The sequence below is a fragment of the Collinsella sp. TM10-22 genome (genome assembly GCF_003466125.1).
Taxonomy (GTDB): Bacteria; Actinomycetota; Coriobacteriia; order Coriobacteriales; family Coriobacteriaceae; genus Collinsella.
In genome coordinates, this window is record NZ_QSOC01000004.1 from 55,947 (window position 1) to 171,289 (window position 115,343).

Genomic DNA, 115,343 nt, shown 5'->3' on the forward strand with positions numbered 1-115,343 from the left:
GGCGAGCAGGTTACCGGTGACGTGCGTCGTGCCCAGACCGGTTCCGTTGAGGGTGCCGTGGGTACGCAGGCCTTTGCCGATGCCGTTATTGCGCACCTGGTCTAAGGCATGCAGACTGCAAACGCCTAAATAGTACTTAAGTGTTTGCGTATAACCTAAGAATCAATACGCCCGGCGCTCCGTCGGGCGTATTCTATTGGGGACTATGTTTCCTAACAAGGAGTAACCGATATGGGTTTGATTCAAAAGAAGGACGAGAAGGACGAGATCGACGGCATCCAGATCATCGAGCGCGGCGAAGGCCCCAATGGTGACGAGGACGAGAAGATCGACCTGGTCGCCGGTACGTCTGCCGAGCATATTGCAGCTGGCACGACGGCCGAGGAGGAGGACGCCCGTCTGGAAGCTCAGATCGCCGCAGATGCCGCTGACGAGAACCTCATGCCCGAGGAGCAGGACGAGGACGATTCCGACGCGGACGATCATGCATCCAAGCACAAGAAGACGGTGATCGCTGCCTTCGTGGTTACAGTCGTGATCGCTGCCGTGGTCGGCTTCTTTATTGGCAATGGCGGCTTTGGCGGCAAGGGTGTCGGTTCGGCGACCCTGACCGAGGACCAGCTCGATTCGACCGTGGCAAGTTATAGCTACAACGGCAAGAAGAGTGACATCACCGCGCGCGAGGCCATCGAGAGCCAGTACAGCCTCGACACCGTCAAGGACGGCGACGGCAACTACACGGCTCCTTCTGCCGACGTCATCCTGTCCTACGTGCGCAACAAGATTCTGCTCGATGCTGCCGAGGACGAGGGTATTACCGTCTCTTCTAAGGAGATGAAGAAGTACGCCGAGGATTCTATCGGCACTTCTGACTACGACACCATGGCCAAGCAGTATGGCGTCTCCAAGGACCAGGCCAAGCAGATCGTCCGCCAGTCCGCGACGCTGCAGAAGCTCTACAAGAAGAAGGTCGGCGACAGCTCCGCAAGCATGCCGACCGCCCCGACCGAGCCTGCTGACGGCAACGAGGAGACCGCGAGCAAGGACTACGCCGACTACATCATCAACCTTGCCGGCGACGAGTGGGATAGCTCAAAGGGCACTTGGAAGGACGCCGATGGCACCTACGCTAAGGCATTCGCCGACGATGCCTTTACTGCCGATAGCGCTACCTACAAACAGGCCATGACCGCCTATTACACCGCCTACCAGCAGTACTCCTCGCAGGCTTCGAGCGCCAGCTCCAAGTGGACCGAGTATGCTAACGGCCTCTACGCCAAGGCCAACATCAGCATCTACGGCCTGTTTGCGTAAGGGCTGCCCGAGCCACCGAGTGCGTAGCCAAAAAAATCTGATAAGCCCGCTAGAACGGATGTCGTTCTAGCGGGCTTATTGCGTTTAGACACTGGTGGTTAGATTATGCCTATTAATCTTTAAGTCCAAAAAGGTTATCGGCTTCATCGTCAGGCATATATTCCAGTACATCGCCCGGTTGGCAGTCGAGTGCTCGGCATATCGCGTCAAGAGTTGAAAAGCGCACGGCAGAAACCTTGCCCGTCTTGATGCGCGACATATTGACCTGGGAGATGCCCACGCGTTCCGCAAGCTCTTTCGATGAGATCTTGCGTTCGGCGAGCATGCGGTCGAGCCGCAGAATAATCATGGATTCCCCCTAGAGCAACTCGTCATCTTGTTTTTGCAGGATACACCCGTACTGGAAGACGCTGGCAATCAGGCTAATAATCAGGCCTGTAAAGAGCATGGAGAGGTCGAGATGCTGGCCGCCAAGCGCATCCGTAAAGCTACCGCCAAATCCTGAGAGTATCAGCCCTGTGACTATGGCACCAAAAAGTTTCACGGCGGCGCCGCCGATAAGGAACAAATGTCCTATTTGACGTAGTATGCGGATGCATTCGAGGTCAAAGGGCCTGCCCGCCTTTTCAATGGCGGAGAAAAACCTGTATGCGCTTAGCGCGATGGCAAGCGCGAGGCATGCCATCATGCCGCTCCCTATGGCAGTATGACCGTCGTGCGCGACAAGCATAAGAGGGGTCTGTTCGTTGGCGCCGACGAGAGCGAGAAATGGCCCTTCGCCAGCCGTAAGCTCTACGGATTGGAGACAGAACCCTTGGGAGAGGCTAGGCAATATGAGTAGAAGTTCGATTGCAATGACTGCGAGGAGTGCCAGAGCGAGCGCCACGATGGTGCAGATTGTGCCCCATTTGCAGTAGCGAGTGAGCTTCCTCAGTTTGGCTATTGCCTGTTCACGGTCGATGGCTTCATTCGATTTGGATACGTTCCAGCGGACCATAGCTCCTCCAACCAATGTCTTGGATGATACTTGTATCTTATATCATACTTAATGATAAACGATAAACAATTACAGATTAGAGTAAGTAATGTTTGTGAGACGAATAGTGAGAGCTATGGCATATTCAGGGAATGGGAGTTTGGAATGCGGGGGGGGGGTGGACAAAGAACGATATTTCCTGCAATCGCGCAAATGCTTCATCGGGTCTCCCTAATTCATATGGGAAAACGGCTGCAAACGATTGCAAATAACCGGTGAACGGTCAAAAACTACCGTTCACCGATAATTTCTAAACTGGTTCTAACTGGTATTAAGTTAAAAAGACCAATTCACAAATCTTCACAATGACCTGCATTTTTCCTACACGCTATATTTAGCCGCCCTACGTTGTTTAGACACAGAAAAAGATCCGATCTTTTGCCAACGCATTTCGAAACGGTTTCAAAACCGCAGGTAGAAGTGTTAACGAGCGGTAAACGGTCGATTTATCACCGTGAACGGTGCAAAAACGTTTTACTGTATGAATCAACGAAAGCGACCTCTTCTGTGGTGATATAGTGACAACAACACGTCACGTGGTTACTACCAGTTGAGAGACCACTGGTCTTCAAAGAACGCTTTCTAAGAAGCTTTAAGGGCGAGCGCCCGCTGGCTTCCGAACATCATCGGACTCAGATCGTACACACCTTCGGAAGGGAAATTTGAATGGTTGGCTTTATTCTTACCGGTCATGGACAGTTCGCACCCGGCCTTGCAAGTGCTATCGCTATGGTTGCCGGCGACCAGCCCGCTTTTACCGTCGTTCCTTTTGAGGGCGACCAGGCTGCTTCCTACGGTGAGGATCTCCGCGCCGCTATTACCGCCATGCGCGAGGAGTGCGATGGCGTGCTCGTCTTTACCGACCTGCTCGGTGGTACTCCGTTCAATCAGTCGATGATGATTGCCCAGGATGTCGACAACGTCGAGGTTCTGACTGGCACCAACCTTCCCATGGTTATTGAGCTTCTGTTCCTCCGCGGTAACGCCACGCTCGCCGAGCTTGGCGAGCAGGCCGTGACTGTTGGCCAGACGGGCATCACCGCCCAGACGGTCGCATCCGTTGCCGGCTCCGATGAAGAGGATATCTTCGGCGACGAGGACGGCATCTAATGGCCGATTTCGGAGCCAGTGTTCTGAGTTCCTCGGTAGCTCTTTTGGGCCTGCTTGCCATCATGGGTGTGATTTACACCATCTGGTCGCAAATCAACATGAAGAAGAAGCAGAAGTACTTCAAGGAGCTGCACACCGAGCTTAAGCCGGGTCAGGAGGTTCTTTTCGCCGGCGGTATCTACGGAACCGTCAAGGGCATCGAAGGCGAAAAGGTCCAGATCAAAGTCCGATCCGGTGCCGTCGTAGATGTTTCGCGTTACGCGATTCAGGAGATCAAGTAACTGTCGTCAGCAAATAACGAAAGGAAGCTGATCAACATGGCAGAACCCAACATTCTTCTTACCCGCATCGATAACCGACTGGTCCATGGTCAGGTCGCTACCCAGTGGAACTCCACCCTGGGCTCCAACCTCATCCTCGTCGCCAACGACGATGTGTCGACCAACACCATGCGCCAGAACCTCATGAAGATGGCCGCTCCCGCCGGCGTCGCTACGCGTTTCTTCTCCCTGCAGAAGACCATCGACGTCATTGGCAAGGCGAGCCCGCGCCAGAAGATCTTCATCGTGGCCGAAACACCGGAAGACGTGCTTACGCTCGTCAAGGGCGGTGTGCCTATAAAGAAGGTAAACATCGGCAACATGCACATGTCGGAAGGAAAGCGCCAAGTCGCCACCTCCGTCGCAGTTAACGACGAGGATGTCGCTGCGTTTAAAGAGCTGCAGGAATTGGGGGTGGAGTTGGAGATCAGGCGCGTTCCGAGCACGCCTGTTGAGGACACGAGCAAGCTCTTCTCGTAATCCTCGTGATCCACGTTGTCAGGATTGAAACCCTGACGTTCTGTACGTGAAATCCAAAGTGCGTACATACATTTTGAAAGGAGGAGCAAGATGGAATTCTCGATCATTCAGGTCGCCTTGGTCTTCGTTGTTACGTTCATCGCGGCAATCGACCAGTTTGACTTCCTCGAGTCTCTCTATCAGCCCATCGTCACCGGCGCCGTCATCGGTCTTATCCTTGGCGACCTCAACACCGGTCTTCTCGTGGGTGGTACCTATCAGCTCATGACGATTGGCAACATGCCGATCGGAGGCGCTCAGCCGCCTAACGCCGTCATTGGCGGCATCATGGCAGCCATTCTCGCTATCGCCACGGGCCTCGAGCCCAACGCGGCAGTCGGCCTTGCCATTCCGTTCGCTCTGCTTGGTCAGCTCGGCGTTACCCTGGTCTTCACGCTTATGTCCCCGCTTATGTCCACGGCCGATAACATGGCTCATAACGCGGACACCAAGGGCATCGAGCGCCTGAACTACTTCGCCATGGCTCTGCTCGGCCTGATCTTCGCTGTCGTCGTCACCCTGTTCTTCATCGCTGGCGCTACCATTGGTCAGACCATCGCTTCCGCCATCCCGACTTGGCTGCAGACCGGTCTGTCCGCTGCAGGCGGCATGATGCGCTTCGTCGGCTTCGCCGTCCTGCTCAAGGTTATGATGAACCGCGATATGTGGGGCTTCTTCCTCATGGGCTTTGGCCTCGCGCTCATCACCGTTGCCAACGATTCGCTGGCAACCCCTGCTCTGCTCATCCTCGCTCTCATCGGCTTCGGCATCGCTTTCTGGGACTTCCAGCAGCAGACCGAGCTGAAGGGTGCAGCTGTTTCTGACGGAGGTGACTTCGAAGATGGCATCTAATGAGTATGTGATCCCGGAGCACTACGAGGATCTCACTCCTGCTCCGCAGCTCGACCAGAAGACCCTCAACAAGATGGCTTGGCGCTCCTGCTTCCTGCAGGCATCGTTCAACTACGAGCGCATGCAGGCCGCTGGCTGGCTTTACTCCATCATCCCCGGTCTGGAGAAGATCCACACCAACAAGAACGACCTCGCGGCTTCCATGAGCCACAACCTGGAGTTCTTCAACACCCACCCGTTCCTCGTCACCTTTGTTATGGGTATCGTGCTTTCGCTCGAGCAGAACAAGGTTGACATCCCCACGATCCGCGCCGTCCGCGTCGCCGCAATGGGCCCGCTCGGTGGTATCGGTGACGCCCTGTTCTGGCTGACGCTCGTGCCTATCACGGCCGGCATCACCTCCAACATGGCCATCAACGGCAACGCCGCTGCGCCGATCATCTTCCTGGTGATCTTCAACGTCGTCCAGTTCGCTCTGCGCTTCTGGCTCATGAACTGGTCCTACAAGCTTGGCACCAGCGCTATTGACGCTCTGACTGCCAACATGCAGGCCTTCACGCGTGCCGCTTCCATCATGGGCGTCTTCGTCGTCGGTTGCCTGGTCGTCACCATGGGTGGCACCCAGATCAACCTCCAGATCCCCAACGGCACCACCCGTGGCCTCTCCGCTACTACCGTGATCGTCTCCGAGAAGGAGGCCGAGAACTTCACCGGTATGGAGGGCATCGATACCGAGACCGCTGAGGCCGGTACCATCGCCATGACCGATAAGGACGGCAACGCCCTTACCGCTTCCGATGCCGACGGCAACGCTGTCGAGTGCGGCGTCACCGATCTGGGCAACGGCATGGAGTCCGTTACCTACGGCACCGTCACCGAGGATCCGGTCAACTTCTCCGTTGCCGACACCCTCAACACCATCGTCCCGAAGCTCGTCCCGCTTATGCTTACGCTGCTGCTTTACTACATGTTCGCTAAGCACAGCTGGACCCCGACCAAGGGCATTCTGCTGCTCTTCGTCCTGGGCATCCTGGGCGCTGGCCCGCTTGGTCTCTGGCCGAGCATCTGGTAAGGCTCTAGCTTGAGGGGTGTGTCCCTACGCGGCTCACACCCCGACCCCTTAAGCCATGTGTATGTTAAAAGCCGCGTGCTCGAAAGAGCGCGCGGCTTTTGTTTTCTTGATGATTCGGGTGTGGCAGACAGATAATGCTAAACACCCTAGGTAGTTAGCCGAGTTTGAGAAAATGGGAGGATAGGATGGCGATCGGAGCGCGTAAGCAACCGCTGTACGATCAGCTGGTCGATATTCTGACCGAAAAGATTGACCATGAATATCGCGCCGGTGACATGATTCCTTCCGAGCGCGAACTTTCGGAACGCTATGGCCTCTCGCGCACTACGGTACGCCTGGCTCTGCAGGAACTGGAGCGTTTGGGACTGGTGGTTCGGCAGCACGGTCGCGGTACCTTTGTGACCGACCGTTCGGCAAAGGCAACCAATCTTATGCAGTCCTACAGTTTTACCGAGCAGATGCGCGCGATGGGTCGCGACCCCGAGACCACGATTCTCGAGTTTTGCGAGATGGAGGCCGATAAGAATCTGGCCGAGCATATGGGATTACGTATCGGTGATCGCATTTTTAAGCTCAAGCGCCTTCGTTCTGCCGACAACATGCCCATGATGGTCGAACGTAGCTATCTACCGGTTCGTCAATTTCTGTCCCTAAAGCGACCGCTGCTGGAGCGTAAGCCGCTTTACGATGTGATTGAGCAGGACTTTCAGCAAAAGATACGCGTGGCCGAAGAGGAGTTTTATGCGAGCATAGCCCGTCCCACCGATGCCCATCTTTTGGGAATTGTCGAGGGTTCGCCTGTGCTCGATTTGGTCAGGACTACGTATAACGAGTCAAACGAGGTTGTGGAGTATACGCTCTCGGTTGCTCGTGCCGATCAGTTTAAATACAAGGTTTACCACCAGCGTGGCGACTAGTGTTCACATCGTTTCCATGTGATGATTCTTTGCATTTAACTGGTTACTACCAGATAACCAACTGAAGTGTATAATTGCACGTCAGAGGATTACTTCTAGAGAGAGGTATTAGAAATGTTCGAGAAGAGTGTCGAGGAGCTCACCGAGCTCGGCGCCCAGATCACCACGGCCGAGATTGCTCAGCAGCCCGAGCTCTGGCGTGATACGCTCAACATCTATCGCGAGAACAAGGAGGCCATCGAGGCCTTTCTGGCCGAGGCTCGCGCTATGGGCGAGGGCCGTCTGTCCGTTGTCTTTACCGGTGCCGGTACGTCCGACTATGTTGGCGATACCTGCGCCCCGTACCTGCGTCACGCTGGCAACACTGATCTCTACGACTTTAAGCCCATCGCCACGACCGACATCGTGAGCGCCCCGCGCGACTTCCTGCGCGCCGAGGATCCCACGCTCGTGGTTTCCTTTGCCCGTTCTGGCAACAGCCCCGAGAGCCTTGCCGCCGTTGCCGTTGCCAAGGAGCTCGTCCACAACGTCAAGTTCCTTAACATCACCTGCGCTCCCGAGGGCAAGCTCGCCGTCGAGTCCGCTGATGACCCCAATGCGCTGACGCTGCTCATCCCGCGCGCCAACGACAAGGGCTTCGCCATGACCGGTTCTTACACCTGCATGACCCTGCTCTCTACCCTCATCTTTGACGAGGCTTCCGACGAGCAGAAGGCCGAGTGGGTCGAGACCATCGCCAAGATGGGCGAGGAGGTCATCGATCGTGAGCCCGAGGTCGCCGATTACCTGGCTGGCGACTTCAACCGCGTGACCTACTTGGGTTCCGGCTCCTTCGGGGGCCTTGCCCAGGAGAGCCAGCTCAAGATCCTCGAGCTCGCTCACGGTCTGGTCGCTACTTCCTACGACACCTCCATGGGTTATCGTCACGGACCCAAGTCCTTCGTCGACGACAAGACCCTCGTGTTCGTGTTCGTCAACAACGATGCCTACACCCGTCAGTACGATATCGACATCCTCAACGAGATCGGTGGCGACGAGATCGCTCAGCACACCGTTGCCGTTCAGCAGGATGGCGCTACCGTCTACGAGGGCGAGTCCTTCACCTTTAAGGGCTATGAGGCACTCCCCGAGGGCTACCTTGCCCTGCCGTTCGTGATGTTTGCCCAGGCCATCAGCCTGCTCAACTCCGTGCGCGTGGGCAACACGCCCGATACGCCGAGCCCCACTGGCACGGTCAACCGCGTGGTTAAGGGCGTGACGATTCACCCCTTCACCGCTTAATCGCGTCCCCCCTGTAAGGGCGCCCGTCCGCTCATAACGGCGGGCGGGCGCTTTCTGTTTTTACTAGGACCGGGTATAAGCATCACCACAGTCAACTGCTTTAGAAGCAAGGAGTGCATATGAGCACGTACGCAATTAAGGCTGACAAGTTCTTCTTGCCGGCAGGTCCGCAGCTGGGCGGCTATCTTATGGTCGAGGATGGCGTCTTTGGCGCCTGGCAGGCCGACAAGCCCTCTTGCGAGATTAAGGACTACACGGGATCGTGGATCGCACCGGGTATGGTCGATACCCACATCCATGGCTTCTACAACCACTCAACTACTGACAACGATCCCGAGGGTATCGATATCAGCTCGACCGAGCTCGCCCGTCGCGGTACCACCAGCTGGCTGCCCACGACGTTCACCGATGGCGTCGAGCAGATCAAGGACGCCTGTGCCGCTATTGCCCAGGCTGACGAGGGCCGCGGCCCCGACTTCTGCGGTGCTCGCATTCAGGGCATCTACCTGGAGGGCCCCTTCTTTACCATGAAGCACGTGGGCGCACAGAACCCCGCTTACCTGATCGACCCCTCCGAGGAGGTCTTCGACCAGTGGCAGGAGGCTGCCGGCGGACGTATCGTTAAGAGCGCCATGGCCGCCGAGCGCGATGGTGCTGCTGCCTATGCTGCCGCCCTGAACGCTAAGGGTGTCGTGACCAGCATCGGTCACTCTGATGCCACGTATGACGAGTGCGTCGCCGCCATCAATGCCGGTGCTAGCTGCTTTACGCACACCTATAACGGCCAGCGCGGTCTGCATCACCGCGAGCCCGGTGTTGTGGGCGCTGCTATGACCACCCCCGAGACCTACGCCGAGATTATCTGCGACGGCAAGCATGTGAACCCCGCCGCTATCAAGGCACTGCTGCAGGCTAAGGGCTGGCAGCATACGGTGCTCATCACCGACTGCTTGGGCTGCGGCGGCATGCCCGAGGGCAGCTACACCAGTGGCGGTATGGACGTTATCATGAAGGACAACCTGTGCTGGCTCGCCGACGGCAAGAGCATTGCCGGCTCGGTGCTCACGCTTGCCCAGGGCGTCAAGAACATTGTCGACTGGGGCATTGCCAGCGCCGATATCGCCATTCGCATGGCAACCGAGGTGCCGGCTCGCTCCGCGCACATCGAGGATAAGTGCGGCAGCATTATGCCGGGTCGCGATGCTGACTTTGTCGTATTCGACCACGAGCTCACCCTCGTCGAGACGTATGTTGGCGGCCAGAGCGTCGGCAACGCCTTTACCGAGTAACGATAGAAAAAGACGGCGGGCCCGAATCTGCTCGGACCCGCCGTATGGGTTAAACGCTCAAAAGCACCTTCACAGTTACAGCTTGTTAGCGATCTTCTTTGCTGTGCGCTTGACGCCGGCCACAAGACCTCCCGCAGGATGCTCCTTTTCGTAGGCTAGACGCTTCTCGCGCTTGGCATACTCTTCGACGATGATATCGCCGTACTCGTCTTCGATTTTGTCGAAGAAATCGACGGCGCCCTTAATTTCCTCGGCGGTTGGGTGTCCCTTTTGGACGCCGCCGGTAATCTTGAACGGTCCCCACGTGTCAAAACCGGGACAGCCGTAGACGCCCATAAATATGGCCTGTCTCATGCGGCAGATGCCATCGATATCCTTGCCGTACCACTTGTTTTTGCCACCGTAGGTCATAAGGCCAAACACCTTGTCCTGCGGCTGCAGCACGTTGGTGAGCACGCGTGCCATATCTTTGTCGATCTCGGAGTAATAAATGCCCGTAGCGACACCGATTAGATGATATTCGTGCAGGTCGGGATACTCGTTTTTTCCGAGCGTTTTTACATCGAGGGTATCGATCTCGGGGTGCGCCTCAACGATGGCGTCCACGAGCTTTTTCGTATTGCCGTGGTGACGCGAGGCGTAGAGGATGATGGTTCGCATAAGAAGGCCTTTCAGCTGTAATGACGTCAATGTCTGTATGGTACCCCGTTGCATGGCTGGGATACCGGACGCATCGATGAACATGCGGGTTTGTTCTTTGGTTAGGGCCGAGACGGGTACTTGCGAGCAAAAAAGCAGTTGTTCGAAAGGATGGGCAATGGAATACGCTCTCTCCAACGATTCGATCTCTATCAAGGTTTCCACAGCCGGCGGCTCGTTTACCTCGATTGAGGCCGACGGTCGCGAGTATTTGTGGCAGGGCGATCCTGCCGTGTGGTCCGGCCAGGCGCCGATTTGCTTCCCGATTTGCGGAGGTCTGCGCGACGGCAGCGGCATGACGTTCGCCGGGCATCATGTGAAGCTCGCCCGCCACGGGTTTGCGCGCAAGCAGGAGTGGAAGCTGCTGAGCCAAAGCACGAACGAGCTGGCTGTGTGTCTGGCATCCGAGGATAACGCTGCATTGCTGAGAGATTATCCGTATCCGTTCAAGCTCGTCGCCCGCTATACGCTTGAGGACGCTGCCGTGCGTGTCTCCTATGAGGTCACCAATGAGGGCACCGAGGACATGCCGTTCTTTATCGGTGGACATCCTGGCTTTAGGTGCCCGCTCGACGAGGGCGAGGCCTATACGGACTACGAGCTGCGCTTTGAGAAGGACGAGGCTGCGGAGCTTTGCACCGCCGTACCCTCGACCGGATTGATTGATGTGGCTAACCGCTCCAAGAACCCTATGGTGGGAAAGACGCTACCCCTGTCGCATGAGCTCTTCGATTTTGCGGAGACCATCTTTGACGTGCTCGAGAGCCGTCAGGTCACGCTTTCCAAGAAGGGCGAGGACAAGGGTGTTCGCCTGAGCTTTGAGGGCTTCCCGTATCTTATTGTGTGGAGTAAGCCCGAGGGTGATTTTGTGGCAGTTGAGCCCTGGGGTGGCCTTTCGACCTGTTCCGATGAGGACGACGTGCTTGAGCATAAGCGCGGCTGCCTTATCGCCAAGCCCAAGGAGACCGTCGTTCGCTCGTTCACGATTGAGATTCTGTAATTCCGTTTTGTCGACTCGTATCGCGAGGCACAAGGAGCCTGCGAGATAAGGAGCTAAAAATGATCCTCACCGTTACGATGAACCCGTCCGTCGATACACGCTATCAGCTCGATGAGCTCATTATCGACGACGTTAACCGTGTGACGCCCGAAAAGACCGCCGGCGGCAAGGGTCTCAACGTGGCCCGTGTACTGGGTCAGCTGGGCGACGACGTTGTGGCAACCGGTTTGCTCGGCGGCCACATGGGCGCCTACATGGCCGAGCTCATGGATGCCAACGGCATTAAGAATGATTTTGTACCCATCAAGGGCGAGACTCGCATTTGCCTCAACATCCTCCACGCCGGCAACCAGACCGAGCTGCTCGAGAGCGGCCCGACGATTGCCCCCGAGGAGCTTGATGCCTTTACCGCCAAGTTCGCCGAGCTTGCGAGCAAGGCCGCTGTCGTTACCATCTCGGGTTCGCTGCCCCGTGGTGTCGAGGCGGACTACTACGCCAAGATCACGGGCATTGCCGAGAACGCCGGCGCCAAGGTGCTGCTCGATACCTCGGGTGCTTCGCTTGAGGCTGCGCTCAAGTCCGAGGTCAAGCCTGAGCTGGTTAAGCCTAACCTGACCGAAATTAACGGCCTTCTGGGCACGAGCTTTACCACCGACGATGTGGACGAGCTTCGCGCCGCGCTCGCCTCTGATGCCCGCTTCTCCGATATCCCCTGGGTCGTCGTGTCCATGGGTGCCGCCGGTTCCGTGGGCTTCCATAACGGCCGCGCGTTCCGCGCCAAGACCCCCGATATCCCCGCCGTTAACGCTACGGGCTCTGGCGATTCTACCATTGCCGGCTTCGCGCACGCCATCGCAGCCGGCGCGGATGATGAGACGGTGCTGCGTACCGCCAATACCTGTGGCAAGCTCAACGCCATGGATCCCATGACTGGCCACTTGGTTATGGATCGTTGGGACGAGGTCTACAACGGCGTTACGGTGACCGAGCTGTAAGAGCTTGTGCTGCGGCCCCGGCATCGCTTGCTAGCTCATGTCGACGACAAGTGCAGTAGCATTATGCCGGGGCACGACTCCGACTTTGTCGTGTTCAGTCCCGACCTTACCCTGGTCGAGACGTATGTGGGCGGCAACAGCTTTGGTAATGCGTTTGCCGAGTAGCCGCCAAGGAAACGATCCGAGAGGGGATTTAGATGATTTACGGTGCATTGGGCGATATCGAGGAGTATCGCGGAATGCTCAAGGGCCTCGACGTGCTGATCGACTGGCTCGAGGAGAACGACCCGGCGCAGCTCGAGGTCGGCAGCCATCCGATTCTGGGCGACAAGGTCTATGCGAACGTCATGGCTCCCACGACGCGTCCCGAGGCCGAGGCTCACTACGAGACGCATCAGCGCTATCACGACCTGCAGATCGATGTCGAGGGTCGCGAGGCCTTTAAGGTTGCCACGGGCAGCCTGACGCTGGTCCAGGAGTTTGACGAGAAGGACGACTACGATCTGGTCGATTCCGACGCTTCGATCGCCGGCGATCTTGCCGACGACAAGTTCGCGCTGTTTGTTGCCGGCGAGCCTCACATGCCCACGCTCGAGTTCCCGGGCGATGGCGCACAGCCGGTCAAAAAGATTTGCTTTAAGCTGCTTGCAGATGCTTACTGGGAGGAGTAGCGAGCTGCTCGTGAACTAGCGTGATTCCCCTTGGGGAGCGCGTTTGAGCCCCGTTAATCGCAGTTCCCTTGGGGATTGCGGTTGGCGGGGCTTTCTGTTTTTGAGCAGGAAGAGATCGACGTGGTGATGCTTGGGTTGGCGTATGCGCACTCAAAATCGGCAACAAAAAAGCCGCCCGAAGGCGGCTATCTTGTGCAATGGAGCCAGCGACCGGGCTCGAACCGGTGACCCCCGCTTTACGAGAGCGGTGCTCTACCAACTGAGCTACGCCGGCGGCCATGTGGTGACGCAACTGAGGCGTCAACGGCTGTCTATGATACGGGACATCGCAAATCCGCGCAAGTGTTCTGACGGCTTTTCTCACTTTAAATGCACTAATATTGGAAACGCGATGTCTTGCTCTTACGGGTCTCAAACAGAATGGGGCTGCCATGGCTCAACCCAGGATCCTTCTTACACGTATCGATGATCGGTTTATTTACGGGCAAGACGTTGAGCTGTGGAACGAGGCTGTGGGTTCCAACCTCGTCCTAATCGTCAACGACGAGATTGTGGCTGATTCGCGCAAGTGGGCGCCTATGAGGGTCGCGGCGCCCGAGGGTGTGTGGACGCGGTTTTTCTCGGTGCAAAGGACCATCGACATCATTCATGCCGCAACGCCGCGCCAATGGATTCTGATTATGGTGGCCTCACCCGCCGATGCGCTCGCGCTGGTTAAGGGCGGTGTGCCGATCAGCAAGATCAGCATTGGTCATATGCAGGCAGGGGAGGGTAGACGCCCCGTGACGTCCGCAGTTGCCGTGGGCGAGGAGGACGTCGCTGCCTTCAAAGAGCTGCAAAAGGTCGGCATAGAGCTAGAAATTCGCTACCTCCCCAGCTCCGACCCCGACCCCATCGGCAATCTGTTCAACTAGTCAGTGGGGACACCCTTGGCACTTGGGGACGTTCCTTTTGTGCCGGCCTTTTAGGAACGTCCCCAAGTGCCGGCAGATTGGGACAGTCCTTCTCGTCTGGCAGTGAAGACTGTCTCCAATGACTAGGTAGCAAAGCGCCCGTCGGCGGTGCCGGCGGGCGCTGGTGTGCGATATGTAGCGTTGTGGGCTTAGTGCCTCATAAAGTGGTATTCGATCACATTGCTGTAGGGGTGACCCGGGCCCACAATGCCCTGCGGGAACAGCGGCTGGTGCGGCGTGTCGGGGTACATCTCTGCCTCGAGGGCAAAGCCGGCGCCCCAACCATAGTTGGCATCGTCCTTGGCGTGCTCGTCGCCCAGCCAGTTACCGGTGTAGAGCTGAACGCCCGGTGCGGTGGTGTAGTAATTCAGCTCGCGGCCGGTCCACATCTCCTCGACATGCAGGGCGCGACGCAGGTTGCGGCCGTACTGATAGCCATCGATGCACAGGCAGTGGTCGTAGCCGCGTGCCTGCTTAATCTGCGGGTCGTCGGCTTCCATGCCGGGCGCGACGGGGCGCAGCTCACGGAAATCAAACGGCGTGCCCTCGACCGGAGTGATCTCGCCGGTGGGGATGTTCTGCTCGTTGATGGGCAGGTAGTTGGCAGCGTTGGCAACAAAGAAGTGCTCACAGTCCATGCCGGCGTTATGGCCGGCAAGGTTAAAGTACGTGTGGTTGGTCATGGACACGTAGGTGGCGCGGTCGCTCTCGCAGCCATACTCGATGCGAAAGACGCCGGTGCGTGTAACGGTAAACACGGCCGTAAAGGTTCGGTTGCCGGGCAGGCCAAGCTCGCCATCCTTAAGCGAGGTGGTCATGCGCACAGCATTGTGGGCCTCGTCGAGTTCAACATCCCATACGCGTTTGTGCAGACCATGCTCAAGATCGCTGTGCAGGTTGTTGGCGCCCTCGTTGGCGGGCATATGCCAGTCCGTGCCGTCGATGGTGATCGTGGCGCCCGCGGTGCGGTTGGCCACGGGGCCGATAGTCGCGCCAAAGCAAGCGGGGTTGTCAAAGTAATCCTCGAGCTTATCGAAGCCCAGCACCACATCGCGCACGTTGCCGGGGATGTCGGGCACGTCGATGCCCAACACGGTGGCGCCATAGTCCATAATGCGAACGCAGATCTCGGGCCCGTTGAGGGTGTAACGATGAACGGGGGTACCACACGGCGCGGTGCCGAAAAGCTCGGAAGTGATCATTTGGTTCCTAACATCGAGATATTTCGGACAAACTGTAGCGCGAACAGGCGAGATTATCACTACACCCCACTAAAGCAGGGGGTATTTTTCTCAAAAAAGTGATGATTGGAGCTGTGCGGGCGTTCATTTTTGACGCGCACGAGTCTGATACAATTTGTTCGTTACTGTTTGAATGATATGCGCGCAAAGAACGGCGAGGATTCATCGTGATTAAGGCAGAGCGACAGGATAGGGTTCGTCAGCTGCTCGAAGAGCAGGGCACGGTCTCGGTTAAGGAGATCTCAGATGCGTTAGGTGTCTCGGATATGACGATTCGTCGTGACCTTGAGGAGCTTGCGAGCCTGGGCGAGATCGAGCGCGTGCACGGTGGAGCCCGCAGTGCGCAGGGCCGTCCACATGCTATGTTGCGCCATGAGTATTCGCACAGCGAAAAGCGCACCAAGCATGCCGAGGAAAAGTTGCAGATCGCGCGCCGCGCCGTGGAGCTTATCGAGGAAGGCTCGACCATCTTTTTGGGTACGGGCACCACGGTTGAGCAGATGGCCTCGATGCTGCCGGCATTTCGTCTGCGCATCGTGACCAATTCGCTTTCGGTGTTTAACCTGCTCGAGGCGCGCGAGGACTGCGACCTGTGCCTAGTGGGCGGCATGTACCGTCGCCGTACCGCCGCTTTTGTGGGACCAACGGCCGAGGATACCCTGCGTGCACTGGGTATCGACGCGGCGTTTATCGGCGCCAACGGCATTCTGGATGGCGACGTGTCTACGTCTAATATGGATGAGGGTCGTATCCAGCAGCTCGCCTTTAGCAAGGCCGACTCGCGCTATCTGATCGCCGACTCCAGTAAGATCGGCAAGCGCGACTTCTACACCTTCTGCCGTCTGGACAGCCTGGACGCCGTGGTGTGCGAGCCGGGCATCGCCGCCGAGGATCGCGCCGCCATCGAGGAACTCACGCAGGTCATTTGCTAGCTAGCGCTGCAAGCGATACATCTGCCCCCTGCCGGCGCGGGGGTACCGCTTTACAATGACGCGTAAATAACTTTGGGCAACAAGGATGAGGCTATTCTGGGATATGACTAGACTCCGTATTTCGTCTTTATGTCCCTTGAGAATGAATCGTAGTCTTCATAGAGCCCCTCTCTGCTTTCATCCTCGGCGTGGTTTACACGTTCAAGGAGCTTATCCTTTGGAGCCTCTTTTGTTATTGCGGCCTCGCTATCGGGTAATGTGGATTGCAAGAATAGTTCTAGAGCATGGACGTCTTTGAGTATGTAGCCCGTCGAACGACCCGCTCCTGTTTTTTCGATTGCGCTGCAACTAACAAGCTGACCGAGGGTTCGTTTAACGGTAACCTCGCTGATATCGGGGCAGTTGGATCGGATGTCGGATTTCTTAATGACACCGGGTCTCTGTTGAAATAGAACGGCGATGCGCGCTTGCTTCGACATGGGACGAGTGCTTGATTCAATTAAGGTACGCTGCTCGAGCTGTCGGTAGGCGGCCAGGGTTGTTCCGAGCATGAAACGGATAAAGGGTGCTTCGGTGTTTTGATTTTCATTCCATCCAGCGGAGCTTGCAGCGAGGGCGTTGTAGTAGAGCGCCTTGTTGTCTTCAATAAGTCGTTCGATGCTGATGTAACGCGCAACGTCGTATCCAGTCTTTTCGAGTAGCAGCGTTGTAAGGAGCCGGCTCATCCTGCCATTGCCATCGTTGAAGGGATGAATGCTGACAAAATCGAAGATGAAGCGGAATGATATAAGGAGGGGGTCGCAAACTTGACGAGATAAGGCGTCGTTGAGGGACCGACAGGCTTCTTCGATAAGTCCGGGGGTTGCTAGGGCCGAAGGCGGCCTAAAGCGCACAAATCGATTGCCTTGATCGTCGATGGAGATGATTTCGTTATCGCTATCTTTCCAATGGCCCCCATACGAGATTGCTGTGTGTACCATGAGGTCACGATGCAACTGCAGAATGACCGATGGCGTTACGGGAATGGAATCGTGTTGCTCGTGAATAAGCGACAGCACATCTCGGTATCCAGCGATTTCTTCCTCTGCGCGGGAGCTTGGCTTGGCGGAATACGCCATGATCGCTTTGAGTCTTTTTTGGGTGGTAACAATTCCTTCAAGTCCGTTGGAGGATTGGGTGCTTTGGATCTTAGCTTCCTCCATAAGGGACGATAGAAGTTCGGGTTTGACTTGACTCAGAGCAAGCTGTCGGCCTTTATGCTCGCGTATCGAGAGGAGGAGGTTGGTGATTGGAGTTGCTTCGAGTTCCGCTGGGACTGTGGTGTAATCGAACTGGCGCATGCGGCTCCTTTCGGTATCACGAACACACTTTCGATATCATAATATCATTAAATGATACCGAAAGTATGTTCGTGATACCGAAAACTAGAAACCATGCTTCATAACTGCTTGGAAAGTTTGGATTTGACTATCTTATTGTCTTGATCTGTAACATCTAGACGGTCAAAAGTGGTCTACATGTTACAGATCGAGATTGTTCGGCCCGGGCCACCCGTTCGTCTAAATCTGTAACAGCTAGGGCCGAAATACTCGACTAGATGTTACAGATCGAGACGAATGATCCGCTCGGGCCCACCAAAACAAAAAAGCCGCATGCGAACCCATGGAGGGATTCGTATGCGGCCGACAGGGGGTATGCGGCAAAAGTTAGGCCATGAGCAGGCCGGTCTCCGCGACGTTCTTGTACCAGTACGCGCTTGCCTTGGGATAGCGCTTCTGGGTCTCAAAGTCGATGTAGAACAGGCCGTAACGCTTGTTATAGCCGTTGGTCCAGGAGAACTGGTCCTGCAGCGACCACACGAAGTAACCGTCGACGTTCACGCCGCCGTCGATTGCCTTGAGGATCCATGCGAGATGCTGGCGCATATAGTCGATGCGAGGGGCGTCGTCGATAAAGCCATCCTCGAAGTCGTCCTTATAGCCCATGCCGTTCTCGGTGATGTAGATCTTCTTGTAGTTGGGGTAATCGTTCTTAATACGCAGCAGCAGGTCGTAGAGGCCCTCGGGATAGATGATCCAGTCCCAATCGGTGGTGGGTACGCCTTCGCGCACGCATGACTCGCCCACGCCCTTGAGGAACCAGCGCGAGGAGCCCTTGTCACCGGTGCCATTGTGGTTGATGTCATTTTCGCCCTCGGCGGCACGCAGGAACTGGCACTTGTAGGTGTTGACGCCCAGGCAATCGTTGTAGGGGAGCGCGGCGGTCAGCGCGGCGATGTCCTCGTCGCGGACGTCGAGCTCGCCGCCGGCGATATGGGACAGCTTGGTCGCAGCCTCCATCGTGTCGGCGGCATAGTGGCCGCGGAAGGTGGCGTCGAGTACCCAGCGGTTGTTGATGACGTCGGCCATGCGAGCTGCCTCGCAGTCGGCGGCGTTGTTGGGGTCGAGGGGATACTTGGGCTCCAGGTTCTGGACAATGCCGATCTCGCCCTCAAAGCCACCCTCATGGAAGGCGACGACGGCCTTGGCGTGGGCCACCATCATGTTGTGCATGAGCTGGAAGGCCTTGTCCAGGCGATACTTCTCGCCGTGCGGCCAGTTGCCGACGATAAAGCTGCCCTCGGCGGTCGCGGGAATCTCGTTAAAGGTAAACCAGTGCTTGACCTCGGTGAACTCGGCAAAGCAGAACTTGGCGTACTCGACAAAGGCGTCGATCGTCGTGCGCGTCAGGAAGCCCTCGCCGCCGTTCTGGTAAAAGGCCTCGGGCGTATCGAAGTGATCGAGCGTGACATAGGGGATAACGCCGGCTTTATTGCAGGTGGCAAAGAGCTCGTGATAGAAGGCAACACCCTCGGGGTTAATCTCACCAGTGCCGCTGGGGAAGATGCGGCTCCAAGCGATGGAGACACGGATACCGTTGATGCCGAAGCGCTGGCACAGGTCGATATCGACCGGGTACTTGTTGTAGAAATCGCTTGCGGGGTCGGGGGAGAAACGGCCCTGAGCAGCCAGGAAATCGTCCCAGGGCACTTTGCCCTTGCCGTGTGTACGGGTCTCGCCCTCAACCTGGTAAGCAGCGGTGGCGCCGCCAAACACAAAGCCGTCGGGGAACTGCATGGGGTTGGTCATGAGTCATCCTTTCTGTGGGATACGAATAGGGAGAGGTGCCCGAACCGGGAATCCGGGCACCAACAGAGGGAGGTAACTAGTCGAGGTTCTCGCGGAGCCACTTGATGGCGCCAGCGGGGTCGCGAGTAAGGTCGATATATTCCTTACCGCGGGGAGCGAGCAGCTTAATGCCCAGGCGATCGGTGTCGGCCTTCATGTCGTTGTAGTAGCTACGAACCTGCGGGGCGAGCACGATGACGTCGTACTGATCCATGATGGCAGTGTGCTGACCATAGGCGCCTGCGGAGGAGGCGATGTTCTCTCCGGTCTGCGCAGCACCTTCCTTGATGGCGTTGGCAAGCATGGCAGAGGTGCCGGCGCCGGCGCACAGGACGAGGACCTTCAGACCGTCGACATCCTTCTTGGCGGATGCATCGGCAGCGGGCTCGGGCTCGGGCTCGGGCTGATCGGCGACAGGCTTGCTGTCGGCGGCGGCAACAGTCGTCTCGACGGAAGCGGTAGCCTGCTCGACGGCGGGCGCAGAGGGCTTGGCGGCGATGGCAGCGGCACCATTGGACTCGAGACCCAGCTCGGCGGCGCGCTCGGCCTCCTGGTCGCAGAGCAGCTTATCGTATGCCTTCAAGAACGGCAGGTAGATGATGGCGTCCAGCAAGATGATAATCGCGACAAATACCAGGGCGATAAGCTGGAAGTTCGTGGTGATGAAGATGCCGATGGGGGCGGGGGTAGCCCAAGGCACCACGAAGGAGAAGCCGTTCATGCCCACGTTATCGATAAAGAACTTGGCAACACTCACGTTGGCACAGCCGGCGGCAACAAAGGGGATGAGCATGTAGGGGTTAAGGATCATCGGCGCGCCAAAGAGCAGCGGCTCGTTGACGGCGAAGGCAACAGGAACAATCGAGGCCTTACCGACGGCTTTGAGCTGCTTGGACTTCATAAAGAGAATCAGCAGAAGCGGCACGATGAACGTGGCGCCGGTGCCGCCGAACTCACCCACGAGCGACATGTTAAAGGTGAGGGAGTGGGCGGGGTGGCCGCCGGCCAGCAGAACCTGCAGGTTCTCAGCCTGGTTGGCAAGACGGATGGGGTCGATGCCCGGCTGGACGATCGAGGGGCCGTGGACACCGATGAACCAGAAGAACGCGGTGGCTGCCTGGATAAGGATAAGGCCAGGATAGGTTTCTGCCGCAGTGAAGAGCGGGGAGAGCAGCTTGATGAGCAGCTCGGAGAACGGAACGCCCATGAGGTTGCGCACGACAACATCGATGATGCCGCAGATGATGACAGCGCCGCCAAAGGGGATGATGTCGCGGAAGTTCTGAGCGATGGCGCCCGGAACCTCCTTGGGCAGCTTAATGGTCAGATCGCGCGAGACGCAGAACTTATAGACCCACACGGTAATGAACGCGGCGATATAGGCCGAGAACAGGCCGCGCGTACCCATGCTGGTGCAATCGAAGACAGAAAGCTCGGAGCCGTCGAACTTGGTGGTGAACTGCGTAACAGCGAGCAGCAGCATGCTGCACTGGGCGGCAACCATGGTGGAGCCGTCGTTGAGCACCTTGCCGGCGGGCATGCGACGGTTCATGGAAGCCGTAAAGTTCTTGGCGGTGGTGCCGGCAACCATGATGCCCATGACGCCCATGGTGAAGTTGTACAGCTTGTTGCACCAGTCGATGAGCGGCTGGGGCAACGTGATTCCAACTACGCCGGGAAGGGTGGCGATCAGCAGAAAGATCGAAGAGGTAAGGACGATGGGCATGCACCCAAGGAATCCGTCTTTGATGGCCTGGAGGTAGACATTCCTCGAGATCTTCTCAAAGAACGGTTGATGCTTCTCGAGCATCTTTACGATGGCGTCCATAGAGCTCCTTTGCTACTTGATGCGCGATGCATGTGGATGGAACTGGTCGTCGATGGATGGTCAGGACTGCCCGGAAGCCTTCCTGCTTAAGGAAGGCATTGCGAAATGACAACGTTGTCATTTCGTTAATGACAACGTAAGACATTTTTGGAAGAGCAACAAGGATATACGGGCGAGCGGTCGATATTGTCCGGTGAATGGTTGATTTATCAGTCAGGCAGGTAGTGTATGCTAGAACGCAAAAAAACAAGCGATAGAGAACCGAGTGGAGAAGCAGTGGCAACGATGGACAAGAAAAACGTCTCGATGAACGATGTGGCGATTGCCGCGGGTGTTTCTCTCAAGACGGTGTCGCGCGTGATCAACGAGCCCGATAGCGTGCGAGAGTCGACACGCGATAAGGTCCATTCCGCAATGGAGGCGCTCGGGTTTCGAACCAACTTTGCCGCGCGTTCGCTCAAGTTGGGCCGTTACGGGTGTATCGGCGTGGTGCTGTTTCACTTGTCGGGCGGCGCCGTGGACATGATTGACGGTATTGCCGATGCCGCCGAAGAGCGGGGCTTTGCTCTCACGATGATCAAAAAGCGGGCGGGGGAGAAGATGACCCTTGCCGATGCGGCGCACAGAATGTCGCAGCTTCCCGTCGACGGCATGATTTTCAACCTGCGTCAGATGGTCGATGACTTTGATGCCTTTGAGGCACCGAAGGACCTCAAGACGGTGATTATTACGCCGATGGAGCATCCTACCTGCTCCACCGTCAGTGACGACCAAGAGGGCGGCGCGCGCATGGCGTGCGAGTACTTCTTGAATCACGGGCACAAGAGCGTGTACTTCGTTTCTGGTAAAAAAGAGTCACTGTCGAGCCAGTGCCGTATGAAAGGTTGGCGAGCGGCACTCGAGGCGCGTGGCATTGAGCCGCCCGAGCCTCTGCAAGGCGATTGGAATGCGGATAGTGGCTATGCCGCGGGCCTTGTGCTTGCCGATAAGCCCGATTGCACGGCGGTCCTCGCTGCTAACGACTGCATGGCAAACGGCGTGATGATGGCTCTACGTGACAAAGGGCTCGGTGTGCCCGACGACGTGTCCGTGATCGGCTTCGACGATGAGCTTTATAAGACGATTCCCAACTCGATTCTGACGTCGGTGAAGTTTCGTCACCGCGAGCTGGGCATCCGTGCGCTCAATGAGGTCGTCGCAGGTCTGGAAGCCCCGAGCTCCAGAAGCCGTACGCTCGTCTCGGGCGTGTTGGTCGAGCGCGCGAGCGTGCGGGATCTGCGGGCGTAGACGTGCTCGGCTCGTTCATCTCAACCTGTAACAGTTAGGGCCGAAATACTCGGCTAGATGTTACAGGTTGAGATTGAGAGGATTGTCCTGTGCGTTTATCTCAATTTGTAACAACTAGACGTCCAAAACCGGTTCTAGTGTTACAGATTTAGACAATTCGACCCGGTCTCCCCGGTTTGTCTTGATTTGTAACAGCTAGGGACCAAAAACTCGGTTAGATGTTACAGATTGAGATAAACGGCTTTCGACCTGCACAAAAGGGCCGGGGGCAGCGCGTCGTGTGACGTGCCGCCCCCGGCTGAGAAATGGGGACAGGTTATGTGGGCGGGTAACCCCGTCAGCCGCTAGTCCAGACGGCGGGTCTGCGCTACGTGCTTGTACCAGTAGGCGCTTGCCTTGGGCGTGCGCTTCTGGGTTTTAAAGTCAACGTAGAAGAAGCCATAGCGCTTGTTGTAGCCATTGGTCCAGGAGAACTGATCCTGCAGGCTCCACAGGAAGTAGCCACCCACGTTGACGCCCACCTCCATGGCCTTAAGCAGCCAGCGCAGGTGCTGCTCGATGTAGTCGATGCGCGGCTGGTCGTCCACAAAACCGTCCTTGTAGGGGTCCTTGTAGCCCATGCCGTTCTCGGTGATGAAGATCTGCTTGTAGTTGGGGTAGCGCTGCTTAATGTAGACGAGCAGATCGAACAGACCCTCGGGATAGATGATCCAGTCCCAGTCGGTGGTGGGGATGCCGGGCTTGTTCACATGCTCGCCAATGCCCTTGACGCGCCAGCGACCGGTGCCCTTCTCGCCCGTACCGTTGTGGTGCAGGTCGTTCTCGCCATCGTAAGCCTTGAGGAAGCGGCACTGGTAGTTGTTAACGCCCAGGTAGTCGTTGTAGAGCGCTGCCTCGCGCATAATCTCGAGGTCCTCGTCCAGGATCTCGATGGTGCCGCCCGAGACGGCAGCCAGGCGGTTGGCGCACTCGAGGGTGTCGGGGGCATAGTCGCCGCGGAAGGTGGCGTCGAGCAGGAACTGGTTTTGCAGCACGTGCTCGTTGTTGGCGGCCTTGATGTCGGCGGGGTCGTTCTCGTTGAGCGGGTACTTAAACTCCAGCGACTGAATGACGCCGATCTTGCCCTTAAAGCCTCCGTTGTGGAAGGCCAGTACAGCCTTGGCGTGGGCGAGCATCATGTTGTGCTCGCACTGGAAGGCTTCGGCCAGATGAGCTTTGACGCCGCCGGGGAAGGTGCCCTCGATGTAGGTGTTGGAGGCGTCGGCCCAGATCTCGTTAAAGGTGAACCAGTAGGTTACCTGGTCGGCGTACTCCTTAAAGCAGAAGGTGGCAAAGTCCACAAAGGCGTCGATGGTCTCGCGGTTGAGGAAGTCGCCCTTCTCAAAGAGGGGCAGCGGCGTGTCGAAGTGATGCAGCGTGACAAACGGCTCAACGTGGTGCTTGTGGCACTCGGCAAATAGGTCGTGGTAGAACTGCACGCCCTCGGGGTTCACCTTGCCGGTGCCCTCGGGGAAGATGCGGCTCCAGGCGATGGAGAGGCGAATACCGTTGATGCCAAACTCCTCGCACAGCTCCAGGTCCACCGGATACTGGTTGTAGAAGTCGGAGGCGGGATCGGGAGAGAAGCGGCCCTGGGCCTCCAAGAAGTCGTCCCAGGCGACCTTGCCCTTACCGTGGGTGCGGGTCTCGCCCTCTACCTGGTAGGCAGCAGTGGCGCCGCCAAAGACAAAGTCCTCGGGGAACTGCGCGGGCGGGTTGGTGACGCTGGCGGGGTTAACGGACATGATGATCCAATCGTTTAAATCGAAGGGCCAGCCTGTCTTGGATAGCTGGCTGGCCCTAAGCGTTGCTTACTTCGACAGCTGCTCGCTCACAAAGGCGAGAGACTTGTCGCCGTTCTGGGAGAGCTCGATGTACTGCTTACCACGGCAGGCGACGCACTTGTTGCCCACGCGCTCGCAGTCTTTCTGCAGGTCGGCCAGGTAGCTCGCGGCCTGCGGGGCCAGGACGACCAGATCAAAGTCGGGGAGCATGTCGACGTGGTTGCCATAGGCCTCGGCAGCGGTCTCAAGATTGATGCCGCGCTCCTTGGCGGCCTTGGCCAGCGCGTTAGCGAGCAGGCCCGAGGTACCGCCACCCTGGCAGAGCACGAGCACGCGCTTGCCGTTGAGGTCGCTGGCGGTCGTTGCCCCGGCAGCGGGTGCTGCAGAAGCGGCGGGGGCGTCAGCCTTCACGGCCTCGGCGGCAGCGCCGGCAGCAACGCTCTTGGCGTCAGCCTTGCCCTGGAAAGCGTCGTTGAGCTTGGCGGCCTTCTCGGCGTTCTTGGCGGCGAGCTCTTCCTGGGAGATCTCGGCCTCCTCGGCGCACTTCTGGGCGTCATAGGCGCGGAAGAACGGATAGTACAGAGCGAAGTCGACGACCAGGATAAGGGCGAGCATCACAAAGGCGAGCGGCTGGAAGCCCAGGCCCATGATAGTGCCGATGGGGCCGGGGACGGTCCAGGGCAGGGTGTACATAAAGCCGTTCATGCCCAAGAAGTCGATAAAGATCTTGAGGATCCAGATGTTGGCGATCGGGGCAAAGACAAACGGGACAAAGAAGACGGGGTTGAGCACGATGGGCGCGGCGAACAGCAGCGGCTCGTTGACGGCAAAGCAGACGGGGACGATGGCGGCCTTACCGACGGCGCGCATCTCCTGAGACTTGGCCAGGAAGCAGAACATAAAGACCAGGACGAGCGTGGCGCCGGTGCCGCCCATGCAGACGACGAAGTACTGGGCACCCTGGGTCAGGACAGCGGAAGCGTGCTGGCCAGCCTGGAACGCAGCCAGGTTGTCGGTCATGTTGGCAACGAGGGCGGCGGCGATGGCGGGCTCGACGATCGAGGGGCCGTGGACGCCCACGAACCAGAACAGGCTCATGGCGCCGTAGATCACAGCGAGGCCGATATAGCCATCGGCAGCGGTGAACAGGGGCTGGAACACCTGGATGACGCCCTGGGCAAAGCAGAAGCCAAAAGCAGCGCGGAAGGCGATGTCAAAGACCCAAAAGACGGTGATGCAAACGGAGAAGGGGATGATGTCCTTAAAGGTCTGCGAAATGTTGGGCGGAACCTGCTCGGGCATCTTGACGGTGATGTTGCGCTTAATGAAGAACTTGTAGATGATGCCAGTCACAAACGCAGCGATGAAAGCGGTCAGCAGGCCCTTGGAACCAAGGTAGGTGGTGTTGAAACCGCTGGCGGCGTCCGTGGCGATCGTGTCGCTCGAAAGGAGCAAGAAGCCGATGATGGCCGCGCACATGCACGAGATGAAGTTGATCTGGTTGTTCTTGGGCAGATCGCGGTTCTGAGCGTCGGCGAAGTGCTTGGCCGTGGTGGCGGCGCAGGCGATGGCCAGGATGCCCATGGAGTAGTTGTAGCACTTCCACAGGGCGTTGTTGATGTCATCGGGCCAGTAGAAACCCCAGATGTTGGGGACCGAGGCTACCAGGCAAAAGATGGACGAGAAGATGATGATGGGGATGACGGAGATAAAGCCGTCGCGGATCGCCTTGAGGTACTTGTTGCGGGCGATCGCGTTGAAAAAGGGCTGGCCCTTTTCGATGATGGCGATGAGTTGCTCCATGCAATGCTCCTAAGAGTCGGTGGGTTAGCAACGATGGTAGCTTTTGGCTTTCGGTTGCCAAAATGTTGACGTTGCCATTTTGTGACACAAAAAAGAAGTGAACCGGTGGTTCCTGTGCCTGCGAACCGTCGATTTCTTACGCGTAAACGTTTGAGCCGCCCGGTGGCTCTGTGTTTGCACAATGGCAACGTTAACATTTGGGCGACAAAAGCCGTTCGGGGAAGCAAAAATGTCGGTGAACGGTAGGTTTTGGGTGGTGAGCGTATGGTGGGGGAGGCGTTGGATATACTTGAAGGCGTTAAAAATGACTGCGCAAGGTGCCACCAATGGCATCGTTGACATAGAAAGATCGACCTATGGCCGCTGTTAAAAAATCGGTATCCGTCAAAGACGTAGCGCGCCTCGCGGGCGTCTCGGAGCAGACGGTCTCGCGCACCGTGCACGATTCGCCCAGCGTGCGCCCCGAGACCAAGGAACGCGTGCGTGCCGCCATGCGCGAGCTGGGGTATCGCCCCAATTTTGCCGGTCGATCGCTGCGCCGCGGTAAGTTTAAGACCGTCGGCGTCGCCATGTTCAACATTACCGGCACCGGCAATCTCGACCGTATGGAGGGCTTTGCCGCCGCGGCCGATAAGCACGGCTATGCCATCACCCTCACTAAAGTAGACGGGCATCCGTATACCCTCGAGAGTGCATCGTCGCGCATGAGCGCACTGCCAGTGGACGGCGTGGTCGTGATCATGAATCGCATGCCGGCAGACTTTGGCACCTTCGAGCCGCTGCCCGGCATGCAGACGGTGCTCGTTACGATGTTGGAGCACCCGCTCTGTTCAACGGTCGATAACGACCAGTTCGATTGCTCGCGCCAGGTGGTCGAGTACTTGCTGGAGCGGGGGCACAAGACCGTGCACTTTATCTCGTGTCCCGAGCGCTCGCTTTCGGGCATGCGGCGCGAGGAAGGCTGGCGCGAGACATTGCGTGCGCATGGCATTGAGCCACCGCGACTTATCCGTGGCGATTGGACGGCGCAGAGCGGATATGCCGCAGGTCAGGCCCTGGCGGATGATCCGACCTGCACGGCCATTTATGCCTCCAACGATGCCATGGCCTACGGCTGCATTCGCGGGATCGAGTCGCGCAGAAAGCGCGTGCCCGAGGACGTGAGTGTGGTGGGTGTTGATGACAGCCTGGGCGATATCGTGCCCGACCGTCGCCTGACCACGGTGCGCTTTGACAACAAGCGCGTCGGCATGTGGGCGGTCGACAAGATTGCCGGCGCCGAGGGCGTTGCGCCCGGTGTGGAGCACATGCTGTTTCCGGGCGTGCTCGTCGAGGGCGATACGGTGCGCGATGTACGCTAGGGCGCAGGTCTGTTTGGGTTGCCGCTAATTGTGTTCGATATTGTTCAGATTGGTTTAAAAACCGTTCACGGGCGAAAAGCGACCGTTCATAGCTCGAAATCACGTTTTGCGCTGTTCTTTTTTGTTTGAATGTTATTGTTTCTGTCATACACAACGCAGCGCGTATGCCCGGACGCGATGCTCTCCATTGGTTCATATGTGAAAGGAACGCAATATGGCAACCAAAGAAGAAATCTCGATGGTTGGATTCGAGATTGTCGCATACGCAGGTGACGCCCAGACCGATCTGCTTGCAGCGCTCGATGCTGCTCGCGAGGGTGACTTTGAGAAGGCCGAACAGCTGCACAAGGATGCCAGCGATGCACTTATCGGCGCCCACGACACGCAGACCAAGCTGCTTTCGCAGGAGGCCGGCGGTGGCGAGATGGAGATGACCTTCATCATGGCTCACGCCCAGGACACTCTCATGACCACCATGATTCTGGAGAAGCAGGCCCGCTTTACCATCGATGCCTACAAGCGCATCGCCGAGCTCGAGGCCAAGCTTGCCTAACGAGTCCTCACAATCAAGTCCCCTTCCAAAAGCTCTGCCGCAAACCCGCGACAGGGCTTTTTCTGTCCCCCTCCCCGCAACTCATCCCGAGATAGTCATTGGGGACGTTCTTAAACGACTAGTCGTTGGGGGGCAGTCTTGGTGCGCTCCGTTCGTCCTCCCGTTCGATTTTTGCTCGGTGGGTATACTTCCTTTCGCATTAAACGCCGGACTGAGGAGGTATCCAAATGCCGGATAACGGGTCAATACAAAAAAGAGACGCGCACGAGGTAGCTCATGGGCGTTCTGTCCAGATAACCGAGCACACGACAGTAACCGAGCTGCAGCCCAGCCTGTCCGATGTCGTGTGCGCAAACAAAAAGCTGCAGATTGGTTTTATCGTTGCGCTCGTGGTAGTGGCGCTGCTGTCGGGCTTTGTAGTTCGTCCGCATTTCGCCGATACCAAAACTTGGGACTCCACCATCGAGGTTATCGATCAAAAGAAGGGCAACGTTTTGGCGCTCACGACCTCGTGCGTGGCGCTGTCTGCGGGCATCACGGCGCTGCCGGGCGATACGGGAACGCCGGTCGCCGAGCAGCTCGCCCAGCTTTCGGGCAACTTGGGCATTGTGCTTGCCGTGCTCTACCTCGAGAAATATCTGCTGACCATCTTGTGGTCGGTGGGCCTGGGTATCCTGATCCCGTTTGCTCTGGTGCTCTTTGCGGTCTCGCTTGGCATTCACGGACGCTGGAGCACGAGTGCCGTCCTGCGCCGCGTGGCGACCCGCGTGCTGGTAGTCGCCATGATCGGCATGGCGTTGGTGCCTGCAAGCGTGTGGGTATCGCAAAAGGTCGACGAAACGTATCGAGTGAGCATCGAGGCGGCCGAGCAAAAGGCGGCCGACGCTGCAGACGTGGCGGATAACGACAGTTCCAAAGCAAGCAAGAAAAAGACTGAGTCCACAGAGCCCAAGAACGTGCTTGAGCAGCTTGCCGACGGTGCCTCGGGTCTTGTCACATCGGTGACCAGCGGCGCCAAGCAGATGACCGATGAGATTGTGCAGCAGGTGACTGATCTGATCGAAGGCGTTATCGTGATGATCGTGACCTCGTGTGTTATTCCGTTGCTGGTGCTCGCGGCGTTTCTGTGGTTGGGGCACACGCTGCTGGGGATCGATATTTCCGGTCCGGCGAACTACTTAACGGGGCGCTTTCTGAGCGCTCCGTCCAAGCATGCCAAGAAGGGCGGGCAGTCCGTGTAGCTAAAACAGCTGTATATACCGGGGCATACTGCCGAAGGGCGGGCGAGACACGTTCTCGGCCGCCCTTTTGTTTGTTGAACACATGGCCGCTACGTCCGCGCCAGACCCAAACGGTCAGCAATCACCCGTGAATGGTATTTGTTCAAAAAAGAACAAAGACAAACAAATAGTTGTTGCAGTTAATGTTCGAATGTGTTCAAATAAACAAGAACAGTGAAGAACCGCACATTCAGATGCCCGGACCTGAACGCGATTCAACACTTCCAAACAGAAACTACGCACCTGCGTATCTCTCAAGGAGGATGTCATGAGGGTTGTAATCGCTTCCGATGCCGACGGTATGTCGATGAAGGAGTCCATCAAGGAGATGCTCATCGCCGACGGTCACGAAGTCGTCGACTATTCCGAGACCCCTGCCGCGGACCTTGTCGATTCCGCGACCGCCGTTGCCAAGGACCTGCTGGAGCACAAGGATTCCCAGGGCTTCGCATTCGATAAGTACGGCGTCGGCTCCTATATGGCTGCCGTCAAGATCAAGGGCATGGTCGTCGCCAACATTTCCGACGAGCGTTCCGCTTACATGACCCGCGAGCACAACGGCTCGCGCATGGTCACCATGGGCCCGGGTGTCGTGGGCACCGAGGTCGCCAAGAAGATCGCCCGCGAGTTCCTGCGTGCCCAGTACGCCGGCGGCCGTCACCAGATCCGTGTCGACATGCTCAACAAGATGGCCTAACGAGAGCCACCGAGAACTCGAACTTCTACCTCAACTTGTGAATTCAGACGAAAGGACGTTCTGATGAAGAAGACCATCGCAATCGGTTGCGACCATATCGTTACGGACGAGAAGATCTATCTGGCCGACCGCCTGGAGCAGGCTGGCTACAAAGTGCTCGACTGCGGCACCTACAGCCACACCCGTACGCACTATCCCATCTACGGTAAGGCCGTGGGCGAGGCTGTTGCCAGCGGCAAGGCCGACTTTGGCGTGGCCCTGTGCGGCACCGGCATCGGCATCACCAACGCCGTCAACAAGGTTCCCGGCGCCCGCTGCGCCCTGGTTCGCGACATGACCTCTGCCCTGTATGCCCGTCGAGAGCTCAACGCCAACATCGTGGGCTTTGGCGGCAAGATCACCGGCGAGTTCCTGATGGCCGACATCATGCTTGCTTTCCTGGAGGAGCCCTACGACAAGACTCCCGAGCACGATGCCCTGATTGCCAAGATCGATGCCTGCAACAAGGCCGATGCCGAGGCTCAGGCCGACCCGCACTTCTTTGACGAGTTCCTCGAGAAGTGGGACCGCGGCGAATACCATGACTAGCGGGTATCCGGCGTAATTTACTAGTCCGTTGACGGCTCGCGTTTCTGTGAGGGGGCGCGGGCCGGTTTTCTATCAGCCCTATTGACTTGGCGGGCTGTCGTAAGAAAGGGAAGGCTCCTATGGAGTTTGTTCTTGATAACGGCTTGATTCGTGTGGCGTTGAGCACGGCGGGCGGGTCGTTCACTTCTATTGCGGCCAACGGCCGTGAGTACCTGTGGCAGGGTGACCCGGCGGTCTGGTCGGGCCAGGCACCCATTTGCTTCCCGATCTGCGGCGGCCTTCGTGACGGTCGCGCGATGACCATGGGCGGCCGCGAGGTAAACCTCGCCCGCCACGGCTTTGCGCGCAAACAGGAGTGGAAGCTCGAGGAACAGAGCGACAACATGGCTGCGTTGAGCCTAAGCTCTGCCGACCATGCCGAGTTGCTCGAGCAGTACCCGTATCCGTTCAAGATCGTTGCTCGTTACACGATCGATTCGGAAAAGGTGGCCGTGTCGTACGAGGTGACCAATGAGGGCACCGAGGACATGCCGTTCTTTGTGGGCGGTCACCCCGGCTTTAAGTGCCCGCTCGACGAGGGCGAGTCCTACGACGATTACGAGCTCCGTTTTGAGCAGCGTGAGGCCGCCGAGCTCTGTACTGCCGTTCCCTCGACGGGCCTGATTGATGTTGAGCATCGCAGCAAGAACCCCATGATCGGCCAGAACCTGCCGCTTGCCCACGAACTCTTCGACTTCGCGGAGACCATCTTCGACGTGCTCGAGAGCCGCGTGGTTACGCTGACCAAGAAAACCGAGGACAAGGGCGTGCGCCTGACGTTCCCCGATATGCCGTACCTGATTGTGTGGAGCAAGCCCGAGGGCGACTTTGTGGCAGTTGAACCGTGGGGCGGCCTGTCCACCTGCTCCGACGAGGACGATATTCTGGAGCACAAGCGTGGCTGCTTGGTGGCCAAGCCGGGAGAGACCGTCACCCGCGGCTTTGAGATTGAGATCCTTTAACGAGCTATCGTATGTTTGGGGTGGGTCATGCCGCCCCGGAACAGGAGTTCAATATGATTCTGACCGTTACCATGAACCCGTCGATTGATACGCGCTATCAGCTCGACAAGCTGATCATCGACGATGTTAACCGCGTGACGCCCGAAAAGACCGCTGGCGGCAAGGGCCTCAACGTGAGCCGTGTGCTGCTGCAGTTGGGCGACGATGTGCTCGCGACCGGTCTGCTTGGCGGCCACATGGGTGCCTATATGGCCGAGCTTATGGATGCCGACGGCGTCAAGAATGACTTTGTGCCCATCGCCGGTGAGACACGCATTTGCCTGAATATTCTGCACGAGGGTAATCAGACCGAGCTGCTGGAGAGCGGCCCGCAGATCGCTCCGGCCGAGCTCGAGGCCTTTACGGCCAAGTTCGCCGAGCTCGCTGCGAAGGCTGACGTCGTGACGCTTTCGGGCTCGCTGCCGCGTGGCGTCGATGCCGGCTACTATGCCAAGCTCGTCAAGATCGCCGAGGAGGCGGGCGCCAAGGTGCTGCTCGACACCTCGGGTGCATCGCTGGAGGCTGCGCTGGAGTCCGACGCCAAGCCCGAGCTTGTGAAGCCCAATCTGACCGAGATCAAAGGTCTGCTGAGCACGTCCTTCACGACCGATGATGTCGATGCCCTGCGCGAGGCGCTTGCCGCCGATGGCCGTTTTGCCGGTATTCCCTGGGTTGTCGTTTCGATGGGCGCTGCCGGTTCGGTGGGCTTCCATGAGGGTCGCGCATTTCGCGCCAAGACGCCCGCGATTGCGGCTGTGAACGCGACGGGTTCCGGCGACTCGACCATTGCCGGCTTTGCGCATGCCATTGCTGCTGGTGCCGACGACGTCACCGTGCTCAAGACTGCCAATACCTGCGGCAAGCTCAACGCCATGGACCCCAAGACCGGCCACCTGGTCATGGACCGCTGGGACGAGGTCTACAACAGCGTTGAGGTCGTAGAGTTGTAGCGGTTGCGACTCCTAATAGAATGAGCGTGGATAATCTCCTGCTTTTGGTGCCCATACGAGCTCAAAGTGGGAGATTTTCCACGCTCGAGTCATTAGTCGTTGGGGACGTTCTTGTTTGACTAGTCGTTTAAGAGCGTCCCCAATGACTACACGCAAAAATGGCGCCCGCCGGCGATGTTGCCGGCGGGCGCCGTTGTCTTGAAGACGAAATGATCCGTTTTCCTTCGTCCGAAAGGGATCATTACAGTGAGTCGATAAAGCGCTGCTGGGCGGCACGGCCGGCTTCATCCCATTTAAATACGCCGGCGTTGTCGAGCACGTGGCCAAACACCACGCCGACCTCCTCGTGCAGGATATCGATGGCGTTGTCCGCCGTAAGCTCGTCGGCGCGGCGGGCATAGACATCCTCGGCCCATGCGGCGTGGCTGCGGCAAAGACTATCGCCCTCGAGCGCGCCGGCAAGGTCATAGCTGGCATCGGCCTTGGCCGCCAGCAGGTGCTCGCGGACAGCACCGAGCTCGGGAACCAGGCGCGGCGGAAGAATGGCGAGACCCATAACCTCGATCAGGCCGATGTTCTCCTTCTTAATGTGGTGATACTCGGCATGCGGGTGGAACACGCCCAACGGATGCTCGTCGGTCGTGATGTTGCAGCGAAGCGCCAGGTAGGCCTCGTAGATTTTGCCGCCGGCATTGCCGCGGGAGTCGACGCGGCGGATGACGGGTGTCACGGTGTTGTGCGCCATGTCATCGGCTGTGTGCGCGATGACGCCCACAGACTCATCGGTCCACTCGCGCCAGGCGAGGATAATCTTCTCGGCAGCGTCGAGCAGCTGAGCGCGGTCATGCGAGCGCAGGCGAAGCACCGAAAGCGGCCACTGCAGCACAGCACCCGTAACGCTGTCAAAGCCGGGCACGCTAAACTGTGAGACCTCGGTGGCATGCATCATGGGGAACTCGTGCGCGCCGCCCTGGAAGTGGTCGTGCGACAGAATCGAGCCGCCCACGATGGGCAGGTCGGCGTTGGAGCCAATAAAGTAGTGCGGGAACAGGTCCACAAAGTCGAGCAGGCACGTCAGGCCCTTGCGGTCAACGTGCATCGGGCGATGCTCGGAGCTCATGGCAATGCAGTGCTCGTTAAAGTACGCGTACGGGCTGTACTGGAAGCCCCAGCGATCGCCATTGAGCGAGATGGGGATAATGCGCAGGTTCTGGCGTGCAGGATGAGCGCCGCCGTCGGCTGCGGCGGAGCGTCCGGGGTAGCCCTCGTTTTCGATGCAGAGCTGGCAGGCGGGATACTTTTCGCCCGTGTTCTTGGCGGCACCTGCCGCGGCGATATCGCGCGGGTCCTTCTCAGGCTTGGACAGGTTGATGGTTATCTCGAGATCGCCCCAGTTGGTGGGGGTGCTCCATTTGATGTTGCGCGCGATGGCGGCACGGCGCACGTAGCCGGCGTCGCAGCACAGGCCGTAGAACCAGTCGGTCGCGGCGCGGGGTTCGTTGACGCCCATGCGGCCGTTGAACTCCTCGTTTACAACCGAAGGCCTCGGCATGAGCATACCCATGATGCGCATGGCGATGCGGTCGCGCCCCGATGCCGTGTCCTCGGCAGCACCGTTGGCAACGGCGGCCTCGGCAAGCGCGGCGAGCGTGCCCTCCAGGTCAAAGTCGGGCAGGGTATCGGGGTGCAAGAGCGAAATCTTCTCGGTCTTGAGCGCCCAAGCCATGTCGAGTGCGGGGCCCGTGGCGCCGATGCACTCCAAAATGGTGTTGTAGGCCCAGATGCGATCGTCCTGTCCGATCATCGATCGATGGATGGCATACTCAATCAGGCCCTGCGCGGCCTCGCGCACGTCGGTCATTACAGCCATGCCGCGTAAGCCCCCTTGTCAGAAATTGCGTAGTGGCGGGCAGAGCCCTCGCCCAGCCAGCCGTTCATCTTGGCAATGAAGGTGTCGACCAGGTCGAGCGGCACGAAGGCCTGGATGGTGCCACCAAAGCCGCCACCGTGAATGCGAACGGCGCCGCGGCCGTCGAGCACGTGCTCGGCCAGCGCCAGGGCATACATGGAAGGCTGCTCAGACCCCAGCTTGGCAACGACATTCTGCAGGTACATGGCGGAGCTGGCGCCGGACTCGCGCGTCAGGACCAGGAACTGGTCGATGTCGCCGGCGTTAAGGGCCGCCCAACGCTTATCGACCAGGCCGTTTTCGTACCAGTAGTGAACGGCGCGCAGGCAGGCACGGTCGCCCAGCTTGGCGCGCAGCTCGGGGAGCTTGGCGTCAAAATCGGCAACGTTTACCTCGCACAGGCGTGCCTTGCCAAACTCGGCGGCGACGTCTTGCATCTCGCGCGGAACGGCGGCGTAGTCGTCGGTGGCGGCCACGTGGTCGGCGCCGACCTTAACGAGCACGAGCGCATAGCCGTGATCTTCAAAGTTGAGTTCGAGCTTCTGGGTCTTAGGCTGAGCCTGATCCTCAAAGTCCATGTAGGCAAGGCCGCCCAAGCACACGGCGGCCTGGTCCATAAGGCCGCAGGGCTTACCGTAGTAATTGTTCTCGGTGCGCTGGCTCATCTGGGCGAGCGCGACAGGCTCGATGGCGGGCGCTCCCCAGAGCGTCTCCATGGCACGACCGTATGCCGCCTCGACAGCAGCGGAGCTCGAAAGACCGCCGCCCGAGGGGACGGAGCAGGTGAAGGCGAGGTCGAAGCCCTGGGGCTCAACGCCCAGAGCAGCGATTTCGTGGGCCATGCCGCGGACGAGGCTCGCGGACGTGCCCTTCTCGGACTCCTGAACGTCTAGCGTGTCGAGCGCGATCTCAAACGTGGGATAGCCTTCGTCGGCAACGCGGACCTTGTTGGAATCAGTTGCCACGGCGATGCCGTCGACGGCGACATCGAGCGAGCCGGCGATAACGTGGCCGCCCTCGTGGTCGGTGTGGTTGCCGCTGATCTCGGAGCGGCCGGGCGCGTGCACATAGAGCACCTGGCGATCGCCGATGGGGCCAAACTCATCCTCGAACAGCTTGGTGAGTGTGGCGAGTGTCTTTTCGTCGGGAGCGGTCATGAGGGTCCTTTCCTTGGCGCATACTGACGAGCTTTGCGTCGTAGTGAGTACGTTAACAATCTGAAGCGGCGTAAATTCAGCATCTACGATGCCGCACGTTACGGGCTATGTTAACGTACTCATAACACAACACTTATCACTTTTTGAGAATCTGGTAATCGGTAGAAATTCAGCCGTGAACGGTATTGCCGTATGGACTTATAGAGCAGAAGAGTTGCGGATTGAAAAAGTAGAGTACGTTAGCATGCGTCCGACGATAGCGGGCTTCGGCGCGGGGTGTGTTTCTGCCCGGGCCGGCATGCACGCTATTCAGATCTCGCAAGGGTGAAGGTGATCCTGTGGCAAGGCGCCCGTCCAACGATACAGGTACGCGTCCGGTCTCCATGGCCGACGTCGCCCGCGCTGCTGGCGTTTCGCAGCAGACGGTTTCGCGCGTCGCCAACGGCTTGCCCAACGTTAACGAACAGACGCGCCAGCGCGTGCAGGCCGCCATGCAAGAGCTCGGCTTTCGTCCGAGTTATGCCGGTCGCTCGCTGCGCGACGGCCGCTACCATTCGGTCGGTCTGTGCGTCAACGATGTCACCAAGTTCGGTAACCTGACGATGATCGACGGCATTGCCAGTGCGGCCCGTGAGCGCGGTTGCGCCATCACGCTGGTCGAGATGTCCAAGACCGAGGAGTTTTCGCTTGCCGAGGCCACGCGTCGTATGGCTGCATTGCCGGTGGACGGCATCATCATCGGCATGAGTCGCATGGCGCCCGATTTTGAGTCGTTTGATCCACTGCCGGGCATTGGCACGGTTATCGTCACCATGTATGCGCATCCGCGCGTGACCACGGTCGATTCCGATCATTACGGCTGCTCGCTGCTGCTCATGGATCACCTGTTTGAGCTGGGGCACGAGCAGATTCGCTATATTGGTGGCCCGTCGTTCTCAGTCGACGAACAGTTTCGTCGCGCCGGCTGGCAGGATGCACTCGAGCGTAAACACATCGAGCCGGTAGAGCCGCTCGAGGGTGACTGGTCTGCCAACAGCGGTTACGAGGCCGGCAGGTACCTGGCCGAGCACGACCGCACCATGACGGCGATTTACGCGGCAAACGACCAGATGGCAAACGGCGCCATCGCCGCGCTGCGCGATAGCGGCTTGCGCGTGCCCGAGGACGTGAGCGTGGTGGGCGTCGATGACTCACTCGACGACTTTGTCGCGCATAACGAGCTCACGACCGTTCGATTCGACTTGCATCAGCGCGGACGAGAGGTGTTTGAGCATGCGGTTCCCGAGGCGGGTGCGGCGGGCAAAACCGTTGCCATTCGTATTCCCGGCCAGCTTATCGTTCGACATAGTACGGCGGCACCGCGCGCATAGTTTCCGCAGGTCAACGGTGATATGTTGAACATCAATAACAATCGATAAGGATGCCGGCAGATGGCTGTTGGGATGCAGCCGAGTGCTATGATAGACGGGTTCTTTTGTCTATCTAGGAGGTTTTGCCTGATGGAGATCACCAAGGATATCCGCTACATCGGCGTCGACGACCACGACATCGACCTGTTCGAGGGCCAGTACGACGTGTCCGAGAACGGTATGGCATACAACAGCTACGTTATCTTGGGCGAAAAGATCGCTGTCGCCGATTCGGTCGACGCTGGCTTTGTCGACGAGTGGCTCGGCAACCTCGAGGCCGAGCTCGATGGCCGTACGCCCGACTACCTGGTCGTCCATCATATGGAGCCCGATCACTCCGCCGGCATTGCCGCCTTTATGGAGCGCTATCCCCAGGCACAGATCGTGGCAAGCATGGGCGCCTTCCGCATGATGGTCAACTTCTTTGGCACCGATTTCCCCGAGCGCAAGATGGTCGTCAAAGAGGGCGATGTGCTCGACCTGGGCGGCCACAGCCTAACGTTTGTTGGCGCCCCCAACGTTCACTGGCCCGAGGTGCTCTTCTCCTACGAGGCCACCGACAAGGTGCTCTTTAGTGCCGACGGCTTTGGCAAGTTTGGCGCCAACGACATCGAGGATCCTGAGGGCTGGGCCTGCGAGGCGCGCCGTTACTACTTTGGCATCGTGGGAAAGTTCGGCAAGTTTGTGCAGGCCGTGCTCAAGAAGGCCGCCGATCTGGACATTCAGATTATCTGCCCGCTTCACGGCCCCGTGCTGACCGAGAACCTGGGTTATTACCTCGACACCTACAACATCTGGTCGAGCTATCAGCCCGAGGACGACGGCATCACGATTGCCTACGCGAGCGTGTACGGCCATCTGAAGGTCGCCGTTGAGGAACTCGCATCCGCGCTTGAGGCTCGCGGCCAGAAGGTTTCCGTCTTTGATCTGGCTCGCGACGACATGGCCGAGGCCGTTGAGGATGCGTTCCGCTATGACCGTCTGGTACTCGCTTCCATCACCTATCAGGGCGAGATCTTCCCGTTTATGAGCACCTTCATCCACACGCTCGCCGAGCATGCCTACCAGAATCGCACGGTGGCGCTTGTCGAGGCCGGCTCTTGGGCGCCCGCTGCTGCCAAGGTTATGACCAAGGAGCTCGAGGGCATGAAGGACATCACCCTGACGCAGAACAAGGTGACCGTCCTAGGCTCGCTCAACGACACCTCGCGCGCCCAGATCGAAGCCCTCGCCGACGAGCTTTCCAAATAGCGATATTTCGCTTTTAACGCTCAAACCACCACAAAGGGGACAGGCACCTTTGTGGTGGTTTTTGTTTACACGCTGGCGATGATGAGGTTCGGGCGTTCGTCATCGGCAATCTCGGCGATTGAGGTGGCAACGGCATGGTCGGGGTCGCAATCCATCATGACGGTGTCGACATCGGTCAGTTCGGCAAAGCGATACATGCCGCGTCCGTTGACCTTGCTGGCGTCCATGAGGGCGGCGCTTTGACGGGCTGCGGCGATCATGGCCGTTTTGGTCTCGGCCATCTGAGGAAAGTCAGTCGTAAAGCCGCAGCGGGGGACAAAGGCGCCGGGGCATATGACGGCAAGGTCTGCGTGAACCGTTTGAAGTGCCTGCATGGTGAGCGGGCCATATAGATAGCGATGGCCTTTGCGCAGTGCCCCTCCCAGCATGACGACATCAACCGAGGGCATGCTTTCGTCGATGTAATCGGCAATGGTGATGTCGGCCGTGATGACGGTGATGCCGTCGCGCTGATCGAGGAGCCGGACAAACTCGAGTGCCGTGGTGCCCGAGTCGACGAGCAGGGTGTCACCGTTGCCGACGAGTTCAATGGCACTTTGTGCGATAGCCTGCTTGGCGGCGACATTGATGTTTATGCGGCGATCTTGCGTGGAGACAGTTAGGCGTTTGTGGAGCGACACGGCGCCGCCATGCGTGCGACGCAGCTTGCCGGATTCGGCGAGCGCGTCCAGGTCGGCGCGGGCGGTGACGGAGGATACGCCAAAGGTTTGGGCGATGTCTGCCACCTGAACGGAGGCGTTATGCTCGAGCATTTCCATGATGGCGGCGCGCCGCTCGTCGGCGAATGCTCGAGTTGTTACGTGGGCCATAGCTGCTCCATCCGCGTCTGAAATTTGCAGGAATTGTGTTGAGTCCATTTTCGTTCATTTTCTTTTTAAGTAAGAAAACACCTTTTGATTACTTATCTTTTCTATAAAAGAAAGACGATTCGCGTGAAAACTTCAGTGTCGGATAGAGAAATTTGGTCCGAATCCCTTCCGTTTGCTTTTCAAAAACGGGTGTCCTGACCTGCGTGCCGGTGATATCTCATACATGTAACACGAACGATTTCCATACAATGGGGGCAGCAAAACGCAAGGTAAAACGCCTTGCGGACACGTACGCCCGATGTCCAGATGCGGGCGAGGGAGAGGAGCAAACGCTCATGGCACTTGTTACCACCGAAAAGATGCTCAAGGACGCTCAGGCCGGCCACTACGCCGTCGGCGCGTTCAACGTCGAGAACCTCGAGTTTGTTATGGCCGTTCTGGCTGCTGCCGAGGAGACCAAGTCCCCCGTCATCATGCAGACCACCCCGGGCACCATCAAGACCGCTGGTCTGGACTACTTCTACGGCATGGTCAAGGCTGCCGCCGAGCGCGCTTCCGTGCCCGTTGCCCTGCACCTCGATCACGGCGATGGCTATGACCGCTGCATGCAGGCTTTCCGCACGGGCTACACCTCCGTCATGATCGACGGTTCGCACGAGTCCTTCGAGGACAACATTGCCCTGACCAAGTCCGTCGCCGACGCTGGCCGCGCTATGGGCGTGCCCGTCGAGGCTGAGCTTGGCAAGGTTGGCGGCAAGGAGGACGACGGCCCCGCGGTTGAGGGTGAGAGCCCCTACACCGATCCGGCCGAGGCCAAGGAGTTCGTCGAGCGCACTGGCTGCACCTCCCTCGCTATTGGTGTTGGCACCAGCCACGGCGTGTACACGAGCGATCCGCACATCGAGCAGTCCGTGGTCAAGGCCATCCGCGACGCCGTCGACGTGCCGCTGGTTCTGCATGGCACCTCCGGTGTGCCCGATGAGCAGGTTGCCGAGGCTGTGAAGAACGGCATCTGCAAGGTTAACTACGCTACCGAGCTGCGTCAGGCCTACACCAAGGGCTTCATGGCCTACATGGCCGAGAACCCCGCCTGCTTCGATCCTAAGAAGCCGGCCAAGGAGGGCATGCGTGAGATCACCGAGCTGGTTAAGATTCGCATGACCAACCTCAACTCTGTGGGCAAGGCGGAGTAACAGCAAGGGTACTCCGACTCGCTACATATCCCGGGGAGGGACGAGGGCTTAGCTCCCCAATCGTCCTCGGGCATGCAAAAAGCCTCGCTGCGCACTTCGTGCGGCGAGGCTTTTTGCCCCCTGCGGAAAGATTGGGGAGCTAAGCCCTCGTCCCTCCCAGGTTAACCTACTCGAGGTCGTCGCCCTTGTGGCGTTGGGCGGAAAATTGGAGCGTTAGGGCTACTTTGTTGATGGGGGCTAGTATGCCCGGGCTTGGTTGGGGAAGGTTTTGTCTAGGGATGCTTGGAGCTTTTCGAACGATGCTTGCAAGTTGAGATTCTGATTGGTTGAGCGTTTGGCTTTTGTGGTGGGGGAGTCGAGGAGACCGTCTTTCTGTGTCGGGGGGAAGGAGAAAAGGTTTGCATATTTTAGGGATGGCTGCTGTGCTGCGTCATTGGAAGAATGCATGCTTATGCGGCCTCCTCGATGTCCACCAATAGATTGCGCTCGGGGTATGCTGCTAGGTCCCGTGCGTTGGCAGTATTATGCCGCGGCCGTCGCAAAGAAGCGCTAAAGAAAGGCTTAATGAGGTTTGGCGTTACGATGAAACCGCAGGTCAGAGGTATCGAGTAACACTCTTGAAAGGTTTTGGGCTTAAGGGCTTTCTAAGGTTTGTGACGTGGATGTGGCTCGCCTGTGTGGGGTGTGTGGACGGCTCGTTCCTAGCGCTGCGGCTCTGCGGCGCGCACCCGCTCGATGACCTTTTCCATCGTGGCGTCGATGCGGTCTTTTTTGAGATCGCATTCCCAGATGGTTATGGACGTCCAGCCCATTTGAGTGAGTGCTGCCACGGCAGCGCGGTCGCGCTCGACGTTGCGACGGAACTTTGCCTCCCAAAACTCAACATTGCGTTTTGGCTGGCTCGGATTGCACTTAGGGCAGCGATGCCAAAAGCAACCGTTGACAAAGATGGCGATCTTGCGGCCGGGGAAGGCGATGTCGGGCTTGCCGGGAACCTTCCATTCCAAGCGATAACCCGTAAGGCCCGCTGCGCGCAGGCGCTGGCGAACGAGCAGCTCGGGTTTGGTGTTTGCACGCTTGTTGCCCTTCATGGACTTTTTGATGGCAGCGCGACGGCGCACCAGTTCGCGCTCGTCGGCGGAAAGGTCCGAGGTATCGATGCCGTCGAGCAGACCTGGTTTGGGGCGTTTTTTGCTACGGCGCTTAGGTGCGCGCTTGGGTTTGGTGGCGGGTTTATCGGCTGTGTTGGGCGCGGCGTTATCGGCGGAGCTTGCCTCAAGCCGATCTTCCTTCAACTCAATCAGAGCATCGATAAGCCCTTTGTCGGCGGGCATCCACTCAACCGTGGCAAGCGAGGTGCGCGGAATCCAGCGGATATCGAGCTGGCGGTCGTGCTTCTGAGGCTCATCGGATTCATCGGCGAGCGAGCAGTAGTAGCACTCCATGGAGAGATGAAAATCGGGGTAGTCATACTCAACGGTATAGAAATCACGCAGGTTGGTGACTTTGACCTGCAGCTCTTCCATAAGTTCGCGTCGCACGGCGTCTTCGGGCGACTCGCCGCGCATGAGCTTGCCACCGGGAAACTCCCAAAGTCCCTGCATGTTGCCATAGCCGCGCTGCACGGCAAGCAGCTCATCGGATCCTTCCTTGCGAATGATCCCAGCGGCAACATGAACAGTCTTCAACAGGAGTCCTCTCTCAACATCATTACATGACGGGGTAGTCTTTTTGGGACGGGGCTTTTTTAGCTGCCCTATGTCAAATGCGCCCTCATGCCTCAAAAGCTTCGGATGGGGCAGCTAAAAAAGCCCCGTCCCAAAAAGACTACCCTTACCTTACGCAACGGTAAGGCAAGCGTAAGCCATATCGATGGTAGCCGACTCGGCTCCTTGCGACTATAGATGCCGTAGACTAATCGCAAGAAAGGACTCGGTATGCAAACCACGCAAACGGCAACCCCGGTACTGGAGGTCGCGCATCTCGAAAAGGTATATGGAGCGCTGGGCAACGTGACCCGCGCGCTCAACGACGTCAGCTTTACCGTCAACCGTGGCGAATTCGTCGGCATCATGGGCGCCTCGGGCTCGGGCAAGTCGACGCTGCTCAACTGCGTGTCGACCATCGATAGCGCCACGAGTGGCACCATCCGCATTAACGGCCAGGACGTGACGCGCATGAAGCAGGCCAAGCTTTCGCAGTTCCGCCGCGAGGAGCTTGGCTTTATCTTCCAGGACTCCAACCTGCTCGATACGCTCACGGCGCGCGAGAACATCGCCCTGCCGCTCACCATCGCCCGTATGAACTCGGCGGAGATCTCGACCCGCGTGCAGGATGTGGCTGCGCGCCTGTCCATCAGCCAAGTGCTCGACAAGTACCCCTACCAGATGTCCGGCGGCCAGCAGCAGCGCGTTGCCGCCTGCCGCGCGCTCGTCACCGACCCCACCATGATCATGGCCGACGAGCCCACCGGCGCCCTCGACTCCAAGAGCGCCCGCCTGCTGCTCGAGAGCCTGGAGGCCCTCAATCGCCGCCTGCGCGCCACCGTGCTCATGGTCACGCATGACAGCTTTGCCGCCAGCTACACGAGCCGCGTGTTGTTTATCCGCGACGGCAAGATCTTCACAGAGCTGCGTCGCGGCGACACCGACCGCCGAGAGTTCTTCGACCGCATTATGGAGGTCGTTGCCATGATGGGCGGTGAGGGCTCCGATGCTCTGTAAACTCGCTTGGGGCAACGTCCGCCGCGCCGGCCGCGACTACCTCGTCTACCTTTTGACGCTCACCCTGGGCGTCACGGTCTTCTATGCCTTTAACACCATCTCGATGCAGGTCGACATCGCCGGAATTGATGAAGAGGGCTTGGCGCAGGTTATGGGCAGTATGCTCGGCGACCTGACGTACTTTTTGGCCGGTGTCATGGCCTTTTTGATGGTGTACGCCAATAACTTCATCATGAAACGCCGCAAAAAGGAGTTTGGCCTGTACCAGGTGCTCGGCATGGGGCGCGGGCGCGTCGCCACGATCATGGCGCTCGAGACCGTGATCGTTTCGGTCGGCGCCTTCGTCGCTGGCATTATGCTGGGTGTGGGGCTCTCCCAGCTCATGACGTTCTTTACCGCCTCGCTCTTTAAGACGCAGATCGCTAATTTCCACTTCTTTTTCTCGGTGCATGCGTTCAACCTGACCCTTGCCTGTATGCTCGTAATGTTTGTGCTCACGCTACTGCTGAACCTCCGCGCCGTGCGTCGTACCAAACTCATCGAGCTTATGGGTGCCGAGCGTCGCAACGAGACCATCAAGACACGCAACCCCTGGATCGCGATTGCCATCTTTGCCGTGGGCGTGGTGCTGGTGGGCGTGGCCTATTACCGCCTGTTGCGCGATGGGTTCCCGCTCACCGCGACGGAGGGTAAGCTGCAGGAGGCCATGAATCAGTTTGGTATCACCACGGCCATGGTTACGGTGGGCACCTTTGCCCTGTTCTGGGGTCTTTCGGGCATGCTCATCAAACTGCTGCAGAGCCTGCGCAGCGTGTATTGGCGCGGCCTCAATATGTTTACCGTGCGTCAGCTTTCGGCCAAGGTCAATACGGTGTGCTTTTCGATGGGCGTCATCGCAATGATCTTGTTCTTGGCCATTACCTCGGTGACGTGCGGTATGTCGATTGCCAATGTGATGAACGAAAACCTGGAGCGCTATAGCCCTGTTGACGTGTCTCAGACGTATGTCTATTACACGCCCGATACGCTCGACTACTACAAAGAGTACGTCAATCCGTCTGAGGCCGATCGCATGGTGCTGGCCGATAGTACGGTCGATTTGTACTCCGCATGGCACGGCGATCCATGGCACGGCGATCGTAAGGACAAGTCGGCGGACAACAACGACGAGACCGGCAAGAAGGTCAATATCGCCGATGTTGCCGGTGAACATGTGCAGATCGATTCGTATCTGAGTTACCCGCTTGGCGGCTCGAATCCTTCGGTGATCCCAAGTGAGATGTGCAAGACCATGGGCGAAAAGCTCCCCAAGGCGTTCGAGGGCAGCAACGCCGACATGACAGGCCTGTCTGTGACGCCGGCAAGTCAGTACAACAAATTGCGCCAGATGATGGGCGAGGAGCCGGTGAGCATTGGCCGCGACCAGTACTTGCTTACGTGTGATATGGGCGGTGAGCTGGTCGACCTGTACACCAAGTATATGGCTGGCGGCCATGCCCTTACCTTGGGCGGGCATACGCTCAAGCCCGCAACCGATAAGTCGGACGAGGACACGGCGGCCATCGCCAACTCGGCGATGGGCAGTAACGGGGGTACCGTCGTCGTTGCCGACGAGCTGTTGTCCCAACTCAATCTGCAGCCGTATTCCAGTAGCCTGCTCGTTAACTACAAACAGGGGATGGATACGACCGAGGCAGACGAGAGTATTAAATACACTGTGCTCGACAATCTGCTCGTTGACGGCAAGGAGCCGGGATCGTGGGGAATCTTCGTCACACGCTCCGAGATGTACGCGCAAGCAGCGCAAATGAACGGTCTTATTAGCTACCTAGCCATCTACATCGGCTTTGTATTGGTCGTTGCATGCGCGGCGATTCTGTCGATCCAGCAACTCTCCAACGTGGCCGACGGCAGCCGCAGCTATCGTGTGCTGGCACAGATCGGCTGCGACGACCGCCAGATTCGCCATTCGGTGATGGCGCAGCAAGCGGTATTCTTCCTGTTCCCGCTGGCAGTGGGCTTGGCGCACTCCTTTGTGGCGCTCAAGGTGATCATCGAGCTGGTGAGCATATTCGGAAATATGAGCATCGGCGGCACCGTGGGCCTCACCTGCGCGATCTTCCTGGCGGCGTACGGTGGCTACTTCCTGGTGACGTACCTCATGAGCGCCGGCATGGTACAGGCTGCCATCGCCACCCGCTACAGCGAGTAACTCGTTCAGCTTGGAATTATCGTAGGTTGAGCATAGGTCAGCGAAAACGCCCCTAAGCGAGCAAGGTGACGTGAAAGAGGAGGGAAGCGTACTTCGGTACGCGACCGACGATTGAACGTCAGATTGCCGCTTAGGGGCGTTTGCAGCGTCGAGCCGTTACGCGGTTTGGTAAAACCGCGTAACTTCATCGTAGAAGCACGCTTGCGGGCGGCGGATGCTCGTCTCCTGTCGCCCGCTCACCGAGGCCCGGCAATTGCCTTAATATCTTAAGGACCTCGATTTGTCCAAGACTGAGCGAAGGAGCTCATCATGAGCGACGGAAAGAAAAAGCTTTCCTTCCTGACGGTCATCTCGACCATCATCTGCGTCGTCTTCGTTTGCGAGGCCGCCGCACCTGCTGCTGCCATTGGCAACCAGCAGTTCTTCTGGTGGATCTTCCTGATTCTGACCTTCCTGCTCCCTTACGGCATGGTCGTTGCCGAGCTCGGCACTACCTATGACGGTGAGGGTGGCATTTACGACTGGGTACGCGATGGCCTGGGCGACAAGTGGGGCGCCCGCATTTCGTACTACTACTGGGTTAACTACCCGCTGTGGATTGCCTCGCTGGCTACCATGTTCCCCGACATTTTGGGTATGGTCTTTGGCGTCGAGTTCAACTTGATCGCCAAGATGGGTATCGATCTTGCCTTTGTGTGGATCGTCTACCTCATGGGCCGCTCCAAGGCGTCCGACTCCGAGTGGGTCCTTAACGGTGGCGCCATCATCAAGGTCGCCGTCGCGGTTATCGTTGGCGCTCTGGGCATTTGGTATGCCATGGAGAACGGTTTTGCGAACGACATGTCCGCTGCCACCTTCCTGCCCGAGCTCACCAACACCAACGCTCTCGGTTACCTGTCGATCATCATCTTTAACTTCATGGGCTTCGAGGTCATCTGCACCATGACCGACGACATGGCCGATCCCGCTCGCGATATCCCCAAGGCTATCATCGTCGGTGGCCTGTCCATCGCTGTGATCTACCTGTTCGCTGGCTTTGGCATCGGCGCTGCTGTGCCGGCCGATTCCATCGACCCCGACTATGGCATGATTGTCGCAGTCCAGACCATGGTGGGCGACTCCATGATCTTTAAGGTCATCTGCATCGCCTTCCTGATCACCCTGTTCGCCAACATGGCCGCTTGGTCCTTCGGCGTTAACTCCGTTGCTCGCTACGCTGCCGAGCACGGCAACATGCCCAAGGTCTTCGCCTCGATGATCTCTGACGACGATATGCCCAACGGCGCCAACCTGGTCAACGCTATCGTTGCCTCCTTGGTGTTGTGCCTGCAGCTGGTTCCCATCGACGCCATCTCCAACGGTGTCTTCTGGATGCTCTTTGGCACCTCCGTCGTCTTCCTGCTGCTCACCTACATCCCGATGTTCCCGGCGTTCCTCAACCTTCGTAAGAACGACCCGAACCGTGAGCGCATCTTCACGTTCCCGTTTAAGGGCGCCATGATGAAGGTTATGCTGGCCATCCCCTGCATCGAGCTGATCCTGGCCATCGTTGCAACGCTGGCTCCGTTCTCCGTCGATGAAATTGGCGACAAGGTCCCGATGATCGTTATCTTCATCGTGCTCGTGCTCATCGGCGAGATCGTCCGCGTCGTCAGCGCCAAGGGCCGCGAGACCGAGTACAAGGGTCTCACCCCCGAGCTGGCTGCTCAGCGTCTCGCTGAGGAGGCCGCCGAGGCCGAGGAGGACTAGAGCACCCGGATTCGGGGCTCCAACCCTCCTCGCGTACCAAAGTACGCTTCGTCGGGCCTGTCGCTCCCGACTCCGGGCACGCCAGCCTCTTCGGGGGCGTGCCCAAAGCGACAAATTTGCTCACTATTTCCTGGGACGGGTGCGAGCGATAGCTCCGGTAACCACCGCCCACCCCAATCTCTCTTCCGTATCCTTCGTGCGTTTTGTCTCCACGCACTTGGCTACGTCGTCGCTCGCCGGTGCGACTCCGTGAAAACCGGCGCCGGGCGCCCCGACCTTTGCCGGGGGACGGGCGCCCACTATCTCTTGGTTTTAGGCCGCGGGTAACCCGCCCGCGGCAAGCGATCGTTCGATTTGGAGGAAATCTTATGCGTACGATCACCGAGTCCGAGTCCACTCCCAAGGCCGACGGCTTCTTCATGCCCGCTGAGTTTGCCCCGCAGGATCGCGTGTGGATGGGCTGGCCCCACCGCACCGACACCTGGGCCCACGGCGCCAAGCCGGCTCAGAAGCAGTATGCCGCCATCGCCCGCGCCATCGCCGAGTTCACCCCGGTCACCATGTGCGCCAATCAGGCCGACTACGCCAACTGCAAGGCCGTCTTCGAGAATGACGAGAACGTCACCGTTATCGAGATGACCACCGACGACGCTTGGTTCCGCGATACCGCCGCCACCTACGTCATCAACGGCAAGGGCGAGAAGCGTGCCAACCACTGGCACTTCAACGCCTACGGCGGTCTCGTCGACGGCCTTTATTTCCCGTGGGACAAGGACGAGCAGATCGCCCTCAAGATGGCCGAGCTCTCCGGCTGCCGCCGCTATCGTCCCGATGACATGATCCTCGAGGGCGGCTCCATCACCGTCGACGGCGAGGGCACCCTTGTCGTGACCGACCAGTGCCTGCTTTCCCCGGGCCGCACCTGCTCTGCGGTTCTGGAGGAGGAAGAGGATCCCGAGTCCATCTGGCCCAAGTACCACAAGAAGTTCGAGCCCTGGAGCGAGGAGCTTCGCGTCTACATGGACGAGCACCTCAAGGACTACCTGGGTGTCGAGAAGGTCATCTGGGTCAAGGAGGGCATCGACCCCGAGGAGACCAACGGCCACATCGACGACGTCGCCACGTTCATCGCCCCGGGCGTCATGGCCTGCATCTGGACCGACGATCCCGAGTATCCGTTCTACGAGCAGTGCCACGCCGCCTACGAGACCCTCTCCAACGCCGTCGACGCCAAGGGCCGCAAGATGAAGGTCTACAAGCTCTGCATGCCCGTGAACCCGCTGTTCATGGACCAGGCCTCCTGCGACACCATCGACGCCGACGAGAACGCCGAGCCGCGCGTCCCCGACGAGCCGCTGATCGCCTCTTACATGAACTACCTGGTCACCAACCACGGCGTCATCGTCCCGCAGTACGGCGACGAGAACGACCAGCTGGCCGTTGACACGCTCCAGAAGATCTACGACGAGGTCTGGGGCGAGGGCGTCTACAAGTGCGTCGGCGTTCAGTCCGAGCAGGTCGTCTTCGGTGGTGGAAATATCCACTGCATTACCCAGCAGGAGCCGTCGGCGTAACTCAGGCACGCCACCTTGGCGTTCACTCGTTGCTTACGTAGCGTCAGTACGCTACGCTCCTCGTTCGCGCCAATCTGGCGCACCTGAGCACGCCGAGTAAACGTCTGGCTTTCCGAGGCACCCCATCTCGCCGCTCAAACCGTCGCTCGCGTACCAAAGTACGCTTCGCTCCTCTTTCGCGGCGACCTCGGGCACCTCGAAAACCCAGTCGATCAATCGGACAGGTGGCGTGTCATCCCATCTCGGGGCATTGACGGGCTGCTGCTTGATGTCTTGGTCGGTTGGGTTTTCTTTGGGCACTCCGTTGCCTCCACATCGGAGTGCCTTTTTTCTTTGATTGAATACGCGTCTGGCCTGGGATTTTTGCGGGTTAGGCCAATTGTTCGCTTGGATATCCTAGGTCAGACGCGTCTTCAATTGCCGAAAGTTCCCGGTCGCGAACGCGGCCGTTTTGATCGGAGTATCTATGTACCAGCGTATCGTCATCTACACGCGTCTGTTCCGCGAGCGTTGGTCCAACAACTGCATCCTCTCCTATCTTTGGGATGGCACCTGTACCGGTGACGCGGCCTGCAACCCTACCTTGGGCTGCGCCTTCGGTACAGATGCCATCCTTTTTGCTGTAGGGGGCGCGCGCCATGGCAGGTAAAAAGTTCTCCCTGATCGAGGTCATCCTTTCGGTTATCTGCGTCGTGTTTACCATCGAGGCGGCGGCTCCGGCATCTGCCATGGGCAACGTGCAGTTCTTCTGGTGGATCTTCCTTATCATTACGTTTTTGCTTCCCTATGGTCTGGTGGTGGCCGAGCTGGGTACGGCGTTTGATTCCGAGGGCGGCCTGTACGATTGGGTTCGCTTGGGTCTGGGCGACCGTTGGGGCGCCCGTTGCTCTTGGTGCTACTGGGTTAACTTTCCGCTGTGGGTGGCAAGTATCGCCTGCATGTTCCCCAGTGTCATTAATGCGGTGTGGGGTATCGAGTTTTCACTCGGGATCCGAATTGCCATCGAGATTGCCTTTGTGTGGGGCGTCACGGTCATGGCAATGCAGCCGGTGGCCGAGGCAGATTGGGTCATGGACGGCGGCGCCGTCATCAAGGTGCTCATTACCGCTGTGGTGGGAATCGTCGGCATTTGGTTTGCCTGCAATAACGGCTTTGCCAACGACATGTCATTTAAGACCTTCATTCCAGATCTGGGCGACACCAATTCGTTGACGTACCTATCGATTATCCTGTTCAACTTTATGGGCTTCGAAGTGGTCGCGACTTTTGCCAGCACGATGAAGAACCCGTCGCGCGATATCCCCAAGGCGGTTATTGCCGGTGGCGTGGCCATTGCGGCAATTTACATCATTTGCGGCATTGGCATTGGAGCCGCGGTTCCCACCGAGCAGCTTTCACTCGATTCGGGCATTGTGGACGCAGTCGCCGCTATGGTGGGGCGCACCCACCCGCTGACGATGGTCGTGGGCGTGGCCTTTTTGGTGACGCTGTTCGCCAATATGATCTGCTGGAGCTTTGGCGTCAACAACGTAGCGAGCTATGCCGCGCGCCATGGCAACATGCCGCGTCCCTTTGCGTTGGTGTCCAAAAAGACCGGCATGCCCAACGGCTCGGCGCTCATTAACGGCTGTTTTGCCAGCCTGGTGCTGCTGCTCCAGATTCCGCTGGGTGAGGGTTCCGACGTCTTTTGGGTCTTCTTCTCGATGAACGTCGTCTTTCTGCTCATGAGCTATATCCCGATGTTCCCAGCGTTTTGGCGCCTGCGCAAATACGACGATCGCCCGCGCGTGTTCCGCGCGCCCTTCGAGGGCAAGGTGCTTGCGGTGGCACTTGCGATTCCCGTGGTGGAGCTTGTGCTTTCGATTGTCGCTACGATTGTGCCGCTCAACAGCTCACCTGCCGAGATGGCAAAGTTGCCGATCCTCGTGGGCGTAGTGATTGGCCTGTTATTGGGCGAGGTTTCGCGCCTCATATCGTGCCGCGGCCGAAGCGTCGACAATCCCGGCGTTGGTGCACGGGGGTCAGGTTACTTTGCACCAAAACAGTAAGCGCCGCGAGTTGCGCAGCGCTTGGTGCATCTTGGATTACTGTTCGCGGTGCTCGGGATCGGAAACGAGCTTAGGCGCAAAGTAGGGGACGTGGCCCAGGTAGGGGCAGCCGTCCGAACGCTCCTCGACGACACAGGGGACGTCATTGTAGGTAAGTGAGTCGCTCAGGTGGACGATGGCCTTGGCGGCAGGGGCGACGAGTATTTTGAGCAGTGCGATAGGCGCCATGGCATCTCCTTTCCTGCATGCGACCCGTGTTTTAGCGCGAATGTGTACGCCGCAAGTCTAACATCCCGCCGCGGAGAGCTCCAAACCACCACAAAGGGGACAGGCACCTTTGTGGTGGATTTGGGGTTTGACCAGATAATACCTGTTATCGCTCCCAGGCAGTCGTCGGGGACGTTCTAAAACGGTTATAGGTTACTATCCAATAACGCCTCTGAACTGGGCTACTATTAGATTATGGAAAACACTACTGCAAGATTATGGCAAATGATACTGTCAGATTATGGCGTGTGCTGCTGTAGTCGTCGGGGGCCTGCCTTATGAGCGCCGGCATGGTGCGAACTGCCATCGCTGCCCGCTACAGCGAGTAGCAAGCGGGCAAAACCGCCTCAAAACCAGCGCGAACAACCGCCGCGAAGAGGATCGGACCCCTTTCGCGGCGTTTTTTTGCCTATCTGGAGCGCCTCAAAACCAAGTGAGTAGGCTTTTTTGGATCTGCCGAGCACATCACGACAAGTGCTCAATAAAACCGCAGGTCAGCGCTGTGGCGATTTGGGGTGTGCTCGGCCTCCTGCAAAAAGTCTACTCACTTGGTTTTGGCTGCTAGAAGACCGCCGCGAGGGAAGGCAACTTCCTCGCGGCGGTTGGCGTTTGCCCAGATAAAACCTGCCAAAATAAACCTGTCCCTTTTTGGCATGTCCCTTTTGGCGTGGCTGATTGGTTTGGGCTGTTTTGGAGAAAGCCATGAGGCGGCACTCAGGCTAATCCTGCGTGTCGCCTCCGTACATGTAGACGATAAAGCCGTCGCCGGTGTCTTGGCTGTGATCCTCCAGGATGCGCTTCATGTTGAGGTGCTCGTAGAACTGCCAGTCAGAGTTGCAGTCGCTCATCAGGAAGAATTTGGTGCAGCCTGTCTTGCCGAGCTCGGCGCGCGCAAGGTCGATGAGCGCGCGGCCGAGTCCCTTGCCCTGCCACTCGGGCACAATGATGATCAGGTTGAGCTGGCCCTGGGCATACTCATTGCCCGTGGCGGCAAAGCGGTCGGCCGTTGCCTTCTCACGGCTGTCGCCAAAGAGCGAGCCCTCGAGCTTGGCGTCGGCAGTCTTTGCCATCTCGGTTGCCTGGGCGAACATCTCGTCGTAGCAGGGTACCCACGTGGGGTTGGTACGCGGCTTGCCGTTCTCGAAGATGCCGATGCAGCAGGCGGCGATAATGCGGCCCTCGGCCTCGGCGACGAGTGCGATAGGGGAGCGCTGCAGCTGCATGGCGATGTTGAAGCGCGCGCAGAAATCGGCAGCTTCGACGTCGCCGCGGTTGCGTAGCGTGTTGCACCACAGCTGGTTGTAGATGGCGGCGATGCCGGTCAGGTCATCAAGCGTGGCGGCGCGCAGGGTTACGTTGTCAAGGCTCACGGAGGCTCCTTCCAGGTAGGGTCAGGCCACCTCTGAGTGTGACATGGGCGCACCGCCGCTGCAGCAACCATTCGGCAGACGAGCCCCGATCCTTCGGGGGCGGAGGAAAAGGGATCACGAGGATAGTCATTGGGGACGTTCTTAAACGACTAGTCAAACAAGAACGTCCCCAACGACTACCCCAAGGAATGTCCCAGACTGCCGGCAGGAAAGGAACGTCCCCAACTGCCGCATCTCCGCGGATATGAGACTGAGCCGAAGGCGTCGATGACATGCCGGGGGCGGACCGGGACGGGTTTAACGGCAGGCCCCGCCGACCGATTGCAAGCGGTCGGCGGGGCCATTGTGGCCCTTGACAGTGGATTGGGTCATATGAGCGAGCGGGTCGCATTTGAGACAAGGTGACGTGAAACGAAAGGGCGCTGACCTTCTGGTCGCGCCCTTGAAGTTGAACGTCAGATTGTCCAAATGCGGCCCGCGTAACTAAACACGCTCCGCGATCTCGTGGATGAGGTAGTCGGTCTTTTCCCAGCCCAGGCACGGGTCGGTAATCGACTTGCCAAAGACGCCGCCGTCAACCGGCTGGTTGCCGTCCTCAAGGTAGGACTCGATCATAAAGCCCTTGACCAGCTTGGAGATGGACTCGTTGCGGCGGCAGCTGTCGAGCACCTCCTTGCAGATGCGGTACTGCTCCAGCGGGCGCTTACCTGAGTTGTCGTGGTTGCAGTCGATGACCGCCGCCGGGTTGGCGTAACCGGCATGCTCGGTGTAGCGCTCAGCCAAGCGCTCGAGGTGCTCGTAGTGGTAGTTGGGGTAGGTGCGACCGTCGAGACCGATGTAGCCACGCATGACGGCGTGTGCGAGCGGGTTGCCATCGCACTCGACTTCCCAGTTACGGAAGATGAAGCTCTGGTGCGCCTGCGCGGCGTAAATGGAGTTGAGCATTACGGTGGTAGAGCCGGCGGTGGGGTTCTTCATGCCCACAGGCACCGAAATGCCGCTCGATACCAGGCGATGCTCCTGGTTCTCAACCGAGCGCGCACCCACGGCGACATAGCTCAGCAGGTCGATGAGGTACTGGTAGTTCGACGGGTAGAGCATCTCATCGGCGGTAAAGAAGCCGGTCTCCTCGATGACACGCAGGTGCATGTGGCGGATGGCCTTAACGCCTTCGAGCAGGTCATCGGGCGCCTCGGGGTCGGGGTTGTGCAGCAGGCCCTTGTAGCCGGTGCCCTTGGTGCGCGGCTTGTTGGTGTAAACACGCGGGATGATGATGAGCTTGTCCTTGACCTCCTCGGCGGTTTTGGCCAGGCGGTTCATGTACTCGAGCACCGAGTCCTCGCGATCGGCAGAGCACGGGCCAATGATGAGCACCTTGCGTGCGTCCTCGCCGGTAAAGACCTTGGCGACCTCGGCGTCAAATGCCTGCTTTTTGGCGGTAAGCTCGGCGGAAAGCGGCATTTCCTCGCGGATCTCCATGGGGATCGGCAGCCTGCGTTTGAATTCCATGGCCATACGGGGCCTCCTTTATCAATTAACGGCAACAATTGGCGAATTCTCGAATGCTCGGCATTATCCGCTGTCGCACGCTAAAGTGCAAGCGAAACCTACCGAAAAGGGACAGGTTTATTTCGGTCGGTTTTATCTGGGGAAATGTCGGCACTCGCCGGAAGGGGGGGCCGGCGTACGACATGCTGGAGCAAGTTGGATCTTCTGCGGCATACCCCGTGGACAAAAAATGGCAAATATGAGTACTGTCGCTATCTTAGTATCATATCGACCTTATAAGATATTAGACACAACAGTAAATATGTTCATTAACGTTGGCACGCAGAAGCATGCTACCGGGCGTTTTGATCAATTTGAAGGCATATCTAGGCCGCAAAGACGTCGTTTGGGGCAGTTTTGGCTGTTACTAAAAAGGTGACAGTACTCATATTTGCCATTTTTTGCCCACGGGGTCTTGAGGGAGAGCGTCAATCAGGTTCCAGGGGAGGCGTTTCGAGGCCCAAAGGACACAAAACGGGGGCGCAGGTTGTCCTGCGCCCCCGTTCTCGGGCGTTATTCGTTCCCTACGGCAGAATTTACGCCGCTTCGTCGAACTGCGAGTTGTACAGGTCGGCGTAGAAGCCGCCTTGGGCGAGCAGCTCATCGTGCGTGCCCTTCTCGACGATGTCGCCGTCGCGAATTACCAAGATCACGTCGGCGTTGCGGATCGTGGACAGGCGGTGCGCGATGACAAAGCTGGTGCGGCCCTGCATCAGCGCATCCATGGCGCGCTGAATGAGCTCCTCGGTGCGGGTATCCACGTTGGAGGTCGCCTCGTCCAGAATCAGCGCCGGGCGGTCGGCCAAAATGGCGCGAGCGATGGTCACGAGCTGGCGCTGGCCCTGCGACAGGTTCGTGCCTTCCTCATTGATCATAAAGTCGTAGCCGCCGGCGAGCGTATGGATAAAGTGATCGCAGCGCGCTGCGCGTGCAGCTGCCTCGACCTCGGCATCGCTCGCGTCGGGGCGTCCGTAGCGGATGTTCTCGCGGATGGTGCCGTTAAACAGCCAGGTATCCTGCAGCACCATGGCAAACTCGCCGCGAAGTGCCGCGCGGTCCCAGTCGCGCACGTCGATGCCCTCGACGCGTAGCGAACCGTCGTCCACATCGTAGAAACGCTGTAGCAGCTTGATGAGCGTGGTCTTTCCAGCGCCGGTGGGACCGACGATGGCGATGGTCTGGCCGGGCTGCGCCTCGCAGCTAAAGTCGTGGATGATGGTCTTGTCCGGCGTGTAGCCAAACTTGACATGGTCAAACTCCACGTGGCCAGGGCGCTTCTCGGGGATCTGTGCGTCGACCTTCTGCTCCTCCTCGGGCGCTGCCAAGAACTCAAAGACGCGCTCGGTGGCGGCGGCCATCGACTGCATCGTGTTGCTCACGTTGCCCAGCTGCTGCACGGGTTGCGTAAAGTTGCGAACGTACTGGATAAAGCTCTGAATATCGCCAGGCGTGGCATTGCCGGTCAGCGCGAGCTGCGCACCCACCACGACGACGCCCACGTAGCCCATGTTGCCCACCAGGCTCATAAGCGGCATCATCAGGCCCGACAGGAACTGCGAGCGCCAGCCGCTAATAAAGAGACGGTCGTTCTCCTTATCGAACTCCTCGATCGAGGCCTCGGCGCGGTCGAACACCTGAATGACGTTCTGGCCGGCAAAGTCCTCCTCGATAATGCCGTTGACGGTGCCCAGGACCTGCTGCTGCTCGCGGAAGTACGGCTGCGAGAAGTGAATCATCACCATCAAGATAATCGCGGCGGCCGGCAGCGTGAGCACGGTGACGCCGGTGAGCGGCAGGCTGATCGACAGCATCATGACGAGTACGCCGATAATCTGCGTGATGGACGTGATGAGCTGCGTCACGCTCTGGTTGAGCGACTGGCCGAGCGTATCGACGTCGTTGGTAATGCGGCTGAGCACGTCGCCCTTGCTGTGGCCGTTGAAGTAGCTCATCGGTACGACGGCGATCTTGGCGGCGATCTCCTTGCGCATGCGGTAGCAGATCTTTTGCGTAACGCCGGTCATGAGCCAGCCCTGGATCAGGCTGCAGGCAGAGCTCGCCAGGTACAGGCAGAGCAAAAAGCCGAGCGTCTTGGCGATCCAGTTAAAGTCGACATCGCCGGTACCGTTGACCTTGGCAACCAGGCCTTCGAACAGCTTGGTCGTAACCTGGCCGAGCACCTTGGGCCCCACAATGTTAAAGATGACCGAGCACACGGCAAAGGCGACGGCGGCAAACACGGCAACCTTGTGTTGGCCGATATAGCCGAGCAGCTGCCGAATGGTGCCCTTAAAGTCCTTGGCCTTTTCGCCGCGGCCCATGCTGCCCATACGACCCATGGGGCCACGCTGGCGGGTGGGTTTGGGAATCTGAGTCTTGGTCTCGTCTGCCATTATCGCTCGCCTCCTTCCATAACAGCTGCAATCTCTTCTTGGGTAAGCCCCAGTTCCTCGGCAGAAAGCTGCGACTGTGCGATCTCCAAGTACGCCGGGCAGTTGTGCAACAGCTCCTCGTGCGTGCCGGTGCCCACCACGTGGCCGTCATCGAGCACGATGATCTGGTCGGCGTGCATGATGGTCGCGATGCGCTGGGCCACGACCACGAGCGCAGCGTCAGTGACGTTTTTGGCAAGCTCCTCGCGCAGGCGCGCGTCGGTCTTGTAGTCGAGGGCGCTAAACGAATCATCGAACACTACGACCTCGGGCTTTTTGGCCAGGGCGCGGGCGATGGCCAGACGCTGGCGCTGACCGCCCGAGACATTGGAGCCGCCCTGGCTGATGGGGGAGTCGTAACCGCCCTCGCGCTCGGCGATAAAGTCCTCGGCCTGGGCGATGCATGCGGCCTGGCGCATATCCTCGTCGCTCACCATGTCGCCGGCAAACTTGAGGTTGCTCTCGACGGTGCCCGAGAACAGACGACCCTGCTGCGGGATGTAACCGATGCGACGGCGCAGCTCGGAAAGGGTCATATCGCGCACGTCGATACCGTCGAGCGAAATGCTGCCGCCCGTCACGTCGTACAGGCGCGGAATCAGCTGCACGAGCGTGGACTTGCCCGAGCCCGTGGAGCCAATGATGCCGAGCATCTGGCCGGCGTGCGTGGTGAAGTTCACGCCGCTGATGACATCGGCGCGGGCATCGGGGTATTGGAAGCTCACGTCGCGGAAGCACAACTCGCCGCGCGGTGCGCTGGCTGCGGGCAGCTTGGGCGAGACGGGGTCGTTGATGCTCGTGGGGCAGGTGATGACCTCTTCCACGCGCTCGGCTGCGACCTCGGCGCGGGGCAGGATGACCGAAACCATGGTGAGGATCATAAACGCCATGACGATCTGCATGGTGTAGGAGATAAACGCCATCATGTTGCCGACCTGCATCACGCCGTCGGACACGCCTTGTGCGCCAAACCAGACGATAAGCACGGTGATGCAGTTCATGACGAGCATCATGAGCGGCATCATAAAGCTCATGGCGCGGTTGGTGTAGAGCTGCGTGGTCATCAGATCGAGCGATGCCTTGTCAAAACGCTCGAGCTCGTGCTCCTCGCGGTTAAACGAGCGGATGGGCATAAGGCCGTCGAGCAGCTCGCGCGCGGTAAGGTTCACGCGGTCCACAAAGCTCTGCATCTTTTTGAACTTGGGCATGGTGAGGCCCATGAGCACGCCGACGACGGCCGAGACCGCGATGATGGCCACGGCGATGGTCCATTCCAGGCCGGTGTGGTTGGCCAGGACGCGCATAACCGCGACGATGCCCATGACGGGCGCCATGAGGCACATGCGGATGAACAGGGTCGCCGCCATCTGGATCTGCTGAATGTCGTTGGTGCAGCGGGTGATGAGCGAGGCCTGGCTAAACTTGCCCACCTCGGCCGGCGAAAAGTGCATGACCTTGTTGAAGGTCTCGCGGCGCAGGTCGCGGGCGATGGAGCAAGCAGTGCGCGAGGCCACGGCGCCGGTCAGGATGGTGGCGACAAGCGACACCAAGCACAGGCCAAACATCGTGGTCGCCATACGGCCCAGGTAGGAGTTCTGCACGTCGGCGGGGTCGATACCCTGTGCCTTGTACTCGTCCTGCACGTAGGTCACGGCGCGCTGCGTGACGATGGAACCCGACATGGAGCCCATTTTGTCCGCCATCTCGTTAGCACCTTCGACGAGCTTGCTTTGGTCTACCAGACCGCCCTCGATGCCCAGACGTAGGCTCTTCATGGTGATCTTACCGCCGTCGGCATCAATCTGCTTTTGCATGTTCTGTGCCGCTGCGGCCTTCTGCTGCATTTCGGCGAGCTGCTCGGGCGTCATCGCCGCCATCTGCTCGGGGGAGGGCATGGCCTGGGCGGTGCTGTTGTCTTGTTCGTTGGACGTGCCCATCATGTCGCCCATGGAGCCAGCGTCGATGCCCTGGTTGAGCGAAAGGACGACGGTCTCGGGCAGGCTCATAATGTCAGCAATCTTGCCGCCATCGGCGCGCTCATCCTCTGTTCCCTTGTACGTTCGAATGCCGTTCTTGTTCGCCTTGCTAAACACGGCCTCCACAGCCTTGGCATCCTTGGCGCTCATAAAGAGCTTGAGGTCATCGAGCGATTCGGCGCGAATGGTGTCGGGTACGGGCGAGGCGATGCCGCCTTGCTGCACGCCCACATCGACGATGTCACTCATATACGTAGGTAGCGCTAGGTCGGCATTGCAGCTGATTACGATAAGTACGATAGCTGTGAACAGTGCCAGAATATGCTTTTTAAAGAGCTTGAGAATCCTCACTCGGCATCTCTCCTTTCGTGATTGCGGTCGATAATTTCGTTGGCGCGTCTAAGAAGGCGCACCATCTCTTGGGTATCTGTTTCGCCGAGCTGCTCGAGGAAAGCCGCGGTGCGGTTCTCGAATTCCCGACGTTTGATTTCGAGATCCTGGAATCCCTTGTCGGTCACCGTGACGTGTACGCGACGACGGTCGGTCTTTGAGTGCTCGCGCTCGACCCAGCCCTTGGCTTCGAGAGCGCGCAGGATATTGGCGATGCGGGCGCTCGAGACCCAGGCACGATCAGCGAGTTCGCTCGGTGTGAGCGAACCACCAGCGAGCATGAGGGCGCGCATGACGGCCATTTCGCCGCTCAGGGCCTGGTCGGCAAAGCGCGAAATGCGCTGATGCATGCTGCCAAACTCGGTAAAGAGCCGACGCCCAAGCTCATGGAAATCGGTATCTTCCACCGAAAACCCCTAACACTAGAAACTATTTTCGGTGGAAGATGATACCCACATACGCGGGCCTCATGCGGTGAGCAATATAAAGAGCGCATAAAGACTTAAAATCATTCAATTGATGAAGCGTCTCAAAGAATTATCATGCACGCGGTTAGGCGAGGGGTTGTCACCACCATGACGATTGGGACTCAAGTAACGCCACGCGCGATGCTCCAACTTCCCGCAAGGAGACACCTGAATCAAGGGGGTTGGAGTCATGGCATTTGACTTCACGGGCAAAACCGCGATCGTTACCGGCGGCACTCAGGGCATTGGCCTCGAGATTGCCAAGGGTATCGTTGCGGGCGGCGGACACGTCGCGCTCATCGCAAGGAACGCTACAAAGGGCGAGGCCGCGGTGGCCGAGCTTGGAGAGGGCAACAAGTTCTACCAGCTCGATGTCGCCGATGCGTCCAAGGCGCGCGAGACCGTCGAGCAGATCTTCGCGGATCTGCCCCAGACCAACATTCTGATCAACTGCGCCGGTGTCATCAGCACCAAAAAGTTCGACGAGATCGACGACACCGAATGGCGCCGCACCATCGACATCAACCTCAACGGCACCTTTACCATGATGAATGCCGTGTACCCGCACTTTAAGGCGGCCCACACCGGCACCATCGTCAACGTGAGCTCTGTGGCCGGCAAGATCGGCGGCGGCCTGCTCGGCACTGCTGCCTACGCAAGCTCCAAGGCCGGTGTCAACGGCCTAACCAAGGCGGTCGCCAAGGAAGGCGGTAAGTTCGGCATCCGCTGCAACGCCGTGTGCCCGTCGCTTACCCTTACCGACATGACCTCGATTCTCTCTGATGAGAACTCTCAGCGCATCATCAACGGTATTCCCCTGGGCCGCGCTGCCCAGGCTAGCGAGCCTGCACAGATGGTGCTGTTCTTTGCTTCCGACCTCGCCAGCTTCGTGAACGGCGAGATCGGCGACTGCGACGGCGGCATCGTTCTGGACGGGTAATACCCCGCGGCGATAATTCGGCGACGGCTCCTGCGACTCGGGACCGTCGCCTTCTTTCTGACTCAGGAGCGTGTGGCCGCGTGTCACACGCATCAAAAGGAGATATAAATGAGTGAATCGACTGCGGTGGAGGCGCCGGCAACAAAAGAGCCGTTCTTTAAGATGTCCTCCATCCCGGGCGCCAATATCCTGGTGCCGCTTTTTTTGGGTTGCCTGCTCAACACGCTGTTCCCCGACCTGTTTAAAACGCTCGGCAGCTTTACGCTCGGTATGACCCAGCAGGGCGCCGGCCCGCTTGTGGGCGCTTTTTTGCTCATCGTCGGTACGACGATTTCGTTTAAGAGCGCTCCTGCTGCCGCTGCCCGCGGTGCCATTATCATTGCCGTCAAGCAGATCGTGGTTGTCGCCGTGTCGCTGCTCATCCTTTATGTGTTCAACGACAACCTGTTTGGCATCTCGGCCATGGTGATGCTGGCCGCTTGCACGGGTGCCAACAACGCTATGTACGCTGGATTGATGGGCACCATGGGCAACGAGGCCGAGCGTGGCGCCGTCGCCATCACTACGCTGGTTGTCGGCCCTCCGGTCACGATGATCGTGCTCGGCGCCGCCGGCCAGGCTCCGATCGGCTGGTCGCTCGTGGGCGCCATCCTGCCGATCGTCGTCGGCATTATTCTGGGTAACCTCTTCCCGAGCTTTAAGAAGATGATGGCACCGGCACTTTCCGCCATCATCGTGCTCGTCTTCTTTGCCATGGGCTCGACCATGACTTTTGGTCAGCTTATCAACGGCGGTCTTCCCGGCATTCTGCTCGGCGTGATCTGCTCGGTGGTCTTCGCTGTCCCCGTTGTTGCGGTCGATAAGCTTACCGGTGGCACCGGTGTCGCAGGTGCGGCAATCTCCAGCTGCGCCGGAGCCAATGTGGCCACGCCTGCTGCCATGGCTAGCGTCAACGAGGCCATGTACGGCGGTGCGGTGCTCGCGACGGCTACGGCTCAGGTTGCAGCCTGCGCTATCGTGACGGCCATTTTGACCCCGCTGGTCACCAGCTGGTGCTACAAGCATTTTCAGGGCCAGCAGAGCAACAGCAAGGCAGCGACCGGCAGCGCCGCCTCAGCCGCTTAATGCCAAGCGGCAATCAAAGCTAAAAAACTAGCCACGCCACAGGGCGGCCGCGGGGAAAATCCCGTGGCCGCCCTTCAGTTTCTGAAGGGTCTCTAGGACACTTTACCCTGCTAAAGCTGGCATAACAGCTAGAGTGAAGGACGTATAAAGGCAAGGGGAAATATCAAACAATTCGGTGAACGGTAGCTGATGACGCGTGCGTTTCCTGCGGATTTGTCAAAAAAGGACTAATGGTATAAAAAAAGGAACATATAACAGCCCTGATGAAGGGGGTGGCTATGTTATCCTTCACAGACGGGTGAAATCTTGGGTTTAGGGTTGCAAGACCAAGGTGAATAAACGTTTTTCCCTGCGCTAACGCGCGATGAAAGGCGAATGAAGCCGGTCATGCAGGTCGAATATTCAAGAATTCAATAAGCAGCGGTGTGAGAGCGCCGCATAATACGTAACTAGGAGCGTGGTTACACAATGCAGGAGGCATGGGAAGGCTTCAAGGAAGGCATCTGGACGGGAGAGGTTGACGTCCGAGACTTCATCCAGAAGAACTACACCCCCTACGAGGGCGACGAGTCGTTCCTCGCCGGCCCGACCGAGCGTACCAAGGAGCTGTGGGGCGAGGTTCTCGACCTGCTGCTCAAGGAGCGCGAGCAGGGCGGCGTCCTCGATATGGACACCAAGACCGTCACGGGTATCGTGAGCCATCCCGCTGGCTACATCGATAACGCCCATCGTGAGAAGGAGACCATCGTCGGCCTCCAGACCGACAAGCCGCTCAAGCGCGCGTTGCACGTCAACGGCGGTATCCGCATCGCTTGCCAGGCTGCTAGCCAGCACGGCTACAAGATCGACGAGAACGTTGTCGAGCGCTACACCTTCGAGCGCAAGACCCACAACGCGGGCGTCTTCGATGTCTACACCCCCGAGATGCGCGCTTGCCGTTCGGCCCACATCATCACCGGTCTGCCCGATGGCTATGGCCGCGGCCGCATCATCGGCGACTACCGTCGTGTCGCCCTGTACGGTGTCGACTACCTGATCAAGGACAAGGAGGCCCAGAAGGCTTCCACCCCGACGGTCATGACTGCCGACAACATCCGCGATCGTGAGGAGCTGCAGGAGCAGATCCGTGCCCTCGGCGAGCTCAAGATGATGGCCGAGACCTATGGTTTCGATATCTCCAAGCCTGCTACCAACACGCAGGAGGCCATCCAGTGGATGTACTTCGCCTACCTCGCTGCCGTCAAGGAGCAGAACGGCGCCGCTATGTCCATCGGCCGTACCTCCACGTTCATCGACATTTACGCTGAGCGCGACCTTGCCAACGGCACCTTCACCGAGGAGCAGATCCAGGAGTTCGTGGATCACTTCATCATGAAGCTCCGCATGGTCAAGTTTGCCCGTACCCCCGAGTACCAGGCCCTGTTTACCGGCGATCCGCAGTGGGTCACCGAGTCCATCGGCGGCATGGGTGTCGACGGCCGTACGCTCGTTACCAAGATGAGCTACCGCTACCTGCACACGCTCGAGAACATGGGCACCAGCCCCGAGCCCAACATGACCGTTCTGTGGTCGACCCGTCTGCCCGAGAACTTCAAGAAGTTCTGCGCCAAGACTTCTGTCGCCAGCTCCTCGATTCAATACGAGAACGACGACCTCATGCGCGTCTACCACGGCGATGACTACGGCATTGCCTGCTGCGTGTCCTCCATGCGCATCGGCAAGGAGATGCAGTTCTTCGGCGCCCGCGCCAACCTGGCCAAGTGCCTGCTCTACGCGCTCAACGGCGGTGTTGACGAGGTCTCCAAGAAGCAGGTCGGCCCCAAGTACCGCGCCGTCGAGGGCGACACGCTCGATTACGATGACGTTGTGGCAAAGTACAACGACATGATGAAGTGGCTCGCTGGTGTGTACGTCAACTCGCTGAACATCATTCACTACATGCACGACAAGTATTGCTACGAGCGTATCCAGATGGCTCTGCACGACAAGCACGTGCACCGCTGGTTCGCTACGGGCATCGCTGGCCTTTCCGTCGTGGCTGACTCCCTGTCCGCCATCAAGTACGCCAAGGTCCACCCCGTCCGTGACGAGAATGGCATCATCGTCGACTTCGAGACCGAGGGCGAGTTCCCCAAGTACGGTAACGACGACGACCGCGTCGACCAGATCGCTCACGACGTTGTGCACCAGTTCATGGAGTACATCCGCATGAACGACACCTACCGCAACTCCGTGCCCACGACCTCGGTTCTGACCATTACTTCCAACGTCGTGTACGGCAAGAAGACCGGTTCTACGCCTGATGGCCGCAAGGCTGGCCAGCCCTTCGCCCCGGGTGCTAACCCCATGCACAAGCGCGATAGCCTCGGCGCCATCGCCTCGCTGTCTTCGGTTTCCAAGCTCCCGTTCCGCGATGCTCAGGACGGCATCTCCAACACCTTCTCCATCATCCCGGGTGCGCTCGGCAAGGAGGACCAGGTGTTCTTTGGCGATATCGACCTTGATCAGCTAGGCGAGTAACTATTGTTAGTGCTATACTAACAATAACGATTACTGATTGGCGCGCCGGTTTCGGCCGGCGCCTATCAATCGAAGGAGACACATTATGAAGGTTTCTGAAGTTTCCGAGACTCAGGCCGATAACCTGGTCCACATGCTCGACGCTTACGCCGAGAAGGGTGGCCACCACCTGAACATCAACGTCTTTAACCGTGAGACGCTGCTCGACGCTCAGGCTCACCCCGAGAAGTATCCGCAGCTGACCATCCGCGTTTCCGGCTACGCCGTGAACTTCCACACGCTCACCAAGGAGCAGCAGGACGAGGTCATTTCGCGTACCTTCCACAACAAGTTCTAAAGGGACTCAACTCCCACCGGAGACCCGGCAAGGCCTACGCACTTTGCCTCTCAAACGTCCTCGCCGCTTCGCGGCTGCGGAATGTTTGCGAGACAAAGTGCTCCCGGCCTTGCCGGGTCTCCTGCGTTGTCGCCCTTTAGGGAACCACGCTAAATCAAAATTGGTGTCCTCGGACATGCAAAGAGGCTCGCTGCGCACTTCGTGCGGCGAGCCTCTTTGCGTCCTGCGGAATATTTTGGGAGGTAGCCCAAACAGCCTTGGCTGGGTCCTGTGTAGTCACCCTTTAGGCGGAACTCTCCTAATTATTTGGATGAGTCGTTTACTTACTTGTACTGTTACCGTCTTCCCGCTCTTGTTGGGGTATGCTTTGTTCGTATGTAAACGTATGACATGTTGATGGGGGAGGGTGCTATGGCTCGCGAGAGTGCTCGTTCTAAGGATACGGCTAAGCCTGGCATCAAGGAAGTTGCGGCGGTGGCGGGGGTTTCGCCTACTACGGTATCTCGCGTGCTTAATAATCGCGGCTATATTAGCCAAGAGACCCGCGATAAGGTCCATGCCGCGATGAAGCGCATCAACTATACGCCCAACGATATCGCCCGTGCCATGCTCAACGGTCGCCTGAATCTTATCGGTATGATCGTCCCCTATGTCAGCAGTCCGTTTCATGCCCAAGTGGTTCAAGTCATTGAGCATACCCTGGCCGAAAACGGTTTTAAGATGCTGCTGTGCAATAGCGCCAATCGACCCGAGCTTGAGCGCTCTTATATCGACATGCTTCGACGCAATATGGTTGATGGCGTCATCGTCAACTCGCTTAATATCGGTGCCGAGGCGTATGCCGAGATGGGTTTGAGTCTGGTTGGTATCGACTGCGACCTTGGCGAGGCCTCTGTTCAGATTGCGAGCGACAGCTATAGTATCGGCGAACTTGCCACGCGTCGCCTGATCGATGACGGGTGTTCGCGCATCCTGTGCCTGCGCAGCAATAGCCGCATGCGCATGCCTGCCAATAAGCGTACCGATGCCTACCTCGATGTTGTTGAGCAGGCCGGTTTGCCCGCGCTTGTCCGTGAGGTCGAGTTCGTTAAGCCCGACGACGAAAAGAGCGCGGTCGTTGCGAAGATCCTCGATGAGAACCCCGATATTGACGGCATCTTTGCGGGAGACGACACGATGGCGGCTATCTGTCTTAACGTGATGAAGCAGCGCGGCTTGAGCGCTCCGGGCGATATTAAGGTCGTGGGCGCGGATGGTGCCCGCCGCACTATGACGTTTATGCCTGACTTAACAACCGTTCGCCAAGATATCGATCGCATCGGAGAGCTCGCGGCGCAATCCATCATTGCTCTTATTAACGGCGAAAAGCCCGAATCGAATATCAAGCTCCCCGTTGAACTCATTGAGGGTAAAACCGCGTAGTTCATCCCGTGCCAAAAGAATTCCTCAAACACCTCTGATGACCGTTCGCCGGCATATGTCAACCGTTTGCCGACGACTGGAACTGCGAAAAGACGTATTGGTGTGAAAACGTTTGACATATGAAAACGATTGACATATCTTGCAGTTGTACCGAGTTAGTATCTCGTGAGAAAGGAAGTCTCGGATGCACAAGGTGTATTACCAGCCTGAGGGAATTTGGGTAGGCGACATCATGCCGTACGGCGAGGACGGCACGTTCTATCTCTATCATCAGCGTGACACGCGAAACCCCGGACCTTTCGGAGAGCCGTTTGGCTGGGCACTCGCGACAACCAAGGACTTCGTCAATTACAAAGACTTTGGCGAGAGCCTTGAGCGTGGCGGCGACGAGGAAGTCGACCAGTATGTTTATGCCGGCACGGTGTTTAAGGTGGGCGACAAGTACCATGCGCTCTACACTGGTTGCAATCGCGATAAGGTCAAGGCACGCTTGATGAAGCAGGTTCTTCTTCACGCAACGAGTGACGACGCCGTCAAGTGGGAGAAGAACATCGCCGAGACGCTGCTTCCGCCCCAGGAGGGTTACGATGACCGCAACTGGCGCGATCCCTTTGTGCTTTGGGATGAGGAGAACGAAGAGTACATGCTCATCCTCGGCACGCGTGTGGGCGAGGACAAGCGTCTGATGACCGGTCGTCTGGTCAAGTTCACCTCCAAGGACCTGGATACCTGGGAGTTCCAGGGCGACTGGTGGAATCCGGGCCTGTACACCATGTTCGAGATGCCTGATCTCTTTAAGATGGGCGACTGGTGGTATCTGGTGTTCTCCGAGTACAGTGATGGCAACAAGACCCGTTACCGCATGTCTCGCTCTATCAACGGTCCTTGGATCACTCCTGCGGACGATTCCTTCGATGGCCGCGCGTACTATGCCGCGCGTACCGCATTTGACGGCGAGCGCCGCGTTCTCTTTGGTTGGGTTCCTACGCGTGACGAGGGCGGCGACCCCAGCTCTTACCTGTGGGGTGGCACCTTTATGCCCCTCGAGATCGTTCAGCGTGCCGACGGAACGCTCGGCACCAAGCTTCCTGACAGCATGCTTGGCGCCTTTGGCGAGGCTAAGGCAGTCGAGGCCTTTGAGCTCTCCTGCGAGTCGGGCAAGGTCGAGCAGGTGCTCGCCGCGGATGCCGGTTCCACCTATATGCTCGATGCCGACATCGAGCTCGCCGGTGACGCTGCCGGCTTCTCGGTGAAGCTTGCCGAGGACGCCGAGTCCGGTCTTGCCTATGAGTTCCGCGCCAACCTGCGTGAGGGCAAGCTCGAGTTTACGGCGGCCCCCCAGTATCCGTGGTTCCAGGTCAACAACATGGGCCTCGAGCGTCCGTTGTTCTTTAAGGGCGAGGGCACTCATCATGTGCGCCTGGTCGTTGACGACGATATCGCGACCATCTTTGTCGATGATGTTGCGCTTAACGCTCGATTCTGCAATAAGCAGGGCCAGGGTGTGGCGCTGACGGTCACCGACGGTACGCTTAAGTGCGCAAATGCAACGATCGCGTCTCTGTAATGGCATCAAAACGTCTTATGATTTCGTAAGGGAATGGAGAGGAACATGGACTACAAAGTAGTGTCTCAGCAAGTCGTCGATAACGTCGGCGGTCTGGAGAACATCGAGGGCGCCACGCATTGCGTTACGCGTCTGCGTCTGGTGCTCAAGGATACGAGCAAGTACAACAAGGCCGAGCTCGAGAACATCGATGGCGTCAAGGGCGTGCTGTACAACAGCGGCCAGCTCATGATCATCTTCGGTACCGGTACCGTCAACAAGGTTTACGATGAGTTTATGGCTCTGACGGGCGTTAAGGAGATCAGCGCTTCCGAGGTCAAGGGCGCCGAGGCGGACAAGAAGGGCAAGTTCTTCTCGGTCCTCAAGGTATTCTCGGACATCTTTATCCCCATCATTCCCGCTTTCGTCGGCGCTGCTATCATCATCGGCCTTAAGTCGCTGATCGTTGCCAACGGCCTCTTTGGCATGGAGGGCAGCCTCGCCGATCACAGCGAGTTCCTCAAGAACCTCGCAAGCTTCTTTGCCATTATCGCCACCACCTTCGACTACCTACCTGTCCTGGTTATGTACAGCGCGGTCAAGCGTTTTGGCGGTAACCCGATCCTGGGCATCCTCGTCGGTATCGTCATGGTTCACCCGAGCCTTATGAACCGTAACACGTTCGTTATGGACCCGACGGGTGCTGAGTACTGGAACTTCGGTCCGCTCTCCATTCCCATGGTTGCTTTCCAGGGCGGCGTGTTCCCTGCAATCCTGACTGCCTGGTTTATGGCCAAGGTCGAGAAGATTGCCCAGAAGTACATCCCCGAGGTCGTTTCGTTCGTCTTTGTTCCGACCGTTACCCTGATTCTTGCTAACGTCGCCCTGTTCACCGTGTTCGGCCCGCTCGGCAACCTGATCGGCGACGTCCTCGCCGGCGTAATCGATATCCTGTACAACAGGATGGGCGTCTTCGGTGCCTTTGTCTTTGCCGCATTCCTGCAGCCGCTCGTCGTTACCGGTACGCATCAGTTCATCCAGGGTATCGAGGCAAACCTCGTTGCCACGACTGGCTTCAACTACATCCAGGCAATCTGGTCGGTTTCCATCATCGCCCAGGGCGGCGGCGCCATCGGCATGTACCTCATTCACAAGAAGCATTCCAAAGAGCGCAACATCTGCATGTCGTCCTTTATCCCGACGCTGGTCGGTATCTCCGAGCCCGCAATCTTTGCTGCAAACATGCGCTACTCGATCATCCCGTTCATCTGCGCTTGCATCGGTGCAGGCTGCGGCGGTGCCTTCGTGAAGCTCTTTGAGGTGCGCGCCATCGGTCAGGGTCTGACCGGCGTGCTTGGCCTGCTCATCGTTACGCCCGAGACGCTCGTGTGGTATGTGGCTGGCAATCTCATCGCCTTCATCGTGCCGATCGTCTTGATCTTTGCCTACAACAAGGCAAAGGGCGTGCCGACCACCGATGAAGAGGGCGCTGGCGCTGGCTTCGACGTTAGCTTCTAGTTGAGCCGTTCAGCGTAATGTGCGGATAAGTCCATTTGGGGAAGGGCGTTCGGCTCGTGTGAGTCGAGCGTCCTTTCCTATAGACGAGAAGGTCAATGGCGATGTTTAATCAAAAAAACAAGGTGATGCGTGCGGACTATGAGCAGTGGCGTGCCGGACAGGATGAGACGGCGGCTCGCATCGCGTCCGACCCCGATAGGCTTTTGTTCCATGTGGAGCCTGAGCTTGGCTGGCTCAACGACCCCAATGGTTTGGTTCAGATTGGTGATACGTATCACATCTATCATCAATACGATCCGTTCGATGCTGCGCATGGCGGTCCAGTGCTTTGGAACCATCTGGCGACAAAGGATTTTGTGACGTACGAGAATCACGGTCCCGTGCTGTTCCCCGATTCCGATTTGGATTCGAGTGGAGCGTATTCTGGTTCTGCCTTTGTACGTGATGGCAAGATTCACTACTTCTATACCGGCAACGTTAAGCATTTTGACCGTGATGATTACGACTACGTGTTGACGGGCCGTGAGCAAAACCAGATTCATATGGTTGCCGAGAATCCCGACGAATTGGGCGAGAAGCGCATAGCTGTTGGGCCGGTCGATTACCCCGACGATATCGGTACGCACGTGCGCGACCCCAAGATCCTTGAACACGACGGTATCTACTACATGGTTCTGGGCGCTCGTACGAAAGACGACCGTGGCTGCGTGCTTGTCTATACCTCGCGCAATCTTGAGGACTGGAGCTATGCGACGCGCATTGAGTTGGGCGAGAAGTTTGGCTTTATGTGGGAGTGCCCCGATCTGTTTGAGCTCGATGGCGAGCTTATTCTCGTTTGCTGTCCGCAGGGTGTGCCTGCCGATGGCTGGCGTTACCGCAATCCGCATCAGTGCGTGTGGTTCCCCATCGAGGCCGATTGGGAGGCGCCGAGCTTTAAAATCGTCGGGAAGGGCATGCCCCCGATGGTCGATGCCGGTTTTGATTTCTATGCCCCGCAGTCCTTTGAGGACGCTGCGGGTCGGCGTTTGATGATCGGATGGTCGGGTTGCCCCGATGCGACGACAGAAAGCCCGACGGCGGCGCGCGGGTGGCAGTGCGCGCTGACGATGCCGAGAGAGCTGAGCATGCGCGGCGGCAAGCTCTGCCAGTGGCCGGCGCACGAGATTGAGAGGATGCGCGGCGATTGCGTTCGTGCTGTAGGCGGTGAGACCGTTGAGGAGCCGGGACGCCTGTTTGATGTCGTGGTTTCCTGCGAGGGAGCCAAGATGATCGAGCTCGAAATCCGCAAGGGTGTCTTTGTGCGTTATACGGACGGGATGCTTGCCCTCGATATGGGCGACGAAGGCTATGGACGCGACCAGAGGTCGATCGAGCTCGGCGAACTTCGCGACCTGCGCGTGCTTTCGGACACTACGATGGTCGAGATTTTTGCCAACGGTGGCGAGGCGGCACTTACGAGCCGTACCTATTCGCCGGCGGTTCCGGCGATGGCGCTGAACGCCGAGGGTGCGGCGTCGATGGATTTCTACCGCCTCGCTCATTAACCGTGCATGGAGCACGATTGGACTTGTTGGGCGGAATGTGTCGCAGTTGCCGCGGCCAGCTACCGCTTATCGCGTATAGCGACCGTTTGCGGAATAAGTAACACTCCTTAATAAACCGTGTAGAATCTCAGATAAGCACGGAGTTTTCCAGGGAGACGCTGTCCTTTGTTGTGTGCAAGGGACGGCGTCTCTTTGGCGCTTGGAGGCCGTTCTACAGCAGGACGGTGGACGTGCGTCATATATTAAAAAACCAACGTCGAGATGGGTCGTGATAAGAATGGGCAAGTATGTAATCGTGGTTGAGTCTGGGTCGGATGTGACGCCAGAGCTCTGCGAGCGCTACGGCATCGTGCGCGTGCCCATGCATGTCACGATTGGTGACGAGACCGTCGAGGACGGCTCGATCGATCCGCTCGAGATTTATTCGCGCTGCAACGAGTTTGGTGTGATGCCCAAGACCAGTGGCTGTTCGCCAGCGGATTTTGCGTATGCGTACGACCGCATCCATGCCGAGCAACCCGACGCGACTATTTTGCATCTTGCATATTCCGAGGCCACGACCTGTTCGCATCAGTCCTCTAAGATTGCGGCTCAGGGGCGCGACTACGTGTTCTCCATGGACACGCGCTTTGTCTCGGTGGGCCAGTCGCTCGTTGTCGTCGAGACCGCCAAATACATCGAGGCTCACCCCGATGTCACCGTCGACGAAATCTTTGCATTTACGAACTCCGTCATGGACCGCGTGCTGCTGGGCTTTGTTCCTACGGACCTTGCCTTCCTTAAGGCGGGCGGTCGCTTGTCCAACGTCGCGTTCCTGGGCGCCCATCTGCTCAAGATTAAGCCCTGCATTGAGGTGACGGGTGGTAAGTTCGTGGCGACCAAGAAGTTCCGCGGCTCTATGCTCAAGTGCGCCCGTGCCTTTATTGATCACATGGTAGAGAAGGGCGAGATCGACTACTCGCATATTGGCCTGGCGTATTCGGTAGGCCTTTCCGAGGAATTGCGCGACGACATGGAAGTCTATGCGCACGGCCTGGGCTTTAAGGACGTTACCTGGACTCAGGTCGGCGGCGTCATCTCGAGCCATTGCGGCCCGACCGCCTTCGGCGCGGTGCTCACACTCAAGGCGTAAAGGCCTGGCGTCTATCGATTTCTATTGCCACGGCGGCGGGCGGGTTGCGATAACCCTCCCGCCGCTCTTGCGTGGGGTCAAATAGAACAATCCAATTGACCGCTAAACCATTTCACCATCATGCGTATGGGCTAGAATGGCTCTGGCATTTTAATTGGTTGCACCCAAGGAGAGGCAAGGTAGCGCGAATGGCAGAAATGACGCTTGAGGGTGTGGACGCTCGTCCCGAGGACTCTGCGTTTGCCCTTGGCCGCGTGCATTCAATCGAGACGATGGGAACGGTCGACGGACCCGGCATCCGCTTTGTGGTGTTTGTCCAAGGCTGTCCCATGCGCTGCGCGTATTGCCACAATCCCGATACCTGGTCGGTCAACGGCGGCACGATGGTGACCGTCGAGCACCTCATGGATGAGTTCCAGAGTAACCACGAGTTCTATCGCAGCGGCGGAATTACGGTGTCCGGCGGCGAGCCGCTCCTACAGCCTGAGTTTTTGGCCGACCTGTTCCGTGCAATGCACAACAACCCCGATGGCCGCGTGCATACCTGCTTGGACAGCTGCGGCTATGCGTTCGATCCCAACCACCCCGAGAAGTTCGATGCCGTTCTCAACGAGACCGACATGGTGCTGCTCGACATCAAGCATGCCGATCCGGCTGAGCATAAAAAGCTGACCGGTTGCGATCCCGCACGCATCTTGGCGTTTGGCGATGAGCTTGCACGTCGCAAGATCAAGGTCGTTATCCGCCACGTGGTGGTGCCCGGCATTACCGACACGGTGGAGGAGTGCGAGGCGCTCGGTCGTCTGATCGCTCCATGGCACAACGTGGTGGGCCTGGAAATGCTGCCGTATCACACCATGGGTGTCGCCAAGTACGAGCAACTGGGCATTCCCTATAAGCTTGAGGGCGTGCCCCAGATGGATACCGCGCGCATGCCCGAGCTGCGCAACGCCGTCATGACGGGCATGAAAAAGCGCCGCGCCGAACTCAAAAACGCCATCGGCTAGCGAGCCATTTTCGCTCCCCAAAGGCACTCATTGGGGACAGACTTAAATGAGTGCCCCTGGGCACCAAGTTGATTGCCAAAGAGCCCCGTCAAGTTGCGGTGGAATAGTTCTTGTTTTTCGGCTTATGCCGTCCAAACAGGAACTATTTCACCGCAACTGCGTTTTGGGTAGAGATGTGCAACAGAATTGGCAAAAATGCATAGAAACGCTTGTGGTTTCTATAAAGACACCTTAAACGCCACTGAATATCTTTGGAAAGAAATGCCTGCTCGGTATCATGCTGCTCGTATATAAACGGTAGCAGTCAGGAGACCACGTGCGAAACATCGCATCGCGGGACGAGTATGTGCCGCAGCATGGCAGCAGATATAAGACGAAGGACACGTCTTCGCGTGGCCTTGCCGACACTCGCATCCGCGTGAGGAAGATTGCCGCCATTGGGATGCTAACGTCGGCGGTTATTATCCTCGGAATTACCGCCAAAACCTACGCGTCGGAGCGAATGGCACACTCAGATGCGTCAACGGTACAGACGCAAAACAAAAAGGTCTCTGAATCTAAAGTCACCGCAAGTCAAACCCTGTCGACAGCGAACCTCAAGACGGGGCTTTCGAAGGCGGACTTTAACGATATTCCCTCAGGCGATACCGTGCAGACCTTCTCACTGGTTGATGACCAGATCCTCGCCCTGGAGGATGAGAACCTCGCCGCACTCCAGAATGCGCTTGACCAGGCGCAGGAGCTGGGCGATGTGGGCGTGGTGTTTTACGACCTGTCGGGCGGTAAGGGCGTGACGTATAACGCTGATGTCGAGGTGTACGGTGCGAGTAGCTACAAGGCACTCTATGCGTTGTACATTTGCGAATCTCTGGTCGAGACGGGCCAGGTTTCACTCGATGACTCCCTTGGCACCTATGGTGGCTACAACATGGGTTGGCAGACGGTACGCGACTTGATCGAGGCTGCGGTCGTTTATTCAGACAACGATTCGTTTATTGCGTTACGTGCGGCGTTTGACCGTGTCGGTTACGAGGATTGGATTGTCGGCCTTGGCATCGATTACGATACGGCACTGGATCCGATGAGTGATTTTCCGACCTACTGCCCGCGCACTTCTGCGAGGTTATGGCGTGAGATGAGCGAGTATCTGAGCATGGATACCGAGACTTCACAGTGGTTGTCGGGCCTTCTGGCATCAACATCGCGCTCGTTTATTCGCGATGGCATTGCGGACGAGCAGGTTTTGGTGCGCAACAAGGCAGGCTGGATTAGCGAGGATGGTTACTATTCGACATGCGATGCAGGCCTCATCGACATCGATGGCCGTACCTATGTCATGAGCGTCATGACATCGATGCCATGGAGTGACCGTTCGAGCGAGGTTACGGCTGCGATTGCAAAGGCTCTGTTTGATACGCGAGCTGCACTGGCTTAGCGTGTTCGTTTGGCGAGGTCAAACAAAATGCTGGTACCATACCTTGGTTGAGAATTTCGTATAGGTTTGGGGAATGGTATGGCTACCATCGCGATTATCGGTGCGCTCGAAAAAGAGATCATGCAGATTAAGGAAGAGCTGAGCGACGTTTGCGAGGCACGGGAGGCAGGCTTGACCGTTGTGAGTGGTGAGCTCGACGGCCTGACAGTTGTCGCCACAACGGCGGGCATGGGCACGGTGAACGCCGCCGCTGCAACACAGCACCTCATTAGCAAGTATGTTCCGCAGGCTGTTGTGTTTTCGGGCATTGCGGGCGGTTTGAACCCCAAGCTCCATATCGACGACGTGGTCATTGGCAAACGCCTACGCTATCTGGATACCGATACCGCGCTTATCGCCGAGTCCGCACCGGGGCTCGAGGAGTTTGTCTCGACGCCGGCGTTGGCTGATGTTGCCGCCGCCGTGCTTGCCGAGCATGGGTTTGTGGACGAATCGCTGGATGTGGCGGCTGCGGAGAAGGACCCCAAGCAGTTCCTGTGTGGCACTATCGCCACGGGTGACCGCTTTGTTACGGGTGACGCCATGCGTAACGCTGCGATTGAGGCCACGCATGCCGATTGCGTCGAGATGGAGGGCGCGGCAATTGCGCACATCGCGGCCAAGAATGGTGTCGATTGCCTGGTGCTGCGCGCTATCAGCGATAATTGCGACGAGGCATATGACGCGTTTTGCGAGCGCGAGTTCGATCTGGATGAGTACGCTCGCACCGCGAGCGGCATCACGCTTGACATCGTTCGTCGTATCGCCGCCGCGCAATAGCACGCCCGTTTTGTAAAAACCTACGACCAAGGAGTGTCCATGGCCGATTCCATTAACTATCAGCTTGCCAAGTTCGTCGCCAGCTACGGCAAGGTTTCGCAGATCCCCGAGTCCACCTGTCCCGAGGTGAGCTTCGTTGGCCGCTCAAATGTGGGCAAGTCGTCTATCATGAACAAGCTCTTTGGCCGCAAGAACCTGGTCAAGGTTTCCAGCACGCCGGGCAAGACGAGCAACATCAACTTCTTTGAGGCCGACGACGTGCATTTCGTGGACCTGCCGGGTTACGGTTTCGCCCGTCGCTCCAAGGCCGAGCGCGACCGCTGGGCCGAGCTTATCGGCGACTTTTTCGACTCCGAGCGCAGCTTTAACCTGGTTGTGTCGCTGGTGGACATTCGCCACGATCCCAGTAAGCTCGACCATGACATGATCGACTACCTGCAGGGCAACGAATTCAACTTTATCGTCTGCCTCACCAAGGCCGACAAACTCAGCCGTACCCAGCAGGCCCGTCAGGCGGCAGCCATCAAAAAGCAGCTCAACGTCCCGGCCGAAAACGTAATCATCACAAGCTCCCAAACCGGCACCGGCATCGACGAACTAAAAAAGCGCATCGCCGAGGCTTGCCTCTAGTAAGGCTGCAGCCCCTCAAAAGCTCTCATCTATATCACCCCAGTGATAGTTATTGGTAAACTATCACTGGGGTGATATTTTTAGGAGGTCGATATGGAGCTTTGGCACGGGTCGGAGGTTGTTGTCGAGCATCCATCGTTGGATAAATGCAGGCAATTCAATGACTATGGGCGCGGGTTTTATTGCACACCACATGAGGAAATGGCAATGGAATGGGCATGCCGGACCGAGTCTGATGGCATTGCCAATCGATATGAGCTTGATTTAGATGGCCTTTCGGTCTTGGATTTAGAGTCTGGGGAGTTCTCAATCCTCAATTGGCTTGCGATTTTGGCTAACAATAGGGAGTTCAATGTTTCGACACCGCTAGCGCGCGAAGGACTTCGTTATCTGCTGGATAACTGCCTGATTGATATTTCTCCCTATGACGTTATTCGAGGCTATCGCGCCGACGATTCCTACTTTTCGTTTGCAAGACAGTTTGTCAACGGCATGATCTCGCTCAGGCAATTGCAGCGCATTATGTTTTTGGGGGATTTGGGCATTCAATATGCGCTTATGAGTGAGCGCGCGTTCTCGGCGATCAGGTTCCGCGATTGGAAGCAGGCCTCGGGAGCCGAGTTTTATCCCAAACGATTTGAGCGAGAACAGAACGCTCGACGTAAGTATCTGGATACGGTCAATGGGTTCGATTCCGAAGGTATCGACATTAGGGATTTAATGGCAGGGAGGGTTGATTTAAATGATCCAAGAGTTAATAGATCGTGGGCCGAGTAGGACATATCCCGTCTACTATCTCGAGGATGCAATGAACAATCTCGGCGACTGCTTTGACTATGCCGTTAACGATTATGGAGCAGAAGGATCGGAAGTTGCTGAACTCTTTTGCCTGAGCGGCGTAGCTCGCGAGTTCGAACGCGGCAACGCATGGGTAGTGTCGGGAAAATCGGGCGTTGAGCTGTTCGCGCTTATCGCCGAAAGGTCGGGCTATCAAAACAGGCCTATACCGGACTGCACCTATCGATTTGAGAAGACGCCGGAATATTGGACAGGCTGGATATTGGCATACCTTCAGTGGCGCCTAGGAGAGTCTTTCGAAGATTTGCTGCATGTCGTTCCATTTGATGCGCTGCGCAGTCTGTACTACCCCTGGCACGAAGCCTCGGAGGAACGCGTGGCTCGCCTCGTCTGCGATATGGCGAAGAAAGCGTCCAGGCAAACAAAACTTGCGTTAGCAAGAAAGAAGCTTAAGAAAACCCAACAAGACCTAGCATACGAATCAGGTGTGTCACTCCGCTCAATCCAAATGTACGAGCAGCGCCAGAGAAACATCAATGAAGCTTCGGTAACAAGCGTAAGAGCCATAGCAAAAGCCCTCCACTGCAACATCGAAGACCTCCTAGAACCAGTCTTTGAATTCAAAGAATCCAGCGCCGCCTAAACCAAGCACACAGCCGATGCCCGCCTCTAGGAAGTGCTCCAGCCTAGTAAGAGCCCCTATCAATAAAAAGCCAAACTATCAGCCCGGCGCTTTTACAGAGCGAAGGTCCCTGTAGCCGCCGCCAGCGAAGTTAACGTAGGGAGGCCAGGGGCTTTGCCCCCAAATCTTTCCGCAGGACGGCAGGACCCCCGCCGCACGAAGTGCGCAGCGGGGGTCCTGTCATGTCCGAGGACGATTTGGGGGCAAAGCCCCTGGCCTCCCCGGCGAGTATACGGGACGGCGACTACAGGTATTCGATCTGGGCGCCTTCCGTGTCGCACGTCAGAATATGCGTATCACACTTGGGGAACTGCTCGCGCAGCTTGACCTGCAGGAACTTGGCTACGATGGTGTCATCGGTTACGGCCATGAGGGTTGAGCCCGAACCGCTGATCCAGATGGTCTTGGCATCGCCGTTCAGGCAGGTGTCGCGCACGGCGTTGTAATCGGGGATCAAGCGGCGACGATAGGGCTCCTGGATGCGGTCGTCATTGGCGGCGGCAATAAGGTCCAGGTCGCCGGTCTCCAGGCCGCGCGTCATGCCGGCGATGCGGCCCATTTGCCACACGGCGGTGGAGAGCGGAATCTCCTGCGGCACGACTTTGCGCGCCTCGCTCGTGTGCACCTCGTAGGGCGGAATCACGGTAATAAAACGCAAGCGATCGCTCACCTCATAGCGCAGGCACTGGGGCAGCGAGTCGGTCGGCGTAAAGGAGCAGACGGCGCCGCCCAGGATAGCGGGGGCGACGTTATCGGGATGGCCCTCGACCTCGGTGGCGATGCGGACGAGCTCGGCGCGGTCGACGGTGTGGCCTGTCAGCGCGGCGGCAGCCATAATGCCGGCGACGACGCAGGTGGAGCTGGAACCCAGGCCGCGGGCGACGGGCACGTCAGTCTGAATGTCGATAGCGACGGGGAATGCCGGCTCGCCCCAGGCGGCCAGAGCATCGACAAAGCTCACATAGACCAGGTTATTCTCGTTTTGGAACTCCTCGGGGCAGCCCGTGATGGTGAGTTTGTCGGCGCGGTCGAAGGTGAAGTGCGAGTAGAGGCTGACGGCCATGCCGAGGGTGTCGTAGCCGATGCCTAAGTTTGCGCTGGTGGCGGGGACGGTGATCTTGATCATTGCTGTTGGTCCTCCTGGGGGTCGGTTTCACGCTTGCTCCGCTGCTCGGACAGTCCTGCTCGCACGAAGGCCACATTTAGTGGCCTTCGGCTCGTGCGGAACTCGCGACGGAACAAGCGTGAAACCGGCCTACGCCGTCTCCTCACCGCGCTGGGGAGCCAAATTAAAAGAAAGTGCGCCGGCTTTCGCCGGCGCCTTATAAGGGGTTTTAGTTGGTAGTCATCTTTTTTGCTGCAGACTCTACGTAGTTGGCCATCTCATCGACGTCACAGACGTCTTCGAAGCGGACGGGTTTGGATTCGAGTTCGGCGAGCTGGGTCGGGGCGACCGTGTTGGTGGCCTGCTCGAGCACACGCATGGCCTCAAAGTCGTCCTCGGGAACGTCGAGGCCCAGGGCGTCGCAGCAGGCGCGCGGGAACTTGTAGGGGCTGGCGGTCGAAAGCAGCACGCGGACCTTGGCGCCCTCGGCGGGGGCGACCTGCTCAAAGACGTGATAGCCGCAAGCGGTGTGCGGGTCGATCACGTAGCCGTTGGCGTCCCAGCAGCTCTTGATGGCAGTGCGGACCTCGTCCTCGCTGGCCCAACCGCAGCCAAACACACTTTGGATCTTGGCCAGCAGCTCGGCGGGCACCTCGTAGCGGCCGGTCTGGGCAAGCTGCTCCATAAGGCCGGCAACGAGCTCGCAGTCGCCGTCGGACAGGAAGTAGAGCATACGCTCCAGGTTGGAGCTGATAAGGATGTCCATCGACGGCGAGATGGTCGTGAAGAACGGACGGTTGCGGTCGTAGACGCCGGTGGTCAGGAAGTCGGCCAGCACGTTGTTCTTGTCGCTCGCCACGACGAGCTTGGCGACGGGCAGACCCATGCGCTTGGCGTAGTAGCCGGCCAAGATATCGCCAAAGTTGCCGGTGGGCACACAGAACTCTACGGCGTCGCCAGCCTCGATAGCGGCGGCGCGCAGCAGCTGCGCATAGGCGGCAAAGTAGTAGACGACCTGCGGCACCAGGCGGCCGACGTTGATGGAGTTGGCGCTCGAAAGCACCGTGCCGGCGGCCTCCAGGCGCTCGGCCAGCTCCTTATCGGCAAAGATGCGTTTGACGGCGCTCTGGGCGTCGTCAAAGTTGCCGCGGATACCGCAGACGGCGACGTTGTCGCCCTCCTGTGTGGACATCTGCAGATTCTGGACGCGGCTGACCTTGCCCTCGGGATAAAAGACGGTAATGCCCGTGCCCGGAGCATCGGCAAAACCAGCGAGTGCGGCCTTGCCCGTGTCGCCTGACGTGGCGGTGACGATCATGATGCGCTCGGCGCCGCCTTCTTTGGCGGAGGTGCGGGCCATCAGGCGGGGGAGCATCTGCAGGGCGACGTCCTTAAAGGCGCTCGTGGGGCCGCCAAAGAGCTCCATCACATAGGTCTGAGGGGCGTCGGCGCCCGGTGCGGCATCGAGTTTGACGAGCGGCGTAACCTCTTCGCTCGCGAACGTGCCGCGGTATGCTTCGTCGACACACGCCGAAATTTCTTCGGCCGTGTAATCATTCAGTAACATTCCCAACACATCTTGAGCGATTTCAAAGTACGATTTATCTGCAAGCGAGCTGATATCGACCTGCTGGGTGCCGAGCTCGTCCGAGACAAACAAACCCCCGTCGGGAGCGATGCCAGTACGGATTGCCACCTTACTTGAGCACGATAAAGTGCGTCCTCGTGTACTATGATAAGTTCCCATATAACACTGCTCCTCGGATGCCTTGGTCCCAATCGGTGAAACCATGGTATCAGAGCGCGCAAAATAGGTTCGCAGAGGCTTTTTAGAAAGGTAACCTCCAGCCCATGATTAAGATTGCCAAGTTTGGCGGCTCGTCGGTCGCCGACGCCGAACACTTTAAGAAGATCAAGGCCATCGTCGATGCCGACCCTGCCCGCCGTTTTGTGGTGGTTTCTGCCTGCGGTCGCCGTTTTAAGGGCGACACCAAGGTGACCGACCTGCTTTACCTGGTTAACGCGCACGTTAAGTACCACGTGTCGTGCGAGGAACTGCTCGAGGACATTGGCCAGCGCTACTTTGATATCGCTGACGAGTTGGAGCTCACCTATCCCATCCGCGAAGAGTTTGCGGCCTTTGCCGAGCGTGCTCGCTCCGGTGGCTACTCCACTGAGGAGCTTGTGAGCCGCGGCGAGTACTTCACCGCTCGCCTGATGGCCGAGTACCTGGGCCTGCCGTTCCTGGACGCCGCGACGGTCGTTGCATTCCATCACGATGGTACGCTCAGCATGAACCGCACCTCCGAGTTGGTGCAGGAGTACGGTCAGCAGGGCGGCTTTGTTATGCCCGGTTTCTATGGCGCGACGCGTGAGGGTCAGATCAAGCTGCTCGATCGTGGCGGCGGCGATATTTCCGGCTCGATTCTGGCCAAGTGCCTGGGCGCCGATCTGTACGAGAACTGGACCGACGTTTCGGGCTTCTATTCTGCCGATCCGCGTATTGTGCCCGAGGCGCAGCCCATCGCCCGCGTTACCTACGAGGAGCTGCGTGAGCTTTCGTACATGGGCGCAAGCGTCCTGCACGAGGAGGCCGTGTTTCCTGTGCGTGAGGCGGGTATTCCGCTGGTCATCAAGAACACCAATGCGCCGCAGGACCCCGGCACCATCATTAGCGAGACGGCTGACGAGGGCGAGGCAGAGCCCATCATTACCGGCGTGACCGGCAAGCGCGGCTTTGTCGCCATCAATGTGGCCCGCGACCGCACCAAGCCCCGCGTCGGCTTTATGCGCCGCGCGCTTTCGGTGTTCGAGCGCTATGACGTTTCCGTTGAGCACATGCCCACCGGCGTCGATCGCTTTGGCGCCGTGGTGCAGGAGCAGGATGTGCACGATTCGCTGTACTCGCTTGTGGGCGACATTCAACAGGAAGTCGAGCCGCTCGAGATCGAGGTGGTTGAGGGTCTGGCACTTATTGCTACCGTCGGTCGTAACCTGCGCGGTCGTGCAGGTATCTCGGGCCATCTGTTTGGCATGCTCGGCCAGGCCGGCGTGAGCGTGCGCATGATTTCGCAGAGCTGTGACGAGATCAATATCATTATCGGTGTCGAGGAGAAGGACTTTGACCTGGCGATTCAGACCATCTACCGAGCCTTCTCCGACGAGAACGGCATTGTGAAGGTCTCCGATCTGGAGGCTCCTGCGCCGGTCGATCCCGCTCTGGCCGCACTCCACAAGTAGTTTCCGTCCCGGTAGATTTTTAGGATGTCCCAAAAATCTACTGCCGGGCGTTTCGTTTCGGTTTCGTTTCGACGGGGCGGGTTTTGTATCCGCCCCGTTCTTGTATAAACTGGGCAAGAATATCCGGCCTGCTTGGCGTGCGGGCGATAGCTACAACCTTTAAAGGGGGAAGCATGAAACAGTACACGGTTGCTATTTTGGGCGCGACGGGAGCTGTGGGCACCCAGATGCTCGAGTGCCTCAACGAGCAGGAGTTTCCGGTCGGTAAGCTCAAGCTGCTGGCGAGCGCGCGCTCTGCGGGCAAGACCGTTGAGTTCCGCGGCGAGCAGGTTGTGATCGAAGAGGCTTGCCCCGAGGCCTTTGAGGGCTGCGACATCGTACTCGGCGCTGCCGGCGACGATATCGCCAAGGAGCTGCTGCCCGAGGCCGTCAAGCGCGGTGCCGTTGTGGTCGACAACAGCCACGCCTTCCGTCTGGATCCCGAGGTGCCGCTGGTCGTGCCCGAGATTAACGCCGATGACATTAAGTGGCACCACGGCCTGATCGCCAACCCCAACTGCGCGACCATCATCGGTCTGGTTCCTACGTGGCCGCTACATCAGCTCGCCGGCGTGAAGCGCATGATCGTGTCCACGTATCAGGCAGCTTCGGGTGCTGGCGCTCCCGGTATGGCCGAGCTCGAGGCTCAGCTGGCCGCTCTGGGCCGTGGCGAGGAGATTCCCGAGCCGCGTGCATTTGCCGCCCAGCTGGCGAGCAACCTGATTCCGCAGATTGGCGGCGTCAAGGAAGAGGGCTTTACCTCCGAGGAGATGAAGCTGCAAAACGAGGGCCGCAAGATCATGCACCTGCCCGAGCTGCGCGTGAACTGCACCTGCGTGCGCGTGCCCGTGCTGCGCTCGCACTCCGAGAGCATTACGCTCGAGTTCGAGCGCGACATCACGGTGGAAGAGGCCCGTGCTGCGCTTGCCGCCGCTCCGGGCGTCAAGCTGGTTGACGATCTGGGTGCCGAGGATGCACACGATCGCTTCCCCATGCCGATGGACACCTCCGACCAGGACCTGATCTGGGTCGGTCGCGTGCGCCGTGATATCTCGAACCCCGAGGCCGCACGTGGCATCACCTTCTGGTGCTGCGGCGACCAAATCCGTAAGGGCGCGGCAACCAACGCCGTCCAGATCGCTAAGCTGCTCTGCGAGTAGGTTGACCTGTCCGGCGGGGGCCGGGTTTAGTTTTCAGAACGTCCTCGACCATGTGTGGCGCCTTGTCCTGCTCCTTCGGAGCCGCGGACAAGGCGCCACACTGGTCTGCGGAGTGTTCTGAAAACTAAACCCGGCCCCCGCCTGCGGTGACGCTGCTGCGCGCGGCCTGCGATGGGGCCGTTGTTGGTTGGGGCCGTTGGGCTGATGTGGGGGCACGTGGTTGTTGCGGGCCCTGGTCCCGGCGGCGGCCTTGGCGCTTCGCGCCTGCCGCCTTTGGGGACTGTGGGGCTCGGCCGGCAGCTGCGGCGCGTTCGCGCCTGCTGCCTTGGGTGACTTTGGGGTCGATTGGGGTTGTCTGCACAATTCGCGGTATTATGTTGCGGAGTTTTGAAAGGAGCCGCTGGTGGTCACGACGACGTTTGCTTCGCCTTTGGGCGAAATCCTGCTTGCCGCTGATGGCCGCGGTTTGACGGGGCTTTGGTTTGAGAGGCAGGAGCACTTTGGCTCTACGCTACTCAAAGAGGATGCGGAGTATGTCGTAGGTGCCGATGCGGTTTCTGGTGCCGGTGGGATGTCTTCGGTGAGTCCGGCAAATGGTGCGGCTTCTTCGGTGCTTGAGCGTTCCTGGGCTTGGCTGAATGCTTATTTTGCGGGGCAGGAGCCTCGGTTTACGCCGCCGTTGCATATGATTGGCACGGCGTTTCAGCGTGAAGTTTGGTACGAGCTGCTTTCAATTCCGCGTGGCGAGGTCGCTACGTATGGCGAGATCGCCCAGCGTGTTGCGGCTCGACATCGTGTGCCGGGAAATGAGGCACCCGTTGTGTCTCCCCGTGCCGTGGGGGCCGCGGTCGCGCGTAATCCCATTTCGATTATTGTGCCGTGCCATCGCGTGGTTGCCGCCGATGGTTCGCTCAACGGATATGCTGGCGGCCTTGACCGCAAGGAGTGGCTGCTGCGGCTTGAGGGCGCGTACGAGGAGTAACGCTCGAGCACTTTGCATAGCCAAGATGCCGTGAAAGAACGGGACACGCTTTCCGAATGGAGGCTCAGACGGAAACCACGTTCCGGAATTCTGTTATAAAGCGGGATGCGCTTTCCGAATGGCGTCCCGAGCGGAAACCGTGCCCCGGAATACAGCCTCAGAGTGGGACGCCGTTTCCGGTTGAGACCACCTGCCTGGACATCGATCTACGCCCGCTCCTGCAGGGCGTAGATGGACTTATCCATGTTGAATAGGTAAGCCACAACGCAGACGATGAAGAACGCCGGCAGATTACCGAAACCGAAGACCTCGCAACCGATAAGGATTGGCGCGAGCAGCGTGTTGGTGGCGCCGCCAAAGACGGCGGCGTAGCCCAGCGCGGCGCAGAACTCGACGGGCATGCCGAGAATTCCGGCGAGCACGACACCCAGGCTTGCTCCGATGGAGAACAGCGGCGTTACCTCACCACCTTGATATCCTGCGGCAAGCGTGGCGATGGTGAGTGCGAATTTAAGCGCCCAGTCCCAAGGCATGATGGCAATCTTGCCGTTGTCGTCCAGCGCTGCCGATATCAGGTTTGTGCCAAGGCCGCAGTATCGCCCCTGCCACAGTACGAACAGAATCGCCGACAGTGCAAGGCCCATAACGGCAACGCGTATGTAAGGGTTGGGGAACAGCCGCGCTGCAAGGGTCTTGGCATGGGCAAGGCACCAGGCAAAAGCGCCGCCTACCATACCAAACGCGATACCCAACAGCGCTAGCCGTCCAAGACCGGGGAGGTCGAGCGCATACGAGGCGGTAACGGCGACCTCGAACTTCTCGAGTCCTAGGGCGCCGGAGGTCATACTTGCTGCGAGTGAGGCCGTAAGCGCGGGAAACAGCGCGCGGTATTCCATGCGTCCTGCGACCAGCACTTCGATAGCAAAGACCGTGGCTGCAAGTGGCGTTCGAAAGAGTCCGGCAAAGCCGGCAGCCATGCCGATAAGCAAAAACGTGTTGCCGGGGTCGCGGAAAGGCAAACGTCGGCCGATCCAATGTGAGACGGTTGCACCGATCTGCACGGCCACGCCCTCGCGTCCCGTGCTGCCGCCAAAGAGGTGCGTTCCCCACGTGCTCAGCATAATGAGCGGCACCAAGCGCGGGGAGATAGCGTCTTCGCGCCCGTGGCCTACGTCGAATACTAAGCTCATGCCGCGTTCGGTGCCTTTGCCCCAAGTGCGGTAGGCAAACACGATGGCAAGGCCCGCGAGGGCGAGGAGGGGAAGGAGCAGAGTGATGTGCTCGTCACGGAAGGTGCCAATCGCCAGAAGCACGCGACCAAAGAGCGCGCAGATGGCGCCAACGATAATGCCGACGGGGATTCCGACAGCGCCCATAAGCACGAGGCCGCTATAGGTGTTGACCAGGCGTTTAATCCTGCTCGATGTGCTGCTTTCTGACACTTCTCCTCCAAAACAAAAAAGACTCCTGCCGCGGCGTGATACCTAGGAGGCACCACGTAACAGCAGAAGTCATCAGCAACAAGGCGGTTTAGGGTGACGCGACAGCTTAGCTAGCGCACCCAGCGGAGACATTCATTCCGAAGCGGCATCATAGCGGTGGGCGAGGCTTGGGTCAAATGGTTGACTTGGATAGCCTCAATGCCTCGCCCACACCCGCCATTCCCCCATATAAAACCTGCCAAAATGAGCCTGTCCCTTTTTGGTGGGTGGGAAATGGGTAATACTAAAGAGTTATCCGACCAGATGGGAATTAATCGATGGCCTATATTGAATTCAAAGACGTCATCAAGGCATACGGCGAGGGCGACGCCCGCATCCACGCGCTCGACGGCGCGAGCTTTACGGTCGAGCGCGGCGAGCTCGCCATCATTCTGGGTGCTTCGGGTGCCGGCAAGACCACGGCGCTCAACATTCTGGGCGGCATGGATACGGCGACCTCCGGCACCGTGACGGTGGACGGGCGCGACGTGAGCTCCGCCAACGAGGCGCAGCTCGTGGAATACCGCCGCGCCGACGTCGGCTTTGTTTTCCAGTTCTACAATCTGGTCCCCAACCTGACGGCACTCGAAAACGTCGAGCTCGCGGCGCAAATCTGCCCCGATTCGCTCGATGCCGAGCAAACGCTTTGCCAGGTCGGCCTGGGCGAGCGCCTCGCCAACTTTCCTGCGCAGCTTTCGGGAGGAGAGCAGCAGCGCGTGTCCATTGCCCGCGCGCTGGCCAAGAACCCTAAGCTGCTCCTTTGCGACGAGCCCACGGGCGCGCTCGACTACAAAACCGGCAAGCAGATTCTGCAGCTGTTGCAGGACACCTGTCGCAAGCAAGGCATTACGGTCATTATCATCACCCACAACTCCGCGCTGGCGCCCATGGCCGATCGCCTGATCCGCTTTAAGAGCGGCCGCGTGGAGAGCGAGACTGTCCAGCAAAATCCTGTACCTATCGAGACGATCGAGTGGTAGCGCCCATGGACCAGGATCGCCAAAACAGCCAAAACCGTGATACGGAGCACGTCGGTCGCGACCGAGAGTTCGCGACCTACCGCACTGCCCAAAGTTCAAACGACATGGTGCCGACGGTGTTTCGCCGTGGCATCTACCGCACAATCCGAGGCGGTCTTAAGCGCTTCTTGTCCATCGTGGTCATCACGGCGCTTGGCGTGAGTGTGATGTGTGGCCTTAAGGCGGGCTGCGAGGACCTGTGCGATTCGGTTGACGCCTACTTTGACCAGCAGAATGTCTATGATATTAACGTGCAGTCGACCTATGGCCTTACGCGCGACGATCTTGCGGCCATTCAAGAGGTCGACAGCGTCGAGACAGCCGAGGGCATCTACACCGAGACCGCCTACACCGCCGTGGGTACAACGCGCGAGCGCGTGGTCGTCCAGAGCCTTTCCAGGGAGAATATCGATCAGCCGGTGCTGGTGAGTGGCGATTTGCCCGAGCGTGCCGGCGAGGTCGCGGTGACCTCGCGTTTTTTGAAGGCTTCGGGCAAGAAAATCGGCGATACGGTGAGCTTTGCCGCCAACGATGCGAGCTCGTCCAATCAAAGTGCCAAGGATCAGTTCGCCGCGGGTGATTACACCATTACGGCTGAGGTCCTCGACCCCACCGATGTGAGCTCCGACTCGACCGTCAATGCCTTTCGCGCTGCTTCGGCTGCGGACTATAAGTTCTATGTGAGCGAGGATGCCGCGACATCTTCTTCCTACTCCGCGGTTCACGTGACCGTCGAGGGGGCTAAGAGCCTCAATTCCTATTCGGATGCCTACACGACAAAGATTAATGAGGTCAAGGGCAATATCGATAAGATCCGCGACGGACGCGAAAAGGCACGTGCTCAAGAGTTGACGGTCGATACGCCGGCAAGTTTGGATGCGGCCGAGCGCCAAGCGAATATGCTCTTTGGGATTGAACAGGACAACATCGATCGTATGGCCGAGGGCAGCGAGGAGCGTGCGCAGGCGCAAGCCGACCTGGACCAGCGCCGTGCCGCCGCCGACCAGCAGTTTGCCGATGCCCGCGCCGAGATTTCCGACCTTGGCGAATGCACCTGGTACATCCAGGACCGCGGCAACATCGCGAGCTACTCGAGCGTCGAGAGCGATAGCTCCTCGATCGAGGCCATCGCCACGGTTTTCCCGTTCATCTTCTTTATCGTCGCTGTGCTCATCAGTCTCACCACCGCCACGCGTATGGTCGAGGAGGAGCGCACGCTCATCGGTCTGTACAAGGCACTCGGCTATTCACGCGGGCGTATCCTGTCCAAATACGTGGACTATGCGCTGTGGGCTTGCCTGATTGGCGGCGTGCTGGGCAACATCATTGGATTTGTGGGCCTGCCGCTGTTCTTGTTTACGGTATTCGACGACATGTACTCGCTGCCCCAGATGCTGCTTTCGTACGACATCGTGTCCTCGATCGTTTCGGTGGCGCTGTTTGCCGTGGGCGTGGTGGGCGCCACGATTATCGCCTGCCGCCACGAGATGGCCGAGACCCCGGCCTCGCTCATGCGCCCCAAGGCCCCGCGCGCCGGCTCGCGCATCTTGCTCGAGCGCATCGGCTTTATCTGGCGCCGCATGGGCTTCTTAAATAAGGTCGCTGCACGTAACCTATTCCGCTACAAAAAGCGCGCCTTTATGACCATCTTTGGCATCGCGGGCTGCACGGCGCTCGTGATTTGCGGTATGGGCATCCGCGATACATCGGTGGCGCTTTCGCCCAAGCAGTACGGGCATATCACGCGCTATGACCTGCTAGCGGTCGCCAATCCCGACGATTTTTCGCAGACGTGCGCGGCGCTCGACGAGCGAAGCGCAGCCAAGGATTCCGACGTGACCGTGACTTCGACGCTGCCGATTATGACCGACAACGTCACCTTTACATTTGGCGGCAAGAGCGAGACCGTGCAACTGATCGTGGTGCCCGATGACCGCACGAACGACCTGGACGACTACGTGTGTCTCGAGGACGAGTCCGAAGAACCGCTCGCCCTGCGCGACGGGGATGTGTATTTGAGCAAGAGCTCTCAGCTGGTGCTGGGGATCAAGCCGGGTGACACAGCACATGTCCAGGATTCGTCACTCAACGTCGCCAAGGTCAAGGTCAGCGACATTTCGCTTAACTATCTGGGCAACACGCTCTATATGACGCAGAGCACCTATGAGAGCGCGTTCGGTCGAAGCGCGCGCCTCAACGGCATCCTTGCGCTGCTTAAGGGTTCGTCGGCCGATCAGATTGCGTTTACCAACCGTCTTAAGAGCGATGGTTGGATTACGCTGTCGAGTACCGCCGAGCATTGGGAAAACTATGAGGCAAACTTTACGATTATCAATTCGGTCGTGGTGCTTGTGACCTTTATGGCGGCGTGCCTGTCGTTTGTGGTGGTATTTACGTTGTCTAATACCAACATCTCGGAGCGCGAACGCGAGCTGGCGACTATCAAGGTGCTGGGCTTCCGTCGTGGCGAGGTGCACCACTACGTTAACAAGGAGACGCTGATTTTGACGGCGATTGGTGCCGCGCTGGGCGTGCCGCTGGGTGGCCTGCTTGCCGAGAGCTTTACGTACATCCTGCAGATGCCGTCGCTGTACTTTGACGTCGAAGTCGAGCCGCTGAGCTACGTGCTTGCCGTGGTGCTTTCCTTCGGCTTTACGATCATCGTCAACCTCGCCACCAACCGAACGCTCAACAAGATCGACATGGTCGGCGCCCTCAAGAGCGCCGAGTAACCTGCCAAAAAGGGACAGGGTTATTTTGGCAGGTTTTATCTGGGCGAACGCCGGACAACCATTAGGTGGCCCAGCGTTTGCCCCGTTTTGCTGGGGAGGTCTGTCGTTCAGTGCTCTTACTGCCCAATCCAGCGTTGCGCATAGCTCTTAATGTCCTCGGTAAAACCGTCAAGGTCGTCAAGGGTGATCACGCTGTCGATAAGCAAATTGGCTATCTCGCGGTGCATTGTGCTGCGGCGAATGTTGTTTGCGATTACGCCTGAGGACAGCTTGTCTCTATTGAGGCGCTCTTCTAATGCCCAAAATCTACTGGACGCTTCGCTGTCGCCGTTCAGCATCTCAACGTACTGGGCGATGAGCTTTTCCATATAACGTTCTTGCCATTGAGGAAGCATTTTCTTAAACAGCTTCCAGTCGCTTTCGGCTACGTCGCGCATATGTCCTCCGCTCGTCAAACGGGCTTTCCATTTGCCTTTCATTCTATTTGGTTTTCGCTCCCAGGCGTGGATGAGAGGCTCTCTTTAGCCTTCGAGATTGGGCTTGAATGGGTCGTATGCCACAAAACGGGCCTATCTACTACGTTTGCTACCACACCCTCGACCATGACAAAGATTATGAAATTAAAACCGCAGGTAGAGGGCTTGCCATTTTTCGGAAAAGGCGGGTATGGTCGGCCCTCTCGAGTTAAACGTAGTAAATAGGCCCTTTTCTTGGCGCGCGGTCAGCTCAATGCTAATCTCCGTGCCGGAACTGACCCAGTTGTTTGTAAGTTGTGGTGATATACGGACTGTTTGGCGCTTTGGAACTTCGAAACAGTCCCTATCTCACCGCAACTTAGGAGAAGGGCGGGGGTGGTTGGGTGCTGGTGGGTCGGAGCGTGTTAGGCCTGTTTGCGGTGCTTCCATTGTTTGCGGCACCAGCGCATGAGCGCCTTTATGACGGGAATCGTGATGAGGATGATCCATGCAGGATGGGGCTGTCCCAAACAGAGCCACATGTAGAGGAACCAAGCGATGGCGGCTGCCGGGTAGATGGCCTCGATCAGCTTAGACAGGTGGCGCCGATCGATGAAGTCACCAATCGCGTAGTAGACGGGAACCAGAAAGACGAGGAAAAGCCCCATGTCCCATGTGCCGTAGACAATGCCGAGCACCAGATAGGCGAGAGCGACAAGTGCGGGGAAGGGAAACTTGTTCCACGCACGACCGACCTTGGTGTGGAAATGCTTGCCATGATGGTCGAGCTTGTCGTGTGCTTCCTTCCAGCTGGAAAACGTCTCGCCGTCGATGGTGACGGTGCCATCGTTGCTGTTCTGTGCCTCATCATCAGTGCTATCCACCGCAGTTCCTTTCATGTGGTGACCGTAATCGAATGAGCCGAGTATGCCGAGAACAACCAGTAGCGACCACCATTTCTAGTTAGAATCTGCTCCAACCCTACCGCAACTACCGGTAGCAACCCCTAACGACCAGCCATTTCAGGACAAATGTCAGTGCTACTCTCAGCTAAGAGCCTGCAACATCCCAAAATCTCAGCCCACGCACTTGCAGCAAGAAGACGAATAGCCTCGGCGAGTATGTAAACGCAGGGCCCTCCGACCCCGCCCGACGATTTCGATTGGCGACCTTTGACGGAGTCAAGGGAGGAGCCAAATCGAAATACGTCGGGCGGGGTCGGAGGGCCCGATGGGATGGGTTTCGACCGAGGCTATTCGTCGCCGAAGCTGATGCCCAATGCCTTGGCCTCGCGCACCAGGTCGCTCTGGGGGTCGACAAACTTGAGCTTGCCGGCGACATCCTCGAGCGGCATGTGGCACATCTTGCCGTCACGCAGGGCAATCATGTAGCCAAACTCGCCGCGTAGGCAGCCCAGTGCCGCCTCGACGCCGCACTGGGTCGCAAAGATGCGGTCCTGGGCGTCGGGCTGACCGCCGCGCTGCGTGTGACCGGGGATGGCGACGCGGGTCTCGCGACCGGTCTTGGCCTCGATCTCCTTGGCGATGTCGTAGACAATCGACGGGCTCGTACGCTCGGCGAGCTTCTTCTTGTACTCCTTCTTGGACAGCGCCGCGTCCTCCTTGGAGATAGCGCCCTCGGCGACGGCCACGATGGTAAAGCGGCTGCCGGTCTCCATGCGATGCTCGATGGTCTTGATGACGTTATCCATGTCGTAGGGGATCTCGGGAATCAAGATGACATCCGCGCCGCCCGCGACGCCAGCGTACAGCGGGATCCAGCCAACCTTGTGGCCCATGATCTCGATGACGAACACGCGGCCGTGGCTCGAGGCGGTGGTGTGGATGTCGTCGATGCACTTGGTGGCAACGTCGATGGCGCTCGTAAAGCCAAACGTCATCTCGGTGCCCCAGGTGTCATTATCGATGGTCTTGGGCAGAGCGATAACGTTGAGGCCTTCTTGGCGTAGACGGTTGGCGGTCTTGGTGGAGCCGTTGCCGCCCAGCATAAACAGGCAGTCGAGCTGCAGCTTGTGATAGGTGTGGACCATCGCGGGCACCTTTTCGACGCCGTCAGCCTCGGGAATGTCCAAGCGCTTGAACGGCGTGCGGCTCGTGCCTAGAATGGTGCCGCCGCGGGTGAGGATGCCGCTAAAATCGGCGGGAGTCATAACGCGGAACCTGCTGTAGATAAGGCCCTGGTAGCCGTCCTCAAAACCATAGATCTCGATAGGCTCTTCGCTATTGGTCATGAGCGTTTTGACAATGCCGCGCATGGTGGCGTTGAGCGCCTGGCAGTCGCCGCCACTGGTAAGAAGACCGATCCTAAGCATGATGAATCCTTCCGGGCAAGTTATAACATGCGCATAAGTTTACCCCCGCACACTGTTGATACAGGGGTAAAACGTGTTAGCTCAAGCGTATAGAAATGTAAGCAACGTCAGGCGAGCGTAAGGTCGACGGGCCTGGCTCCTTACAGCGCGAAGGCGTCGACGTCGCCCCAGTGGCGGCGCAGCGTGATGGCGGCAGCGGGCTCGGTGTTGTCAAAGACGACCGACCACTGCGTGTTGCTGGTGATGTCTTCCGGATTGGGCTCTTGCGCCGCAGCGCGTAGGGCCTTCCAAGCGATTGCCTCGTCTTGGGCGCCGGCACGGGCGTCGAGGACATCGGCGATTGCGACGGCGCGCTCTTTACCATGGCCCAGCTCGCCGTTCTTTTGGTTGGGGAGCACCTCGTCACCATAGCAGGCGTAGAAGTTCGTGACCTGGCGTACGGGCGTCGCCTTGCATGCACGGTCGGGATCGCGCGGATCCCACTCCACCACCCGCGCGTCACCGGCGGCGTCGTTGATAAAGAAGTGGTAATCGCGTCCTGCCATGGCGTGCATGTCGTAGGCGGAAAGCAGGTTGACGGCCTCTTGCGTGGTGGCGGCACGGTCGAGCACCAGACGGATGGCGAGCGAGGTATTGATGACGGGGCGTTGCGTGTCCTGGTCACAGGGTTTGGAATCCAGGGTGAGCACGGCAATGGACACGCCACATTCGTTGACGCCGTCGAGCTGGGCAAACGGGCCTATCAACGCCGCAGCGCGTCCGCCGACGGAGTCAAGCGGAGTGTTATCGCCCAGGTTGTTAAGGGCGGCAAACCCGATGGAGGCATAGCCGTCGCACGGGTGATTACGCACCAGCAGCGCCGAGGTGTCGTCCTTAAAGTCGTAATTGCGACCGGTGCGCACGCGGCCTTCGGCATCTACGGCGACAAAAGCGCTGCAGGCAAACTGGGGCGCCTGGACATGTGCCGGCACACCGGGCAGCACCTGTGCCACCACGGCATCGATGTAGGCCTGGTCGTCGCGCACGCCAGTGGCGATGATGCGATCAAGATCGTAGTCGTAGGCAATGTCGATTGCGTACAGGTCATAGCCATCCGCGTAGCCGGTCAAGCGTTTGAGTGACGCGGCAGACTTGATTTGTTTGTGATAAACGATGCCGGTGGCAGCGGCAAGGCCGACGGCGACTCCTGCGACACCGCAGGCGATGGCAATGTTACGTGGCTTCATGACGGCTCCTTTCGTCCTGTTAGCGTAATTGTCGCAAAAGGAGTGCGGGCATGATGGCTCAACTTGGCGAGCGGCGCGGGATTAAACATGGAATGAAAGGCACGGCACTGGCGCGGCGGGGTATGCTGGAGGGGACCATCAGCCCAGTGAAAGGGGAGAGCATGACTGATCAGGAAACGCCCGAGCGCGCGCATGTGACGGCCGACGATATCGAGGCCGCCAACGACCTTATCGACTTTATCGAGGCATGCCCCAGCATGTTCCATACGGCGGCGACCATTATGGCCGAGCTCGACGAGGCGGGCTTTACCTACCTGCCCGAGAATGCGGCGTGGGACATCGAGCCGGGCGGGCGTTATTACACGCAGCGCAATACCTCGAGCGTTGTTGCCTTTAAAGTGGGCGAGGACCTGGCCGCTACGTGGGGCGAGGACGGCGTTGCCGGTGACTATCATTTTCAGCTGACGGCGTCGCACAGCGACTCGCCGACGTTTAAGGTTAAGGCCGTGCCCGAGCTCGACGGCGCGGGCGAGACGCTACGCCTGAACACCGAGGCCTACGGCGGTATGATCGACTACACCTGGTTCGACCGTCCGCTGGCACTCGCGGGCCGCGTGTTGGTACGCGAGGGCGACCGTATTGAGAGTCGTTTGCTCGCTATCGAGCGCGAAGTCGCCATCATCCCGAGCCTTGCCATCCATATGAACCGCGGCGTTAACGAGGGCTTTGCGCCCAACCGAGCCGTTGACCTGTGCCCTCTCATCAGCGCTGGCGACCTTAAGCAGGGCGACTTTGACGCCCTGATCGCCGACGAGCTGGATGTTGAGCCCGAGCAGATTTTGGGCCGCGATTTGTTCCTGGTCAACCGCCAGGATGCGCGCATTTGGGGCTGGGCCGACGAGTTTATCTCGACGCCCAAGCTCGACGACCTGGCCTGCGCCTACACCTCGCTGCAGGCATTTTTAGGAGCTGAGAACGCGCACGACGTTTCGGTCTTCTGCTGCTTTGATAACGAGGAGGTTGGCTCCGAGACCAAGCAAGGCGCCATGTCGACGTTCTTGGCCGACGCGCTGCGCCGCATTAACGGATCGCTGGGCTTCGATGACGAGTCGTACCACCGTGCGCTTGCCGCTTCGATGCTCGTGAGCTGCGACAACGCGCATGCCGTGCACCCCAACCACGCCGAGAAGTGCGACGCCCGCAACCAGGTTGTGCTCAACGGCGGCATCGTCATCAAGGAGGCCGCCAACCAGCACTACTGCACCGATGCCTTTAGCCGCGCGGTGTTCCAGGCTATTTGCGATGACGCCGACGTACCCACGCAGGCCTTCGCCAACAAGAGCGATATGGCCGGCGGCTCCACCCTGGGCAACCTGTCGAACATGCAGGCGAGTATGCACGCTGTGGACGTGGGCCTGCCGCAGCTGGCCATGCACTCGAGCTACGAGACCGGCGGCGTGCGCGATGTGATGTGCGCCATCCGCGCCCTCACCGCCTTCTACGAGCGTGACCTCCATATCAACGGCGCCGAAAGCGTGGAGCTCTAAAACCTGCCAAAAAGGGATGTTAATTTTGGCAGGTTTTATCTGGGCGAATGCCAGCGGCATTACAAGCCGCTGAGTCCCTAAAGCTTTGCGGGTAGAGAAAAAGTCAGCGAGAGCCCGTCTGGGCGAGCAAGGTGCCTTGAAAGAGGAGGGCATTGGCCTTCTGGCCATGCCCGACGATTGAAAGGCAGATTGCCGTCCAGACGGGCTCGTAGCGTCGGCTCATTACGCCGTTCGTTAGAACGGCGTAATACCTAGTGCTCAATCCAGCAGCGTAGCGTCTCGCCAGCCAGAAGATGGCGTAGGTTCTCGGCGGCGATGTCGACCACGTTGTTGAGCGTGGCCTCTAGGTGGAACCAGCCCGAGATATGCGGCGTGATGAGCATGTTGGGCGCGTCCCACAGGGGGCTTGTCGCGGGCAGCGGCTCGGGATCGGTGACGTCGATCGCGGCGCCGGCAAGGTGTCCCGACTCAAGGGCGGCGACCAGGTCGTCGGCAACCACAAGGTCACCGCGGCCGCCGTTGGCAAAGAAGGCGCCCGGCTTCATTGCGGCGAAGAACTCGGCATCCGCAAGACCGCGGGTCTCGGGCGTGCTGGGCATAAAGGATGCGACGATGTCAGCCTCGGCCAGGCGCTCGGGCAGGGCGTCCATGCCGTCCATGTCCTCAAACACGATGGGGTAGACGAGTGGATGGCGCTTGATGCCGCGGGCGTGCGCGCCCATACTGCGGCAGAGCGTGGCAAAGTGGCCGCCGATATCGCCCGCGCCCAGCACCAGCACGTTGGCATTTTTGAGCGAGGTGACCGGGCCCAAGTCCTCCCAGCGATGCTCGCGCTGCAGGTCCTGGTAGCCGGGCAGGCGCTTCATCATCGACAGCACCATGGCAAACATATGCTCGCTTACGGCCTGACCGTAGGCGCCGATCGAGCAAGACAGCTTGGCGTCAGCCGGCACGGTGCCGGCGGCAAGGTAGTCGTCATAGCCCGCGGTCTGCAATTGCAACAGCTGGAGATGCTCGCATGCGGTAAGCAAGGCAGGGTCGATGTTGCCCAAGATCACGTCGGCATCGGCGACCTGCTCGCGCGTGGCGGCGTCGGCGCTCGTGTAGATAAAGTCCTCGCCCGGAGCGCTCGACTCGAGAATTGCGCGATGACGGTCGTTGACGGGCAGCAAAACTAGGATGTTCACAAGCAGTCCTCTCCGCTTGACCTACCAAAAAGGGACAGGTTTATTTTGGCAGGTTTTATCAGGCAAAACGTTCAAACGAAACGCCGGATGCATGGACGGTTGCAGGTCCATAGACATCCGGCGTTCGTGTGGCTACCAGCTCAGCAGCTCGTAACCGTCCTCGGTCACCACGAGCTGTACCTCGCATTGAGCCGAATCGCTACCGTCTTTGGTGCGCACGCACCAGCCGTCGCCCTTGCTAATCTTGATGTCGGGCGCTCCGGCATTGACCATGGGCTCGATGGTAAAGACCATGCCCGGAGCCATGATGGTGTCCACATCGGGCGCCTCGGTGGTAAAGCCCACAAACGGGTCCTCGTGGAACTCCTTACCGATTCCGTGTCCGCCGTACTCGCGCACCACGCTAAAGCCGGCGTCCTCGACGGTCTTTTGCACAGCCTCGGCCATCACGGACAGCGGCAGCCACGGCTTGACGGCGGCAAGGCCAGCCTCCACGCTGGCGCGGGTGACGTCGACCAGGCGCTGGCGCTCGGCCGAGACCTCGCCGATGCAGAACATACGGCTCGAATCACTAAAGTAGCCGTCCAAGATTGTGGAACAGTCCACGTTGATGATGTCGCCCTCGTGCAGCACATCCGCATCGCAGGGGATACCGTGGCAGACGACGTCGTTGATTGAGGTACACACGCTCTTGGGATAGCCCTCGTAGTTGAGATCGGCTGGCGTGCCACCGTGCTCGACGGTGTAGTCGTAGATCATCTGGTCGATCTGGTTGGTGGTCATGCCCGCGGCGATGTGTTCGCCTACGTAATCGAGCACACCCACGTTGATGGCGGCCGAGCGCTTGATGCCCTCGATATCGGCGGGAGTCTTGTAGAGCGTGCGAGGCAGAACCTCCCAGCCCTCTTCCCACAAGCGCTCGAGGCGCTCGTCGAAGGCGCTGTGACATTTCTTATATTTTTTGCCGCTGCCGCACCAGCAAGCGTCGTTGCGGCCGGGCACGGGTCCATTGTCAAACATGGCTAACTTCCTTTCATTTGCAGCTAGTATAGCTCACCCGCAGACCAGCTCATTTGGGACGGGGCTTTTTAGCTACCCTGTCAGTTGAGGATGATTTGCTGGCGGGTGGCCGCGCGCTAGTAGCTCACCTGGCAGGGAATGCCGAGGGCGCGCACGCGTGCGGCGATCGTGTCGAGTACCTCGGGCGCCGCTTTGGCAAGGCCGGCGACCGGTGTTTCGCGCGCCACCGTGTAGATGGTCGCCTCCTGCGGGCGAATGCGTTCGAGCGCCGCGAGCCAAGGGCCGACATACGCTTCGCTGGTATTATCGAGGGGCTTGCCCCGGTATTCGCCGCTCAAAAAGATCGTCTGGATAATAACGTGACCGTCAAAGCTCGCGAACGTCTCGATCTGGTGCTCGACGTCGTAGGGGCCAACAGGCTGGTCGAGCAGCTGGATAAATGTCGGGTCGACGGTATCGAGCTTGAGGATGTTGTCGTCGACCATCATGAGCGCATCGTGCACCTCGGGGCGATCGGTACGCGTGCCGTTGGAGAGCACGGCGATCTTGGAGTTCGGGGCAAGCTCGTCGCGCAGCGCGACGGCGCCGGCGATGGCCTGCGGAAACTCCGGTGCGGCGGTGGGCTCGCCGTTGCCTGCGAAGGTGATCACATCGGGGAGCTCGCCCTCGGCTGCCATCTCGCGCAGCTTTGCCTCGAGCGCGTCGAGTACCACGGCAGCTGTGTTGTACGGCTCATGGCAGGGGCGCTCGGCGTTGAGGCCGTTCTCGCAGTAGATGCAGTCAAACGTACAGATCTTGCCCGATGCCGGCATCATGTTGACACCGAGAGAAAGGCCCAGACGGCGGCTGCGCACCGGTCCAAAGATGGGGCTGGCATTTAAAAACGTAGACATAGGCATATGCTCCTTGGGACAGTTGTGCCTAAGCATAGCATCGGCGCCAAAGTCTGGTTTGGCTTGTGCTCTTAGGTTTCGTTTTTTCATTCTGCCCTCGATGCCTGCGATATGAAAGGTTTCGGGTCGGGTACAGTTCATGTGTTAACAAGGCACAAGACGATGGGGCATAACATGGATTTTACGGTCGAGAATGCGGGCACCACGATTGCCTGTCGCGAGTTTGCCGAGTCGGGCGTGCCGTCGGATGCGCCTGCCTTGATATGCGTGCACGGTGCCTGCGTCGATGGCACATTTTTTGAGGGCATCGCCCGCGAGCTCAGCGAAGTGTGCCGCGTAGTTGCCTACGACCGCCGCGGCTGCGGCGAGAGCGGCGACGCCGCGGACGGGCGCTACGACCTCGCCGCCCAGGCCGACGACCTGCAGGCCGTCATCGAGCATATCGGCGCTCCGGCAAACGTGCTCGCGCACAGTGCCGGTACGCTGGTGACCCTGGAGCTTCTCCGTACAAACCCGACCATTGTCTCGCGTGCGATTCTGCATGAACCCGCCGTGACAAACGAAGGCGCCGGCCTGGGTGCGGCACCGGTTTTACTCGAGATGATTGCTGCGGGAAAGGTCTCGAGGGCGCTAAGGGCCTTCCTGGGCGCCATCGGCGATTCGGACCCTCAAGCCCCCAAGTTAACCGAGGCAGAAGCCAAGCATGCCCTGCGCAACGGCCGCAGTTTCATGGCAAACGAATACGAGATCACTATGACCTGCGTTCCCGATTGGGATGGCGTCCGCGCCTCGAAAACGGTGGCCGCCGTGTTTCTGGGCGAGCTCTCGATTGGCACGCCCCGCGAGGCGGGCACGAGAACGGCGGCTGAGCTTTTGAATTGTCCGCTCGTAGTAGTTCCCGGCGCGCACAACGGGCTGCGCGATCGCCCGACAGCGGCCGCCCAGGCTGTCCGCGGCATCTTGGGGCTCTAGCGGCCGAATCATCAAACGGGCTTCTTTCGTAGACGTTTCGGCTGTGTTAACAAGGGTGCTCAAAACCCAACGTCTGCGGCTTCAGCCCTACCCCGTGGTGCGTTTGCTGTCGGCCGACCAGATTAAGGGCGATCCCAACTGCCTGCTCGCCGGCGATCGGTGTCCCTGTCTGCGCCAGTCAGGTCTGGAGGTCTTGGCAGGCTCCGATGAGGTGTCGGAACGGCTGCTCAACGATGGCGTTGAGTACCGCGCTCGCCTGCGCCCTCTGAAGGTCGAGGGCGAGCCTCACGTCCTGCTGATGGTGCGTCCGATTGATGGACAGGAGGCCGCAGAGGAGGACCTTGTCTACATCGACGTGCTGACGAGCGTGCGCAATCGCCGATATTATGAGGAAAAGCTTCGCAGCGCCCGCACGCAGGCCGGTGTGGCGATGAGCTGTCGCTCGTGCTGCTGGACATTGTCATGCCGGGCATGAACGGCTTTGAGGTGTTGGGCGATCTGTCGCGCCGGTCGATTATTGACAATCTGCCTGTCATCATGATCTCGAGCGAAGATTCCGACGATGTGGTGCTGCGCGCGTACGAGCTGGGTGCTTCGGACTATATCAACCGCCCGTTTGACTCCCGTGTCGTGCGCCGCCGTGTAAGCAACACCATCCGCCTGTACGCCAAACAGCGTCGTCTGACGAGCCTGCTGTCCCAACAGTACAACGAGCGCGTCAAGAACAGCCGCATGCTCATCGACATCATGGCCGGCGTCATGGAGCTTCGCAATGGCGAGAGCGGCAGGCACGTTACGAACATCAAGAAGCTGACCGAGCTACTGCTTGGCTGCCTGGTCCACCGTAGCGACAACATCTCCCTCGACAACGAGGAGCGCTCCACGATTGCCTTGGCTTCGGCGCTGCACGATATCGGCAAGATGTCGATTGACGATGCGATTCTCAACAAGCCCGGGCGCCTCACGCCCGAGGAGTTCGAGATTATGAAGACGCATACCACGATCGGCGCCGACATGCTGCATGAGCTGGGCCGCCATCACGCCGGCAATGCGCTTATGGAATATGCGTACCAGATTGCGCGTTGGCACCACGAGCGCTGGGACGGCAAGGGTTATCCCGACGGCCTTAAGGGCGACGATATCCCCATCGCCGCACAGGTGGTTTCGGTGGCCGACGTGTACGATGCGCTGACGAGCGTTCGCGTGTACAAGGATGCCATCCCGCACGAGGAGGCGATCCAGATGATCCTGGACGGTAAGTGCGGCACCTTTAACCCGCTGCTGCTGGACTGTCTGCTCGAGGTGCAAGACCGTATTGCCGAGACGTTGGCACGCCCCGCCGACGTTGTCGCGTTTCCCACGATTTAGTTTGACCAAAGGAGTTTCAATCCATGATTTCCATGCGTGAGGCGTATAAGAAGATCGGCGCTAATTATGATGACGCGTGCGCTCGGCTGATGGGCGAGGAAATGCTTGCCCGCTTTGCCCTCAAGTTTTTGGATGACGAGAGCATGGACAAGCTGGAGGCCGCCATGGCGGCAGGAGACGCCGAAGGTGCGTTTATGGCAGCGCATACGCTCAAGGGCGTGAGCCAGAACCTGGGATTCGATAATCTGTATGAGCCGGCGGTCGTGGTGACCGAGGCGCTGCGCGGCGCCGATGCCGTTGACGGCGCTCGCGAGGGAATGCATGCGCTGCAGCAGCAATATACAGCTACGATGTCGGCCTTACGCGAGGCGGCTGAATAAGAGCTTGCGAGCTTTGATGCGCGCCGGATGCATATAGGCAAAAGGGCGCCCCGTCGGACCATGTGGCCGGCGGGGCGCCCTTATTTGTTGTGCTGTCCGTGAACTAACGGGCCTGCTTAACCTTTGCCGCTGCCTCGACAAACGACTTCCACAGGTTAAAGTCGGTCTCGAGCGTCTGCCAGGTGTACTCGGGATGCCATTGCACGCCTAGGCAGAACGGCTGGCCCTCGACCTCGATGCACTCGGGTACGCCGTCGGTTGCCTTGGCGACCAAGCGCGTGCTTTTACCCAGACGATCGACGCAGCAGTGGTGTGCGGAGTTGGTCTGGATCAACCTGTGCCCGCCAACCGCGCGCTCCAGCAGCGAGCCCGGCACGACCTCGACAGGATGCACAGGGTCGTTGAGCACGTGGGTATGGCGCCACTGCGTGCGGCCCTCGCGCGCGCCCAGGCTCGGCACGTCCATGCACAGGGTGCCGCCGGTGGCGACATTGAGCAGCTGCGTGCCTCGGCAGGTGGTAAAGAGCGGCTTCTTGGCGCGAAGCACCTCGTTAACCAGCTTAAACTCAAAACGGTCGCGAATCTCGCAGCACAGCGTGGGGTCGTAAGGACGCTCGTCGCCCCAGCGTTTGGGGTTGACGTCCGGGCCGCCAGGAATGGCAATGCCGTCGGCGATTTCCACGTAATGACGGATAACATCGATGTCTTCGGTAATAGACATCTGCAGCGGCAGGCCACCGGCGGCAAGGATGGCATCGACAAAGACACTTGCGATTTCCTCGTTGGGGGAGAGCGTTTCGCTTAAAAACGGCTTCGCCTCTTCCCAGCGCGGCGCGACGAGGATGAGCGGGCGGTCGGCGGGATCGACGTCGACGTGCGGGGTGTATGACGATGAAGTGCGAGTTCCGATCATAGGTGTTGCTTTCGAGTTTGGATGGTCATGGCGAGCAGATATGGCAATTGGGCTAGTGGCCCTTGATGGAGTTGAGGAAGTCCTGGGCGCGCTTGGTCTGGGGGTGGTCGAAGAACTCGTCGGGCGTGCCGGTTTCCACGATCTGACCGTCGGCCATAAACACGACGCGGTCGGCCACGCGGCGGGCAAAGTTCATCTCATGCGTAATCACGATCATCGTCATGCCCTGTTGGGCCAGGCGAACCATGACCTCGAGCACCTCGTTGATCATCTCGGGGTCAAGGGCGCTCGTGGGCTCGTCGAAGAGCATGGCCTTGGGCTGCATGGCAAGCGAACGGGCGATGGCGACGCGCTGCTGCTGACCGCCCGAGAGCTGTGCGGGCACCTTATCGGCCTGCTCCGCAACGCCTACGCGACTCAACAGGTCCATGGCGCGCTCGCGAGCCTCATCCTTGGAGATGCCCAGCACGTCGACCGGTCCCAGCATGACGTTTTGCAGCACCGTCATATGTGCGAACAGGTTGAACTGCTGAAACACCATGCCCAGCTCGGCGCGCATGCGGGCAAGATCCTTGCCTTCCTGCGGCAGGGGCTCGCCCTCGATGAGGATCTCGCCTGAGTCGATGGTTTCCAGGCGGTTGATGGTTCGGCACATGGTCGACTTGCCCGAGCCCGAGGGACCGATCACCACGACGACCTCGCCGCGGTCGACCGAGAGGTTGATGTCGTTGAGGACGTGCAGATCGCCATAGTGCTTATCGACGTGCCTGAGCTCAATCAACGGCCGGTTGTCGGTAGTAGAAGTGCTCTGTGCCATGATGCTCGGCTCCTTATGACTCGAAATGGTAAATCGTTAGCGGATGATGGTCGCGCCGGTCTTGTGCGAAACGTAGACAGCGGCCTTGTTGATCGCGACGTTGATGAGGATATAGATGACCGCGATCACCAGGTAAACCGATACGAGTGCATCGTAGTTGGTAATGAGCACGCGGGCATTTTGCATGAGGTCGGGGTAGCTCACCACATAGGCGACGGTGGTGTCTTTGACGACGACCACAAGCTGTGAAATCAACGACGGGATGATAAATCGAATAGCCTGCGGCAGCACGATTTTAAAGGTGATTTTAGCTTTGGAGAGACCGAGCGCCTGGGCAGCCTCGACCTGGCCGCGCGGCACGGCGTTGACGCCGGCGCGGAAGATCTCGGCAAGCACGCCGGCCGCAGCGAGCGCGACGGGAAGTGTGAGCATCCAAAACGACGGCAGCGCAATCTTGTACTGGGGCAGCACCAAAAAGAAGAAGTAGATGAACAGCAGGCTCGGCACGCCACGGAAGAAATCGGTGAGCACGCGGCAGACCAGCTGCAGTGGCTTAATGTCGCTGGTGCGGCCGAGCATAAGGGCTAAGCCCAGTACCAGCGCAATGACACCGGCGGTGAGTGCGACTTTAACGGTGCCCTCAAAACCGGCAAGCAGGAACTTCCAGGTGGTGAGGTGCGTAAAGAAGTACCAGTAATGGACCGAAAGCTGGCCGGTCACATAAAAGCGCTGCAGTACCAGAGCGATGAGCGCGGCCACGGCAACAAGTGAGATGGCGGTGCCGACGCGAATCTTGGCGCGCATCTTGGGGCCGGGAGCCTCGTAGAGCGCATCGCGCATGGTGAGCGCGGAGGTGGAGTGCTTGCTCATCGGAGGATCCTCACCCTCTTATCGATATAGTTGCCAATGTGGCTCACCACAAAGGCCGTGCCCAGGTAGCCGAGCGCCGAGATAAAGAACGCGGCGACGCCGCCGAGCGAGCGCGTGTTGATGTAGCTCACCACGCCGGTGAGCTCCTGCGGTTTAAGCGGCACCTGACTGCCGAGCGCGGTGGTGAGCATGACGGCGATAAAGAGGTTGGTCATGGGCAGCACGCTCGAGCGCAGTGCCTGCGGAATCACGATCTTGGCGAGGATGCGGTTGAAGCTCATGCCCAGCGAGCGGGCGGCTTCCACCTGGCCGACGCCGACGGTGTTGATGCCGCTCATAAAGTTCTCGGAGCCAAAGGCCGAGCCCAGCAACACCGTGGCGACGATAACGCAGGTGCGGTAGGGCAGGACGACCTTGAGCGGCGGCAGCGCATAGACGACGATGATGAGCAGCGCGATGCCGGGAATGTTACGGAAGACCTGAACATACAGGTCGCCCAAGACGCGCAGCGGCTTGAGCGGCGACACGCGCATCACGGTGACGGCAACGGCCAGCACCATGGCGATGGCAAACGACTCAAGCGTCATGCTCCAGGTTGCTAGCAGCGCGTCGATATAGTTCTGGCCATAGAGCGACCAGAGCTCAGAGAGACTCATGCGGACCTCCCGCCGATAAGGAAAGGGGCTCCCGCGTGTACGGGAGCCCCGACAACTCAGTGAGGAAACAGTTTAGCGCAATAAAGCGCACCGTGCGTTTCCGTATGGTTTCGTTGCGGCCGTTACTAGGCGCGTTGCCTAGGCGCCGATCTCGGGCAGCTCGGGAACATTGGTGTCGCCCGTGCGGTCGCCGATGCAGATCTGCCACAGCTCGGTCCAGGTGCCGTCGTCCTCGATTTTCTTAAGGAAGTCGTTGACAAAGGCGACGCCGTCGGAATCGAGCGGCAGGCCGATGCCGTAGGGCTCCTTGCTGCCGAAGGGCTTGCCGGCAATCTTGTACTTACCGGGCTCGCGGACCAGGGCGCTCTGCTGCATGTTGTTATCGATGACATAGGCGTCAACGCGACCCTGCTGGAGTGCCTGACGGGCCTCCTCGTCGGTCTTGAACTCCTGCTGGCTGGCCTTGGGAGCGAACTCCTCCAGGATGGCAGGGCCGTTGGAGCCGGACTGGACGGCGACGTTCTTGTCGGCCAGGTCATCGACGCTCTTGATGTCGTCGTTGTCGGCGAGCACCAGGATGGCCTGCTGGGTGTAGTAGTAGGGACCGGCAAAGGAGATGAGCTTCTTGCGCTCGTCGGTGATGGTGTAGGTGGCAAAGACGGCGTCGACCTGGCCGTTCTGCAGGACGGACTCACGCGTGTCCGAGGTCACCTGGGTGATCTCGACCTTGTTCTCGCCCAGAATGTAGTTGGACAGAAGCTGTGCGATACCGGCGTCGAAGCCGCGGGTCTGACCGTCCTTCTCGTTGAGGAGGGAGAAGAGCGTGGAGGTCTGAACGCCACCGATCTTAAAGACACCGGCATCCTTGACGGCCGTGGCCCAGGTGCTGGCGGCGATGGCGTCGTCATCGGCCTTGGGGCCGTCGTTGACGAGCTTGTCGAATGCCTTGGCGTCGAGCGTGGTGGAAGCCTCGGTATTTTCGGAGCTCTTGGAAGAGCCGGCGGCGGAACCCTTGTCGGCCTCGGCGCTGGTGTCGGAGCAGCCGGCAAGACCAAGGCCGGCGACGGTTGCGAAGGTGGCGGCAACAAAGCCGCGGCGGTCGAGAACGACCTGCTGGGAGAGGTTCTTGCTCATGGTAGAACACCTTTCTCAATAAAATCCCTAGCGGTTGAGTAGAGTTATACCCTATTGCGCTCAAATGGGTCAACACGAAATAACTCAGAAACATACTTACCTTATAGGTTATTCTACCTACCAAATAGGGACAGGTTTATTTTGGCAGGTTTTATCTGGGAAAACGTCGGTTATTGCAGCTGAGACGCCGCCTTGTGGGCGGCGCGGTCGCTCATGGTGGTCGTTATATAAGTAAGGAGATCGCGTATGAACGGTTATTCATTCTTCGCATCGACCATGACCTAAAACCACCACAAAGGGGCCAGGCACCTTTGTGGTGGTTCTTGCAGATGTGGCGGCCTGCCCCGCTGTTTTGTCTCGATCTGTAACAGTTGGACGGCCAAAAGGTCTCTATCTGTTACAGATTGAGACAAAGGTCAGGGGCAAAGACGGTTTGTCTCGACCTGTAACAGTTAGACAGGAATTCGGGTCCTAGATGTTACAGATCGAGATAATTGAGTTGGGGGAAATAAAAACCTCCGCAGGGGTGCTTCCCTTGCGGAGATTTTCTTACTCGTTGAGCAGCCTTACGGCCTCGGCAGCCATGTTCTCGACCGTCATGCCACTCTGAGCGAGCAGCTCGTTGGGGTCGTAGCGGTCGGGGAAGCCCTTGGCGATGCCGAAGGTGCGCGTGCGCACGGGCGTGCAGGCCAGGTAACACGCCACACACTCGCCCCAACCGCCGTCCAAGATTCCGTCCTCGAGGGTGACGACAACGCGATGCTTGGCGGCAAGGCTGTCGAGGAATTCGCGGTCGAGCTCGGTCGCGAAGCGTGGGTTGACGAGCGTCGCCTCGATGCCATACTCGGCGGCCAGGCGGTTTGCCACGCGCTCGCCCAGCTCAAAGAAATCGCCAAGCGCGAGCACGGCCACATCGCGGCCCTGGCGCACCATGTTGTAGCGAACGGCGCTGTAGTCGGTGTCTTCGGCGGGCGCCAGATCGGGGCGGCTTACCAAGCCAATGCCCGGCACGCGAATCGCCACGGGATGCTCGCGGTGATCGAGCGACCAGCTCAGCATGGACAGGTATTCCTCCATGCAGGAAGGCGCCAGGTAACGCATATTGGGAAGACCGCCCAGCATGGAAATATCAAAGAACGAAAGGTGCGTCTCGGACGTGGTGCCAAAGATTGACGCACCGAACACCAGGATGGTTGCGGGGGCGTCGTTGAGGCACAGGTCGTGCCACAGCTCGTCGTAGGCGCGCTGCAAAAACGTGCCGTACACACCAAAGACTGGCTTGGCGCCCGAGCGCGCAAGCGCGGTGACAAAGGTTACGGCATGCTCCTCGGCAATGCCCACGTCGACGAACTGTTTGCCGGCGGCAGCGCGAAGCTCGGGTGTAAAGCCCATGATGTAGGGCGTGGCGGCCGTGATGCCCACGACCTGCGGATCGTGCTCGATGGCGGCGCTGAGCGCCTCGCCCGTAATGTCGGCATAGGTGCGCGGCGCGGGCTCGCTCGGATGGCCCGGGCAGAGCTTGCGCCCAGTCGCCATGTCAAACGGACCCACGTGGTGCCAGCGCTCGGGGTCGTTCTGGGCTGGCTCAAAGCCCTTGCCCTTGGCGGTGGAGACGTGCAGCACGATGGGATGATCGATATCGCGCAGCTCCTGCAGCGTGTCGACCAGGGCCAACACATCGTTACCGGCATCCAGATAGCGGTAGTCGAGTCCCATCGCGCGGAAAACGTTGCGCTCACAGGTGCCGTTGCTGGCGCGCAGCTCGGCCAGATTGCGATACAGGCCGCCGTGGTTTTCGGCAATGGACTGGTCGTTATCGTTGACGATGATGATCAGGTTGCTATCGAGTTCGGCGGCATTGTTAAAGCCCTCAAACGCCAGGCCGCCCGAAAGCGAGCCGTCGCCAATGATGGTGATGACGTTGTACGCATCGCCCGCCAGGTCACGAGCGTGCGCCAGGCCGCAGCCCAGGCTCACCGAGGTCGAGGTGTGACCCATGGCGAACAGGTCGTGCTCGGACTCGTCGGGATTGGCAAAGCCAGAAGCCTCACCATAACGCTCCGGATCGATATAAGTGTACGCGCGCCCAGTCAGCGCCTTGTGGGCGTAGGTCTGGTGCGAAACATCAAAGACAATCTTGTCGATGGGGGAGTTAAACACGCGATGAAGCGCAACCGTGAGCTCAACGACGCCCAGGTTGGGGGCAACGTGCCCGCCGACGGCGGCGGAGCTTTCGAGGATGGCGTGGCGAATCTCGCCGCAGAGCTGCGGGAGCTCGGCGCGATTAAGAGCCTTGACGTCCTCGGGCGTTGTCGTTTGCGTAAGCAGCATCGTTGTGGGTTACTCCATGCGAATCGAGCGCCGGCGCTCCCTCGGCCGGCACAATTGCACAAGACAGTCTCGCACATTTTGGCGTTTGATATGTGACGGCGGCGCGGTAATTCGCCAACTGGCGGGGCAAAACGTTTTGCCCGATGCCATACTGATAAGTTCCATGATGATTTTATTCATTGCGTGCAGGCTGTGGCTTGCCGCCGAGAGCCGCTGGAAGGAGGCCGCATGTCCGATACCGTTCGTGCCAAGAGCATCGCGCGCGAGGTCGACGATGCCGCCCGTCAGCTGGCCCAGGCGGGCCGCTTGGGCCTGACGCACGAGTTTATTCAGCATGGTGACGTGACGGTTTATGCACATGTGACCTCGGTGGCGCGGGCGAGCCTGTCTTTTGCCGAGCGCCTTGGCCGTGCTGGCATTTCGGTCGACCGTGCCTCGCTGCTGCGCGGAGCCCTGTTACACGACTACTTTCTCTACGATTGGCATGACCCCGACCCGAGCCATCGACTGCACGGATTTCGGCATCCATTTTTTGCCCTGGCGCGTGCCGAAGAGGATTTTGAGCTGACGCCGCGCGAGCGGAATATCATCGTGCGCCATATGTTTCCGCTGGTACCGGTTCCACCGACGTGTCGCGAGGCATGGATTGTGTGCCTGGCCGATAAATGGTGCGCTCTGTGCGAGACGGTCGCCGGCAGTCTGCCGCGCAAAGGCGGCGCGAACGATTTGAACGAGGGCTCGAGTGACGGCTCGAGCAAAGATTCGAGCGAAAAGAGGAGAGAGTAGACGGTGGGGACCGCGATCGACATGGCATTTGACGGCGCGACGCTTGCCGCCTGTCCGCTCTCGGCGCTGGTGCTCTCGTTTGCCTTCTACGGTTTTTGCGGCTGGGTGTGGGAGTCGACAGTCTGCGCCATGCTCAACCACGGACGATTTGCCAACAGTGGCTTTTTGCTGGGGCCGTGCTGCCCCATCTATGGCGCGGGCGGCATTGCCTGCTGGCTGCTGTTGCGCGGAATTCCTGACGCGTCGAGCCAGTTTGTCGCTGCAGCGCTCGTATGCAGCGTGATTGAGTACAGCGTGGGCGTGCTGTTGGAAAAAACAACGGGCGCTCGCTTTTGGGATTACTCGCACCTGCCGTTTAACCTGCACGGACGCATCTGTCTGTACTGGGCCTGCGCGTTTGGCTTGGGTGCGCTGTGCATTTGCCGTTTAGTGGAGCCGGCATTGCTGGGGCTGCTCGGCCATCTGCCGGTGCTGATTGTGCGGCTGTCCGCCTTTATCGTCGCGGTCGCGATGATGGTCGACGCGGTGTGCTCGTTGGCGAGCTGGCGGCGCCTGTCTGATCAGCTGGAGCGCGTCCGGGCCGACCTTGCCGACCGCATCAATGAGTCGCTTGCCGATGCCTCGGATTCAATGCTCGAACGTATTCCCGATTCTACGATTGACTCGGTGGCACAGACGCACATTCGTAGCCGTGCCGTTAACGCGTGGCTGGCCGAGCTGGGTGACGCCGCGCTCGATGCCCTGCGCGAGAAGGCTTCGATGCCGACGTTTATCGCGGATGGTGCTCGCGGCCTGGCGCTTGCCGCCCGCCGCGTGGCCGGTGCCGCGCCGAGCATGCCGCGTCCGTCGCTCAGTCGTCGCCTTGCCGGCAAGCGCATGAGCCGTCCGGTGCCAAGCGTGTCGCTCAGCCGACGCGACCTGCGCTTCTTCAATGCCTTCCCGCGCTTGCGCATCAACCGCTACGAGGGCGTCATCCGAGCCACCGACCTTCGCGACCGAGCCCGCGAGCTGTTCCGGCGCTAGTCGGGACGGATGCGCTCACGGCTCCCTTGCTTGCGTATTTCCCGTTCGTTTCGCGTCCGTTGCCGCGCCGTTTCCAAGATTGCGGCGCCGTTTCCATTCGACAACGCCGCGTTTAACAACGCCGTATCTGGTCTACACCAGTTGTCCCTCGGCCGCATTATGGGCGCCGACAACGTTCATGCGACCAAGGGGGAGCGAATGTACGATACAGGATCGACAACGTTTATGCTCATCTGCACCATGCTCGTGTTTTTAATGACACCGGGTCTGGCGTTTTTCTATGGCGGCCTGTCCAGGCGCAAAAATGTCATTAACACCATGCTTATGTGCTTTGGCGCCATTGGCCTGGTCGGTGTGCTGTGGATTGCTGCCGGCTGGTCGCTGGCCTATGGCGGCGACGGCTCGAGTCCGTTTATTGGAGGCCTTGACCAGCTGCTGTGCCTGCCGGTGCTCAACCAGGTGCTGCAGGCGGCCGAGGGCAATGCTGCGGACGGTGCCGTCTACCCTCAGATCATCAACATCGCCTTCCAGATGGCATTTGCCATGATTACGGCCGCCATCGTCACGGGCAGCTTGGCCGGGCGCGTTAAATTCGGCGCTATGGCGGCCTTCCTTGGCATTTGGCTGCTCGTGGTCTACGCGCCGCTCGCCCATATGGTCTGGGGCGGCGAGGGCTCCTTTATCGGCGACATCATCGGCGCGCTCGACTTTGCCGGTGGCGACGTGGTGCACATCTCGTCCGGTCTGACGGGCCTGATTCTCTGCCTGATGCTCGGCCGTCGTCGCGGTTTTGGCATGGTGAGCTATCGACCGCATAACGTGCCGTTTGTGGCACTGGGCGCCGGGCTGCTTTGGTTTGGCTGGTTTGGTTTTAACGGCGGCAGCGAGTTTAAGGCCGACGCCGTGGCGGCGCTTGCCATCCTCAACACCGTGACGGCCAGCGCGGCGGGCATGGTCTCGTGGCTTGTCGTGGAGCGCGTGCATACCGGTCGTCCCACGCTGGTGGGCGCAAGCACCGGTCTGGTCGCGGGCCTCGTGGTGGTCACGCCGGGCGCAGGCTTTGTTGAGCCTTGGGCTGCGCTCGTTATGGGCTTGATCGTCTCGCCCGTCTGCTATCTGGCAATCAGCCACCTTAAGACCAAGTTTGGCTATGACGACGCACTCGACGCGTTCGGTTGCCACGGCATTGGCGGCATCCTGGGCGGTGTGCTTACGGGTCTGTTCTGCGTGCCGGAGCTTTCGTGGACCGGTAAGGGCGGCCTGTTCTACACGGGTGACGTGTCGCTGCTGATCTCGCAGATTTTGGGCATTGTCGTGACGGTCGTCATTGTGTTGGTGCTCGACCTGGTGATTGCCGCGGTGGTTAAGGCGCTGTTCCACGGCAGCCTGCGCGTGAACGAGGCCGACGAGGCGCTGGGCCTGGATGCGAGTCAACACGGTGAGAGCGCGTACCCTTCTTTCTCCGGACTCGATTAGCAGCTTCCCCAGGCTCCGCACCTTGCCGTTCAATCGTCGCGCGGCTTTCCCAGGCACCCGAGATTGCCCCTCAAACCGTCGCTTGCGTACCGAAGTACGCGGCGCTCCTCTTTCGGGGCAATCTCGGGCACCTCGAAAACCCGCGTCATTGAATGGCAATTCATTTCTTTATTAAAGAGAGGAATTCATTATGAAAAAGATCACGGCTATCGTGCGTCAGGAGAAGCTTGAGGTTCTCAAAGATGCGCTGTTTGCTGCCGATGTTCGTGGCATGACTATCAACCAGGTGCAGGGCTGCGGCGCACAGCATGGCTGGAAGGAATACGTGCGCGGCAACGAGCTGCTCGTCAACACGATTCCCAAGGTGCAGTTCACCCTCATCTGCGCCGATGAGCATGTCGACGGTATCGTTGAAATCATCTGCAACGCCGCTCGCACCGGTGCCGTCGGCGACGGCAAGATCTGGGTCGAGCCGGTCGAGGAAGTCATCCGCATCCGTACCGGCGAACACGGCCCCGCCGCGGTGTAGGACGATCTTTCGCCTGACGGGCGTGCCTCTCTTGGGGCGCGCTCGTTCTCGTCTACAATATCGTGCAGACGAAGGAGAGGCACGCCCATGATCAAGATGTTTGCGAGTGACTTAGACGGAACGCTACTGAACGCCCTGCATGAGGCGGACGGGACCATCCGCCGTGCCATTCGTGAGCTGACCGAGGTTGGCTTGCATGTGGTTCCCGCGACCGGGCGCTCGACGTTGCCAATCGGCGAGCATGGCTTCACGGGGCTGGCGCTCGATGCCTGCTGCTCCAATGGGTCCATCGTGCGCGACAGTCATGGCGAGGTGCTCAAGACCTGGACCATCGATCCGCAGATCACCGAGGAGCTGCTCAAGGAGTTTCCGGACATTTGCTTCGACTGCTCCACGCCCGACGGCATGTTCTCGAGCGGTTCGTTCGAGATGCACCAGGCGGGTTTTAAGAAGGACAGCCCTATCAAGCGCATCGTGATGCGCGGCATGCGTGCACGTGGCGGCTATCACGAGGAACAGTATTTCGACCAGTCGATCGGTGACATCCTGCGCCACGATGTGTGCAAGATCAACTGCCGTGTGATCTCGTCCGAGCTGGAGCGCGACCTTAAGGCATATTTGGCCGAGCGATCGGACCGCGTGGTCAACGCGCCGTTCGATCCGGTGATGTTCGAGATCACGGACGTGGCGTGCAACAAGGGTGAGAGCGTGGCCTGGCTGGCGGGCTACTACGGTATTGCCGAGGATGAGGTCGCGGTTTACGGCGACGGCGGCAACGACATCGCCATGCTCAAGCGTTTCCGCCACAGCTACGCGACCAAAAACGCAAGCGATGCAGCTAAGGCCGCCGCTAGTGCGACCATCGGCAGCTGCATGGTCCACGCCGTCCCCAAACACATGCTTGCCACCATGCATAAGCAAAACTCTCGCACCGTCATCGAATAATGTGGCAAAGGGACACTCACTTTGTCGCATGGGAGATGCCGGCTTTTGGCGTATAGGACTGTTACGCTTTCGCCACCAACAAATTTCGAGTTATTCGGCCTGTCGGAGGTCGTTAAATGGCTAAAGATGCCCTCTCGGGAACATTCATGCCTCTAATGGTGTTTGATTCGGTGACGTAAGTGCGCAAATGGGCATATATACGCTCAAATAAGGACAAAAACCCTCAGATAATCCCGGCGGTGCATTTATGCAGAACCAGTAGCGTGGCCGAATAACTCGAAAAATGTAGGTGGCAGTTCGGCGACAGGCTCGGGTATGGCAAAGGAACTGTTCCTTCGCCATACCCGAGCTTTGATCTTCTGAAATGCGAACAAACATTCGCATATCTAACTGCGCTTTGATAGAATCGGTATCGTTGACGGCAGTTCCATGTGCCGGGCAACGCCCTCCATTTGATGGGAGGTGATGCCCATGACCGGTCTGATTGATTTCGTGAGGCTTCTGACCGCTTTTGCCTCGTTCTTCACAGCGCTTGTCGGCCTTTCCGAGGCACTCAAGCAGCGTTCGAAGCGCAACAGAAGGGGTCGCCGCCGCTAAGGCGTTGACCCCCTAATGCAAACAACGGCGCTGCCCAGCCAGCTACAACTTGGGCTGCCGTCGACACTATTCTACCCACGAATGCCATTTCGGACAATCGGTAATGCCGATTCAAAAGGTGGGCGGGGCGTGACAAAGGGACAGTCCCTTCGTCACATTCCGGGGTTCTCGACTAGCCAATGCTCGTAAGCGCGTTGCACGATCTCGGCTTTGTCGGCCTTTTTGCGACAGCTCTTCTGCTCCTCGATAGCAAGCTCATGGGCATCGCTCTGCTCAAAAGCGCCGGTATCCCAAGCACCGTGTTCAATGCGCGACCATACGGCATCGATGAGTTGTTCGAGCTCGGCAATGTCGTCGGCGTTGGCGGTTGTCGCGAACGGCGGGCGGAGCTCGCCCGTTGTCTTGTCGGGTTCTACATAGTAGTCGCCCATGGAAGTGACGGTGTAGCCATAAAACTCGGGTGACGCTTCGACCAGCAGTTTGTAAAACTTGAGCTGACGATGGTAGCCTGCAGGGACTTCTTTGCCAAAGCCAGTCTTGTAGTCAACAATCTGCACCGTTTTAGCTGCATCGTCAACGAGGAGCAGGTCGAGAAAACCAAAGAGCGGAGTTCCTTCGGTGGTCAGGCACTGCATGCTCGCTTCCGTGATGCAACGGAAGCCGCGCACGTGCTCGACAAGCCAGGGGACGAATGCACGACAAATGCGTTCGAAGCGCTCCGAATAGCGATGGACGTCCTCGGGGGCAAAATCGAGCCACGAAATCTGCTGGCGATACTCGGCCTCAATTGTCTCAATCGCCGCCTCGCCATCGGCTGCCATTCTATTAACGATCTCCTCGAACATCGCGTGAACGATGGTGCCGAATTCGGTTTGGATCGTGGGCGCCGTGGGCAGACGCACAATCTGCTTCTCGGGGAAGTGCTGGCTATTTGCACACCCAGGCTCGTACGTCACAAAGTTGTTGAGTGCTGTGGCAGAAAGAAACTTTACGTCGGTATGAGGCTCCAGAAGCGCGCGGAGCTCGGGCGTATCGAGCACGTAGTTGTCGCGCCACTCGGTTTCGATTGCAACGCTGAGCTGGTCTGCTTCAGCAGAAACCTCGCAAGAGTCGATAAGCCCCGTGAGCTCCTGCAGTGCCGACCCGCCGGCACGGTATAGCTCGAGGTGTCGTTTAGCGCGCGTGATGGCGACAAATAGCAGGCGGCGCGCGTCGTCATCATCCTTTTCATCGCGAATAAGCAGGTTGGACGGGTACAAGCTCATGCCGCCAGCGCCTTTGTGCCAAGTGGAGTCGTCGGCATCGAGCAGGTAGACGCAGTCGAATTCCAGGCCCTTAGAGCTATGGGCGCTGGTGAGGCGAACAGCTCCCGGCGTGCCGAGGTCGATGGATGCGTCGATGCTCACGCCAAACTTTTGAGCGGCATCGAGCTTGTCGACAATATCGGGCAGGCGAAGCGCGCGTCCCATACGGCGCGCGTCTCCCATTTCACCTTCAGCAAAGGTGAGCAGGGCGCGGATGCCGGCATTGAATTCGGCTGCGCCCAGCGGATTTTGTTCCTTGCAGTCCTGATAATAGCCAAGGCTGCGCTCGACAATTCTAAAGAGCAGTGGCCTGACAGGGGAGGCGCTGGCTTCGGCCGCCCACTGCATAAGGCCGTCGTACAGCTCTTTGACGCGGACGTTATCGCTCTCGTGCATGGTGGTCATCCAGTCGCCGCGATGCTCACGCTTGGCGTTGAGCGCAAACGCCACGGATGACGGATGATCTCCACCCAGCTCGGTGGCGCAAATGATCTGGGGGAGATAGCTGCTTGCCAGCCCTTTTTGCCCGCGCGCAAGCGCAGTAACGCAACGCAGCAGTGCCAACGTCGTCTGCATACGCTCGGAGGCAAAGAGATTCTGCCGCTCGCGATACGAAAACGGCACGTTCTCCTTAACGAGGAAGGGAATCAGCGAGCGCAATGCGGCGTGTTTGGCAGAGATGACTGCAATTCCTTCATCGGGATCTTCGCAGTCATCGAGGTAGCCAGCATCAATCCTCTGCCTAATGCTCGCGGCGACGGCGGCGTATTCCTCGGCTTTGCCGGTGTAGACGTTCTCGCTAAAGCTGACCTGATCGCCTTGAGGCTTAAAGGCTTCGATTGACTTATTCGAGCTGGCGTCGAGGCGATATTCAATTTGCCGTGCGATAGCTTGACCAAGCTCAACGATGGCGGGCGTGGAGCGATAGTTGGTCTTGAGCACGATGCTCCGGGGCGAGAACTCGGCCGCAAACTGGTTGGCACACTCGATCGTGGCGCCCTGAAAACGCATGATGGCCTGGTCGTCATCGCCGACGGCCATGATATTGGGCGAATCAACGCCGTCGCAGAGCAGCTCGATGATGCGCATCTGTGCACCATTGGTGTCCTGGAACTCGTCAACTTGGATATAGGTATAGGTGTCCTGGAGCACTTGGCGTAGCGCGTCGTTGTGCTCGACGGCGTTAACAAAGTCGCCGATCATATCGTCGTAATCGTAGAGATGATGCTGGTCAAGCTCATTCTGGTAGCGACGCGCAACGTCGCAAGCAGCCTTAAGTCGCTCGCTCTGCTCCGCAATCTTAAAGGTGCGCCCCTGAGAGTTGCTGCCTCCAAAGAAGGCATCGCGCACCTTGGTGTATCCCGAGGATTTACCCTTTTCGTCGATGAGCTCGGTGCGGCGAACGGTATCGCGCAGTTCAAGGATATAGGGCACATACGTGCCGGCAGGACAGTCGATCGGGCGGGTGAGCGATGTGGGCGCCATGCCCCAGGCACGCTCGACCTCTTCTTCAAAGCGTTCTGCCAACGCAGCGCTTGCCCTTTCGCAGGCGAGCGTAAGCAGCTCGGAATGTTCGGTGAGCCAGGTAGCGGCGTCGATATTCTGCTGCGCGATGGCGCTCAGCGTGTCGTAGTCCAGGCCACTGCGTTTGATTTTGGAGACAAAGCCGATCATCTTACCGATGTTTTGCGCAGGCATATCGGGTGACCCTCCGCCCAGCGGAGAACCAAAGGGCAGCGATTTGAGCAGCCGATCAAAAATCTCTTGCTGGTGCAGGCTGGTAACAAGCGTGTCGGTCGAAGGGCGCACGAAGTGCTCGGGATAGCGCGACCTGATGCTGCTTGCAAATCCGTGGAACGTGCTAACTTCGATGCCGTAGGCGTCGCGCCCGATGAGCTCAATCAGGCGTTTGCGCATGGCTTCCGCGCCCGCCTCGGTATAGGTGAGGCAGAGGATGTTGCGCGGGGCGGCATCGCGCTTGGCCAGGATGTTCGCCGCGCGCAGACTCAGTAACTGCGTCTTGCCGGTGCCGGGACCGGCAATGACGAGCAACGGACCATCTAGGCATTCGACGGCCTCGCGCTGTTCGGGGTTTAGTCGGTCGAGCGATGCGATGAGTTCGGGGGTCATGTTCATGGCAGTATTACCTGTCTTCCTGGTAGAGTGCACGCGTGCTATCGAGATAGTCGAGATATGTGTCGATGGCACTTTGCGGCTGAACGATTTTAATGTAGGTGCTGAGTTGCA

General features: G+C 58.9%; 100 protein-coding genes and 1 tRNA gene (2 of these 101 cut by a window edge). 63 read left to right on the top strand and 38 right to left on the bottom strand.

Annotation, left to right across the window (positions count from 1 at the left end; translation table 11 throughout):
* On the top strand, window positions 1-105 hold the 3' end of the coding sequence (locus DXD94_RS05050; protein WP_117743273.1) for an isocitrate/isopropylmalate dehydrogenase family protein. Its footprint begins 981 nt before the window's first position; the window shows 105 of its 1,086 coding nt (coding positions 982-1,086); its start codon lies off the left edge, out of view; it ends in the stop codon at window positions 103-105.
* A 126-nt stretch (window positions 106-231) separates the two neighbouring features.
* Complete coding sequence (locus DXD94_RS05055) at window positions 232-1,314, top strand: hypothetical protein (protein ID WP_117763428.1); 1,083 nt, start codon at window positions 232-234, stop codon at window positions 1,312-1,314.
* Window positions 1,315-1,426: 112 nt separating this feature from the next.
* Here the strand turns inward: DXD94_RS05055 and DXD94_RS05060 are convergent, their stop codons facing one another.
* Window positions 1,427-1,663 carry a helix-turn-helix transcriptional regulator gene (locus DXD94_RS05060; protein ID WP_117564746.1) on the bottom strand — a complete coding sequence of 79 codons (237 nt, stop codon included), beginning with the start codon at window positions 1,661-1,663 and terminating at the stop codon, window positions 1,427-1,429.
* Between the two features lie 9 nt (window positions 1,664-1,672).
* Window positions 1,673-2,311 (bottom strand): DUF2975 domain-containing protein, encoded by a 639-nt coding sequence (locus DXD94_RS05065; protein WP_117735499.1) that lies wholly within the window; start codon window positions 2,309-2,311, stop codon window positions 1,673-1,675.
* Window positions 2,312-3,016: 705 nt separating this feature from the next.
* Here DXD94_RS05065 and DXD94_RS05070 point away from each other — a divergent pair.
* The 8 genes from DXD94_RS05070 (at window position 3,017) to nagA (ending at window position 9,710) form a co-directional block, all read left to right on the top strand.
* Window positions 3,017-3,460, top strand: coding sequence for a PTS fructose transporter subunit IIA (locus DXD94_RS05070; RefSeq protein ID WP_117743271.1), 444 nt, complete (start codon window positions 3,017-3,019; stop codon window positions 3,458-3,460).
* Window positions 3,460-3,741, top strand: coding sequence for a preprotein translocase subunit YajC (yajC, locus tag DXD94_RS05075; RefSeq protein WP_117735497.1), 282 nt, complete (start codon window positions 3,460-3,462; stop codon window positions 3,739-3,741). The genes DXD94_RS05070 and yajC overlap by 1 nt, the downstream gene beginning before the upstream one ends.
* Before the next feature lie 36 nt (window positions 3,742-3,777).
* A complete protein-coding gene (gene agaV / locus DXD94_RS05080; protein ID WP_089572404.1) occupies window positions 3,778-4,260 on the top strand; it encodes a PTS N-acetylgalactosamine transporter subunit IIB in 483 nt (160 codons plus the stop codon).
* 90 nt (window positions 4,261-4,350) lie between these two features.
* Complete coding sequence (locus DXD94_RS05085) at window positions 4,351-5,151, top strand: PTS sugar transporter subunit IIC (RefSeq protein ID WP_117735496.1); 801 nt, start codon at window positions 4,351-4,353, stop codon at window positions 5,149-5,151.
* Entirely contained in the window at window positions 5,141-6,223 is a 1,083-nt protein-coding gene (locus DXD94_RS05090; protein ID WP_055251210.1) for a PTS system mannose/fructose/sorbose family transporter subunit IID, read from the top strand. Before DXD94_RS05085 ends, DXD94_RS05090 begins: the two co-directional genes overlap by 11 nt.
* A gap of 185 nt (window positions 6,224-6,408) precedes the next feature.
* Window positions 6,409-7,140: a GntR family transcriptional regulator gene (locus DXD94_RS05095; RefSeq protein ID WP_117735495.1), complete on the top strand. Its 732-nt coding sequence runs from the start codon at window positions 6,409-6,411 to the stop codon at window positions 7,138-7,140.
* A gap of 114 nt (window positions 7,141-7,254) precedes the next feature.
* Window positions 7,255-8,421, top strand: a complete 1,167-nt coding sequence (locus DXD94_RS05100; protein WP_117743270.1) for an SIS domain-containing protein — start codon at window positions 7,255-7,257, stop codon at window positions 8,419-8,421.
* A 119-nt stretch (window positions 8,422-8,540) separates the two neighbouring features.
* Window positions 8,541-9,710: an N-acetylglucosamine-6-phosphate deacetylase gene (gene nagA, locus DXD94_RS05105; RefSeq protein WP_117735494.1), complete on the top strand. Its 1,170-nt coding sequence runs from the start codon at window positions 8,541-8,543 to the stop codon at window positions 9,708-9,710.
* Between the two features lie 75 nt (window positions 9,711-9,785).
* On the opposite strand, the gene DXD94_RS05110 is transcribed toward nagA, so the two are convergent.
* A complete protein-coding gene (locus DXD94_RS05110; RefSeq protein WP_233505087.1) occupies window positions 9,786-10,370 on the bottom strand; it encodes a flavodoxin domain-containing protein in 585 nt (194 codons plus the stop codon).
* Window positions 10,371-10,527: 157 nt separating this feature from the next.
* Between DXD94_RS05110 and DXD94_RS05115 the strand changes: the two genes are divergently transcribed.
* The 3 genes from DXD94_RS05115 (at window position 10,528) to DXD94_RS05130 (ending at window position 13,075) form a co-directional block, all read left to right on the top strand.
* A complete protein-coding gene (locus DXD94_RS05115; RefSeq protein ID WP_117763429.1) occupies window positions 10,528-11,409 on the top strand; it encodes an aldose 1-epimerase family protein in 882 nt (293 codons plus the stop codon).
* A gap of 59 nt (window positions 11,410-11,468) precedes the next feature.
* On the top strand, window positions 11,469-12,404 hold the full coding sequence (locus DXD94_RS05120) for a hexose kinase (RefSeq protein WP_117763430.1): 936 nt from the start codon (window positions 11,469-11,471) through the stop codon (window positions 12,402-12,404).
* A gap of 197 nt (window positions 12,405-12,601) precedes the next feature.
* A complete protein-coding gene (locus DXD94_RS05130; RefSeq protein ID WP_117743267.1) occupies window positions 12,602-13,075 on the top strand; it encodes a YhcH/YjgK/YiaL family protein in 474 nt (157 codons plus the stop codon).
* A 198-nt stretch (window positions 13,076-13,273) separates the two neighbouring features.
* Here DXD94_RS05130 and DXD94_RS05135 read toward each other — a convergent pair.
* A tRNA-Thr gene (locus DXD94_RS05135) sits at window positions 13,274-13,349 on the bottom strand.
* Between the two features lie 157 nt (window positions 13,350-13,506).
* Between DXD94_RS05135 and DXD94_RS05140 the strand changes: the two genes are divergently transcribed.
* Complete coding sequence (locus DXD94_RS05140; RefSeq protein WP_117763431.1) at window positions 13,507-13,989, top strand: PTS sugar transporter subunit IIB; 483 nt, start codon at window positions 13,507-13,509, stop codon at window positions 13,987-13,989.
* 188 nt (window positions 13,990-14,177) lie between these two features.
* Here the strand turns inward: DXD94_RS05140 and DXD94_RS05145 are convergent, their stop codons facing one another.
* Window positions 14,178-15,230: an aldose epimerase family protein gene (locus DXD94_RS05145; RefSeq protein ID WP_117763432.1), complete on the bottom strand. Its 1,053-nt coding sequence runs from the start codon at window positions 15,228-15,230 to the stop codon at window positions 14,178-14,180.
* 206 nt (window positions 15,231-15,436) lie between these two features.
* Here DXD94_RS05145 and DXD94_RS05150 point away from each other — a divergent pair, with 206 nt between their 5' ends.
* A complete protein-coding gene (locus tag DXD94_RS05150; RefSeq protein ID WP_233505086.1) occupies window positions 15,437-16,201 on the top strand; it encodes a DeoR/GlpR family DNA-binding transcription regulator in 765 nt (254 codons plus the stop codon).
* Between the two features lie 107 nt (window positions 16,202-16,308).
* Here DXD94_RS05150 and DXD94_RS05155 read toward each other — a convergent pair whose 3' ends face one another.
* From DXD94_RS05155 to DXD94_RS05165, 3 genes are all read right to left on the bottom strand, one after another.
* Complete coding sequence (locus DXD94_RS05155) at window positions 16,309-17,541, bottom strand: Fic family protein (protein ID WP_117743264.1); 1,233 nt, start codon at window positions 17,539-17,541, stop codon at window positions 16,309-16,311.
* Between the two features lie 366 nt (window positions 17,542-17,907).
* Window positions 17,908-19,329 carry a 6-phospho-beta-galactosidase gene (gene lacG / locus DXD94_RS05160; RefSeq protein WP_199407118.1) on the bottom strand — a complete coding sequence of 474 codons (1,422 nt, stop codon included), beginning with the start codon at window positions 19,327-19,329 and terminating at the stop codon, window positions 17,908-17,910.
* Window positions 19,330-19,405: 76 nt separating this feature from the next.
* Window positions 19,406-21,196: a PTS lactose transporter subunit IIBC gene (locus DXD94_RS05165; protein ID WP_117763433.1), complete on the bottom strand. Its 1,791-nt coding sequence runs from the start codon at window positions 21,194-21,196 to the stop codon at window positions 19,406-19,408.
* Between the two features lie 285 nt (window positions 21,197-21,481).
* Between DXD94_RS05165 and DXD94_RS05170 the strand changes: the two genes are divergently transcribed.
* A complete protein-coding gene (locus DXD94_RS05170; RefSeq protein WP_158564795.1) occupies window positions 21,482-22,483 on the top strand; it encodes a LacI family DNA-binding transcriptional regulator in 1,002 nt (333 codons plus the stop codon).
* Between the two features lie 344 nt (window positions 22,484-22,827).
* Here the strand turns inward: DXD94_RS05170 and lacG (DXD94_RS05175) are convergent, their stop codons facing one another.
* A complete protein-coding gene (lacG, locus tag DXD94_RS05175) occupies window positions 22,828-24,267 on the bottom strand; it encodes a 6-phospho-beta-galactosidase (protein ID WP_117763435.1) in 1,440 nt (479 codons plus the stop codon).
* A 66-nt stretch (window positions 24,268-24,333) separates the two neighbouring features.
* The gene (locus DXD94_RS05180; RefSeq protein ID WP_117763436.1) at window positions 24,334-26,109 is read right to left on the bottom strand and encodes a lactose/cellobiose PTS transporter subunit IIB; all 1,776 of its coding nucleotides are present in this window, start codon (window positions 26,107-26,109) and stop codon (window positions 24,334-24,336) included.
* Window positions 26,110-26,465: 356 nt separating this feature from the next.
* On the opposite strand from DXD94_RS05180, the gene DXD94_RS05185 reads away from it, so the two are divergent.
* From DXD94_RS05185 to DXD94_RS05215, 7 genes are all read left to right on the top strand, one after another.
* Complete coding sequence (locus tag DXD94_RS05185) at window positions 26,466-27,470, top strand: LacI family DNA-binding transcriptional regulator (RefSeq protein ID WP_117763437.1); 1,005 nt, start codon at window positions 26,466-26,468, stop codon at window positions 27,468-27,470.
* Between the two features lie 214 nt (window positions 27,471-27,684).
* Complete coding sequence (locus DXD94_RS05190; protein ID WP_055252615.1) at window positions 27,685-28,023, top strand: PTS lactose/cellobiose transporter subunit IIA; 339 nt, start codon at window positions 27,685-27,687, stop codon at window positions 28,021-28,023.
* A 227-nt stretch (window positions 28,024-28,250) separates the two neighbouring features.
* Window positions 28,251-29,264, top strand: a complete 1,014-nt coding sequence (locus tag DXD94_RS05195; protein WP_117763438.1) for a hypothetical protein — start codon at window positions 28,251-28,253, stop codon at window positions 29,262-29,264.
* Window positions 29,265-29,571: 307 nt separating this feature from the next.
* Complete coding sequence (lacA, locus tag DXD94_RS05200) at window positions 29,572-30,000, top strand: galactose-6-phosphate isomerase subunit LacA (protein ID WP_117735479.1); 429 nt, start codon at window positions 29,572-29,574, stop codon at window positions 29,998-30,000.
* Window positions 30,001-30,063: 63 nt separating this feature from the next.
* Window positions 30,064-30,588 (top strand): galactose-6-phosphate isomerase subunit LacB, encoded by a 525-nt coding sequence (gene lacB, locus DXD94_RS05205; protein ID WP_117583544.1) that lies wholly within the window; start codon window positions 30,064-30,066, stop codon window positions 30,586-30,588.
* 119 nt (window positions 30,589-30,707) lie between these two features.
* On the top strand, window positions 30,708-31,589 hold the full coding sequence (locus DXD94_RS05210) for an aldose 1-epimerase family protein (protein ID WP_117763439.1): 882 nt from the start codon (window positions 30,708-30,710) through the stop codon (window positions 31,587-31,589).
* A gap of 53 nt (window positions 31,590-31,642) precedes the next feature.
* On the top strand, window positions 31,643-32,578 hold the full coding sequence (locus DXD94_RS05215) for a hexose kinase (protein WP_117763522.1): 936 nt from the start codon (window positions 31,643-31,645) through the stop codon (window positions 32,576-32,578).
* 241 nt (window positions 32,579-32,819) lie between these two features.
* Here DXD94_RS05215 and DXD94_RS05220 read toward each other — a convergent pair whose 3' ends face one another.
* Window positions 32,820-34,448, bottom strand: a complete 1,629-nt coding sequence (locus DXD94_RS05220) for a UDP-glucose--hexose-1-phosphate uridylyltransferase (protein WP_233540322.1) — start codon at window positions 34,446-34,448, stop codon at window positions 32,820-32,822.
* On the bottom strand, window positions 34,439-35,644 hold the full coding sequence (locus DXD94_RS05225; protein WP_117735475.1) for a galactokinase family protein: 1,206 nt from the start codon (window positions 35,642-35,644) through the stop codon (window positions 34,439-34,441). The genes DXD94_RS05220 and DXD94_RS05225 overlap by 10 nt, the downstream gene beginning before the upstream one ends.
* Before the next feature lie 383 nt (window positions 35,645-36,027).
* Here DXD94_RS05225 and DXD94_RS05230 point away from each other — a divergent pair, with 383 nt between their 5' ends.
* Both DXD94_RS05230 and DXD94_RS05235 read left to right on the top strand, forming a co-directional pair.
* Complete coding sequence (locus tag DXD94_RS05230; protein ID WP_117735474.1) at window positions 36,028-37,014, top strand: LacI family DNA-binding transcriptional regulator; 987 nt, start codon at window positions 36,028-36,030, stop codon at window positions 37,012-37,014.
* A 129-nt stretch (window positions 37,015-37,143) separates the two neighbouring features.
* The gene (locus DXD94_RS05235) at window positions 37,144-38,304 is read left to right on the top strand and encodes an FprA family A-type flavoprotein (protein ID WP_117763441.1); all 1,161 of its coding nucleotides are present in this window, start codon (window positions 37,144-37,146) and stop codon (window positions 38,302-38,304) included.
* Between the two features lie 65 nt (window positions 38,305-38,369).
* On the opposite strand, the gene DXD94_RS05240 is transcribed toward DXD94_RS05235, so the two are convergent.
* Complete coding sequence (locus DXD94_RS05240; protein WP_117763442.1) at window positions 38,370-39,173, bottom strand: DeoR/GlpR family DNA-binding transcription regulator; 804 nt, start codon at window positions 39,171-39,173, stop codon at window positions 38,370-38,372.
* Between the two features lie 335 nt (window positions 39,174-39,508).
* On the opposite strand from DXD94_RS05240, the gene DXD94_RS05245 reads away from it, so the two are divergent.
* On the top strand, window positions 39,509-40,366 hold the full coding sequence (locus tag DXD94_RS05245) for a class II fructose-bisphosphate aldolase (protein ID WP_022095149.1): 858 nt from the start codon (window positions 39,509-39,511) through the stop codon (window positions 40,364-40,366).
* A 701-nt stretch (window positions 40,367-41,067) separates the two neighbouring features.
* Here the strand turns inward: DXD94_RS05245 and vsr are convergent.
* A complete protein-coding gene (gene vsr, locus DXD94_RS09805) occupies window positions 41,068-42,054 on the bottom strand; it encodes a DNA mismatch endonuclease Vsr (protein ID WP_233540323.1) in 987 nt (328 codons plus the stop codon).
* 249 nt (window positions 42,055-42,303) lie between these two features.
* Here vsr and DXD94_RS05265 point away from each other — a divergent pair, with 249 nt between their 5' ends.
* The 6 genes from DXD94_RS05265 to DXD94_RS05295 all read left to right on the top strand — a co-directional run bounded on the left by DXD94_RS05265 (window position 42,304) and on the right by DXD94_RS05295 (window position 50,672).
* Window positions 42,304-43,089: an ABC transporter ATP-binding protein gene (locus DXD94_RS05265; RefSeq protein ID WP_117735470.1), complete on the top strand. Its 786-nt coding sequence runs from the start codon at window positions 42,304-42,306 to the stop codon at window positions 43,087-43,089.
* The gene (locus DXD94_RS05270; protein ID WP_117763444.1) at window positions 43,079-45,301 is read left to right on the top strand and encodes an FtsX-like permease family protein; all 2,223 of its coding nucleotides are present in this window, start codon (window positions 43,079-43,081) and stop codon (window positions 45,299-45,301) included. The genes DXD94_RS05265 and DXD94_RS05270 overlap by 11 nt, the downstream gene beginning before the upstream one ends.
* Window positions 45,302-45,610: 309 nt before the next feature.
* Window positions 45,611-47,050 carry an APC family permease gene (locus DXD94_RS05275; RefSeq protein WP_117763445.1) on the top strand — a complete coding sequence of 480 codons (1,440 nt, stop codon included), beginning with the start codon at window positions 45,611-45,613 and terminating at the stop codon, window positions 47,048-47,050.
* A gap of 368 nt (window positions 47,051-47,418) precedes the next feature.
* On the top strand, window positions 47,419-48,624 hold the full coding sequence (locus DXD94_RS05280) for an agmatine deiminase family protein (RefSeq protein WP_117763446.1): 1,206 nt from the start codon (window positions 47,419-47,421) through the stop codon (window positions 48,622-48,624).
* Between the two features lie 466 nt (window positions 48,625-49,090).
* Window positions 49,091-49,273: a hypothetical protein gene (locus DXD94_RS05290; RefSeq protein ID WP_117735735.1), complete on the top strand. Its 183-nt coding sequence runs from the start codon at window positions 49,091-49,093 to the stop codon at window positions 49,271-49,273.
* Window positions 49,263-50,672: an APC family permease gene (locus DXD94_RS05295; protein ID WP_117763447.1), complete on the top strand. Its 1,410-nt coding sequence runs from the start codon at window positions 49,263-49,265 to the stop codon at window positions 50,670-50,672. The genes DXD94_RS05290 and DXD94_RS05295 overlap by 11 nt, the downstream gene beginning before the upstream one ends.
* 36 nt (window positions 50,673-50,708) lie before the next feature.
* Here DXD94_RS05295 and DXD94_RS05300 read toward each other — a convergent pair whose 3' ends face one another.
* From DXD94_RS05300 to DXD94_RS05325, 6 genes are all read right to left on the bottom strand, one after another.
* Window positions 50,709-50,900, bottom strand: a complete 192-nt coding sequence (locus DXD94_RS05300) for a hypothetical protein (RefSeq protein ID WP_117743244.1) — start codon at window positions 50,898-50,900, stop codon at window positions 50,709-50,711.
* 758 nt (window positions 50,901-51,658) lie between these two features.
* The gene (locus DXD94_RS05305) at window positions 51,659-52,309 is read right to left on the bottom strand and encodes a GNAT family N-acetyltransferase (RefSeq protein WP_117735732.1); all 651 of its coding nucleotides are present in this window, start codon (window positions 52,307-52,309) and stop codon (window positions 51,659-51,661) included.
* A gap of 483 nt (window positions 52,310-52,792) precedes the next feature.
* Window positions 52,793-53,824: a 3-deoxy-7-phosphoheptulonate synthase gene (locus DXD94_RS05310; RefSeq protein ID WP_117763448.1), complete on the bottom strand. Its 1,032-nt coding sequence runs from the start codon at window positions 53,822-53,824 to the stop codon at window positions 52,793-52,795.
* A gap of 569 nt (window positions 53,825-54,393) precedes the next feature.
* Window positions 54,394-56,250 carry an ABC transporter ATP-binding protein gene (locus tag DXD94_RS05315; protein WP_117743242.1) on the bottom strand — a complete coding sequence of 619 codons (1,857 nt, stop codon included), beginning with the start codon at window positions 56,248-56,250 and terminating at the stop codon, window positions 54,394-54,396.
* The gene (locus DXD94_RS05320; RefSeq protein ID WP_117763449.1) at window positions 56,250-58,616 is read right to left on the bottom strand and encodes an ABC transporter ATP-binding protein; all 2,367 of its coding nucleotides are present in this window, start codon (window positions 58,614-58,616) and stop codon (window positions 56,250-56,252) included. The genes DXD94_RS05315 and DXD94_RS05320 overlap by 1 nt, the downstream gene beginning before the upstream one ends.
* A complete protein-coding gene (locus tag DXD94_RS05325) occupies window positions 58,613-59,062 on the bottom strand; it encodes a MarR family winged helix-turn-helix transcriptional regulator (RefSeq protein ID WP_117763450.1) in 450 nt (149 codons plus the stop codon). Before DXD94_RS05325 ends, DXD94_RS05320 begins: the two co-directional genes overlap by 4 nt.
* Before the next feature lie 250 nt (window positions 59,063-59,312).
* On the opposite strand from DXD94_RS05325, the gene DXD94_RS05330 reads away from it, so the two are divergent.
* The 15 genes from DXD94_RS05330 (at window position 59,313) to DXD94_RS05400 (ending at window position 76,538) form a co-directional block, all read left to right on the top strand.
* Window positions 59,313-60,062, top strand: coding sequence for an SDR family NAD(P)-dependent oxidoreductase (locus tag DXD94_RS05330; RefSeq protein WP_117763451.1), 750 nt, complete (start codon window positions 59,313-59,315; stop codon window positions 60,060-60,062).
* A gap of 108 nt (window positions 60,063-60,170) precedes the next feature.
* Window positions 60,171-61,187: a 2-keto-3-deoxygluconate permease gene (locus DXD94_RS05335; protein WP_117735727.1), complete on the top strand. Its 1,017-nt coding sequence runs from the start codon at window positions 60,171-60,173 to the stop codon at window positions 61,185-61,187.
* A gap of 468 nt (window positions 61,188-61,655) precedes the next feature.
* The gene (gene pflB / locus DXD94_RS05340; RefSeq protein WP_117735726.1) at window positions 61,656-63,707 is read left to right on the top strand and encodes a formate C-acetyltransferase; all 2,052 of its coding nucleotides are present in this window, start codon (window positions 61,656-61,658) and stop codon (window positions 63,705-63,707) included.
* An 85-nt stretch (window positions 63,708-63,792) separates the two neighbouring features.
* Window positions 63,793-64,044: an autonomous glycyl radical cofactor GrcA3 gene (gene grcA3 / locus DXD94_RS05345; protein WP_055252439.1), complete on the top strand. Its 252-nt coding sequence runs from the start codon at window positions 63,793-63,795 to the stop codon at window positions 64,042-64,044.
* 411 nt (window positions 64,045-64,455) lie between these two features.
* Window positions 64,456-65,466, top strand: a complete 1,011-nt coding sequence (locus DXD94_RS05350) for a LacI family DNA-binding transcriptional regulator (protein ID WP_225093894.1) — start codon at window positions 64,456-64,458, stop codon at window positions 65,464-65,466.
* A gap of 184 nt (window positions 65,467-65,650) precedes the next feature.
* The gene (locus tag DXD94_RS05355) at window positions 65,651-67,033 is read left to right on the top strand and encodes a family 43 glycosylhydrolase (protein ID WP_117743236.1); all 1,383 of its coding nucleotides are present in this window, start codon (window positions 65,651-65,653) and stop codon (window positions 67,031-67,033) included.
* A 45-nt stretch (window positions 67,034-67,078) separates the two neighbouring features.
* Window positions 67,079-68,530 (top strand): PTS transporter subunit EIIC, encoded by a 1,452-nt coding sequence (locus DXD94_RS05360; RefSeq protein WP_040358954.1) that lies wholly within the window; start codon window positions 67,079-67,081, stop codon window positions 68,528-68,530.
* Window positions 68,531-68,631: 101 nt separating this feature from the next.
* Window positions 68,632-70,074: a glycoside hydrolase family 32 protein gene (locus tag DXD94_RS05365; protein WP_158553143.1), complete on the top strand. Its 1,443-nt coding sequence runs from the start codon at window positions 68,632-68,634 to the stop codon at window positions 70,072-70,074.
* A gap of 277 nt (window positions 70,075-70,351) precedes the next feature.
* Window positions 70,352-71,206: a DegV family protein gene (locus DXD94_RS05370; RefSeq protein ID WP_117763453.1), complete on the top strand. Its 855-nt coding sequence runs from the start codon at window positions 70,352-70,354 to the stop codon at window positions 71,204-71,206.
* Between the two features lie 188 nt (window positions 71,207-71,394).
* A complete protein-coding gene (gene pflA, locus DXD94_RS05375) occupies window positions 71,395-72,213 on the top strand; it encodes a pyruvate formate-lyase-activating protein (RefSeq protein ID WP_117635676.1) in 819 nt (272 codons plus the stop codon).
* Window positions 72,214-72,529: 316 nt separating this feature from the next.
* The gene (locus tag DXD94_RS05380) at window positions 72,530-73,648 is read left to right on the top strand and encodes a serine hydrolase (RefSeq protein WP_117763454.1); all 1,119 of its coding nucleotides are present in this window, start codon (window positions 72,530-72,532) and stop codon (window positions 73,646-73,648) included.
* Window positions 73,649-73,726: 78 nt separating this feature from the next.
* On the top strand, window positions 73,727-74,467 hold the full coding sequence (mtnN, locus tag DXD94_RS05385; protein WP_117763455.1) for a 5'-methylthioadenosine/S-adenosylhomocysteine nucleosidase: 741 nt from the start codon (window positions 73,727-73,729) through the stop codon (window positions 74,465-74,467).
* 39 nt (window positions 74,468-74,506) lie between these two features.
* The gene (yihA, locus tag DXD94_RS05390) at window positions 74,507-75,097 is read left to right on the top strand and encodes a ribosome biogenesis GTP-binding protein YihA/YsxC (RefSeq protein ID WP_006234871.1); all 591 of its coding nucleotides are present in this window, start codon (window positions 74,507-74,509) and stop codon (window positions 75,095-75,097) included.
* A 93-nt stretch (window positions 75,098-75,190) separates the two neighbouring features.
* Window positions 75,191-75,874 carry a DUF3990 domain-containing protein gene (locus DXD94_RS05395; protein WP_117763456.1) on the top strand — a complete coding sequence of 228 codons (684 nt, stop codon included), beginning with the start codon at window positions 75,191-75,193 and terminating at the stop codon, window positions 75,872-75,874.
* Between the two features lie 31 nt (window positions 75,875-75,905).
* On the top strand, window positions 75,906-76,538 hold the full coding sequence (locus DXD94_RS05400; RefSeq protein WP_117763457.1) for a helix-turn-helix transcriptional regulator: 633 nt from the start codon (window positions 75,906-75,908) through the stop codon (window positions 76,536-76,538).
* Between the two features lie 283 nt (window positions 76,539-76,821).
* Here the strand turns inward: DXD94_RS05400 and thrB are convergent, their stop codons facing one another.
* Both thrB and thrC read right to left on the bottom strand, forming a co-directional pair.
* Window positions 76,822-77,703: a homoserine kinase gene (gene thrB, locus DXD94_RS05405; protein WP_117763458.1), complete on the bottom strand. Its 882-nt coding sequence runs from the start codon at window positions 77,701-77,703 to the stop codon at window positions 76,822-76,824.
* 208 nt (window positions 77,704-77,911) lie between these two features.
* On the bottom strand, window positions 77,912-79,429 hold the full coding sequence (thrC, locus tag DXD94_RS05410) for a threonine synthase (protein WP_117635681.1): 1,518 nt from the start codon (window positions 79,427-79,429) through the stop codon (window positions 77,912-77,914).
* A 104-nt stretch (window positions 79,430-79,533) separates the two neighbouring features.
* Between thrC and DXD94_RS05415 the strand changes: the two genes are divergently transcribed.
* From DXD94_RS05415 to DXD94_RS05425, 3 genes are all read left to right on the top strand, one after another.
* Window positions 79,534-80,922 (top strand): aspartate kinase, encoded by a 1,389-nt coding sequence (locus DXD94_RS05415; protein WP_117743714.1) that lies wholly within the window; start codon window positions 79,534-79,536, stop codon window positions 80,920-80,922.
* Between the two features lie 173 nt (window positions 80,923-81,095).
* A complete protein-coding gene (locus DXD94_RS05420) occupies window positions 81,096-82,121 on the top strand; it encodes an aspartate-semialdehyde dehydrogenase (RefSeq protein WP_117743715.1) in 1,026 nt (341 codons plus the stop codon).
* Between the two features lie 403 nt (window positions 82,122-82,524).
* Entirely contained in the window at window positions 82,525-83,103 is a 579-nt protein-coding gene (locus DXD94_RS05425) for a methylated-DNA--[protein]-cysteine S-methyltransferase (RefSeq protein WP_233503857.1), read from the top strand.
* A gap of 206 nt (window positions 83,104-83,309) precedes the next feature.
* On the opposite strand, the gene DXD94_RS05430 is transcribed toward DXD94_RS05425, so the two are convergent.
* Window positions 83,310-84,545 carry a chloride channel protein gene (locus tag DXD94_RS05430; RefSeq protein WP_199568397.1) on the bottom strand — a complete coding sequence of 412 codons (1,236 nt, stop codon included), beginning with the start codon at window positions 84,543-84,545 and terminating at the stop codon, window positions 83,310-83,312.
* 317 nt (window positions 84,546-84,862) lie between these two features.
* Between DXD94_RS05430 and DXD94_RS05435 the strand changes: the two genes are divergently transcribed.
* Window positions 84,863-85,564: an ABC transporter ATP-binding protein gene (locus DXD94_RS05435; RefSeq protein ID WP_117743716.1), complete on the top strand. Its 702-nt coding sequence runs from the start codon at window positions 84,863-84,865 to the stop codon at window positions 85,562-85,564.
* A 5-nt stretch (window positions 85,565-85,569) separates the two neighbouring features.
* Window positions 85,570-88,335: an ABC transporter permease gene (locus DXD94_RS05440; protein WP_233505129.1), complete on the top strand. Its 2,766-nt coding sequence runs from the start codon at window positions 85,570-85,572 to the stop codon at window positions 88,333-88,335.
* Window positions 88,336-88,451: 116 nt separating this feature from the next.
* Here the strand turns inward: DXD94_RS05440 and DXD94_RS05445 are convergent, their stop codons facing one another.
* The 4 genes from DXD94_RS05445 to DXD94_RS05460 all read right to left on the bottom strand — a co-directional run bounded on the left by DXD94_RS05445 (window position 88,452) and on the right by DXD94_RS05460 (window position 92,348).
* Window positions 88,452-88,772 carry a multidrug transporter gene (locus tag DXD94_RS05445; protein WP_117734238.1) on the bottom strand — a complete coding sequence of 107 codons (321 nt, stop codon included), beginning with the start codon at window positions 88,770-88,772 and terminating at the stop codon, window positions 88,452-88,454.
* A 443-nt stretch (window positions 88,773-89,215) separates the two neighbouring features.
* The gene (locus DXD94_RS05450) at window positions 89,216-89,674 is read right to left on the bottom strand and encodes a hypothetical protein (RefSeq protein ID WP_117763459.1); all 459 of its coding nucleotides are present in this window, start codon (window positions 89,672-89,674) and stop codon (window positions 89,216-89,218) included.
* Window positions 89,675-90,042: 368 nt separating this feature from the next.
* The gene (locus DXD94_RS05455) at window positions 90,043-91,122 is read right to left on the bottom strand and encodes a 6-phosphofructokinase (protein WP_117743718.1); all 1,080 of its coding nucleotides are present in this window, start codon (window positions 91,120-91,122) and stop codon (window positions 90,043-90,045) included.
* 140 nt (window positions 91,123-91,262) lie between these two features.
* Window positions 91,263-92,348 (bottom strand): carcinine hydrolase/isopenicillin-N N-acyltransferase family protein, encoded by a 1,086-nt coding sequence (locus DXD94_RS05460; protein ID WP_117763460.1) that lies wholly within the window; start codon window positions 92,346-92,348, stop codon window positions 91,263-91,265.
* Window positions 92,349-92,509: 161 nt separating this feature from the next.
* Here DXD94_RS05460 and DXD94_RS05465 point away from each other — a divergent pair, with 161 nt between their 5' ends.
* Window positions 92,510-93,895, top strand: coding sequence for a M18 family aminopeptidase (locus DXD94_RS05465; RefSeq protein WP_233540324.1), 1,386 nt, complete (start codon window positions 92,510-92,512; stop codon window positions 93,893-93,895).
* A gap of 251 nt (window positions 93,896-94,146) precedes the next feature.
* Here DXD94_RS05465 and DXD94_RS05470 read toward each other — a convergent pair whose 3' ends face one another.
* From DXD94_RS05470 to DXD94_RS05480, 3 genes are all read right to left on the bottom strand, one after another.
* Window positions 94,147-95,082, bottom strand: a complete 936-nt coding sequence (locus DXD94_RS05470) for a D-2-hydroxyacid dehydrogenase (RefSeq protein ID WP_117763461.1) — start codon at window positions 95,080-95,082, stop codon at window positions 94,147-94,149.
* 132 nt (window positions 95,083-95,214) lie between these two features.
* A complete protein-coding gene (gene map, locus DXD94_RS05475; protein ID WP_022094665.1) occupies window positions 95,215-96,102 on the bottom strand; it encodes a type I methionyl aminopeptidase in 888 nt (295 codons plus the stop codon).
* A gap of 116 nt (window positions 96,103-96,218) precedes the next feature.
* On the bottom strand, window positions 96,219-96,995 hold the full coding sequence (locus DXD94_RS05480) for a radical SAM protein (RefSeq protein WP_117763462.1): 777 nt from the start codon (window positions 96,993-96,995) through the stop codon (window positions 96,219-96,221).
* 174 nt (window positions 96,996-97,169) lie between these two features.
* Here DXD94_RS05480 and DXD94_RS05485 point away from each other — a divergent pair, with 174 nt between their 5' ends.
* From DXD94_RS05485 to DXD94_RS05500, 4 genes are read left to right on the top strand one after another with little or no spacing between them, the layout of a single operon-like run.
* On the top strand, window positions 97,170-97,967 hold the full coding sequence (locus DXD94_RS05485) for an alpha/beta fold hydrolase (RefSeq protein WP_158564796.1): 798 nt from the start codon (window positions 97,170-97,172) through the stop codon (window positions 97,965-97,967).
* A 55-nt stretch (window positions 97,968-98,022) separates the two neighbouring features.
* Window positions 98,023-98,442 carry a hypothetical protein gene (locus DXD94_RS05490; protein WP_158564797.1) on the top strand — a complete coding sequence of 140 codons (420 nt, stop codon included), beginning with the start codon at window positions 98,023-98,025 and terminating at the stop codon, window positions 98,440-98,442.
* On the top strand, window positions 98,412-99,335 hold the full coding sequence (locus tag DXD94_RS05495; RefSeq protein ID WP_199568399.1) for an HD-GYP domain-containing protein: 924 nt from the start codon (window positions 98,412-98,414) through the stop codon (window positions 99,333-99,335). Before DXD94_RS05490 ends, DXD94_RS05495 begins: the two co-directional genes overlap by 31 nt.
* A 23-nt stretch (window positions 99,336-99,358) precedes the next feature.
* Window positions 99,359-99,715 carry an Hpt domain-containing protein gene (locus DXD94_RS05500; protein WP_117734248.1) on the top strand — a complete coding sequence of 119 codons (357 nt, stop codon included), beginning with the start codon at window positions 99,359-99,361 and terminating at the stop codon, window positions 99,713-99,715.
* A 103-nt stretch (window positions 99,716-99,818) separates the two neighbouring features.
* Here the strand turns inward: DXD94_RS05500 and DXD94_RS05505 are convergent, their stop codons facing one another.
* From DXD94_RS05505 to DXD94_RS05530, 6 genes are all read right to left on the bottom strand, one after another.
* A complete protein-coding gene (locus DXD94_RS05505) occupies window positions 99,819-100,628 on the bottom strand; it encodes a gamma-glutamyl-gamma-aminobutyrate hydrolase family protein (protein WP_117743725.1) in 810 nt (269 codons plus the stop codon).
* Window positions 100,629-100,680: 52 nt separating this feature from the next.
* Window positions 100,681-101,445 (bottom strand): amino acid ABC transporter ATP-binding protein, encoded by a 765-nt coding sequence (locus DXD94_RS05510; RefSeq protein ID WP_117743726.1) that lies wholly within the window; start codon window positions 101,443-101,445, stop codon window positions 100,681-100,683.
* Between the two features lie 36 nt (window positions 101,446-101,481).
* Window positions 101,482-102,315 carry an amino acid ABC transporter permease gene (locus DXD94_RS05515; protein ID WP_117763466.1) on the bottom strand — a complete coding sequence of 278 codons (834 nt, stop codon included), beginning with the start codon at window positions 102,313-102,315 and terminating at the stop codon, window positions 101,482-101,484.
* Window positions 102,312-102,971 carry an amino acid ABC transporter permease gene (locus DXD94_RS05520; RefSeq protein WP_117763467.1) on the bottom strand — a complete coding sequence of 220 codons (660 nt, stop codon included), beginning with the start codon at window positions 102,969-102,971 and terminating at the stop codon, window positions 102,312-102,314. Before DXD94_RS05520 ends, DXD94_RS05515 begins: the two co-directional genes overlap by 4 nt.
* 138 nt (window positions 102,972-103,109) lie before the next feature.
* Window positions 103,110-104,105, bottom strand: a complete 996-nt coding sequence (locus DXD94_RS05525; RefSeq protein ID WP_117734253.1) for a glutamate ABC transporter substrate-binding protein — start codon at window positions 104,103-104,105, stop codon at window positions 103,110-103,112.
* A 549-nt stretch (window positions 104,106-104,654) separates the two neighbouring features.
* Complete coding sequence (locus DXD94_RS05530; protein ID WP_117763468.1) at window positions 104,655-106,436, bottom strand: 1-deoxy-D-xylulose-5-phosphate synthase; 1,782 nt, start codon at window positions 106,434-106,436, stop codon at window positions 104,655-104,657.
* 228 nt (window positions 106,437-106,664) lie between these two features.
* Between DXD94_RS05530 and DXD94_RS05535 the strand changes: the two genes are divergently transcribed.
* The 6 genes from DXD94_RS05535 to DXD94_RS09925 all read left to right on the top strand — a co-directional run bounded on the left by DXD94_RS05535 (window position 106,665) and on the right by DXD94_RS09925 (window position 111,792).
* Window positions 106,665-107,222, top strand: coding sequence for an HD domain-containing protein (locus DXD94_RS05535; RefSeq protein WP_117763469.1), 558 nt, complete (start codon window positions 106,665-106,667; stop codon window positions 107,220-107,222).
* 3 nt (window positions 107,223-107,225) lie between these two features.
* On the top strand, window positions 107,226-108,245 hold the full coding sequence (locus DXD94_RS05540) for a putative ABC transporter permease (RefSeq protein WP_233539417.1): 1,020 nt from the start codon (window positions 107,226-107,228) through the stop codon (window positions 108,243-108,245).
* 198 nt (window positions 108,246-108,443) lie between these two features.
* On the top strand, window positions 108,444-109,721 hold the full coding sequence (locus DXD94_RS05545; protein ID WP_117763470.1) for an ammonium transporter: 1,278 nt from the start codon (window positions 108,444-108,446) through the stop codon (window positions 109,719-109,721).
* A 190-nt stretch (window positions 109,722-109,911) separates the two neighbouring features.
* Window positions 109,912-110,250 (top strand): P-II family nitrogen regulator, encoded by a 339-nt coding sequence (locus tag DXD94_RS05550; RefSeq protein ID WP_089572298.1) that lies wholly within the window; start codon window positions 109,912-109,914, stop codon window positions 110,248-110,250.
* An 87-nt stretch (window positions 110,251-110,337) separates the two neighbouring features.
* Window positions 110,338-111,195, top strand: a complete 858-nt coding sequence (locus DXD94_RS05555; protein WP_117743732.1) for an HAD-IIB family hydrolase — start codon at window positions 110,338-110,340, stop codon at window positions 111,193-111,195.
* 471 nt (window positions 111,196-111,666) lie between these two features.
* Window positions 111,667-111,792: a hypothetical protein gene (locus DXD94_RS09925; RefSeq protein ID WP_255415023.1), complete on the top strand. Its 126-nt coding sequence runs from the start codon at window positions 111,667-111,669 to the stop codon at window positions 111,790-111,792.
* 152 nt (window positions 111,793-111,944) lie between these two features.
* Here the strand turns inward: DXD94_RS09925 and DXD94_RS05560 are convergent, their stop codons facing one another.
* Window positions 111,945-115,232: an ATP-dependent DNA helicase gene (locus DXD94_RS05560; RefSeq protein ID WP_117763471.1), complete on the bottom strand. Its 3,288-nt coding sequence runs from the start codon at window positions 115,230-115,232 to the stop codon at window positions 111,945-111,947.
* Window positions 115,233-115,239: 7 nt separating this feature from the next.
* Window positions 115,240-115,343 carry the final stretch of a YafY family protein gene (locus DXD94_RS05565; protein WP_158564798.1) on the bottom strand. 907 nt of this gene lie beyond the right edge of the window, so only the last 104 of its 1,011 coding nucleotides appear in the window; the start codon falls outside the window, past its right edge; the stop codon is at window positions 115,240-115,242.

What these genes read in the sequence shown, in the direction of transcription:
- DXD94_RS05245 (WP_022095149.1), top strand. Translation starts at nt 39,509, where the DNA reads ATGGCACTTGTTACCACCGAAAAGATGCTCAAGGACGCTCAGGCCGGC.
- DXD94_RS05180 (WP_117763436.1), bottom strand. Translation starts at nt 26,109, where the DNA reads ATGGAGCAACTCATCGCCATCATCGAAAAGGGCCAGCCCTTTTTCAAC.
- thrB (WP_117763458.1), bottom strand. Translation starts at nt 77,703, where the DNA reads ATGATCAAGATCACCGTCCCCGCCACCAGCGCAAACTTAGGCATCGGC.
- DXD94_RS05220 (WP_233540322.1), bottom strand. Translation starts at nt 34,448, where the DNA reads ATGGCTGTAATGACCGACGTGCGCGAGGCCGCGCAGGGCCTGATTGAG.
- DXD94_RS05085 (WP_117735496.1), top strand. Translation starts at nt 4,351, where the DNA reads ATGGAATTCTCGATCATTCAGGTCGCCTTGGTCTTCGTTGTTACGTTC.
- DXD94_RS05275 (WP_117763445.1), top strand. Translation starts at nt 45,611, where the DNA reads ATGAGCGACGGAAAGAAAAAGCTTTCCTTCCTGACGGTCATCTCGACC.
- DXD94_RS05330 (WP_117763451.1), top strand. Translation starts at nt 59,313, where the DNA reads ATGGCATTTGACTTCACGGGCAAAACCGCGATCGTTACCGGCGGCACT.
- DXD94_RS05270 (WP_117763444.1), top strand. Translation starts at nt 43,079, where the DNA reads ATGCTCTGTAAACTCGCTTGGGGCAACGTCCGCCGCGCCGGCCGCGAC.
- DXD94_RS05535 (WP_117763469.1), top strand. Translation starts at nt 106,665, where the DNA reads ATGTCCGATACCGTTCGTGCCAAGAGCATCGCGCGCGAGGTCGACGAT.
- DXD94_RS09925 (WP_255415023.1), top strand. Translation starts at nt 111,667, where the DNA reads ATGACCGGTCTGATTGATTTCGTGAGGCTTCTGACCGCTTTTGCCTCG.
- DXD94_RS05520 (WP_117763467.1), bottom strand. Translation starts at nt 102,971, where the DNA reads ATGAGTCTCTCTGAGCTCTGGTCGCTCTATGGCCAGAACTATATCGAC.
- DXD94_RS05365 (WP_158553143.1), top strand. Translation starts at nt 68,632, where the DNA reads ATGTTTAATCAAAAAAACAAGGTGATGCGTGCGGACTATGAGCAGTGG.
- DXD94_RS05440 (WP_233505129.1), top strand. Translation starts at nt 85,570, where the DNA reads ATGGACCAGGATCGCCAAAACAGCCAAAACCGTGATACGGAGCACGTC.
- lacG (WP_199407118.1), bottom strand. Translation starts at nt 19,329, where the DNA reads ATGACCAACCCCATGCAGTTCCCCGACGGCTTTGTGTTTGGCGGCGCC.
- nagA (WP_117735494.1), top strand. Translation starts at nt 8,541, where the DNA reads ATGAGCACGTACGCAATTAAGGCTGACAAGTTCTTCTTGCCGGCAGGT.
- DXD94_RS05555 (WP_117743732.1), top strand. Translation starts at nt 110,338, where the DNA reads ATGATCAAGATGTTTGCGAGTGACTTAGACGGAACGCTACTGAACGCC.
- mtnN (WP_117763455.1), top strand. Translation starts at nt 73,727, where the DNA reads ATGGCTACCATCGCGATTATCGGTGCGCTCGAAAAAGAGATCATGCAG.
- pflB (WP_117735726.1), top strand. Translation starts at nt 61,656, where the DNA reads ATGCAGGAGGCATGGGAAGGCTTCAAGGAAGGCATCTGGACGGGAGAG.
- DXD94_RS05065 (WP_117735499.1), bottom strand. Translation starts at nt 2,311, where the DNA reads ATGGTCCGCTGGAACGTATCCAAATCGAATGAAGCCATCGACCGTGAA.
- DXD94_RS05055 (WP_117763428.1), top strand. Translation starts at nt 232, where the DNA reads ATGGGTTTGATTCAAAAGAAGGACGAGAAGGACGAGATCGACGGCATC.
- DXD94_RS05210 (WP_117763439.1), top strand. Translation starts at nt 30,708, where the DNA reads ATGGAGTTTGTTCTTGATAACGGCTTGATTCGTGTGGCGTTGAGCACG.
- lacB (WP_117583544.1), top strand. Translation starts at nt 30,064, where the DNA reads ATGAAGAAGACCATCGCAATCGGTTGCGACCATATCGTTACGGACGAG.
- DXD94_RS05240 (WP_117763442.1), bottom strand. Translation starts at nt 39,173, where the DNA reads ATGGCCCACGTAACAACTCGAGCATTCGCCGACGAGCGGCGCGCCGCC.
- DXD94_RS05235 (WP_117763441.1), top strand. Translation starts at nt 37,144, where the DNA reads ATGGAGATCACCAAGGATATCCGCTACATCGGCGTCGACGACCACGAC.
- yajC (WP_117735497.1), top strand. Translation starts at nt 3,460, where the DNA reads ATGGCCGATTTCGGAGCCAGTGTTCTGAGTTCCTCGGTAGCTCTTTTG.
- DXD94_RS05445 (WP_117734238.1), bottom strand. Translation starts at nt 88,772, where the DNA reads ATGCGCGACGTAGCCGAAAGCGACTGGAAGCTGTTTAAGAAAATGCTT.
- DXD94_RS05290 (WP_117735735.1), top strand. Translation starts at nt 49,091, where the DNA reads ATGTACCAGCGTATCGTCATCTACACGCGTCTGTTCCGCGAGCGTTGG.
- DXD94_RS05360 (WP_040358954.1), top strand. Translation starts at nt 67,079, where the DNA reads ATGGACTACAAAGTAGTGTCTCAGCAAGTCGTCGATAACGTCGGCGGT.
- DXD94_RS05225 (WP_117735475.1), bottom strand. Translation starts at nt 35,644, where the DNA reads ATGACCGCTCCCGACGAAAAGACACTCGCCACACTCACCAAGCTGTTC.
- DXD94_RS05170 (WP_158564795.1), top strand. Translation starts at nt 21,482, where the DNA reads ATGGACAAGAAAAACGTCTCGATGAACGATGTGGCGATTGCCGCGGGT.
- DXD94_RS05465 (WP_233540324.1), top strand. Translation starts at nt 92,510, where the DNA reads ATGACTGATCAGGAAACGCCCGAGCGCGCGCATGTGACGGCCGACGAT.
- DXD94_RS05435 (WP_117743716.1), top strand. Translation starts at nt 84,863, where the DNA reads ATGGCCTATATTGAATTCAAAGACGTCATCAAGGCATACGGCGAGGGC.
- DXD94_RS05145 (WP_117763432.1), bottom strand. Translation starts at nt 15,230, where the DNA reads ATGATCACTTCCGAGCTTTTCGGCACCGCGCCGTGTGGTACCCCCGTT.
- DXD94_RS05100 (WP_117743270.1), top strand. Translation starts at nt 7,255, where the DNA reads ATGTTCGAGAAGAGTGTCGAGGAGCTCACCGAGCTCGGCGCCCAGATC.
- DXD94_RS05400 (WP_117763457.1), top strand. Translation starts at nt 75,906, where the DNA reads ATGAACAATCTCGGCGACTGCTTTGACTATGCCGTTAACGATTATGGA.
- DXD94_RS05455 (WP_117743718.1), bottom strand. Translation starts at nt 91,122, where the DNA reads ATGCTTAGGATCGGTCTTCTTACCAGTGGCGGCGACTGCCAGGCGCTC.
- DXD94_RS05350 (WP_225093894.1), top strand. Translation starts at nt 64,456, where the DNA reads ATGGCTCGCGAGAGTGCTCGTTCTAAGGATACGGCTAAGCCTGGCATC.
- DXD94_RS05165 (WP_117763433.1), bottom strand. Translation starts at nt 21,196, where the DNA reads ATGGACGCCATCGTAAAGATGCTCGAGAAGCATCAACCGTTCTTTGAG.
- DXD94_RS05395 (WP_117763456.1), top strand. Translation starts at nt 75,191, where the DNA reads ATGGAGCTTTGGCACGGGTCGGAGGTTGTTGTCGAGCATCCATCGTTG.
- DXD94_RS05525 (WP_117734253.1), bottom strand. Translation starts at nt 104,105, where the DNA reads ATGAGCAAGAACCTCTCCCAGCAGGTCGTTCTCGACCGCCGCGGCTTT.
- DXD94_RS05480 (WP_117763462.1), bottom strand. Translation starts at nt 96,995, where the DNA reads ATGTCTACGTTTTTAAATGCCAGCCCCATCTTTGGACCGGTGCGCAGC.
- pflA (WP_117635676.1), top strand. Translation starts at nt 71,395, where the DNA reads ATGGCAGAAATGACGCTTGAGGGTGTGGACGCTCGTCCCGAGGACTCT.
- DXD94_RS05090 (WP_055251210.1), top strand. Translation starts at nt 5,141, where the DNA reads ATGGCATCTAATGAGTATGTGATCCCGGAGCACTACGAGGATCTCACT.
- DXD94_RS05300 (WP_117743244.1), bottom strand. Translation starts at nt 50,900, where the DNA reads ATGGCGCCTATCGCACTGCTCAAAATACTCGTCGCCCCTGCCGCCAAG.
- thrC (WP_117635681.1), bottom strand. Translation starts at nt 79,429, where the DNA reads ATGGGAACTTATCATAGTACACGAGGACGCACTTTATCGTGCTCAAGT.
- DXD94_RS05420 (WP_117743715.1), top strand. Translation starts at nt 81,096, where the DNA reads ATGAAACAGTACACGGTTGCTATTTTGGGCGCGACGGGAGCTGTGGGC.
- DXD94_RS05550 (WP_089572298.1), top strand. Translation starts at nt 109,912, where the DNA reads ATGAAAAAGATCACGGCTATCGTGCGTCAGGAGAAGCTTGAGGTTCTC.
- DXD94_RS05370 (WP_117763453.1), top strand. Translation starts at nt 70,352, where the DNA reads ATGGGCAAGTATGTAATCGTGGTTGAGTCTGGGTCGGATGTGACGCCA.
- grcA3 (WP_055252439.1), top strand. Translation starts at nt 63,793, where the DNA reads ATGAAGGTTTCTGAAGTTTCCGAGACTCAGGCCGATAACCTGGTCCAC.
- DXD94_RS05460 (WP_117763460.1), bottom strand. Translation starts at nt 92,348, where the DNA reads ATGAAGCCACGTAACATTGCCATCGCCTGCGGTGTCGCAGGAGTCGCC.
- DXD94_RS05510 (WP_117743726.1), bottom strand. Translation starts at nt 101,445, where the DNA reads ATGGCACAGAGCACTTCTACTACCGACAACCGGCCGTTGATTGAGCTC.
- DXD94_RS05230 (WP_117735474.1), top strand. Translation starts at nt 36,028, where the DNA reads ATGGCCGACGTCGCCCGCGCTGCTGGCGTTTCGCAGCAGACGGTTTCG.
- DXD94_RS05415 (WP_117743714.1), top strand. Translation starts at nt 79,534, where the DNA reads ATGATTAAGATTGCCAAGTTTGGCGGCTCGTCGGTCGCCGACGCCGAA.
- DXD94_RS05545 (WP_117763470.1), top strand. Translation starts at nt 108,444, where the DNA reads ATGTACGATACAGGATCGACAACGTTTATGCTCATCTGCACCATGCTC.
- lacG (WP_117763435.1), bottom strand. Translation starts at nt 24,267, where the DNA reads ATGTCCGTTAACCCCGCCAGCGTCACCAACCCGCCCGCGCAGTTCCCC.
- DXD94_RS05070 (WP_117743271.1), top strand. Translation starts at nt 3,017, where the DNA reads ATGGTTGGCTTTATTCTTACCGGTCATGGACAGTTCGCACCCGGCCTT.
- DXD94_RS05515 (WP_117763466.1), bottom strand. Translation starts at nt 102,315, where the DNA reads ATGAGCAAGCACTCCACCTCCGCGCTCACCATGCGCGATGCGCTCTAC.
- DXD94_RS05485 (WP_158564796.1), top strand. Translation starts at nt 97,170, where the DNA reads ATGGATTTTACGGTCGAGAATGCGGGCACCACGATTGCCTGTCGCGAG.
- DXD94_RS05190 (WP_055252615.1), top strand. Translation starts at nt 27,685, where the DNA reads ATGGCAACCAAAGAAGAAATCTCGATGGTTGGATTCGAGATTGTCGCA.
- map (WP_022094665.1), bottom strand. Translation starts at nt 96,102, where the DNA reads ATGTTTGACAATGGACCCGTGCCCGGCCGCAACGACGCTTGCTGGTGC.
- DXD94_RS05095 (WP_117735495.1), top strand. Translation starts at nt 6,409, where the DNA reads ATGGCGATCGGAGCGCGTAAGCAACCGCTGTACGATCAGCTGGTCGAT.
- DXD94_RS05195 (WP_117763438.1), top strand. Translation starts at nt 28,251, where the DNA reads ATGCCGGATAACGGGTCAATACAAAAAAGAGACGCGCACGAGGTAGCT.
- DXD94_RS05500 (WP_117734248.1), top strand. Translation starts at nt 99,359, where the DNA reads ATGATTTCCATGCGTGAGGCGTATAAGAAGATCGGCGCTAATTATGAT.
- lacA (WP_117735479.1), top strand. Translation starts at nt 29,572, where the DNA reads ATGAGGGTTGTAATCGCTTCCGATGCCGACGGTATGTCGATGAAGGAG.
- DXD94_RS05130 (WP_117743267.1), top strand. Translation starts at nt 12,602, where the DNA reads ATGATTTACGGTGCATTGGGCGATATCGAGGAGTATCGCGGAATGCTC.
- DXD94_RS05120 (WP_117763430.1), top strand. Translation starts at nt 11,469, where the DNA reads ATGATCCTCACCGTTACGATGAACCCGTCCGTCGATACACGCTATCAG.
- DXD94_RS05140 (WP_117763431.1), top strand. Translation starts at nt 13,507, where the DNA reads ATGGCTCAACCCAGGATCCTTCTTACACGTATCGATGATCGGTTTATT.
- DXD94_RS05115 (WP_117763429.1), top strand. Translation starts at nt 10,528, where the DNA reads ATGGAATACGCTCTCTCCAACGATTCGATCTCTATCAAGGTTTCCACA.
- DXD94_RS05530 (WP_117763468.1), bottom strand. Translation starts at nt 106,436, where the DNA reads ATGCTGCTTACGCAAACGACAACGCCCGAGGACGTCAAGGCTCTTAAT.
- DXD94_RS05185 (WP_117763437.1), top strand. Translation starts at nt 26,466, where the DNA reads ATGGCCGCTGTTAAAAAATCGGTATCCGTCAAAGACGTAGCGCGCCTC.
- DXD94_RS05295 (WP_117763447.1), top strand. Translation starts at nt 49,263, where the DNA reads ATGGCAGGTAAAAAGTTCTCCCTGATCGAGGTCATCCTTTCGGTTATC.
- DXD94_RS05155 (WP_117743264.1), bottom strand. Translation starts at nt 17,541, where the DNA reads ATGCGCCAGTTCGATTACACCACAGTCCCAGCGGAACTCGAAGCAACT.
- DXD94_RS05505 (WP_117743725.1), bottom strand. Translation starts at nt 100,628, where the DNA reads ATGATCGGAACTCGCACTTCATCGTCATACACCCCGCACGTCGACGTC.
- DXD94_RS05265 (WP_117735470.1), top strand. Translation starts at nt 42,304, where the DNA reads ATGCAAACCACGCAAACGGCAACCCCGGTACTGGAGGTCGCGCATCTC.
- DXD94_RS05280 (WP_117763446.1), top strand. Translation starts at nt 47,419, where the DNA reads ATGCGTACGATCACCGAGTCCGAGTCCACTCCCAAGGCCGACGGCTTC.
- DXD94_RS05335 (WP_117735727.1), top strand. Translation starts at nt 60,171, where the DNA reads ATGAGTGAATCGACTGCGGTGGAGGCGCCGGCAACAAAAGAGCCGTTC.
- DXD94_RS05215 (WP_117763522.1), top strand. Translation starts at nt 31,643, where the DNA reads ATGATTCTGACCGTTACCATGAACCCGTCGATTGATACGCGCTATCAG.
- agaV (WP_089572404.1), top strand. Translation starts at nt 3,778, where the DNA reads ATGGCAGAACCCAACATTCTTCTTACCCGCATCGATAACCGACTGGTC.
- DXD94_RS05110 (WP_233505087.1), bottom strand. Translation starts at nt 10,370, where the DNA reads ATGCGAACCATCATCCTCTACGCCTCGCGTCACCACGGCAATACGAAA.
- DXD94_RS05560 (WP_117763471.1), bottom strand. Translation starts at nt 115,232, where the DNA reads ATGAACATGACCCCCGAACTCATCGCATCGCTCGACCGACTAAACCCC.
- yihA (WP_006234871.1), top strand. Translation starts at nt 74,507, where the DNA reads ATGGCCGATTCCATTAACTATCAGCTTGCCAAGTTCGTCGCCAGCTAC.
- DXD94_RS05310 (WP_117763448.1), bottom strand. Translation starts at nt 53,824, where the DNA reads ATGGCCATGGAATTCAAACGCAGGCTGCCGATCCCCATGGAGATCCGC.
- DXD94_RS05355 (WP_117743236.1), top strand. Translation starts at nt 65,651, where the DNA reads ATGCACAAGGTGTATTACCAGCCTGAGGGAATTTGGGTAGGCGACATC.
- DXD94_RS05315 (WP_117743242.1), bottom strand. Translation starts at nt 56,250, where the DNA reads ATGGCAGACGAGACCAAGACTCAGATTCCCAAACCCACCCGCCAGCGT.
- DXD94_RS05060 (WP_117564746.1), bottom strand. Translation starts at nt 1,663, where the DNA reads ATGATTATTCTGCGGCTCGACCGCATGCTCGCCGAACGCAAGATCTCA.